We start from the raw sequence: 105,966 nt of genomic DNA on the forward strand, positions 1-105,966 counted from the left end.
GATCGGGACCTTCCTCGACTTCGTCTTCAGCGACGAGAACGTCCTCAAGTTCGCCGGCGACAACGACCTGCTGCCCGTCACCGTCAGCGCCTCCGCCCGCATGGAGACCGGGACCGAGCACGCGAACCTCCGCGAGTTCCTGAAGGCGCTGCCCACCGCCCAGCTGCCGCCCGTCGGCAAGACCTCCTGGGCCAAGGTCAGCGAGACCATCAAGCAGGACATCGGCAAGGCCGTCACCCCCGCCGGCCGCCCCGCCGACGTCCTCGGCGCCATCGCCCGCACGGCGACGGCCGCGGAGGCGGCGGAGTAGCGGGAGGGGCCGTGACCGCGGGACGGCGGAACGGCCGCCGCCGCCACGGAGGCGGAGGCGGCCGGACGGTTCGGACGCGGCCGGGCGGGGGCGGAGGCGGCCGGTCGGCGCCCTTGTATAGGTTGGCCGTATGACCGAAGAGCACGCGCCCGGCACCGGTCCCGCCGAGCTGGGGGAGCGGGAGCGGGCCGTGCTCGCCGTCGAGCGCCGCTCCTGGCCCGGCCCCGGCGCCAAGGAGCGGGCCGTCCGCGAGAGCCTCGGCCTCTCGCCGACCCGCTACTACCAGCTCCTCAACGCCCTCCTCGACGACCCGCGTGCCCTCGCCCACGACCCCGTCACCGTCAACCGGCTGCGCCGGGTCCGCGAGGAGAAGCGCCGGCGGCGGTAAACCCGTCCGGGGAGGTGAGTCCGGCCACGCTGACGCGGAACGACGGCGTGGGTAGGGTCGACGGTATGGTCAGCAGCCTTCCGCACCCGGCCACGCCCTCCGGCCGAGACGGCCTGGACGCGCTCCTCGCGCGCCCCTCCGAAGCCGTCGTCGCCCTCGACTTCGACGGGACGCTCGCCGAGATCGTCCCCGATCCCGAGCGGGCCCGCGCCCACCCCGGTGCCGTCCCCGTCCTCGTCTCCCTCGCCCCGCACCTGGCCGCCGTCGTCATCGTCACCGGCCGCCCGGCGGGCGTCGCCGTCCGCCACGGCGGCCTCGCCGGGGTGCCGGGCCTGGAGCACCTCACCGTCCTCGGCCACTACGGCGCCGAACGCTGGGACGCCGCCACCGGCACCGTCACGGCAGCCGCCCCGCACCCCGGCGTCGCCACGGTCCGCGCCGAGCTCCCCGGCTTCCTCGACCGGCACGGCGCCTGGCCCGGCGTCTGGATCGAGGAGAAGGGCCGCGCCGTCGCCGTCCACACCCGCCGCGCCCGCGACCCCGAGGGCGCCTTCGAGGCCCTCAAGGGCCCGCTCGGCGATCTGGCCGCCGCGCACGGCCTGGTCCTGGAGCCGGGCCGGCTGGTCCTGGAGCTGCGGCCCCCGGGCATGGACAAGGGGGTGGCGCTCGCGGAGTTCGTCCGCGAGAAGCGCGCGGGCTCCGTCCTGTACGCGGGCGACGACCTGGGCGACCTGCCGGCCTTCGCCGCCGTGGAGAAGCTCCGCGGCGACGGCCTCCCGGGCCTCCTGGTCTGCTCCGGCTCCAGCGAGGTCCCGGAGCTCGCCGACCGCGCGGACCTGGCCGTGGACGGCCCGGCGGGCGTCGTCGCCTTCCTCGGGGAACTGGCGAGGGCGGTGCGGGAGTCGGACGGCTAGTTACCATCTGCAGATGGTCGAAGTGAGGGTGGGGCAGCTCAGAAAGAGCCGTGAGCGATTGAGCGAGCGAGCAGAGGTTTCGGTACAGCAGGGGGACGCCGCCACGGGGGGGCTGCTCTTGTTCTATGCGGCGGAATGCGGACTCAAGGCCGAAATCATCGACCGCGTGTACGGTGCTCGGGACACCTCGAAACTGCCGACAGATCTGCGCACGCACGACTTGCGCCGACTGGCAAAGGAACTGGGGTTGCCCGGAGGGTTGGGCGACGCGGTCCGGCGGTGCCGAAGAGTGAAGCAGGGAACCGTGCAGGGCACAGGTCGCCATGTTCAGCAGGGTACGTACGTGGGACCGGCCGAGCTCCACGAAGCATGGCGCTACGGCGCGGACCTGAATGCCGATGATGAGAAGACCGCCCTGGAAGCTCTCCGGGCCTTGGTCGAAGCCTCGCGTAGTTGACGTCAGTGGGAGACGAAATATGCATACGAACTATCCCTTGCTCCCAGGCAATCTGCTGACGTGGGTGGACGTCGACGAGCACTGCGCTGTCCTGGCGACCGAAGGGTTGTGGCCGGAATGGCTCAAGGAAGCAAACGCCTGGTGGGATGGCATCGAGCTGACTGTCACCCCGGAGGTCAGCGAACGGGAGGCCCTGAGCTGGCTGAACACCGCGTTCGGACGAGGATCCATCCGTACATCCGCTCTCGGCTTCGAGCTCCTCCTCGACCGCCCTCGCGACATGGAGCCGGAAGGCTTGCCCGTCAGCGTTCATATCGAGGTGTCCGCAGCTCCGTCCGTCCGCCTGCCGAAGCTCACTGACAGAAGAGTCACCGACGATCTCGCGAAGCCACTGCCGCGCCCGGACTCCGACCTCTTTCCCGGTGGTGTCCAAGTGGTTGCCTTCCACTCGTTCAAGGGCGGCGTTGGACGCACCGTCCATGCCGTGGCCCTCGCGGACTTGCTGGCACAGCAGGGGCGCAAGGTGCTACTCATCGACGCAGATCTGGAAGCGCCAGGCATCAGCTGGATGTACGAGGCCCAGGGAGGCGCAGCCGACATCGCGTATGACGACGTGCTGACCCTCTTGCACGGTAGTTCCGGAGGGGATCGGAGCCATGCGGTCCGGATCGCGTCCGAATACATGGCGAATCAGGAGACTCTGCTCCACAGAAGCGGCGGGCGGTTGGTGATCCTTCCGACGAGTCGCCGTGTCAGGCTGGGGCCTCCTCGTATCGAGCCCGGGCAGCTCCTCACGCCGGACCGTTCCCGCTACTACTTGACGGAGTCGCTGGCCGACCTGGCCGCCCAAGCGGGTTTGGACACAGTGGTCGTAGACCTGCGCGCCGGAGCTTCGGAGCTCTCGGCTCCGGTTCTTCTGGACCCCAGGGTCCAACGCGTCTTCGTGACCACGCTCAGCAGCCAGTCCCTTGACGGAACTGATCGCCTAATCCGCCAGTTGGGCGACAAGGCTGTTGCCCTGACCGGCCGAGACCCCGAGCCTTCCGTGGTCATCACCCAGTATCGGGAGGACCAGCACGGGGAGGAAGTGGAGAAGGCAAAGGCGCAACTTGCTCAAGCTCTTGAGGAGTTGAGGGGAGTTCAGGCGAGCGAGGCGGTTGAGGGAAGAAATGGGGAGTCGTCGTCCGACCCCACCAGCGAGGTGGACGCCCAAGTCCTCACCGAACCCCTTCTTAGTCCCTTCCGGGACGAGCTGCTGGCGTTGCCCCAGTCCTGGGACGACGTCATCGCCTTGGTCAGGAGGCTTGGCATCGGCGAGCGGCTGCTCGAGTCCATGAGTCTTTCCACCGAGTCGGAATCCGTTGCGCAGGTGGCCTCGGAACCCGATCTCGACGCTCGTCGAGCGGCCCTGCACGACCGGGCGAAGTCCTTGGTGTTCGCGGAGCGGACTGGCCTGGACAGCAGTCTCGGGTTCCTCTCGACAGCTCCGCTTCGGCGGCTTGTGGGAGACCATAGGACCGCATTGCCCGTGACAGTGGTGGTAGGTGCGAAGGGATCCGGGAAGACCTTCACTTACGCGCGGTTGTGTGCTGCGGGAAGCTGGCAGAGGTTTGCCCGGAGCGCGGATGAGGAAGTGCGCGTGGACGCCCCCGTCGTTCCCGTGCTCGACCCGGCGAACATGGAGACGGAGTCGGGGGAGGGCATCACCAGTCCGCAGCGGCTCAGAGCTGCTGCGGCAGGCGGCGTCGGCGCGTCCGCACTGCAAATCCGAGAGGTGCTACTTGAGGCCTTGGCCGGCGAGATGAGGGAAAGCCTGTCGTTCTGGCGAGACGTCTGGTTGCGATGCATGGCCATGGCCATCGCGGGACCGACACTTCCCAAGAACGCCGAGGAGGTTCTCTCCGAGCGATCTATGAAGCCAGCGCTGTTCGTGTTCGACGGTCTTGAAGATGTATTCCAGGAACTGGACAGCGAGGCCAAGCGAATCGCCCTCAGGGCGTTGTTCATCGAGGTCCCCGACTGGTTGCGGACGTTCCGCAGTCGTCCGTTCGGCGCGGTCATCTTCGTCCGGCGGGATCTCGTGCGATGGGCCGTACGGCAGAATCTCGGGCAGTACCTAGACCGCTACGAGCCCTACGCCTTGCGTTGGGACAGTCAGGAAGCGCTCCGGTTGGCCTTGTGGGTCGCGTCTACTTCCGAGGCGATCGCAGAGGTGGACGGCGACTTGATGGAGTTGGGAAGCGACAAGGTCGTGGAGGCCCTAATTCCCTTGTGGGGCGTGAAGATGGGTCGCAAGAACTCTAGGGAGGCCAGGTCGGACCGCTGGGTTCCTGCCGCCCTTGGCGATTTCAATGACCAGGTGCAGGCTCGTGATGTCGTGAGGTTCATCAGGGATGCCGCCGAGCTTTCGCAAGGCGACCAGGACTGGCAGGACCGTCTGCTGGTGCCCAGCGCAATGCGGCAGGCTCTCGTTCGGTGCAGTACGGAAAAGCTTGAGGAACTCCGGCAGGAGAATCCGTCGGTAGGCGATCTGCTCGTCAATGTGGGCCGTTTCGCGGAGGACGTCGTCATGCCCTTCACCGCGGAGGATGTCGAGCTGGACGCAAACGCGATCACCAAGTTGAGGGAAGCCGGAGCGCTCGATCGCGACGCCGACGGTCTGTACCGGCTTCCTGAGATCTACCGGCACGCGCTGGGCTTCAGAACCCGCGGCCGAGCGCGAGTGGTCCGTCCTTGAGCCGGTGACCGCCCCGGGAACGAGGCGGCCACGGCTGTGTCAGATCAGTGCGCGGCCGGGTTGGCCACGGTGATCGTCAGGTCGTCGCCGGCGTCCCCCGTGACGGTGACCTTCACGCCGTGTCCGGCGACCTTGACGCTGGCCTGCGGCGCCGAGGTGTCGTAGTAGGCGTTCGGGTCGGTGTCGTCGAAGACCGGGATGCCCGGCACCGACGGCGCGCAGGCGGCGAGGGTCTCGACGGTCTGCTGCTTGCCCTTGCCGGCCAGGACCTCGGTGTGGAGGCAGGTGGCGTCCGTGGCCTCCAGGCCGAAGGTGGCGTCGAAGGGCTGGCGGCGGTTGCTGGGCGCGGCGCCGTTGGGGTACGTGAACGGCGTCGGGCGGGCGTCGACGGCCATGGCGGAGCCGCCGCCGGGATGGTTGCTGACGTTGTTGTCGTCGAAGGACCGGTCGACGTACCAGACGAGCATGCCGTTCTGGTAGCGGAAGTACTCGACCCAGTCGGGGGCGGTGAGCGGCTTGCTGAACTGGTACGGGCCCTCGGCCAGGAGCGCGTCGGCGCCGACGTACTCGCGGTTCTCCAGCAGGTAGTACCGCGGGAAGGCGGCGGACTCGGTGCCGGTGGAGACCTTCCAGCGGCCCTGCGCGGTCCAGCCGTTCGCGCCCTGCTCGACGTCGTCCGCGATCAGGGTCGTACCGCCGCTGGACAGGCTGATGTCGTCCAGGAAGGCGCCGGCGAGGTGCACGCCGCCGTCCGTCTGGTAGCGGAAGCGGAAGAGCGAGGGGCTGCCGGCGGCGTCGTAGGAGAACCGCAGGGTCGTCCACCTGCCGGCGGAGGAGCCGTCCACGGCCTCTCCGGCGCGGGCCCAGGTGGCGCCGTCGTCGAGGGAGTACTCGGCGAAGAGGTAGTCGAAGTCCGCCTCGATCTCGTACCAGGCGCTCGCTTTCACGGTGACGCGCGGGGCGGCCGGGACGGAGCGGGTGAGGGGCTGGTTGAGGCCGTCCGCCGAGCCGGTCCACCAGGCGTGCGCGCCGGAGGTCGGGGTGGCGTAGGTGGTGGCGGCGGTCTTGTCGGGGAGCGCGACGCGGACGGCCTGCGCCTTGCCGGCCTCTTGGAGGGCGGCGGGACCGAGGGTGTAGGCGCCGTTCGAGCCCAGGGGGGCGTCGACGGGGTCCAGCCAGCCGAGGAACAGCTTCTCCTCGGCGCCCATCAGGCCCGGGTGGGTGCCGATGCCGGCGTTGGCGGCGTCGCCGTGGCCGAGCCAGGAGCCGGAGCTCATCAGCGTCCAGAAGGCGGTGGAGTTCTCGCCGCCGTCGGTGTCGTAGTAGTCCGGCAGGCCGAGGTCGTGGCCGAACTCGTGGCAGAAGACGCCGAGTCCGCCGTTCTCGCCCTCGGTGGTGTAGTCGCCGAGCCAGTACTTGGACTGACCGATGCGGGCGCCGCCGGCCTTGTTCGGCGTGCCGGCGACGTCGGGCCCGGTCAGCCCGTAGTCGTCGCCGTTGACGTACCAGCGGTGCGACCAGATGGCGTCCTCGCCCTGGGCGCCGCCGCCGGCGTCCTCGCCCATGCCGGCGTGGACGGCCTGGAAGTGGTCGATGTAGCCGTCGGCCTCGTCGAAGTTCCCGTCGTGGTCCCAGTCGTTGCGGTCCCACACGTCGAACTGGGCGAGGTACGCGTCGATCTCGGCGGGCGTCCTGCCCGCCGCGATCTGCGCGTCCCACCAGGCGTTGCCGGTGTCCTGGATGAACGCCCACGAACCGCCGTCGTCCTCCACGGTGTTGTCGCCGTAGCTGGAGGCGTTACCGGGGACCTTGACCCAGTCCTCGACGACGTTGGTGACGGAGTAGGCGCCGTTCGACAGCTTCTCGTAGTACGTCCTCATCGACTCGCCGGGGCCGTTGAAGAGGTTCTCGTAGTACGCCTTGTCGAAGTCGGCCGTCCAGGCGTTGGAGTTGTCCGTCGTCCGGTCCGGCTGGGGTATCCGGTTGTGCAGCGGCCCGGGCGTGGTGCCGAGCTTCCCGGACCCCTGGTCGCCGAACTCGGAGAGGATGGTGAGGATCTTCTCCTGCCGGACGGCGGTGGTCGTCTCGGTCTCGGCGAACTTCCCGGGCGCGACCTCGACGACGCCCCGGGCGTTCGCCTCGGCCTTACCCTTGGCGACCAGGTCGATCGCCTTCTCGCGCAGCTCGGTGCGCTGCTTGGTGAGCGGTCCCGGCCGGTTGTCGGCCCGCTGGGCCTTCGCGCCGGCCCGCACCGGGTCCGTGGCCTCCTGCGCGGCGGCGGGGGTGAGCCCCGCGGCGAGGAGTGCGGTGAGCGCCGACCCGAGAGTCATGCTCACGACAATCTTCTTCACGTCTCTTGCGATCCTTCCGCTTGCCTCTGGGGGAAAACGGATCGCCTGGGGGAACGATCGCCGCGAGTGTGCCACGGGACACCCCTCCCCGAGGAGGGGTCGTCACCGATCGACGGAACCGCATCACCGGCGCAGCAGGTCCACCACGCCCGTCAGGTCCTCCGACGGGGAGCCTTCCGCGAGGCGGCGGCGCATCAGGGCGAAGTAGGGGGTGAGGAGTTCGGGACTCACCCCCTGTTCCGCGGCGGTGGTGAGGAAGGTGGGGGTGCCGGCCGTCTGCATGCCCAGGTTGCTGACCACGTTGGTGGTGTAGTCGCCGGTGGTGAGCTGGTCCGCGGTCTGGGCGATGTGCGGGCCGGCCATGGCGGTGATCCACTCGGTGAGGAGCGGGGCGAAGGCCGCCGGGTCGATGGACTCCTCGCGGATCAGGGCGAAGGCGTGGGCCGCGCCGGCGAACATGCCGTACATGGCGCTGAGCAGGGCCACGTCGTGGAGGGCGGCGTGGCCGGGGTCCGCGCCGACGAAGCGGGTGCCCGCCGGGACCGCCAGGGTCTTCTCGTGGGTCTCGAAGAGGTCCGGCGCGCCGCTGTAGAAGACGTATCCGCCGGCCTCCGGGACGCCGATCATCGGCGGGACGGCCATGATGCCGCCGTCCAGGTAGCGGGCGCCCCGGGCGGCCGCCCAGGCGGCGCGCGCGCGGGCCTGCGCGGGGGTCGTGGTGGTGAGGTTGACGAGGTCCTTGCCGGTCAGGTCGGTGTCCTTCAGGGCCTCCTCCACCGAGGCGTCGTCCAGGAGGCAGACGATCACGAGGTCGCCGGCGGCCACGGCCCGCGCGGCGGTCGCGGCGGCCTTCGCGCCCTCGGCCACCAGCGGCTCGGTGCGGGCGGCGGAGCGGTTCCAGACGGTGAGCGGGTGGCCGGCGGCGAGCCAGGTGCGGGCGAGGGCGGTGCCCATGGCGCCGAGGCCGAGGAGGGTGACGGGGGCGGCGGAGGGAGCGTTCGCTGTCATGTCTCAAGGCTGTGGCAGGCGCCTGACCTGCTCAAGTACCCACTTCGGAGTGGGTGGTTACCCTGAGGTGAGCGAGCAGGTCAGGAGGGTGAGGCATGACGACGGTGAATCGGCCCCTGGACGACGACGGGCACGTGTGTGGCATCGACACCGCCATGGAAGTGATCGGCGGCAAGTGGAAGGTGCTGATCCTCTGGGCGCTGCGCGAGGGGCCCGAGCGGCGGTTCGGGGAGTTGCGGCGGATGGTGCCGGGCGTCACCGAGAAGGTGCTCGCCTCCCACCTGCGGGAGATGGAGGCGGACGGCATCGTGCGCCGGGTCTCCTACGACGAGGTGCCGCCCCGGGTCGAGTACGGGCTCACCAAGGACGGCCTCCGCCTGAACGACGCGCTCGAACCGCTCGCCGCCTGGGGACGGGAGCGGCGGGAGGACGCCGGTCCGTGAGCCTCGGCCGTCCCGTCCGTGAGTCTCGGTCGTCCCGTCCACGTGCCTCGGCCGGCCGGCCGTGGATTTCGGCCGGACGGCCCGGGTGAGAGGCGGGCCGGTCAGTCGGACGGGGCGCGCAGGGCGTCCAGCTGGTCGAGGAACCAGCGCTGCGGGGGGAGGGCGGTGGCGGCCTCGGCGAGGCGCGCGGTGCGCTCGGCGCGCTCCCCGGCCGGCATGGTGAGGGCCGCGTGGAGGGCCTCGGCGGTGGCCGAGACGTCGAAGGGGTCGACGGTGAGGGCGTCCTTCCCCAGTTCGCGGTGGGCGCCCGCGCCGGTGGACAGGACCAGGGCGCAACCGGCGTCGGAGACGACGGGTATCTCCTTGGCCACCAGGTTCATGCCGTCCCTGACCGGGTTGACCAGGGCCACGTCGGCGAGGCGGTACGCGGCGAGGGAGCGGGTGAAGTCGTCCTCGACGGAGACCAGGACCGGCTGCCAGTCGTCCGTGCCGAACTCGGCGTTGATCTCCTCGGCGAGGGCGACCACGGACTCGGTGTACGCGCGGTACGACTCCAGGTCCTGCCGGGACGGGTACGCGGACGCCAGGTGGACGACCTCGCCGCGCCACTCGCGGTGCTCCGTCAGCAGCTCCCGGTAGGCCATCAGGCCGCGCAGGATGTTCTTCGACAGTTCGGTGCGGTCGACGCGGACGATGGTCTTCCGGCCGCCGACCTCCTCGCGGAGCCGGGCCAGCCGTTCGTCCACCTGGGGGCGGTGGGCGAGGGCGCGCAGCTCGTCGCCGTCGACGCCGAGCGCGTACACCCGGACGCGGGTGCGGCCCTTCCCGGTGTCGTGCCGGCGCCACTCGACGCCGAACCACGGGTCGCCGCTGGGCCACAGCCCCTGGGCGTGGCCGGTGGAGTCCTCGCGCTGCTGGAAGCAGCCGATGAAGGAGGACGCCCATCCCCAGGTGTGGAAACCGAGCTCGTCCGCGCCGAGCATGCCCCAGAGCAGCTCCTCGACGATGTCGTCCGGCACCATCCGCAGGTACTCCGGCGACACCCAGGGAGTGTGCGTGAAGTGGCCGATCCTGAGGTCGGGGCGGAGCTCGCGCAGCATCCCGGGGACGAGCGCCAGGTGGTAGTCCTGCACCAGGACCGCCGCGCCCTCGGCCGCCTCGGCGGCCAGCGCCTCGGCGAAGGCGCGGTTGTAGGCGCGGTAGGAGGCCCAGCGGCGGCGGAAGGCGGCGTCGAAGACGGGTTCGCGGGGGATGTCGTACAGGTGGTGGTGGAGGAACCACAGCATCGAGTTCGCGATGCCGTTGTACGCGTCGTGGTACACCTCCGGGTCGATGTCCAGCATCCGCACCCCGGGCTCGGCGACGCCGCGCCGGACGGCCTCGCGGTCGCCGTCGCCGAGCGCCGCGCACACCCACAGGCTGTCCTGTGAGTCGACGGCGCTCAGGCCGGACACGAGGCCGCCGCCGCCCCTGCGGGAGGAGAGCGTGCCGTCGTCCCCGAGCGTGTACGAGACGGGGCCTCGGTTGGATGCCACGAGTACGGAAGCCATGTGGCGAACCTAGCCCGTCCGGTAAACGCTCAAACGTACGTATACGAGACGGAGGTATCCGGCCACGCTGCGTCGCCGCAGGTCAGCCGGGGTCGCCCCCGTTCAGCCGCGTCGACCGCGCAGTGCCGCCCGCGCCACCAGGCCCGTGCCGGCGAGCACCACCGCCAGCGCCCCGAGCAGCCACAGCCGCTCGCCGTGGGCGCCGGTCTCGGCCATGGAGCCGCCGGGGCCGCCTCGGGGGCCGCCGTGGGGGCCCGGGCCGGTGGCGGGAGGGGCTACGACGGTGAGCGCGGAGGAGGAAGGGGACGGCGGGTCGGCCGGGTCGGTCGGGTCGGTCGAGTAAGCCGGGCCGGTCCGGCCGGCGGTGGGCTCCGTGGCCGGATCCGTGGGTGCTGCCGTCCGGGCCGTCTGGGCCGTCTGGGGCGTCCGTGTCGCCGATTCCGACGGTTCCGACGGTGTCGTCGGTTGCGACGGCTGCGGTGTCGTCGGGGTCGGGGCCGGGGCCGGTTTCTTGAGCTCCGGGGTCGCCGTCCGGGTGACCTCCAGGTCCGCCACGGGCACCGAGAAGGCGAGGGCGGCGGGCACGTAGGTGTCGCCGTCGGTGGCGAAGGACAGGTCGGCGGAGGTCGCTCCGACCGGGATCGCGCCGTCGGGGACGTCGACCTCCTTCGCGTCGATCGACAGGTTGTCGACCAGGTCGGGGGAGACCGCGCCGTCGCCCTCCCCGGCGAAGAAGTCGTCCGTGGTGCCGGCGGAGGCCCCGGTGACCTCCTTCCCGCCGACGAGGAACCGGTCGCCCGGGGTGCTCCGGTCGCCCTCGTACGCCGTCACGCTCGCCCGCGCCTTCCCCGGGGCGCGGCGGAAGCCGTCCACCGTGACCGTCGTCGCCGGGGAGCCCGGGCGCTGGACCACGTGCCCGCCGAGGAGGTGGACGGAGCGCCGTTCCGGTGCCTTCGCCGGGTCGGGGCCCGGGAAGCGGTGGACCACGGTGAGGGACCAACCGGCGACGCAGCCCTTGCCGTTCGGCGCCCAGACGCCGCTCACGCCGACCGCGAGCGGCGCGTCCGCCCCCGTGACGCCCGCGAAGGCGGCGGTCACGTCGGATTCGCCCGTGTAGTAGTGCGGGCCGTGGGCGTCGGCGGGGTCGACGACCATGCTGTCGATCGAGACGGGAGCCGCCGCCCGCGCGCCGACCGCGAGCAGCGGGGCCGTCGTGGCCGGGTCGCCGGGGGACGGCGCCACGTCGGCGCCCGAGGGGGCGCAGCGCTCCAGCTCCGCGCCGCCGGTCGCCCGGTACGTGCCGTCGTTGCCGCCCCAGGAGAGGCGGGCGTACGCCACCTCGGCGCCCTCGGGAAGCCGGACCCGGCCGGTGCTGGAGCCGTACGCGCCGCCGGTGCGGGCGGTGTCGAGGCGGCGCGTCACGAAGGTGTCGTTCGTGTCCGTGCCCTCGCCCGCGGTGGCGGCCGCGCAGCGGGCCGCCAGGTCGGCGGGGGCCGCCGGGCAGCCCGTGACGGTGTTGCCGACGGTGGTGAAGTCCCCGTAGAGGGACGCCTGGTACCGCTCCCCGAAGGGTTCGACGACATCGGCGGCGGCCGGCGGGGCCGCCGCCGCCGGCCAGAGCGGGCCCGCGGCGAGCAGACCCACCGCGAGCACCCGGAGGAGCGAGTGTGATGATCCGAAGCGCATAAAAGGGAAATGTAGGCACATCCCATGATTCACGGACGTTACGCCACGCGCTGCGCCCGTACGCCCCCGGCGCCCCTACGCCACGCGGCGCTGCGCGTACTCCGTGATCTCGGCCATCGGCGGGCGCTCCTCCGTGTCCACCGCGTACGTGTGCGGGACGAAGCCGTCCTCGCCCCGCTCGAACTGGGTGATCCAGGGCCGTACGAGATGGCCCCGGGAGAGCCGCAGCTGCGCCGTGCGGTAGATCGCCGCCGCCATCCGGCCCAGTGCCTGCCCGTCCTGGTGCCGGTGCTTGCGGACCCCGACGTCCACCTGCGCGAGGGCGTCCAGGCCCACCGTGTGCAGCGCGTCGACGAGCAGGCCCAGCTCCACCCCGTAACCGACGGGGAAGGGGAGCCGTTCGAGCAGCGAGCGCCGGGCCGCGTACTCGCCGCCCAGCGGCTGCACGAAGCCGGCCAGCCGCGGCCAGTGCAGATTGAGCAGGGGGCGCGCCACCAGCTCCGTCACGCGACCGCCCTGACCTGGGATCTCACCCGAGCCGGGCCCGTCGGACCCCGTGTCGAAGGGGCGGTCGTACATCGCCTTCACGAACTCGACGTCCGGGTCGGTGAGGAGCGGGCCCACGATCCCCGTGACGAAGTCCGCCGAGAAGTCCCTCAGGTCCGCGTCCACGAAGCAGACCACGTCCCCGCCCGTCGCCATGAGCGAGCGCCACAGCACCTCGCCCTTGCCCGGGAGCGTCGGGATGCGGGGGAGGACGTCGTCGCGGGCGACGACGCGCGCGCCGGCCGCCGCCGCGACCTCGGCGGTGCGGTCGGTGGAGCCCGAGTCGATCACCACCAGCTCGTCGACGAGCGGCACCGCCTCGGTCATCAGCTCGCGCCGGATCACGCCGACGATGTCGCCGACCGTCGCCTCCTCGTTCAGCGCGGGCAGCACCACGCTGACCGTCGTCCCCCGCTTCGCGGCGAGCAGCCGCTCCAGGGGTCGGTCGGACACGGACCAGGACCGCCGGGTCAGCCAGCGCTCCACTTCTTCCAGCAACGTGATCTCCATCTCGCGGATCGGACGACCGTCTCCACCTTCGAAGCCTTCGGTTACAGTCTTGAACAACGCGGATGCCCGATGCATCTCGGGGTGCCGCCCGCGTCTCACAATCGAATACCGCTCATCCAGAGGGGCAGAGGGATACGGCCCGTTGAAGCCCCGGCAACCCTCCAGTCGGTTTGTCTTGCGCCAGCGAGGCCCCCGACTAGGGAAGGTGCCAAATCCGTCTCATGGCGAAATGCGTCATGAGGAAGATGAGGAGAAAGGGCCTCGCCTCCATGGCTGTACAGACCTCCGCACCCGCTGCCCCCGCCGCCGACGCCTCCGGCGCCACCGTCGATCTCGGTCCCGCGTCCGGGCTTTCCTGTCGCGAATGCGGCGAGGTCTTCGCCCTCGGCCCGATCTTCGCCTGCGAGCTCTGCTTCGGTCCCCTCGAAGTCGCCTACGAACTGCCCGTCGGCGACCCGGAGGAGCTGCGGAAGCGCATCGAGGCCGGCCCCGCGAACATCTGGCGCTACGCCCCCCTGCTGCCCGTCCCCGCCGACGTCGCCGACAAGCCGAACCTGAACCCCGGCTGGACCCCGCTCGTCAAGGCCGACAACCTCGCCCGCGAGCTCGGCGTCGCCCCCGGCAAGCTCTTCGTCAAGGACGACTCCGGCAACCCGACCCACTCCTTCAAGGACCGGGTCGTCGCCCAGGCCATCGAAGCCGCCCGCGCCTTCGGCTTCACCACCCTCTCCTGCTCCTCCACCGGCAACCTCGCCGGCGCCGTCGGCGCCGCCGCCGCCCGCGCCGGCTTCCGCTCCTGCGTCTTCATCCCGCACGACCTGGAGCAGGGCAAGGTCGTCATGGCCGGTGTCTACGGCGGCGACCTGGTCGCCATCGAGGGCAACTACGACGACGTCAACCGCTTCTGCTCGGAGCTCATCGGCGACCCGCTCGGCGAGGGCTGGGGCTTCGTGAACGTCAACCTCCGCCCGTACTACGGCGAGGGCTCCAAGACGCTCGCGTACGAGATCTGCGAGCAGCTCGGCTGGGTCATCCCCGACCAGCTGGTCATCCCCATCGCCTCCGGCTCCCAGCTCACCAAGATCGACAAGGGGCTCCAGGAGCTCATCAAGCTGGGCCTCGTCGCGGACAAGCCGTACAAGATTTTCGGCGCCCAGGCGGAGGGCTGCTCCCCGGTGTCCACGGCCTTCAAGGCCGGCCACGACGTCGTGCGCCCCCAGAAGCCGAACACCATCGCCAAGTCCCTGGCGATCGGCAACCCGGCCGACGGCCCGTACGTCCTCGACATCGCCCGCCGCACCGGCGGCGCGGTGGAGGACGTGAACGACGAGCAGGTCGTGGACGCGATCAAGCTGCTCGCCCGGACCGAGGGCATCTTCGCCGAGACGGCGGGCGGCGTGACCGTCGGCGTGACCCGCAAGCTCGTCGAGGCCGGCGTCATCGACCCGAACCTCACCACCGTCGTCCTCAACACCGGTGACGGGCTCAAGACCCTGGACGCCGTTGCCGACAGTTCTCAGGCGACCGCCACCATTCGCCCGAGCCTGGACGCGTTCCGCGACGCGGGCCTGGCCCACTGACACCCGCCGACACCCGTACGGAGAGCATCGACATGGCCGTGAACGTCCGCATCCCCACCATCCTCCGCACCTACACCGGCGGCCAGGCCGAGGTCCCCGCCGAGGGCGCCACCCTCGCCGAGGTCATCGCCGACCTGGAGAAGAACCACACCGGCATCGCCGCCCGCGTCCTGGACGACCAGGGCAAGCTGCGCCGCTTCGTGAACGTCTACGTGAACGACGACGACGTCCGCTTCGAGCAGGGCCTGGAGACCGCCACGCCGGACGGCGCGGGCGTCTCGATCATCCCGGCCGTCGCCGGCGGCTGCTGACGCTTACCCGTTGGTAGCCCTCCGCTCCAGAATTGCCCCCTCCGCGACAGAAAGCGGAGGGGGCAATTCTGCATGGTTGAGCGCGATAGAGTTGGGGAAGCCCCCTCCGCCGCTCATGCCAGCCGCATATGAGAGCGGGCCCGGACCTGACGAGAACGGGCCAAGAAGCGGCCGAAAAGCATAGGCACTCTGCCCCTTATGCCGCTTTCGCCCGGCCCGAGTTGCCCTGCAATTCATGCATTTCTCCCCGATTCCCCTTTCCGCGCCTTCCAGAATTCCCGGCGGATTGCCCTGTTGCAGAGGGCAGTTGGACAGATACATTCAGCCGCGGTCGACGCGTTCCGGCGCAGGTTCTGACCCGGGTCCGTGAAGTGCGGATCCGCGCAAGGGCCAGTAAGTAATAGGGGAGTTAGGCATGGCTCAGGGCACCGTCAAGTGGTTCAACGCGGAGAAGGGCTACGGCTTCATCGCGGTCGACGGTGGTGCGGATGTTTTCGTCCACTACAGCGCCATCCAGATGGATGGGTACCGCAGCCTCGAAGAGGGCCAGCGAGTCGAGTTCGAGATCTCGCAGGGTCAGAAGGGTCCGCAGGCGGACATGGTCAAGGTGACCGCCTGAGGCGCGGCGCGATCGGCCACCGACGTCTCGTCGTCGAGGGGCCCGCATCCCCCGGGATGCGGGCCCCTCACGCGTCCCCGGCCACCTCTCGCCCCCTGACGGACACCTTTCCCGGCGCCTGGATGGTGTCCCCTTCGGTGCCTGACGGATGGCGGACGCCTCCTCGCGCCTGACGAATGCCGTGCCGGCGCCCTGCGGACATCTCCCTGGGCCCCGGGGCGCGCCCGGGCGCCCCGCACGCGTAGCCACCGCCGGCTCCGGCGTGCGGCACGGCGTCCCGCCGCTGCCGGCGCCGCCGGCTCCCGCGCGGCGTCCGTCGGCGTCCCGCCGCCGCGAGCCGCGGCGGCTCCCGCGCGCAGTCGCGGCGTCCCCCGCTGCGGCGCCACCGACCTGCGGTCATCCCCGGCGCCCCCGCCGCCGTCGGCGGCGTCCGGTCCCGGACGTGTCCTCGTGCGCGGGTGGCGTGGAGGTGCCCGATCCACGAGAGTCGCTTGCACTCGCATGGGTCGAGTGCTAATCATTGGCGTTAGCACTCGGAAGGTGAGAGTGCTACGAGGATCGGGCAGACGAGGCCGACGACCCGGGTGGGGCAAGGAACCACGCGGAACGCGGAGGCCGTCCGTCGCGGGCGTCGGCGCGGTCCTGGAGCGTTATCCACCCCATGTCCGGGAGGACCACTTCACATGGCCAAGATCATCGCGTTCGACGAGGAGGCCCGGCGCGGTCTCGAGCGCGGCATGAACCAGCTCGCTGACGCCGTCAAGGTCACCCTTGGCCCCAAGGGCCGCAACGTCGTCCTCGAGAAGAAGTGGGGCGCCCCCACGATCACCAACGATGGTGTCTCCATCGCCAAGGAGATCGAGCTCGAGGACCCGTACGAGAAGATCGGCGCCGAGCTGGTCAAGGAAGTCGCCAAGAAGACGGACGACGTCGCCGGCGACGGTACGACCACCGCCACCGTCCTCGCCCAGGCGCTCGTCCGCGAGGGCCTCCGCAACGTCGCCGCCGGTGCCAACCCGATGGCCCTCAAGCGCGGCATCGAGAAGGCCGTCGAGGCCGTCTCCGGCGCCCTGCTCGACCAGGCGAAGGAGGTCGAGACGAAGGAGCAGATCGCCTCCACCGCCTCCATCTCCGCCGCCGACACCCAGATCGGCGAGCTCATCGCCGAGGCCATGGACAAGGTCGGCAAGGAAGGCGTCATCACCGTCGAGGAGTCGCAGACCTTCGGTCTGGAGCTCGAGCTCACCGAGGGCATGCGCTTCGACAAGGGCTACATCTCGGCGTACTTCGCGACCGACATGGAGCGCATGGAGGCCTCCCTGGAGGACCCCTACCTCCTGATCGTCAACTCCAAGATCTCCTCGGTGAAGGACCTCCTCCCGCTCCTGGAGAAGGTCATGCAGTCGGGCAAGCCGCTGCTGATCATCGCCGAGGACGTCGAGGGCGAGGCCCTGTCGACCCTGGTCGTCAACAAGATCCGCGGCACCTTCCGCTCCGTCGCGGTCAAGGCCCCGGGCTTCGGCGACCGCCGCAAGGCCATGCTCCAGGACATCGCCATCCTCACCGGCGGCACGGTCATCTCCGAGGAGGTCGGCCTCAAGCTGGAGTCGGCCGGTCTCGACCTCCTGGGCCGCGCCCGCAAGGTCGTCATCACCAAGGACGAGACCACCATCGTCGACGGTGCCGGTGACAGCGAGCAGGTCGCGGGCCGCGTGAACCAGATCCGCGCCGAGATCGAGAACAGCGACTCCGACTACGACCGCGAGAAGCTCCAGGAGCGCCTCGCGAAGCTCGCCGGCGGCGTGGCGGTCATCAAGGCCGGTGCCGCGACCGAGGTCGAGCTCAAGGAGCGCAAGCACCGCATCGAGGACGCCGTGCGCAACGCCAAGGCGGCCGTCGAGGAGGGCATCGTCGCCGGCGGTGGCGTGGCCCTGCTCCAGGCCTCCAGCGTCTTCGAGAAGCTGGAGCTGGACGGCGACGAGGCCACCGGTGCCGCGATCGTCAAGCTCGCCCTGGAGGCCCCGATCAAGCAGATCGCGGTCAACGCCGGCCTCGAGGGCGGCGTCGTGGTCGAGAAGGTGCGCAACCTGACCCCGGGCCACGGCCTCAACGCCGCGACCGGCGAGTACGTCGACCTGGTCGCCGAGGGCATCATCGACCCGGCCAAGGTGACGCGCTCCGCGCTGCAGAACGCCGCGTCGATCGCCGCGCTGTTCCTCACCACCGAGGCCGTCATCGCCGACAAGCCGGAGAAGGCCGCGGCCCCGGCCGGCGGCGGCATGCCGGGCGGTGACATGGACTTCTGATCCTGAACGGATCGGTGGTTCATCGCTGAACGCGAACGCCGAGGGCGGCACTCCCCGCGAAGGGGGGTGCCGCCCTCGGCGCGTTCGCGGCCCCTTCAGACGACCGGCCGGACGAGCGCCTCCGCGAGCGGCTCCCCCGTCCGGCGCGCGTACGCCACCCGCGCCTTCACCTCGGAGAGCGTCCGGGGCCGGTAGCCGGGCCCGCACCCTTGACAGCAGCTGGTGCGGAACCGCACCCCCGCGTGCAGCAGCACCGACAGCACCCGCCACCCCTCGCCGTCCCGCCGCCGCGGCGGTTGGAACGCGGTGCCGACCCCGGTCATCGGCTCCCCGCACCGCGGACACCGGTGCTCGGGCCCGTGCTCGCGCCCCTGCTTGTACGAGGCTCGGCAGGGGAGACACACGTACGAACTCCGCTGGATTCCCATGGGGGCAGGGTAGGGGGGCGGACGTCCCTGGCATGCCGGTTTCGAGCGGATGTACGATCACCCCAGCCGGCAGGTGGGGGGGCATCGGGCCGGCGCCCGCGCGTACCGCCGTGGCCGTCCGTCCGTCTGCCGTGCCGCCGTTCCCGCGTACCCCTCAGCGACCTGTCGTCACCGACGCTTTCGTATGAGGGAGACCCCTTTTGTCCGTTCGAAGAACGGTCGCGCTCGCGCTGAGCGCGGCCCTGGCCGTCACCGGCCTCACGGCCGCGGCCCCGGCCGCCGTGGCGGCCGACACCGCGCCGTTCGAGTTGACGATCCGCGAGAGCGTCGAGCAGGGCACCCTGCCGCCGCACACCCTCCGGGCTGCCGGCCGGTCCGGCTTCCAGCTGTCCTGGGGCCCGGAGACGCGCTGGTACGACAGGACGTGGGGGCCCATCCTGCGCGCCCCGGAGTGCCCGACCGCCGACGAGGCCTACGCCTACGGTGACCTGTACGTCTGCCCCGACCCGGAGAGCGGCGGCGCCACCGTCCACGACTTCGTGGCCAAGCGGACCGACCGGGTGGCGACGACGGCCGGAGAGACGTGGCTGCCGCTCGTCGCCGGACGCCAGCTGGTCCGGGTCCAGCCCGGCACCGATGGCGTCACCCTCTCCTTCCACGGGTTCGGGACGAACGCGCCCGCCGACCGCGAGGTCCGGCTCCCGGGCGCCACCTCGCAGCCGCAGGTGTTCACCCAGGACGACACGACCGCGGTCATCGGCTACGCCACCGGGGCCACCCGTGCCGTCGTGCTGCTCGACTTCGCCACCGGCACCGTCACCCCGCTGACGCATACGGACTTCACGGTCGCCTCGGCCTCGCTCGACGAGGACCGGATCGCCCTCGGGGGCGGCGCCGGGACCGCGAAGGTCCTCGTCCTGTCCCGTACCGAGCCCGCCGCACCGGCGCGCGAGGTCACGCTGCCGCAGGAGGTCGCCGACGCCACCGCGGTGCCCGGTCTGTTGGGTGACTGGGTCATCGGCAGGAGTGCCGTGCCCGACTGGGGCGACATCACCGACGCCGCCGCCCTGTGGGCCGTCCCGCTCGGCGGGGGCGAGGCCCGCCGGCTCGCGGCGACCGTGCACCGCGGCGCCGCCGTCCTCCCCGACCAGGACGGCGCGCTCCACACCGTGGGCGTCACCGGGGACAGGTCCGGTCTGCTGCGGATCACCCAGGACGCCGCCGGGGTGCCCGTCGTGGAGCCGAAGTACCACAGCCTCGGCGCGCCGTACCCGGTGGAGGGCCTGACCCTGTCCCACGGCTATGTCGTGGCGCAGCACGCCTCTCCCTCTTCGGGCTACCGCCGGCTGAGGGGAGAGAACCTCGCCTACACGGCGCACGGCGATGGCACCGCGTGGGGCTGTGACGCTCTGAGCGGGCGAACCCACTGCCCGCAGTTCGAATCGAGCGCGACGTCCCAGCGCTGGTGGGCTGACAACGGCGACGAGGAGGTGATCACCCTGCAGCGGGCCGACAAGCCGGGCTGCGTCGGTTGCGCCGTCGCCGTGCAGGTGACGCCGCACCCGCACCGGGGGCAGTACGACGAACCCCGCACGGTCGTGCTCCCGTACGCGACCCCGCTCAAGGCCAAGACGATCCTCCAGGCCTCGGGCCGGTACGTGCACTTCCTGGCGACCTCCGGCACCACCACCCGCTCCCTCGTCGCGGACATCGAGACCGGTCAGGTGCTCCGGGACTCCACGAACCTGAACCAGTGGCTCTGGGGAGGCCAGTTGTGGACCGGCTCCGCCACGAACGGCACGGTCTCGGCGGTCGACGTCCGGACCGGGGCGACCGTCGCCACCGCCGACCTGGGCACCAGCTGCGCCTTCACGGGCCTTGAGGTCGTCGGCAAGTGGATCATGCGGCGGTGCGCCTCCGCCCCGGGTTCCGTCGTCGTTCACGACCGTGAGACGAAGAAGTCGGTGTGGACCCGCATTCCGGCCGCCGCCAAGCCGCAGCTCGGCGACGGGTTCATCGCCTACACCGCCACCGGGGCCACCACGGGCCTGTACGTGGAGGACGTCCTGTCCGGTACGGCGGTGGAGCGTCACCTCGGCGACCTCGCGGCCGGCCGCGACCAGTACGTGGGCCAGGGCTGGACGGTGGACCGCCACGAACGGACCGTCGCGTTCGTCGACTCCTGGGAGTCGATCAGGGCCGTCGGCCTCGGCGGCGCCACCAGCCGCCTCACCGTCGCCGACGCCGACGTACCGACCACGGTCGACTTCAAGATCAGGAACGCCGCGTGGAAGCCCCGCTGGTGGCTGTCGAAGAGGGGCTACATCGGGCAGCTGATCCTGAAGGACAAGCTGACCGGGAGGACCGTACGGAGCATCACCCCCTATGGCGGGGACCTCGGTCCGGAAGGCGCCGTCTGGGACGGCAGGGACGCCGGCGGCGCCTACGTGCCGAACGGCATGTACACCTGGACCCTCACCATGAAGCCTTCGGACGGGGCGGGCGCCGATCTGGTCCAGTCCGGGACCCTGCGGGTGGCCGGCGGCAAGCCCGTCTGGCGTGACCTCGCCGGGGGCGACGCCGCCGGTGACCTGCTGGCCGTCGATTCCCTCGGCGCCGTATCGATGTACCGGGGCAACGGCACGGGCGGCCTGTCGGGGAAAATCGCCGGGACGGGGACGAAGTTCCCCTCAGGGACGATCCTCATGCCCTTCGGGGACACGAACGACGACCGCTGCAACGACGTGCTCGCGCGCGTCGGGAACGAGCTGCGGGCCTATCGCCCCGGCTGCGGCAAGGTCGTCTCGGCCTCGTCGCCGTACACCCTGATCGGCACCGGCTGGGCGCAGTTCGACCGGCTCACCGCGCCCGGTGACGTCAACGGTGACGGCCACCCTGACGTGATCGCCCGTCAGGCCTCCACCGGCAACATGTTCTTCTACGCCGGCACCTCCGCGGCCTACCTGAAGCCCCGCGTGGGCATCGGGGCCGACTGGAAGCTGTACACGACGATCGTGGGCGTCGGGGACATGAACAAGGACGGCCGCGCCGACCTGGTCGCGGTCGATCGCGCCGGCACCCTGTGGCGGTACGACGGCACGACGAGCGGTCGTCTGACGGCCCGCGTCCCGCTCGGCGGCGGCTGGGGCGTGTACTCCGCCATGGCCGGCGTCGGCGACGTGGACGGGGACCGGCGGGGCGACCTGGTCGCCCGGAGCACCGACGGCAAGCTGTGGCGGTACTCCTCCGACGGCCGGGGGAAGTGGGGCGGCCGGGTGCTGATCGGCACCGGCGGCTGGAACACGTTCAAGAGCCTGTTCTAGGAGCCGGTGGGAAAGCGGGGGAGGCCCGGGGCGTACGCCCCGGGCCTCCCTTTTTCGCCTTCCGTCACGGCTCGCGGCGGAAGAGGGCCGTCCAGAGGAAGCTCTCCCCGAAACGGGGGGAGTCCGCGGGTTCGGCGCGCATGCGGCGGACCTCCAGCGGCGTCAGGTCCGCGAAGACGGCGCGGAGGTCGGCGTCGGTGTAGGCGAGGCCGCCTTCCAGGGCGCCCGCGCGGTAGAGGTCGGCGTCGGGCCGCTCGGAGCCCATGCCGCCCTCGCCGGCCGCGAACGCGGTCAGCGCGAACGTGCCGCCGGGGGCGAGGACGCGGTCCAGGAGGGCGAGGTAGCTGACGCGGCGGTGCGGCGGGAGGTGGTGGAAGCAGCCGGAGTCGTACACGAGGTCGTAGGGGCCCTCGACGGTGCCGGGGGCGAAGGCGTCGCCGCGGCGGAAGCGGACGCCCGTCGTGCCGGTCTCGCGGGCGCGTTCCTCCGCCCATCGAAGGGCGGTCGCGGAGAGGTCGACGCCGTCCACCTCGTAGCCGAGCGAGGCCAGGTGGAGGGTGTTGCGGCCGGGGCCGCAGCCCAGGTCGAGCGCCCGTCCGCCGCCCTTGATCAGGCCGCGGGCGGCGTACGACACCAGGTTCTCGTCCGGCTTCGGGACGAAGAACGGCACGGGCCGGTCGCGGTCCCCGTAGAAGCCGTCCCACCAGTCCGCCCCGCCCTCCGTCCACCGGTCGGCACCGGGCGCGAACAGCCCGTCCAGCAGCGCCAGTACGTCCTCGACCGTGCGGATCCTGCGGTCCGTCCCTGCCATGTGGAGCTCCCCTCGACGTGACTTCCAGGGTAGGGGCAGAGGGGTAAATGCGCAGCTCAGAGAGGGTGTTGGGGGCGGTGAAGGAGAGGCTGGGAGGGAGGTGGGCGCGGTGGTCGGGAGGCGGTGGAACCCGTGCCCAGGGAGGGCGCGAGAACGCGGCGGAGGAGGCGTTCCGGGCCCGCGAGGGGCCTTCCCGCGGGACGCCGGGGAGGGTTTCCGGGGCCGGCCCCTCTCGGTGGCGGCGGTGTTTCGCGTGGCTGTACGATCCGGCTGTCGGCAGGTGGGGGGCCTCTTGAGCCGACATCTCGGCTCGTCGCCCGCGCCCCTTGGCGTGCCGCGTCTTCCGTACCCCCGCGCAGCCTGTCGTCATCGACGTCCGTCGACTTCACGTCCGTCGACTTCACGTCCGTCGACTTCACGACCGTCGACTTCACGTCCGTCGACTTCACGTCCGTCGACTTCGACTTCCGTACGAGGGGGACCCCTTCTTGTCCGTTCGTAGAGCCGTCGCGCTCGGGCTGAGCGCCGTGCTGGGCCTCACCGGCCTCGCGGCCGGCGCCGCGCCGAGTGCCGTGGCCGCTTCCACCAGTCCGTACGAGGTGACGATCCCGGCGCCGCCGAGCGCCACCCCGCCGCCCCAGCAGCTCTTCGGCGCGGGCGCCGGTGTGCTGACCGCCGACGCCGCGAGCGGTCGGCTGCGCTGGCAGAGTCTGGCGGACGGGAGGGTGGAGCTCCGCGCGTTCTGCGACTCCTCCGACCGCATCGCGTACTTCGGCGACCGGTTCGCTTGCGTCGGTTACCACGGGGACGCGTCCGAGGGGGTGGTGTACGACTTCGCCACCGGCGCCACCCTGTCCCGCATCCGACCCGAAGGCCACACCTGGCTGCGGGCCTTCGACGCGGACCGGCTGCTCGCCTACCGCACGGGGGCCGACGGGGCCGTGACCCTGCGTCTGCTGAGCCTCGGCGGGACGATCCCCGGGGACACCGACGTCACCACGGACGAGCGGATCGTCGGCCGGCCCGAGGTGCTGGCCTTCGACGGCGCGGGCGTCGTCGTGTCCTACGCGCGGGCCGACGGGAGCAGTGCCGTCGGCCTTCTCGACTTCGGCGCCGGGACGCTCGTCCCGCTGGCACTCGGCGACAACCTCCCCGCCTACCCGAAGGCCGCGCTCGGCGGCGGGCGCGTCGCCGTGTACGACAGGTACAGCGCGCTGAAGGCGTACGTCGTCCCGCGGGCGACCCCCGCGGTGCCCGTCACGCCGGTCACGCTGCCCGGCACCCTGGCCGACGGGGGCAGCTTCGGCCTCCTCGGCGACTGGATCGTCGGCCACTACGGCGACCGTGACCTCCCGCGCGCGCTGAAGGCGGTCTCGATCCCCGGCGGTGCCGTCCGGGACCTGGGCGTGCGCGCCGCGCACGACGCCGAGATCCGTACGGCTTCGACAGGGTCGACCCTGTACGCGGTCGGCGGCACCGACTCCACCCACTGGGGGGTGCGGCGCGTCACCCTCGACGCCGCCACCGGTGTGCCGGTCACCGCGCAGGTGCTGAGCACTCCGCCCCAGCCGCTCCAGCGGAGCGGGCTGACGCTCGCGGCCGGGCGGCTCACCACCGAGCACACGGACGGCCCGAAGCGGGAGCTCGTCCGTTACGACCTCTCCTTGACCGAGCCGCGGACCGCGACGCGGCGCTGGAGCTGTGACGCCGTCGCCGGCGACGCCGCGAACTGCCCGCCGACCACCACCGCGGGGGAGGTCGTCTCGACGCGGTGGATCGACACCGGTGACGGCAGGCTGGTCACCCTCCGCACCGAGGACCTCCCGCCGTTCCGCGGCGACCCGCCGTGCATCGGCTGCGTCGTCAAGGTCCAGGTGACGACGACCGGCACCGGCGGGACCACGCGTACGGTCCAGCTGGACACCACCCGAAAGCTGACCCCCGGGCTTCTGCTCGGCGCGAGCGGACGCTACCTGCACTTCCTCGCCTACGAGAACTACGAGGTCAAGTCCGTCGTCGTCGACATCGAGACCGGCAAGGTCCTCTCCGTGTCGAGCAACGGCAGGCAGGCGGTGTCGGGCACCTGGCTCTGGACGGGGTCCCCGGTGGACGACGCGGCCTCGGCGATCGACCTGCGCACCGGAGCCACCGTCGCCACGGCCGACCTCGGCAGCGACTGTGTCGCGAACCAGTTCGATGCCCTCGGCAAGTGGCTGTTCGCTCTCTGCGGCGACTCCACCACCGCCGTCGTGCACAATCGCGAGACGAAGAAGTCCGTCCGGTTCTCCGTCGACCGGTACAGCGACCAGGCGGCGTTGGGCGACGGCTTCCTCGTCTCCACCGCGTCCTCCAGCGGGACCGGGGGTGAACGGGTGGTCGTCACCGACGTCCGGTCCGGCACCGCCGTCACCCGCACCCTCGGCGCGATGCCGGCCGGCACGACGAACCGCAACCAGACGTGGACCGTCGACCGGCTCGGCGGCGCCGTCGCGTACCTCGACCCCCAGCAGGCGATCCGGGTGGTCGGTCTCGGCGGTGACACCAGCCGGCTGGCCGCCGTCGACGCGACCGTCGCCGCTTCCGTGAACGTCAAGGCGACAGCCTGGAAGCCTCGTTGGTGGGTCAGCAAGCCCGGTTTCTGGACGCTGACGCTCAAGAACAAGGCGAGCGGGAAGGTGGTCCGGACGCTGACCGGCGAGGCCCGTGGCCTCGTCGCGCCGTCCTGGGACGGGAAGAACGCGGCCGGCGGGTACGTCGCCAACGGGGCTCACACCTGGTCGTTGGCGGTGGAACCGGCGGACGGGCAGGGGGCGGACCTCGTTCTGTCCGGCAACCTGGCCGTGACCGGAGCCGGCGCGGTGTGGCGGGACATGGCGGGGGACGACGGGTTCGGCGACCTGCTGGCGATGGACGCGGCCGGGGCGATGTCGCTGTACCGGGGCACGGGGACGGGCGGGCTGTCGTCGCGTACCACCGGCGTCGGGAACGCGTTCGCCACCGGCTCGCTGTTCGTGCCGGTCGGGGACCTGAACGGTGACCGGTGCGCGGACGTGTTCGTCCGCGTGGGCGGTGAGCTGCGGGCGTACCGGCCGGGGTGCGGCAAGGCCCTGACGGCGTCGTCCCCGTACACGCTCGTCGGATCGGGCTGGGGGCAGTACGACCGGCTCACGTCCCCCGGTGACGTCAACGGGGACGGATACGCGGACCTGGTCGTCCGACAGGCGTCCACCGGTGACATGTACTTCTACGGCGGGACGGCCACGCACCTGCTGAAGGGGCGGGTGAGGATCGCCGCCGACTGGAAGCTGTACAAGCGGATCCAGGGTGCCGGGGACCTGAACGGCGACGGGCGGGGTGACCTGCTCGGGGTCGACGCGGCCGGTGTGCTGTGGCGGTATCACGGAACCGCGACCGGTGGGGTGACCCCGCGGGTGAAGGTCGGCGGCGGCTGGGGCGTGTACTCGGCTCTCGTCGGCGTCGGTGACGTGTCCGGGGACGGGCGGGCCGATCTGGTGGCGCGGACCACGGACGGAAAGCTGTACCGGTATTCGTCGACGGGGACCGGTGCGTACGGTGGCCGCGTGTTGATCGGGACCGGCGGCTGGAACGGGTTCAAGGGCCTGTTCTGACGGGCGTACCCCTCCTCTGTTCGCCGTCGGCGCACTCGGTGTGCCGACGGCGAACCCGCGTCCGCGGAAGGGGAGTCGGGTGGTCGACTGGGCGCATGGACATTCTGGTGCTGGGTGGGACCGCTTGGGTGGGCCGCGAGGTGTCGCGGCGGGCGTTGGAGCGGGGGCACGCGGTGACGTGTCTCGCGCGCGGGGAGAGCGGGGAGGTGGCCGAGGGGGCCGAACTGGTCGTCGCGGACCGGCGGGAGCCGGGGGCGTACGACGGGCTGGCCGGGCGGCGGTGGGACGCCGTCGTCGAGGTGTCGTGGCAGCCGGGGTTCGTGAAGGGGGCGCTCGCGGCGCTGGGCGGGCGGGCCCGGCACTGGACGTACGTGTCGTCGGGGAACGTGTACGCCTCGCAGGCCGAGGTCGGGGCCGACGAGTCCGCGGCGCTGCTCGCGCCGACCGAACGCGACGAGGTCGGGCGCGAGGCGTACGGGGAGGCGAAGGCGGCCTGCGAGCTCGCGTCGGTCGCCGCCGTCGGGGACCGGCTGCTGGTCGCCCGGGCCGGGCTCATCGGCGGCCCCGGTGACGTCAGCGGCCGCACCGGTTACTGGGCGGCCCGGGCGGCCCGGGACCCGGAGGCGCCGCTGCTGGTGCCGGACGAGCCGGAGCTGCCGACCCGGGTCGTCGACGTGCGTGACCTCGCCGAGTGGATCCTGGACTCGGCCGAGAAGGGGCTGACGGGGGCGTACGACGCGGTGGGGCCGAACGTGCCCCTCGGCGAGTGGATCGAGCTGTCCCGGGCGGCCGCCGGGCACCGCGGGCCCGTGGTGCGGGCGGGTTCGGCCTGGCTCCTGGAGCAGGGCGTGGAGGAGTTCATGGGGCCCGAGTCGCTGCCGCTGTGGATCGTGGCGGAGGACTGGAGCGGCTTCCAGGCGCGTTCGGGTGCCGCGGCGGCCGCCGCCGGGCTCCGGCAGCGGCCGCGGGGGGAACTGATCGCCGACACCCTCGCCTGGGAGCGGGAGCAGGGCCTCGACCGGGAGCGCCGGGCCGGTCTCAGCCCGGCGCGGGAGGCCGAACTGCTGCGGCTGCTGGGCGAGTAGGGCCGGTCACGGGGCCACCAGGGCCGGGTCCTGGTGGGAGCGGCGCAGGGCGTCGGTGACGAAGCCGTTCTTCTTCAGCTCCTCGACGACGGCGGTGAGGTAGGCGATCGTCTCCGGGGCCCTGTTCCTCGTGGTGCCGACGGCCTGCCGGATCTCCATGAAGCGGCCGTCGATCAGGCGGACTTCGGGGTGGGCGGCGACGTACGCGGCCATGGGCTGGCGGATGCCGGCGCCTGCCTCCAGGTCCAGGGTGCGGAAGACCTCGACGCCCTCGGCGCCCCGGACGACGGTCGCGCGGGTGAGGGTGCGGGTGAGGTGGAGGTCGTAGGCCGAGCCCTGCTTGACGCCGACGCGGACGCCGGGGGCGTCCACGTCCTCGACGGTGACGAGCGGCGAGTCGCGGGGGACCGCGTACACGCCCTCGATGACGACGTACGGCGAGGTGAAGGCGACCTCCTTCTCGCGGGCGGGGTCGACGGCGAGGAAGCAGAGGTCGGCGCGGCCGTCGGCCATCGCCTCGAACGACTTGCGCGCCGCGTCGAAGCAGAGCGTCTCGACGGGGAGGGCGAGGCGCCGGCCGATCTCCGCGGCGAGGTCGACCGTGATGCCGGCGGGTGCCTCCGGCGTGCCCTGGGCGAGCACCGGGTTCCCGAGGTTGACGGAGGCCCGCAGGGTGCCGGTGGGGGCGAGATCGGCGGCGATCGCGGCGAGGTCGTGGTGGGTGGTCGTCATGGTTGCGGAGTCTAAGACGGCGTCAGCTCCCGTCGGGGCATCTGGTTCCGGCCATGCGCACGTGCTTTCGGAAGCTTGAATTCCATATGGCGGTGAACGCTCCGGATGAATGGTTCTTCTCCCGTACCTCCCTGACCTCGCGATTCGCCTGCGTGGTTCCTGTGCGGCGACGAAGATCGGAGTTGGTCTAGACATGTATTCCGAGGGGCGGGTAAATTGCGGGACGCGAGTTCTCGTGAACGTTTGCACGACCCGAAAATCCATCTCCATCATGTGAGGGATCCTATGGTCAAGGCAATTGTCGGCATGGCGGACCGACTTCTCGGACGCGTTCTCCGCGAGGAGAGCGCCGAGGCGTACTGCGCCTGCCCCGCGGGCGGCAGCAGCTGGTGCTCCGGCTCCACGCTCTACGTCAAGGTCTGCTGTTCCTGGAACTGCGCGGCGGCGCCCACCTGCGTCACCAAGTCGTACCCGGGCGACTGCTGACCGCCTCCCGCACCCCTCGGTGCACCCTCCTCCCCGCCGCCGCCCCGCGCGGCCCGGGGCGGAGGGCCCGGCCGGACCGGACGACGGAGGAACGACCGTGACCGACCCCCTGATCCTCGCCTTCCGCTGCGTCGTCGCCGTGGTCTTCGCGGCCTCCGCGCTGGGCAAGGCGCGCGCCCCGGGCGCGTTCCGCACCAGCGTCCGCGAGATGCGGATCGTGCCGCTGTCGGCGCTCGGCCCGGTCGCCGTCGCCGTGCCCGTCCTGGAAGTGCTGCTCGCCGTCGCCGTCTGGGTGCCGGCCCTCACCACCTGGGCCTTCGTCCTCTCCTTCGGTCTGATCGCGGTCTTCACCGCGGCCCTGGCCTCGGTCCTGCGCCGCGGGATCGACACCTCCTGCTCCTGCTTCGGCGCCTCCCGGACCCGGGTCGGGCCCGCGCACCTCGTCCGCAACGCCGCCCTCCTGGCGGCGACCGCCACCGGCTTCGCCGCCTCGCTCGCCGCGGGCGGCCCCGGGCCCGTCCCGGTGGCCGGCTCCCTCGACCCCGCCGGCGCCCTCGTCGGCCTGTTCGGCGCGGTCTGCGTGAGCGCGCTCGTCCTCTCCACCGACCTGCTCGCCGGCGTCCTGTCGGGAACCGGCGGAACCGGCCGGCGGACCTCCTGACCACCCGACCGCCCCCTCCGCATCCGCCGCGAACCCAAGCGAGGCCCTTCCCATGCTCGTCGCCGCCGTCGTGCTGATCGGCTGTCTCTCCGTCTTCAACCTCTTCCTGCTGCTCGCCCTCGCGCGCCGCACCTCCGGCTCCGCCGGGAATTCCGGTGAATACGTCTCCGACGCACCGGAGAACACCCTTCCCGACGGTTCTCCCGTCCCCGAATTCCACGCCCACGCGCATTCCGGAGAAGAGATCGACCGGAATTCCGTCGCGAACGGATCCGTCATCGGATTCCTCTCCACCACCTGCACCCCGTGCGTCGAGCAGGCGCCGGAATTCGCCGCCATGGCGAAGGACTTCCCGGGTGGCCGGGACCATGTGCTCGTCTTCCTCAAGGGCGGCGGTCCCGAGCGGCAGCGGATGATCGAACTGCTCGACCCGGTCGCCCGCGTCGTCACCGAGGCCGCCGGCACCGGAGGCGCCTCCGCCTCCTTCGGCATCGTCCGCTGGCCCAGCTACCTCGACGTCGACGCCGAGGGCCGGATCAGCGACCGCGGCCAGGTCGCCCCCGCCGCCCCCACGGCCTCCGCCTCCCGGTGAAGCGGCAGCCGAGGGCGGACGTGCTCGGTGCCGGGCGAACCGCCGCGGCGCTCGCCTGGCGGGCCGGGCGCGGCGCGCTCCTGCTCTACCTGGCCGGGAGCGTCGTCGCCGGACTGCTGCCCGCCGCCGCCGCGCTCCTCGTCCGCGAACTCTTCGACGCCATCACCCAGCACCGGCCCCCGGACGCCCTCGTCCGCGTCGCCGTCCTGCTGGTCGCCGTCGGCCTCGGGGTCGCGCTCGTCCCCGCCGTCACCGACTTCCTCCGCGAGCAGCACGCCCGCCGCGTCCAACTCCGCGTCCAGGACGAGCTGTTCGAGGGTGTCAACCGGCTGCCCGGGTTGCGGCACTTCGAGGACCCGTCCTTCCAGGACGAGCTGCGGCTCGCCCAGGAGGCCGGCTCCTCCGCGCCCGGCATGCTCATCGGCTCGGCCGTCGGCGGCGTGCAGGCGCTGGTGACCTTCCTCGGCTTCCTGATCACCGTCTGCGTCCTCAACCCGCTGCTCGGAGCGCTCACCGTCGTCATGGCGCTGCCGACCTTCCGGACCCAGCTCACCGCCGGCCGCCGGCGCGCCGCCGTCATCCGGGACATCGTGGCGCGCAGCCGCCGCCAGATGTTCTACGCGAGCCTGCTCACCGACACCGACGCGGTGAAGGAGATCCGGCTCTTCGGGCTCCAGGACCACTTCAAGGACCGGGCCCGGGCCGAACTGGCCGCGGCCTCCGAGGCCGAGCGGCGCACCGAACTCCGCAACCTCCTCAGGGGAGTCGGGCCGTCCGTGCTCGGCGTCGCCGTCTACGGCGTCGGCCTCGTCTGGGTCGTCAGGGCCGTCGGCGCCGGCACGCTCTCCGTCGGCGACGTCTCCGTCTTCCTCGCCGCCACCGCCGCCATCCAGACCGGCGTCGGCCAGCTGGCCAACACCGGCAGCAACGCCTACCAGGCACTCCTCACCTTCGTGTCCTACCGGGCCCTGCGGGACCTCGCCCCCGACCTGCGGCAGCTGGACGGGCCCGCCGAGGAGCCGCGCCCGCTGCGGTCCTCGATCACCTTCGAGAACGTCTGGTTCCGGTACGACGACTCCTCGCCGTGGGTGCTGCGCGGGGTGGACCTGACGCTCACCGCCGGCGCGGCGACCGCCCTCGTCGGACTGAACGGCGCGGGCAAGAGCACCCTGGTGAAGCTGCTGTGCCGGCTGTACGACCCCACCGAGGGCCGGATCCTGTGGGACGGCACCGACATCCGCCGCTTCACCCCGGACGAGTACCGCCGCCGGATCGGCGTCGTCTTCCAGGACTACGGCCGCTACGACCTCACCGCCGGCGAGAACGTCGGCCTCGGCCGGCTCGACCGGGCCGGCGACCGCGGCGCCGTCACCGCGGCGGCGCGGGCCGCGGGCGTCCACGACCGGCTCACCCGGCTGCCCGCCGGCTACGACACCCTCCTCAGCCGGATCTTCGTCCCGGACGCGGAGCAGGGCGGCCCGGGCCCGTCGTTCGCCGGCCAGTCGCTCTCCGGCGGCGAGTGGCAACGGGTCGCGGTGGCGCGGGCGTTCATGCGCGCCGACGCCGACCTGCTGATCCTCGACGAGCCCAGCGCCGGCCTGGACGCGGAGGCAGAGAAGGAGATCCACGACAGCCTGCGCACCCTGCGGGAGGGCGCGACCGGCGTGGTCGTCTCGCACCGGCTCGGTGCCGTCCGCGACGCCGACCGCATCGTCGTCCTCGGCGACGGCCGGGTCGTCGAGGAGGGCACCCACGGCGCGCTGATGGCACGCGGCGGCCGGTACGCGGAGCTGTTCACCCTCCAGGCCGACGGCTACCGTACCGACGCGCCGGGCGCGGTGCCGGTGCCCTGAGGAGGCCGACGTGGACCTGTACGTGTTCCTGGGCGCCGCCGCCGTTCCCGCCCTGCTCCTGGTGCTGCTGCGCCGCTTCCTGTCCCGGCTCCGGATCAACGGGCCCAGCATGATGCCGGCCCTGCGGGACGGGCAGCGGGTCCTGGTCGTCCGCGGGGGCGCGGCCCGGCTGCGTACCGGACGGATCGTCGTCGTCGCCCCGCCCGAGGGCCTCGTCCGCCCCCGCCCGGGCGCCGGGCCGGCGGTCCGGCCGCCGCTGGTGGTGAAGCGGGTCGCCGCGCTGGCCGGGGAACCGGTCCCGCCCGAGGTGTGCGCCGCCGCCGGAGTCCCCGACGGCGCGCTCGTCCCGCCCGGCCGGATCGCCCTCCTCGGCGACAACCCCGCCTTCAGCACCGACTCCCGCTTCTGGGGCCTGCTGCCGGTGTCCAGCGTCGTCGGCGTCGTCGTCGAACGGGACACGCCCTAGACACCGGGAGCGTCAGAGCTTCGCGGGCTCCGGGTCGGGCTCGGGGTCGCGGCCGGGGGATCCCGGGCCCGCGGCCCCGGTGCCGGCGGTCACCGGCGGGGAGCCCGGCACCGCCTCCGTGTCCACGTCGAACTCCTCGATCAGCTCGCGGCCGAGGCCCCAGAAGTAGGTGGCGGTGAAGCCCGCGAGGTAGCCGACGAGCAGGCCGCCCGCGTAGATCGCGAGGGTCGTGCCGAGGCCCTGGTCGCCGTCGAGGAGCGGGAAGAGCGCCCAGCCGGAGGGGCCGATCGCGGTGGAGCCGACCTTGTCGCCCAGCATGCTGAAGAGGCCGACGAAGCCGCCGCCGAACGCGCCGCCGACGCAGGCCGTGACGAAGGGACGGCCCAGCGGCAGGGAGACGCCGTAGATGAGCGGTTCGCCGACGCCGAGGAAGCCGGCCGGGAGGGCGGACCTGATGGTGCGGCGGAGGGAGCCGTTGCGGGGCAGCCTCAGGTAGACGGCCATGGCCGCGCCGACCTGGCCCGCGCCCGCCATCGCCAGGATCGGGAGGAGGACGGTGTAGCCCTGCTGTTCGATGAGGGTGGTGTGGATGGGGATCAGGGCCTGGTGGAGGCCGAGCATCACCAGCGGCAGGAAGAGGCCGCCGAGGAGGAAGCCGGCGCCGGCGCCCGCGTGCGCCAGGAGCCAGTCGGCGAAGCCGCCGATGCTCCGCGAGACCTCGCCCGCGACGAACATCAGGCCGTAGAGCGTGACGAGGCCGGAGACGAGCACCGTGAGCGTCGGGGTGACCAGGACGTCCAGGGACTCCGGCACCCAGCGGCGGCACCACCTCTCCACGTACACGGCGAGCACGGCCGCCCCCAGCGCGCCGAGGACACCGCCCTGGCCGGGGGAGAGGGCCTGGCCGAAGACCTCGACCTTGGCGACGCCCGCGAAGACGATGATCGCGGCGACCGCGCCGCCGAGGATCGGCGTGCCGCCGAACTCCTTCGCGGTGTTGAAGCCGACGAAGACCGCGATGAGGGCCATGAAGCCGCTGGCGACGGCGGCGAGCGCCGGGGTGATCCCGGGCAGCAGACCGAGGTTGACCAGCAGGCCGTTGAGGCCGGCGATGATGCCGCAGCCGATGAGGGCCGGGATCAGCGGGACGAAGATGTCGGCGACCCTGCGGAGGAAGAGCTTGAAGGGGGTCGCGTTCTTCGCCTTCCGGGCCGCCCTGAGGGCGGCTCCCTTGTCGGCCAGCTCCTCGGCGGAGCGCGCGGGCGCCTCCGCCGCCCCCTCGGCCACCAGGGCCTCGAAGGCGGGGGTGACCCGGGCGACCGTGCCCGGGCCGAGGACGATCTGGTACGTGTCGTCCTCCACCACGCCCATCACCGACGGCAGGGCCTTGAGGGCCTCGTCCCGGACGAGCGAGCGGTCGCGCAGACCCAGCCGGAGGCGGGTCATGCAGTGGGCCACGGAGGAGATGTTCCCGGCGCCGCCGACGAGGGGGAGGATCGCGGCGGCGATGGCGCGGTTCTTGTCGTCTGTGCTCATGTGCGGTGGTGCCTTCGGTACGGGGGCGGGGGCGGCTCAGGGGGTCGCGTGCAGCGCCGCGCGCAGGTGGCCGTGGGACTCCTCCAGGCGGCGGGCCGCGGTGGCGGCGTCGACGTCGGCGAGGATGATCAGGATGGCGTTCTTCACCTCCCCCTCGGCGGCGGTGAGGGCGGCCTCGATCTGCTCGTCGGGGGCGCCGGTCGCGAGCGCCACGATGCGGCGCGAGCGGGCCCGGAGCTTCTCGTTGGAGGCGCGGACGTCGACCATGAGGTTTCCGTAGGTCTTGCCCAGGCGGATCATGGTGATCGTCGAGATCATGTTGAGGACCAGCTTCTGGGCCGTGCCGGCCTTCAGGCGGGTGGAACCGGTGAGGAGTTCGGGGCCGGGGACGACCTCGATGCCGTGCTCGGCGGCCGCGGCGAGGGCGCTGTCCGCGTTGCAGGAGAGCCCGATGGTGAGCGCGCCCAGGCTCCGGGCGTGTTCGACGGCGCCGACGGCGTACGGGGTGCGGCCGGAGGCGGAGATGCCGACGACGGTGTCGTCCGGGCCGACGCCGAGCGCGTCGAGGTCGGTGGCCGCCAGCTCCCGGGAGTCCTCGGCGCCCTCCACGGACTGGACCATCGCCGAGGGGCCGCCCGCGATCAGGCCGACGACCTGGGAGGGGTCGGTGTTGAAGGTGGGCGGACACTCGCTGGCGTCGAGGACGCCGAGCCGGCCGGCGGTGCCGGCGCCGAGGTAGAGGAGGCGGCCGCCGCGGGCCATCCGCTCGGCGGTGGCGTCGATGGCGGCGGCGATGGCCGGGAGCGCGCGGGCGACGGCGGCGGGGACGGACTGGTCCTCGCCGTTCATGGTGCGGGCGATCTCCAGGGTGGACAGCCGGTCGATCTCGGCCAGTTCGGGGCGGAACGCCTCGGTGGTGAGGGTGGCCAGCTGGGCGCGGAGCTCGGAGTACGTGGTGGACACGGGCGGCTGCTCTTTCATGGTCGTGGCGTGGTCCGGTCGGGGGGTCAGCGGGTCGTCCGGGGCGCGTGCCGGTGGGCGAGGGCTTCGTACGAGGCCGCGAGGGCCGGGGCCGCGGTCTCGTACGTGCGCTGCGTGACGCAGGTGAACAGGCAGTCCACGACCAGGAGTTGGCTGGTGCGGGACGACATGGCGGCCGGTCGGAGCTCGCTCTCGCGGGCGGTGGAGGTGGTCAGCACGTGGTCGGCGTACTGGCTGACGGGGCCGTCGGGGCGGCCGGTCATCGCGACCGTGGTGGCGCCGTGCTCGAAGGCCACCCGGAGCGGTTCTATGACGTCGCCGGTGGAGCCGGAGTGGGTGATGGCGAGGGCGACGTCGCCGGGGCGGAGCTGCACGGCGTTGGTGACGGCGAGGTGCGGGTCGCTGTGGGCGTGGGCGATCAGCCCGATCCGCAGCAGCTTCTGCGCGAGGTCCTGGGCGACGAGACCGGAGGCGCCGACGCCGTAGACGTCGATGCGGCGGGCGGCGGCGCAGGCGGCGGCGACGGCGCCGAGCTGCACGGTGTCGAGGGCGGCGGCGGTGTCGGCGAGGGTCTGCCGCTCGTCGTGGGCGAGCTTGGCGACGACGTCGGCGACCGGGTCGTCGACGGCGATGTCGGCGGTGACGGAGGGGGCGCGGCCGGACTGCTGGTGGGCGGCCAGCCCGGCGAGGGCGAGCCGCAGGTCGCGGTAGCCGGGGTAGCCGAGGATCCGCGCGGTGCGGACCACGGTGGCCTCGCTGGTGCCGGTCAGCTCGGCGAGACCGGTGACCGTGAGGGCGGCGCACCCGGCGGGGTCCCCGGCGACGGCCTCGGCGACCCGCTGCATGGAGCGGGTCATGGACGGGGAGAGGGTGCGCACCTTGGCGGCGAGGGCGGCGGGGGCGGGAGGTGCCTCCCCGTTGAAAGTTTCCTTCACGTCATTGGTCACATGTGAAAGATAGTTTCACCCCCGGACGCGGACAAGGCCTCGTGCGCCCCGGGGTGACGGGCGGCCTTCGCCCTTCCGGGCGGCCGGGGGACAATGGCCCCATGGACGACATCGACCCCGTGGAGCAGGCGCTGCACGCCGCGCGCGCCCTGGTGCTGGCCGACCTCGCGGCCCGTGACGTGGCCGCCGCGCAGGTCGTGTCGATGGTGGAGGACGCGGTGACGCACCGCCGCTGGTGGGTCGAGCAGTGGCCCGAGGGCGTGGAGTACGTCGCGGGCCTCGTCGCCCAGGACGTGCAGGACGCCCTCCTGGAGGCCTACGGCCGCTGGCCCCTCTGCCCCGTCTGCTCCTCCGGCGACCCGCACGCCCTCGACGTCGAACCCGAACTGGGCCCGGACCCCCACTGGGTCTGCGGCAAGCAGGGCGTGGTGGTGGCCCGGGTGGGAGGCCTGACGTGAGGGCCGCCCCCGGTACGGGACCCCGCCGATGACCCTGTACATCGACCCGCCGACCTGGCCGGGCCACGGCCGCATGTGGTCCCACCTCGTCAGCGACGTCTCCTTCGAGGAGCTCCACGCCTTCGCCGCCGACCTCGGCGCCCCCGCCCGCGGCTACGACCGCGACCACTACGACATCCCGGCCGACTGGTACGACAGGGCCGTCGCGGCCGGCGCGGTCCCGGTCGGCTCCAAGGAACTCCTCCGCCGCCTCACGGAAGCGGGGCTGCGCCGGCCTAAGGGGCGACCGGCCCGGGGGTGATCCGGCCCGGGGGGTGACCCGGCCCGGGGGGTGACCCGGGCAGGGGCGGCCCAGGGCGACGGGGTCCGGTCGGCCGCGGGCGTCAGCCCTGGTGGTGGTAGGCCCGTCGTTCGGCCGGGGCCGCCTGGGCGCCGGTCACCACGCGGGACTTCTTCGTGCGGGTGAGGCGGAGGGCGACGGCGGCCGTGGTGAGGGCCAGGAGGGTCATCGCGGCGCCTGCCCAGGCGGGGGAGGCGTAGCCGAGGCCGGCGTCGATGACGGTGCCGCCGAGCCAGGGGCCGCCGGTGTTGCCGAGGTTGAAGGCGGCGGTGGTGGTGGCTCCGGCCAGGGTGGGGGCGGCGCCGGCGACGTCGAACATGCGGGCGTTGAGGGCGGGGGCCGTGAAGAAGGCCGAGACGCCGAGGAGGAACGCCAGGGAGACGGTCGCCGCGGGGACGGAGGCGAAGAGGGCCAGGGCCACCAGGAAGGCGGTGGAGGCCGTGATGCCGGTGAGGAGGACGCCGAAGAGGTGGGCGTCGGCCAACCGGCCGCCGATCACCGTGCCGATCAGCGCGCCGACGCCGAAGAGGGCCAGGACGCCGGAGACCCAGGACCCGCCCAGGCCCGAGACGTCGGTGAGCAGCGGGGCGAGGTAGGAGAAGGCGCAGAAGACGCCGCCCGCGGCGAGCGCGGTGACCGTGATCGAGAGGAGGACCTGGCGGTCCCGGTAGATCGCGAGCTCCCGCCTGAGGCGGGGCTTCGTCTCCGGGAGGGGGAGGTGCGGGATGCGGGTGACGACGCCGGCGAGGGCGATCGCGGAGGCGGCGCCCACGGCCCAGAAGGCGGAGCGCCAGCCGAGGTGCTCGCCCAGGAAGGCGCCGGCCGGGACGCCCAGGACGTTGGCTATGGAGAGGCCGCCGATCATGACCGCGAGGGCGCGGGCCCGGCTGTCCGCCGGGACCATCGCGATGGCGACGGCCGCGCCCACCGCCCAGAAGCCGGCGCAGGCGAGGGCGCTGACGACGCGGGACGCGAAGAGGATCCCGTAGCTCGGGGCGAGCGCGCCGGCGATCTGCGAGAGGCCGAAGACGGTGATCAGGGCGACCAGGGTCGTCTTGCGGGGGAGGCGGAGGGTGGCCACCGCGAGCAGCGGGGCGCCGACGACCATGCCGATGGCGAAGGCGGAGATGAGCAGTCCGGCCTGCGGGATGGAGACGTCCATGTCCTCCGCGACGGCCTGGAGGAGGCCGGAGAGCATGAACTCGCTCGTGCCGAGCGCGAAGACGGAGAGGCCGAGGACGTAGACGGCCAGGGGCATCCGGGGCGTGGCGGGGGCGGGGTCGGCGGAGGGAGACGGCATGAGATGCGTCAACCGGTGATTCGCCCCTTTGATTCCGGGGGCGCGGGCCTTCTCGCGATCCGAGACGCCGGGCCGGGACGCCGGGTCCGGCCGAGACGCCGGGCCGGGTTCCGGGTGGCGACGCCGGGCCGCCACGTCGGGCCGCGGCGCCCGGCCGGGGGGTGCCACGGCCGGGCGTCGTGCGGCGTCGGGGTTCAGCCGCCCGCGGTCAGTTCCGCGAGTTCCTTCTCCAGGTTCTCGCGGGCCTGTGCCTCCCAGGCCGCCGCGCCGTAGGGGGTGCGGAAGAGGCGGGGGAGGGCGAGGAGGTGACGGAGGACGGCGGCGCGGCCTTCGCGGAAGGCGTCGTCGGGGACGAAGGCGTACTCCTCGCGGACGGCCGCCGCGTACCCCCGGTAGGTGTCGGGGTCGGTGGCGAGGATCGCGAGGTCGGCGTCGCAGAGGGTCTCGCCGTTGAGGTCGCCGGGGGCCGGGTCGTGGGTGACGGTGAGGCGGACCAGGCGGGCCACCTCCGCGACCTCGTGCGCGGTCAACCCGGCTTCCGTCAGGGCGCGTTCGGCGAGGTGGGCGGAGCGCTCCTCGTTCTCGGAGCGGTCGGGGCGGTAGACGGCGTCGTGGAACCAGGCGGCGAGGCGGACGAGTTCGAGCTCACCGCCCTCGCCGCCCAGGTCGGTGAGCTCGTCGATCCGGTCGAGGACCGCCCGCAGGTGGGCGGTGGTGTGGTAGCGGCGCTGCGGTTCGGCCCAGCGGTCGAGCAGGTCCCGGCCGTACGGGGTGGGGTCGGGGCCCGCGTGGCCGGCGCGGGCGGCGAGCAGGGTGGCGTTCCAGCGCCGGAGGAGGTCGCCGGTGTCGGTCGCGCTGTCCTCGGTTGCGGTCATGGGCGCATTGTGCCCGGTCCTGGCGTCCGTTCCGAGTGCCCGGATCACGGGCCACGACGGCGTGTCCCCGTCGGCCTTACATACCCCCCATGGGTATGTTACGGTGCTCCGCGAAGGTACCCCCTAGGGGTATGTGAACGGCCTGGGCCACCGGTCGGCCGCGAGTGAAGGGCAGTGCGATGTCGAACGTCAACCCCCGGCGCTGGTGGGCACTCCTCGTGCTCGCCACCGCCCAGTTCATGGTCATCATGGACACCTCGATCATCGGAGTGGCGCTCCCCGAGATGCAGAAGGACCTCGGGTTCTCGCAAGGCGAGCTCCAGTGGGTCTTCAACGCCTACGTGATCGTCTTCGGCGGTCTGCTGCTCCTCGGCGGACGCCTCTCCGACCTCGTCGGAGCCCGGAGGATCTTCGTCACCGGCTGGTCCGTGATGATCGCCGGCTCGGTCCTCGCAGCCGCCGCGCAGACCGCCTGGGTCGAGATCGCGGGCCGCGCCGTGCAGGGCGTCGGCGGCGCGCTCATCGCGCCCTCCGCGATGACCCTCCTGATGATGCTCTTCATGCACGACCCGAAGGAGCTCGGCAAGGCGATGGCGCTCTACGGCGCCGCGGCCCCCGCCGGCGGCACCGCGGGCGTCTTCCTCGGCGGCGTCTTCACCGAGTGGGCCTCCTGGCAGTGGGTCTTCCTCGTCTACATCCCCATCGGCCTGGCGACCCTCGCCGCCACCCGGCTCCTCCCGGAGGTCGGGTCCCGCCGCGGCTCCGTCGACGTCCTCGGCGCCGCCGCCGTCACCGCCGGCCTCGCCCTCGCCGTCTTCGCCGTCGTCCGCGCCCCCGAGGCCGGCTGGGGCTCCACCGGCACGATCCTCCAGCTGACCGGCGCCGCCGTCCTCCTCGCGCTGTTCCTCGTCGTCCAGAAGTCCGTCCGCGAGCCGCTCATGCCGCTCGGCGTCTGGCGGGTCCCGCGCCTCGGCTCCGCCAACCTGGCGATGACGCTGCTCGGCGCCGCGTGGATCCCCATGTGGTACTTCCTCAACCTGTACCTCCAGCAGGTCCTCGGCTACGGGGCCTTCGCCTCCGGCGCCGCGCTGCTCCCGATGACCGTGCTCCTCATGATCTTCATGACGGCCGTCACCGCCCGCCTGATGGCGAAGGTCGGCGCCAAGCCGCTCATCGGCGGCGGTCTGCTGGTCCTCGCCGCGGGCCTGATCTGGCTCGCCGCCGTCGAGCCCACCGGCACCTTCCTCGTCGACGTCCTGCCCGCCTCGCTCGTCGCCGCGCTCGGCATGTCCCTCGCCTACATCCCGGCGATGATCGCGGCGATGTCCGGCGCCCCGCAGGAGCAGGCCGGTCTCGCCTCCGGCATCGTCAACACCACCTACAACGTCGGTTCCGCGCTCGGCCTCGCCGCCCTCACCGCGGTCGCCACGTCGCAGGGCGCCGACCGGCTCGGCGACCTGCCCCGGCTCACCGAGGGCTTCTCGGCCGCGTTCACCGGCGCGGCCGTCGTCGCCGCGGTCGGCGGCGCCGTCACCCTCCTGGCGATGAGGGGCGACAAGGCCGCGGCCACCGAGACCGCCGCGACGCCCGCCCCGCGGGCCGAGAAGACCACCGCCTGACCGGCGCCCGCGCCGGACCGCGGGGCCGCCCGACGTCCACCCGGACGCCGGGCGGCCCCTTTCCCCCAGGAGTCGCCGCGCGGTGCCGGGCCCGGCGAAAATCCTTTGCGGGGGAACGGGACGGGCGACGACCCTTCCCCCATGAGCAGTCATCCTTCGCCGCGCCCCGTCGCGGACCTCTTCGCCGCCGACGGGCGGCTCGTCGCGATCCCGCGGCGCCCCGCCCGCCGCGAGGCGCTTCTCGCGCACCTCGCCGAGAGCCTCTTCGAGACCGGCCGCGTCTACCGCGAGCCCGAGGTCAACGCGGCCCTGAAGACCGTCCACGAGGACTACCCGGCCCTGCGCCGCCACCTCGTCGTCGGCGGGTTCCTCGCCCGGACGAAGGACGGCGCGGCCTACCACCGACAGCGCCCGGCCGCCGTTCCCGGAGGTGCGACCCCCGCCGTCGCGTGACCGGCGCGGCGGTGGCCGGCCTGCTGGCCGGCTACGGCATCGCGATCCCCGTGGGCGCCGTCGGCGCCCATCTGGTGGCGGTCGCGGCCCGCAGCCCCTGGCGTACGGGGGCGGGCGCGGCGCTCGGCATCGCGGCGGCGGACGGGGTGTACGCCCTGGTCGCGGTCGTCGGCGGGGCCGCGCTCGTACCGCTCCTCGCGCCGGTGGCGACGCCCCTGCGCTGGGCGTCCGCGCTCGTCCTGCTGGCCCTCGCGGCGGCCTCGGCCCGTACCGCGCTGCGCGCCCACCGCGCCGGGACCCCGGCCGAGGAACGCCCGGTGGCGGCACCCCACCGGGCCTTCTGGACCTTCCTCGGCCTCACGGTCCTGAACCCGATGACGGTCCTGTACTTCACGGCCCTCGTCCTCGGCGGCCACGCGACGACGGGCCCGGCCGAGGGGGCCGTCTTCGTCGCCGCGGCCTTCGCCGCCTCGGCGAGCTGGCAGCTGCTGCTCGCCGCCACCGGCACCCTTCTGGGCCACGCCCTGACGGGCGCCCGCGCCCGGCTCCTCACGGGCCTGGCGTCGAGCGCCCTCATCGCGGTCCTCGCGGTGGGCCTGATGGTGCGGTGACCGGGTAGGGCCGGACCAGGACGTGCGCGGCGCCCGGGAAACCGATCCTCAGCGGTTTCGTTTCTCCCGGGCGTCGCGGGCGGTCCCGTACCGGGCCAGGAACAGGTCCACTCCCGAGCCGATCGTCCGCTCCAGCTCGGCGTCGTCGATCTCCGCCTCCGGCGAGAAGGTCCGCACGAGCTGCGGCACCCCGACGGTCGCCGCGACGAGCTGCCGCACCGCCAGCTCCGGGTCCGGCACGTCGAGGACCCCGCGGGCGTCGAGTTCGGTGACGGCCTCGACGAGCGGGCCGTTGTTCGTGTCGTGGCTGACGCGGCACCAGAGCCGGCCCAGCTGCGGGAAGCGGTCGATCTCGCCGATGACGAGCCGCCGCAGCGACATGATGTCCGGCCGCAGCAGGATCCGCGCCCAGTCCGTCGTCAGCCGCACCAGGGCGGCGCGCAGGTCGGGCGCGGCGGCGAGGGCGGAGTCGGCCGGCTCCAGGTCCGCGTACGTCTTCGGGAGCACCCCGCCGACGACCGCGAGGAACAGCCGCTCCTTGCTGCCGAAGTGCTTGTAGATCGTCGCCTTCGACACCCCGGACCGTGCGGTGATGGCGTCCATCGACGCTGCCGCGTACCCCTCCGCGAGGAACTCCGCAAGCGCCGCGTCGAGGATCGCCCGCCGCTTGCGGGAGGCGGCGTCCGCGGGGTCCGGGATGACGGGGATCCCGTACGCGGCGAGGACGTCCTCAGTGGCGGCCATGGGATGCGTCCTGGCGGTGGGGAAGTGGCGTACCAGTAGAGGAACCACGGCCGCGCCGCGCCGGGGCGAGGGCCTGCAGCGCGACGGCCGTGAGACCCGCGCCCGCGGCGAGGACGGCGCCGCGCGAACGCCAGGACAGGGCCGACCACCGGGACTCCGCCGACAGCAGCGAGCCCAGGCTCGCCCAGGAGCCGACCGAGAGCACGGAGGCCGCGGAGCCGACCGAGCCGACGGACAGGAAGGAGCCCACCGAGCCGACGGACAGGAAGGAACCGACCGAGCCGACGGACAGGAAGGAGCCCACCGAGCCGACCGACAGCGTCGAGCCGACCGACCCGATGGACAGGAACGAGTTCCGCGAACCGACGGACCGGCGAGAAGAGTCAGCGCTCATGGCCCGATCGTAGGCACGGCCACCCGTCCGGCGCAGGCCGCACGGGACTTCCCGCCCGCGCCCTCCCGCCCGCGGCCCTCGCGCGGGGCGGCCGTCAGCCGCGCGGGGTGACCGAGCCCGCGTACACGTTCTTCGGCGTGATGACCTCGGTGACGGCCCTCGCCACCAGCGTGGACGGCTCCTGGCCGCCGCTGAGCGCGTCGGTGTTGAGCATCACGACGAGCGTGGCCTTCTGGGACGGCAGGTAGACCGTGACGGTCTCGTAGCCGGGCAGGGAGCCGTTGTGGCCGATCCAGCCGTTGGTGTTCAGGATGCCGAGGCCGTACGAGGTGCCGGGGAAGCCCGTCGGGAGGGTCTTGAGGCGCTGTGCCTGGGTGGCGGGGCTGAGGAGTTCGCCGGTGGCGACGACCTTCGCCCAGCGGTGCAGGTCGTCGAGGTCCGAGATCATCCCGCCGGCCGCCCAGGCCCAGCTCGGGTTCCAGTCGGTGGCGTCGGCGACGGCGCCGCTGAGCGTCTGGTCGGTGTAGCCGCGCGGGTGCGGCTCGGGGAACTCGGCGCCCTTCGGCAGGAACGAGTGCCGCAGTCCGGCCGGCCGGATGACCCGCTCGTGCAGGACCTTCGCGAGGGGCCGGCCGGTGACCTTCTCGATGACGAGGCCGAGGAGGACGAGGTTGGAGTTGGAGTACTGGAAGGTGGCGCCCGGCCGGAAGGTGTTCGGGTGCCGGTAGCCGTACGACAGCAGCTCCCACGGGGTGTACGGCCGCTTCGGGTCGCTCAGCATGTCGCGGAGGAAGTCCTGGTCGGCGGTGTACGGGAAGAGGCCGCTGCGCATCCCGGCGAGCTGCCGCAGCGTGATCCGGTGGCCGTTCGGGACGCCCCGGACGTAGTCGTCGATCGGGTCGTCCAGCCCGACCTTCCCCTCGTCGACGAGCTGGAGGAGCGCGGTGACGGTGAAGGTCTTCGTCTCGCTGCCGATCCGGATGTACCCGTCGGCGGACATCGGCCGGCCGGTCCGCTTGTCCGCGACCCCGGTGGCCCGGACGTAACAGCCCTTCCCCGGCATCCGGACGCCGACGACGAGCCCGGGGATCCCGGCCTGCCGCCGGACCTTCTCGACGGTCGCGTCGAGCCGCTCGGCCGTGGCGGGCGGCAGCCCGTCGCCGCCCCGGCAGTCGCCCTCGCCGCCGTGGCGGAGCGGTACGGGGGCGGGGGCCGCGGTCGCCGGGAGCGCGGAAGGCGCGGGGGCGGCGGCCGCGAGGAGCAGGGCGGTGGCGAGGAGCCGGCGGGGGGTACGTCGTCGCATGGGGGAGCGCCTTCCAGGGGCGGACGGGAGCGAGTCGCAGGGGGGACGGGTGCGCGCGGCCTCGGGTGCGCGCGCTGCCAGATCAGCACCGGCGGCCGCACCGCCGCGCCGCCCGCCGCCGGGAGCGGGGCGAGTCCACTCGTTCGGCGCCGCCCGGTCCGCGCCGCCCACCCCCGGTCGGCGCAGCGCCCGCGCCCCGCAACCGGCGGGGGCCGGTGCGCGTCCCCGACGGAGACCGCCAAGATCGTTCCTCCGGCACGGAAGGCACCCCTCCATGAGCAGCAGCACGGCCGACCGCTTCCTCTACGTCACCCGGCACGGCGAGGCCACGCCCGACGAGAGCGGGCTGACGGAGGCGGGGCGGCGGCAGGCGGTGCTGCTCGGGGAGCGGCTCCGGGGCGTGCCGCTGGCGGCCGTCCACCACGGGCCGCTGCCCCGCGCCGCGGAGACGGCCCGGCTGATCGGCGAACGGCTCGACGGCGTGCCCGTCGGCGCCCTGGAGGAGGCCGGCGACTACGTCCCGTACGTGCCCTCCCGGGAGGAGCTGCCGGCCGAGGCGGCCGACGCGATGCTCGGGTTCCTGGAGCGCGTCCCGGCACCGGAGCGGGCGCGTGGCGCGGAGCTGGCGGCGGAGGCGGTCGCGCGCTTCACCGGGCCGGTGGAGGGGGACGAGCCGCGCCACGAGCTGCTCGTCACCCACAACTTCCTCGTCGGCTGGCTGGTGCGGGCGGCGCTCGGCGCGCCGGCCTGGCGGTGGATGGGCGTGAACCAGGCGAACGCGGCGCTGACGGTGATCCGTTACGCCCCCGGCCGCCCGCCGGCCGTCCTCGTCCTCAACGACACCCGGCACCTCCCCGACGACCTCCGCTGGACCGGCTTCCCCCCGGCGCTCCACGTCTGACCCCGCGTCGACTCCACGCGAAGCGCCCGAGAAACGGCGACCGCCCGTCGTACGGCGACGGTCCCTCCTACGGCGACCGTCCCTCGTACAGCCACCGCCCCTCGTACGGCGACCGCCCCCGGACGAGGCGGCCCGTCGGTGCGGGTTCCTCGTGCGGGGGCGGTCGGGGGCGGCGGTCGTGTCAGGTCCGGATCAGGCGGGCGATCGCCTTCGACGCCTCGCCGACCTTCTCCCTCGCCTCGTCGCCGCCGACGGCGATCGCCTCCGTGACGCAGCAGGCGAGGTGTTCGTCCAGGAGGGCGACGGCGCAGGACTGGAGGGCGGCGTTGATGGCCGAGACCTGGGTCAGGACGTCGATGCAGTAGGTGTCCTCGTCGACCATCCGCTGCACTCCCCGGACCTGTCCCTCGATCCGCCGGAGCCTTCGGATGACGTCTTCCTTGTGCGGGGTGTATCCGGCCATGGCGTGCTCCCGTCGGGTCGAGGGTCCGGAGGTCACCTGTCGGCGGCCTGGAAGCCGCGCAGCCGCAGGCTGTTGCCGACCACGAAGACCGAGGAGAAGGCCATCGCGGCTCCGGCGATCATCGGGTTGAGCAGTCCGGCGGCGGCCAGCGGCAGGGCGGCCACGTTGTAGGCGAAGGCCCAGAAGAGGTTGGACCGGATGGTGCCGAGGGTCTTGCGGGAGAGCCGGATGGCGTCCGCCGCGGCCCGCAGGTCGCCCCGTACGAGGGTGAGGTCGCCGGCCTCGATGGCGGCGTCCGTGCCGGTGCCCATCGCGAGCCCCAGGTCGGCCTGGGCGAGCGCGGCGGCGTCGTTGACGCCGTCGCCGACCATGGCGACCGAACGGCCCTCGGCCTGGAGGCGCTTGACCACGTCGACCTTGTCCTGCGGCATGACCTCGGCGATGACCTCGCCGATGCCGACCTCGGCGGCGACGGAGTCGGCGACCGCCCGGTTGTCGCCGGTCAGCAGGATCGGGGTGAGCCCGAGGGCCTTGAGGCGGCGGATCGCCTCCGCGCTGGTCTCCTTGATCGCGTCGGCGACCTCCAGGACCGCGCGGGCCTCCCCGTCCCAGGCGACGGCGATGGCCGTCCTCCCGGCCTTCTCGGCGGCGTCCTTCGCGGCCTTGAGGTCCGCGGGCAGCTCCATCGCCCACTCGTCGAGGAGCTTCTCGCGGCCGACGAGGACGGCGTGGCCGTCGACGACGCCCTGGACGCCGAGACCGGGGACGTTGGCGAAGTCCTCGGGGGCGGGCAGGGGGCCGACCCGGGCGGCGGCGCCGGCGGCGACGGCCTGGGCGATCGGGTGCTCGGAGGAGTGCTCCAGGGCGCCGGCGAGGCGCAGGACGTCGGTCTCGTCGGTACCGGCGGCGGTGTGGACCTCCAGGAGGGTCATCCGGCCGGTGGTGACGGTGCCGGTCTTGTCGAGGACGATGGTGTCGACCTTGCGGGTGGTCTCCAGGACCTCGGGTCCCTTGATGAGGATGCCGAGCTGGGCGCCGCGCCCGGTGCCGACCATGAGGGCGGTCGGGGTGGCGAGGCCGAGGGCGCACGGGCAGGCGATGATCAGGACGGCGACGGCGGCGGTGAACGCGGCGGACAGTCCCTGGCCGGTGCCCAGCCAGAAGCCGAGGGTGCCGAGCGAGAGCGCGATGACGATCGGCACGAAGACGGCCGAGATCCGGTCGGCGAGGCGCTGGGCGGCGGCCTTGCCGTTCTGCGCGTCCTCCACCAGCCTGGCCATCCGGGCGAGCTGGGTGTCGGCGCCGACGCGGGTGGCCTCGACGACCAGCCGGCCGCCGGCGTTCAGGGTGGCTCCGGTGACGGAGTCGCCGACGCCGACCTCGACGGGGACGGACTCGCCGGTCAGCATCGACGCGTCCACGGCGGACGAGCCCTCGACGACGGTGCCGTCGGTGGCGATCTTCTCGCCGGGGCGGACCAGGAAGCGGTCGCCGACCTGGAGTTCGGCGGTCGGTACGGTGACTTCCCGGCCGTTCCTGAGGACGGTCACCTCCTTCGCGCCCAGCCGCATGAGCGCCTTGAGCGCGGCGCCGGCCTTCCGCTTCGAGCGGGCCTCGAAGTAGCGGCCCGCGAGGATGAAGGCGGTGACGCCGGCGGCGGCCTCCAGGTAGATGTTCCCGGCGCCGTCGGTGCGGGCGATGGTGAACTCGAAGGGGTGCGTCATCCCCGGCGTACCGGCGGTGCCGAAGAACAGCGCCCACAGCGACCACAGGAACGCGGCGATGGTGCCGACCGAGATCAGCGTGTCCATGGTGGCCGCGCCGTGCCGGGCGTTGGTCCAGGCGGCCCGGTGGAAGGGCCAGGCGGCGTAGACGACGACCGGTGCGGCGAGGGTGAGGCTCAGCCACTGCCAGTACTCGATCTGGAGCGCGGGGACCATCGCCATCGCGATGACGGGGACGGCGAGGGCGACCGCGGTGACCAGCCGCTGCTTCAGGGGCCGCAGTTCGGCGTCGGCCTTCTCCTCGTCGGAGGGGCCGCCCTCGGCGCCGTCGCGCGCGGGGCGCTCCGGCTCCGGCTCGGCGGCGGTGTAGCCGGTGGCCTCGACGGTGGCGATCAGGTCGGCGACCGGGATGTCGGCGGAGAAGGTGACCTTCGCCTTCTCGGTGGCGTAGTTGACGGTGGCCTCGACCCCGTCCATGCGGTTGAGCTTCTTCTCGATGCGGGCGGCGCACGAGGCGCAGGTCATGCCGCCGATGGCGAGCTCGACCTGGGCGGTGCCCGGAGTGGTCGTGGTCATTTCCTGCTCCTCGGTGCGGAGGGGTGGGGACGGAGGGGGCCGGGGCCCGGGCGGCGGTCCGGGTCGGGCCCCGGCGGCTCGTGGGCCCGTGGTCAGGCGCGGCCGGTCAGCTCGTAGCCCGCGTCGTCGATCGCGGCGCCGATGAGGGCGTCGTCGGCGGCGCCGTCGGTGGTGACGGTCACCAGGCCGGTGGCGAGGTCGACGTCCACGGCGAGCACGCCCTCCACCGCGCCGACGGACCGGGTGACCGAGGTCTCGCAGTGTCCGCAGGTCATGCCGGAGACGGCGTAGACGGTGCGGGTGGCCTCGGCGACGGCGACCGCAGTGGTGGCGGCGCCGGTGGAGCAGCTGTGGTCGGGGGTGCAGCAGGAACCCATGTCGTCCTCCATCGTGTGTCCTGGGGCCGGATACCCTCTGGGGGTATCGGCGGTGTGGATCCATGTATACCCCCCGGTGGTATACGACGCAAGTGTCGGATCGACTTGACTTGATACCCCCCAGGGGTATCGTGAGGGAAGTGGAGGGGCGCCGGACCCGCCCCGCTTCCGCACCCGCACCCGCACTCGCGCCCGGTCCCGGACCCGGACCCGGACCCGGACCCGTACAAAGGGGAGAGCAGTCATGAACACCGGAGCAAAGATCACCGCCTTCGCCGCCGCACTCGCCGCGACCTTCGGCGCCGCGTACGGGGTCGGGAAGGGCGTCGGCCCGGTGGACGAGCCCCGCACGGCGGAGCACGCCGACCACGCCACCACCACCCCCGCGCCCACGGCCTCGGCCGGCGGCCACGAGGGGCACGACGAGACCGCTCCCGGCCCGGCCGCCGCCGAACCGCCCGGCGGCCTCCAGGTCTCCCAGGGCGGCTACACCCTCGCCCTGGAGACCCCGGCCCCGCCGGCCGGCCGCAGCACCCTGAAGTTCTCCATCCAGGACGCCACCGGCAAGAAGGTCACCGCCTTCACCACCGAGCACGGCAAGGAGCTGCACTTCATCGTCGCCTCGCGCGACCTGACGGTCTTCCGCCACCTCCACCCCGAGAAGGCCCCCGACGGCACCTGGACCGTGGAGGCCGACCTGCCCCGCGCCGGCGCCTACAAGGCCTTCGCCGACTTCACACCCGCCGCGAAGGGCGCCGAGGCCCTCACCCTCGGCGTCGACCTCGGCGTCCCCGGCGCCTACAGCCCCCAGCCGCTCCCCGCCGCCGCGGCCACCGCCACCGTCGACGACTACCAGGTCCGCCTCGGCGGCACCCTCGACCCCGGCAAGCCCGGTGAGCTGCGCCTCACCGTCTCCAAGGGCGGCCGGCCGGTCACCGACCTGGAGCCGTACCTCGGCGCGTACGGCCACCTGGTCGCCCTCCGCCAGGGCGACCTCGCCTACCTCCACGTCCACCCGAACGAGGGCGGCCCCGGCCCCGACGTCTCCTTCACCGCCACCGCGCCCACCCCCGGCACGTACCGCCTCTTCCTCGACTTCCGGCACGAGGGCGAGGTCCGCACGGCCGCCTTCACGGTGAAGGCCGGCGCCCGGACCGCGGCCCCGGCGCCCTCGGAGACGACGGAGCACGATGCGGGAGACCATCCGCACGGCTAGTCTGGTCATTGGACTAGACCTGTAGCCGTCATTCATGGAGGAATGGGCGCAATGAGCAACCGTGCTGTCCTGGAGGTGATCGCCCTCGACGAGCAGGACGCGGTCGCCGCCCAGACCGGGGGCGCCGACCGCCTCGAACTCGTCACCGACATGGCGGCGGACGGCCTCACCCCGTCGACGGCCAGCTTCACGGCCATCCGCCGCGCCGTCGACATCCCGCTCCGCGTGATGCTCCGCCTGGCCGACGGCTTCGCCGCCGGAGACGTCGACGCGCTCGTCGCCCGGGCCGCCGAGCTCCGCGCCGCCGGCGCCGACGCGTTCGTCCTCGGCTTCCTCACCGCCGACGGCGCGCCGGACCTCGTCGCCGTCGAACGGCTCATCGCCGTCCTCGACGGCGCCCCCTGGACCTTCCACCGGGCCATCGACCGCGCCGCCGACCGCGACGGCCTGCGCAAGCGCCTCGCCGACCTCCCCGGCCTCGACACCTACCTGACGGCCGGCGCCGCCGGCGGCGTCGACGACGGACTGACCGTCCTCGAAGCCGAGGCCGCCCGCGCCGGCGAACCCGGCTACGAACCCCGGATCCTCGTCGGCGGCGGCCTCCGCCTCGACCACCTGCCGCGACTGCGCGCCGCCGGCCTCACCGCCTTCCACATCGGCGGCGCCGCCCGCCCCCAGGGCTGGGCCGCCCCGGTCTCCGCCGACGCCGTCCGCACCTGGCGCGAGGCGATCGACACCCCCTGACCGGCGGACGGGCCGCCCGAGGCCGCTCAGGCCGCGGGCCTGTCCTTCGCGTGGCGGCACTCCGCGCACAAGGGATCCGGATCGTGCGACCTGACGGCCCGCTCGCATCCGCCGCAGCTCACGAGGGGTGTGAGGGGGAGGCCCGGCGGCGTCTCGGCGGGCAGCGGCGGCGGCAGCAGGTGGGTCAGGCGGTACGCGAGGAAGCGGGCCGGGTGGTGGATGGGTACGTGAGCGGGCGGCAGCGCCGCCGTGAGCGTCCGCGTGACCTGCGCACTCCCGATGCCGAGCGCCAGCCATCCGTCCACGGCGGGCGCGAGCCGCTGCACGTCGCGACGGGACAGCGTCAGCCGGGTGTCGACCGTACGCAGCCGCGCGAGGATCGCGGCGGCGGGCCCGGAGGGAGGCGCGAGCGGCGGCGCATCGGCCCGTACGGCGGCGGGCACGTCCCCGGGTACGGCTCCGCCCCCGGGCACGGCCTCGGTGGGCGGGGACCCGCTGTCGGGCGCGGACCCGCTGTCGGGCGCGACGGCGGGCTGGGAGGTGCCGCGCGTGGGGGCACCGGGCTTGTCGTACCAGACCAGCCGAGTGGCGTACCGCCCGCCGCCGAGCGCCACCCGCCGCCGCTCCAAGTACCCGGCGGCCACCAGCTCGTTGAGGGCCCGCCGGATGGAGATCTCGCCCTCGGGGAGGAGCAGCGCGAGCCTCTTCACGGACACGTCGGCGCCGTCCGGCAGCGACTGGATGCGCACCCCGATCCCGATCGCGAGTCCCGAGAGCGCCGGGTGCTGGGCCAGGTGGTTGCCGACGACGGTGAACCGGTCGCGGTGCCGGTGCCGCACGTGGATCACCCCTGAGCGTGGCGCGTCGGCGGGGATCTCGAACGGAGCGGGGGAAGCGGGCGGGGCCGCGTTAGACTGCGAGACATCCATTGGGAAGGTGCTTTCTTCCTGATCGGTAGGCCCTCGTCAGGATTGCCGTCCTGGCGGGGGCCGATGTGCATATGCGGCTGTCACGGCCGACCGTACCGCACCCGTCCGAGTTCCGGACATTCCGTCACCCGATCGTGTGAGCAGCCCAGTTGGGGGACGGAGGGGGTGGGTTGGTTGGTTTCTTCCCGTCGTTCTTTACAGGGCGTCGAGCACCGCCGGGGCGTGGTGGGCCGCGCCCCGGCCGGGGCTCAGCCCAGAAAAGTCCGCCGCCATTCCAGCGGGGACATCGTCAGCGCGGCTGCGGCGAGTTCGCGCGCGGACGCCGTCTTCAGGCTCTCCAGCGACGTGTCGATCCAGTCCTGGACGAGTGTGTTCCCCTGCGCGCGGTACTCCACCGCCTGCACCAGGCACTCCAGCTTGTCCGCGTCCCGGGCCACGACCGCCTCGGGCGTCCCCTTGGCCTCGTACTCCTCGACCACACGCCGCACCCCGTCACGCACCGCCGGATGCGCGGCTCCATTTGAAAGGGCATGCTCGTGGCATGGCTGACGACGGCACCGGCTTCGCGCCTGGCGACGGCCCCACCAGCGGCCCCTCCGTCACCCTGACCGCCGGCACTCTGCAGGCGATCCGCGAGCGCGTCGGGAAGCGGGGCGTGTCCGCGTACCTGGAGAAGGCCGCGCAACGACAGATCGAGCGGGACGACCTGGACGAGCTGATCGCCGACTTCGACAAGAACCACGGCACCGCCGATCCGGAAGCCGTCGCCGCCAGGCGGGCCAAGCTCACCGGCGACACCTCCTCCGATGTGGGGACGGCTGCGTGAGTGGCGCCCTTCACCTGGACGCCAAGAAGGTCTGAGCGGCAGTCAAATCCGGTGCGAGCCATCGGCCTCGGCCGTTAGCCTCCCGGCATGGCGGACGGAACAGACGAAGAACTCGTACGGAAGCTCGTCCGGGCCCAGTTCCCGCAGTGGGTCGGTCTGGAGGTGCGGCGGGTGGCGTCGGCCGGGACGGACAACGCGATGTTCCGGCTCGGTGACGAGCTCGTCGTACGGCTGCCGAAGGCGGAGTGGGCGGCGGGGCAGGCCGAGAAGGAGCAGCGCTGGCTGCCCCGGCTCGCGCCCGCGCTGCCGCTGCCCGTGCCGGTGCCCGTCGGGGCAGGCGTGCCCGGGGAGGGGTACGGGAGGGCGTGGGGCGTGTACGCGTGGCTGGACGGTGCCGACGCCTGGGCCTCGCCCGTCCTCGACCTCGCCCACGCCGCCGAGGAGTTGGGGCGCTTCGGGGTGGCTCTGCGGGCCGTCGACGCCACCGGCGGGCCCCGGTCCTTCCGAGGCGGGGCCGTCACCGAGTGGGAGGAGGGCGCCTTCGCGCCCGCTGTCGCCGCGCTCGCCGCCGCCGGGCTGCTCGACGAGCGCCGGGCGCTCGACGCCTGGAAGCAGGTCCTGGGCCTGCCCGCGTGGGACCGGGAGCCGGTCTGGCTCCACGGTGACCTGCTGCCCGGCAACCTCCTCACCCGCGACGGGCGGCTCAGCGCCGTCATCGACTTCGGCGGTCTCGGTGTCGGCGACCCCGCCGCCGACCTCCTCCCCGCCTGGACCCTCCTCACCCCCGCCACCCGCCCCCTCTTCCGCGCCGCCTCCGCCGTCGACGACGCCACCTGGGCGCGCGGGCGCGGTTGGGCGTTGTGCTGGGGGATCGTCACCGACCACTACTACGGCGACCTGGGCGGGTCCGGCACCGCTCCCACCCCGAACCCCGTCCTGGCCGCCGTCGCCCGCAGGGCCTGGACCGAGGCCCTCCGCGAATTCGGGTGACGGCCGCGTCACGATCCCGTCCGGTTGTTCCCCGATGAGAGGGAAATAGCAGGTCAGACGGGTTGATCGATGGTTGACAGAGGTTCCGGACCGGGTGAGGGTGACGCTCGCGGCCGGGGTTCGCCCGCCCGCGAACACCAGGGGTGGGACCTTTGAACGACATCCGTACGCGCGCCGAAGCGCTCGTCGCCGCCGGCCGCCCGGCCGAGGCGCGCGGGATCGCCCGGGACGCGCTCGACGCGCACGGGCCCGACGCCGGCCTCTGCCTCGCGCTCGCCCGCGCGCACATGGCGGAGGACGACGACGACCACGACGCCGCCGCCGAACGCGTCTTCCGTGACGCCCTCGACGCCTTCCCCGACGACATCGCACTGCTCGCCGGATACGCCGAACTCTGCGCCCGGTCCGACGGGTTCGACCACCCCGGCCGACGCGCACGAGGCGGGCGGGCCCTCGATCGGCTCCGTGAACTCGCCCCGGACTCGGCGGAGTTGCGCGCCGCCGAGGCGGCCGGGAACTCCGTCTCCGCCGACGCCAGGGACGCCGTCTCGATGCGCCGGACGCAGTCCTTCGACGCGGCCCTCGCCTTCGCCCGGGAGCCCACGCCCGAGGCGGCGGTCGCCCAGGCCGCCCGGTGGGCCGCCGCCGCCCCGTACGACCGGCGGCTCGCCGTCCTCGCCGAGACGACCGCCGCCCTCGCCGCCCCGGGCCGGACCGGGGCCCGCTTCCTGCTGCGCCGGGGCCTCCCGTACCGCCTCGCCGTCGGCGCGGCCGTCACCCTCCTGGTGATCCTGCGCCTCACCGTCCTCCCCGGGATCCCGCTGGGCGTGGCCACGGCCGTCGGGCTCCTCTCCGAACTGCCGTTCCTCGCCCTCCGCAGGCTGCTGAAGACCGCGCGCGACCGCGCCGCGGCGCGGCTGGCGGAGCCCGTACCCGGGGGCGAACCGGGAGAAGGCGGCGGTGCCGTGGCACCCGAGCTGCCGCCCGTCCCGCGCCTCACCCGCCGTGAAGGCCTCTACGCCGGAGCCGGGGCGGCCCTCCTGCTGCTCGTCTGCGGGACGGCGTACGGCACCTACACCGCGTACCCGCGCTACGAGCTGGTCGCCCACGCCGAGTTCCGCGGCCTGGCCGGCGACGAACTCGGAGGCCCCCGCGGGCCTCGGCCGGAGGACGGAGTCGAGGACTCGGTCTTCCGGATGTACGGCTTCGAGTCCGGCCCCGAGGACGGCGGCCGGCTCGTCGTCTACGCGGCCGTCGGCGACTTCCACCAGGTCAGGGCCCGGGACGTGGGCGGCGCCGCCGGCATGCTCGGCGCCCTGCGGGACACGGCCGACGTCCGCGAGGACTGGGCCGCCGAGCCCGGGGCCCGCGGCGGCTGGACGCGGTGCGCCCGCGTCGTCGACGCCCAGGGGCTCCGCCAGGCCGTGTGCCTGTGGGCCGACAAGGGGAGCCTCGGCTCCGTGGGCTTCGTCGCCGAGCACATGGGCCGGGCCGAGATCGAGGAACTGGCCGCGGAGGTCCGCGAGTCCTTCGTCCGGCCCGTCGGCGGCTGACACCCCCGGCGGGGCTGTCGGAGCGGCGTGGTACCCATGACCCCATGACCCGGTTCCATGACTTCAACCTCAAGCTGCTCGTCATCGAGGAGCTCATGTACCAGGCGGGGACGCTCCGCCCGGTCTACGACCTGAACGCCCGGATGGCCGAGCGGGGCATCACCGACCCCGCCTCCTACGTCCTGGAGAACGGCCTCCACGAGGAGGTGCTGCCGGAGTCCCGGGAGTACTTCGAGGCGCTGGAGATCCCGGCGGAGCTGCTCGCCACGGTCGAGGAGCTGTGCTTCGACGCGGGGACGGAGGTCTTCCGGCACTGCGCGCCGGCGTGGGACGGCGAGGACGACCTCTTCGACGTGCGGTCGCTCGACGACCTCGATCTGCTGCCGAACCTCCGCGAGGTCACGTTCGTGGAGGACGGCGTCCTCGCGGCCCCCGACGCGGCGAACACCTTCGCCGCACGCGGCATCACGACGGACTGACCCCGCCCGCGCGGCTCGCCGCCGTTTCGTCGTGGGCATACGTTCCGCCAGGGACGCCTGCCCACAGGGACGGCGGGGGCGTTACGGGTTCAGCTGGGGCGGCAGGGGGGCCGCGTGGACGAGGGTCAGGCCGGAGACGGCTCGGGTGAGGGCGACGTACAGGCGGCGGAGCCCGGTGCGTTCGTCGGGTTCGCCGGAGACGACCGCCGCGGGCTCGTCGAGGACCACGTAGTCGTACTCCAGGCCCTTCGCGAGCGAGGCGGGGACGAGGGTGAGGCGGGACTCGGCGGTCGTCTCCTCGCCGGGGGAGAGGTACGCGAGGCCCGCCGCCCCCAGCGCCTCCGCCAGCGGTGCGATCCGCGCGTCCGCGGCGATCAGGCCGATGGAGCCCTCGTGCGCGAGCGCGTCCACGCACGCCGCGACGACCGCCGCGTCGGACGGCGCCGCCACCTCGCGGATCTCGAAGTCGCCCGGGTTGTCCCGGACGGACTCCACCGGCGCCAGGCCGGGCGCCATGTGCGGGAGGAGCCGGGAGGCGTAGGCGATGACGTCGGTGGGGACGCGGAAGCCCGCCGTCAGCTCCTCGACGCGTGACCCCGGCTTGCCGAGGTGCGTCAGCGCCTGCTCCCAACTCGCCGTGGCCCACGGCGTGGTGCCCTGCGCCAGGTCGCCGAGGACGGTCGCCGAACCGGTCGTGCAGCGCCGCCCCACCGCTCGGTACTGCATCGGCGACAGGTCCTGCGCCTCGTCGAGGACCACGTGCCCGAGCGAGTGCGTCCGCTCGACGAGGTCCGTCGCCTCGTCGATCAGCACCGCGTCCGCCGCCGACCACTTCGCGGTCTTCACGCTCCGCGCGGGCTTCGCCCACAGCAGCAGTTTCTGCTCCTCCTCGCTCAGCACCCCTTCCGCGTGCTCCGCGAGGAACTCCGCGTCGCCGAGCAGCCGGAGCACCAGCTTCGCCGGGTCGACGGCCGGCCAGCACTCCTTGACCATCGCCTTCACCGCCGGGTTCCGCGCGACCGCGTTCTGCACCCGATCGTCGGGCGCCTCGCCGGCCTGCTCCATCCGTACGAGGACGGTGTGCGCGACGCGCTGCGGCAGCGCCTCCCTCGCGGCCCCGTAGCGGATGTCGCGGGCGGTCAACTCCCGCACGATCTCTTCCAGTTCGTACGCGGGGACGCGCCAGCGCCGGGAGCCGCGGACCACCATGAGGGGTTCCGTCGGCAGGGTGACGTGCGACCAGACCGCCCGCCGCAGCACCTCCGCCATCCGGGCGTCGCCCTTGACGACCGCGGTCGGCGCCTCGTCCGTGCCCCGCACCTCCACGTGCGCGACGAGGTCGTCGACGGTCGCCTGCTTCACCTCCAGCTCGCCGAGCGCGGGCAGCACCTGCTCGATGTACTGGAGGAAGGACCGGTTCGGCCCGATGACGAGGGTGCCGGTGCGGGCGAGCCGCTCCCGGTGCGCGTACAGGAGGTACGCGACGCGGTGGAGGCCGACGGCCGTCTTCCCGGTCCCGGGGCCGCCCTGCACGCACAGCGTGCCGGACAGGTCGGCGCGGACGATCTCGTCCTGCTCGGGCTGGATCGTCGCCACGATGTCCCGCATGGGGCCGACGCGCGGCCGCTCGATCTCGGCCTGGAGCAGCCGGCTGGTGCGGGCCAGCTCGGTCGGGTCGGAGAGGTGCTCGTCCTCGTACGCGGTGAGCTCGCCGCCCGTGTACCCGAAGCGGCGGCGGAGCCCGACGTCCTGCGGGTCCTTCTTCGACGCCTGGTAGTACGGCTGCGAGACCGGCGCGCGCCAGTCGATGACCATGGGGTCGCCGTGCGCGTCGTGGACGTGCCGGCGGCCGATGTAGAAGCGCTGCCCCTGCTGGGTGGGCGGCAGGTAGTCGAGCCGGCCGAAGAAGAGCGGGGTGTGGGAGAGGTCGGCGAGCGCCTTGATGCGGTCCTCGATCTGCCGTTCCAGGACGATCGAGTTCACCCAGTTCGCGGTGACGTCCTTGATGTCCAGCGCCTCGACCTCCTCGCGCATCGCGCGCAGGGCGGCACGGGAGGACGAGAGGTGGGCCCGCTCGCGTACGAGCGGATCGTCGGTGGGCACGGCAGCGGACACGGTGAAGCCTCCGGTCGGTACACGGATCACGGACACACGGGCACGTCGATGTGGCCGCCGGTTTCCGACCGGACGGCGGCGCTCTCCGTACGCGGACGGGAGGCGGGGAAGCCGGTGAGTCTAACGCCGGACCGGGGGCCCGGGCGAATCGGTTTCCCGTAGGGGGCGGGGTCCGCCGTAAGGGTGAGCCGGGTTCCGTCCCCAGGGCGATGTGCGGGGAATGTCCGGATTCCAGAATGGAGTCATGAGCGCGACGACCTTCACCCTCGTGACCACCGTCCCCCGTCCCCGGCCCGGCCGCCTCGCGGCCACGGCCCTCCGCGCGGCCCGGGCCTTCGGCTCCGCCGCCGTCGGCGTCGCCCTCCTCGGCGACCTGGGCCCGGAGGGCGCCGGCGTCCGCAACCCCCGCCCCGCGCACCTGCGGGACCGGGCCTGACGCGGGCGTCGGAAACCCCCGTCCGGCGCGCACCCGCGAGACACGGGCCTGACGCGGGCGCCGAGAACCCCCACCTCGCGCGCACCCGCGGGACCGGGCCTGACGCGGGCGTCGGCATCTCCGCCCCCGCCCACCCGCGGGACCCGGACCGGGACTGAGTACGCGTCCGGCGCCGGCTGAGTACCCGCACCCCTGACGGCGGCACGGCGCGGTGCTGGGATGGGGCCATGACGACACCGCGCCCCGCCCCCGACCCGTACGCCCCGAGCCCGCTGGCGCTCCGCGCCTTCGCGGCCTTCGGCCTGCTGCTCGTCGCGGTCTGCGCGGTGGCGGCCATGGCGGTCACCCTCGACGACGCGATCTCCGGCGACGGCGTCGGCGGCGGCTTCGTCACGGCCGGCTTCTGGGCCGTGGGCCTCGCCGCCGCGGCGGGCGTGGCGGCCCTCGTCGTGCCCCGCCGCGCCCTCGTCACCGCCCAGTACGTCCTGGCCCTCGCGGGCCCGGTCCTGGCCCTGCTGGACTGACGGACCGGGGGACGGACGGGCCGGGCCCGGCCGGGCTACGGCGCCAGCAGCTCGTCCGCGTCGACGATCCGATACGCGTACCCCTGCTCCGCCAGGAACCGCTGCCGGTGGGCGGCGAAGTCCTGGTCGATGGTGTCGCGGGCGACGACCGAGTAGAAGTGCGCCTGGTGGCCGTCCGCCTTGGGGCGGAGCACGCGGCCGAGGCGCTGGGCCTCCTCCTGGCGGGAGCCGAAGGTGCCGGACACCTGGATGGCGACGGTCGCCTCGGGCAGGTCGATGGAGAAGTTCGCGACCTTCGACACGACGAGGACGTTGATCTCGCCGTTGCGGAAGGCGTCGAAGAGCCGCTCCCGCTCCTTGTTCGTCGTCTCGCCCTTGATGACGGGCGCGTCGAGGTGCGCGCCGAGCTCGTCGAGCTGGTCGATGTACTGGCCGATGACGAGGATCTGCTGCCCGGCGAACTTCTTCACCAGCGCCTCCGTCACCCGCCGCTTCGTCGCGGTCGTCGCGCAGAAGCGGTACTTCTCCTCCGCCTCGGCCGTCGCGTAGGCGAGCCGCTCCGACTCGGTGAGGTTGACCCGGACCTCGACGCAGTCGGCGGGCGCGATGTACCCCTGCGCCTCGATCTCCTTCCACGGCGCGTCGAACCGCTTCGGGCCGATCAGCGAGAAGACGTCCGCCTCCTTGCCGTCCTCGCGCACCAGCGTCGCGGTCAGGCCGAGCCGGCGCCGGGCCTGGAGGTCGGCGGTGAACTTGAAGACCGGCGCGGGCAGCAGGTGCACCTCGTCGTAGACGATCAGGCCCCAGTCGCGGGAGTCGAAGAGCTCCAGGTGCGGGTAGACGCCCTTCCGCTTGGTGGTGAGGACCTGGTACGTGGCGATGGTGACGGGCCGGATCTCCTTCTTCGTCCCGCTGTACTCGCCGACCTCGTCCTCGGTCAGGGTGGTCCGCTTCACCAGCTCGTTCTTCCACTGCCGCGCGGAGACGGTGTTGGTGACGAGGATCAGCGTCGTCGCCTTGGCCCTGGCCATCGCGCCGGCGCCGACCAGCGTCTTGCCGGCGCCGCAGGGCAGCACCACGACCCCGCTGCCGCCGTGCCAGAAGCCCTCGACGGCGTGCTGCTGGTACGGCCGCAGGCTCCAGCCGTCCTCGGCGAGCTCGATGGGGTGCGCCTCGCCGTCGACGTACCCGGCGAGGTCCTCGGCGGGCCAGCCCAGCTTCAGCAGGGTCTGCTTGATCTGGCCGCGCTCGGAGGGGTGCACGACCACCGTGTCGGGGTCGATCCGAGCCCCGACCAGCGGCTGCACCCGCTTCGACCGGAGGATCTCCTCGAGGACCGGCCGGTCGGTCGTGGTCAGCACCAGGCCGTGCGCGGGGTGCTTGGTGAGCGTGAGCCGGCCGTACCGGTCCATGGTCTCGGCGATGTCGACGAGCAGCGCGTGCGGCACGGGGTACCGGGAGTACTCGACCAGCGCGTCCACGACCTGCTCGGCGTCGTGTCCGGCGGCCCGCGCGTTCCACAGCCCGAGCGGCGTCACCCGGTACGTGTGGATGTGCTCGGGCGCCCGCTCCAGCTCGGCGAACGGCGCGATCGCCCGCCGGCACGCGTCGGCGAGCTCGTGGTCGACCTCCAGGAGCAGCGTCTTGTCGCTCTGGACGATCAGGCAGGACACACATACCTCCGCAGGCAGGTCGCGGCGAGGGAAACGTACAAGTCTACCTCGCCGCCGGGTGGACTCCCCGGTCTGAGTACGGGCGGTCGCGCGGGATGAGTAGGCGTGCGGTGGGGCGGGCGGGGCCGGGCCGGTGTGATGGGGACATGAAGCCGCGCACCACCCCCGCACCCACCGCCGCCTCCGCGTCCCCCGCCGTTTCCGCCTCCGTCGCCTCCGCGCCCGCCGCCGTCTCCGTCTCGGCCGCCTCCGCCGGTGAGGCGGTCGATCCCCGCTGGTGGGGGCCGCCGCTGGTGGGGACGTCGGTCGCGCCCGTGGTGTCGTGGGGGGCGGCGGTGGCGGGAGGCCTGTTCGAGGCCCTTCCCGTCTGTCTGGCCGCCGGGTTCCTCCTGCCCCTCGCGGTCGTCGCACCGGGATGGTTCCTCGCCCGGACCGCGCGGCGGCGGCGGACGCGCGTCCGGCTCGCGGCCGCCGGGTGTGCCCTGGCGGCGGCCTATCCCCTGCTGCTGGCGCAGTTCGCGTGGATGGTCTTCTTCGTCATGCTCCTCACCGGCAACGTCCGTTCCTGACGGCCTCAGGCCTCCTCGTCCGCCAGTTCCGCGACGCCCGTGATGCGGTGCAGGGGGTAGGTGCGGACCTCGTCGGCCGTGTGGTCGTAGCCGGTGACGAAGCCGCCCTCGACGCGGACGGGGGCGATGACGCGCTGGCTGGCGGCGCCCTCGGCGTTGACGTAGCCGATCCAGACCGCCGAGCCGGTCATCGCGGCCGCCTGCACGGTCGCCAGGGTCTCCGCGGCCGAGGTGCGGGGGAGACCGCCGGTGGTGACGGGGGCCGAGGGCTCCTTGCGGACGGCCGTGGCGGCGTGGTCGCCGGCCCGGATCGCGCGGACCGCGGCCTTCAGCAGGGTGGCGTCGGGGGCCGGCGGGCCGTCGGGGACGGGCGCCGGGGGCGTGCGCGGCGGGGTGCGGTGGGCGTCCGCGCGGGTGATCATGACGTCGCCCTCCGCCGACTCCGCCGCCGGGGCGTACCCCAGGGACCGCAGGCCGTCGAGGAGCGAGGCCGGGTCCGTCTGGGCGGCCAGCACCGTCGGCGCCAGGCGGCGCAGGCGCAGGGGGGCCGAGCGGCGGTCCGCGAGGATCTCGCCGAGCAGCGCGTCGTCGTCGCAGCGCACGTACGCGGAGGCCGCGCCGATCCGCAGGTGCCCGTGCCGCCGCGCCACGTCGTCGATGAGGTACGCCAGGGGCTGCGGCACCGGGGTGCGCGCGTGCGCGGCGAGGAAGGCGTGCAGGTCGGAGGCGGTGCGGCCGGTGTCGAGCGCGCGTCGCACCGAACCGGGCGTGAACCGGTAGACCGTCGCGCCACCCTTCGACTCCACGTCCGCCAGGACCGCGAGCGCGTCGGCCAGCGGCCGCTGCAGCGGGCCGGGGGCGACCGCCGTCAGGTCGGCCTGGAGGAGCACGTGGTCGACGGCCTGCGGCAGGAGCGGTTCGAGGAGTTCCGCCGCGCGCTCGGCCGCCACCTCCGGTTCCACCCCGCCGCCCGCCGCCGAGGGCTCCGCGGCCTTCCCGAGCGGCAGGTTGAGCAGTGCCCGCGCGGGCGTGGACAGCGCGCCGCGCCCTGTGACGCCGAGCAGTTCGGCGTCCCCGAGGGCCCAGCGCGCGAGCCGTTCCCGCAGGTCGGCGGCGGGACGCGCGGCGCCGGCGCCGCGCCCGGCGGCCGCCTCCGACGCCCAGGGCCCGGCCGCGCCCGGCTCCGCACCCGCACCCGTGCCCGCACTCCCACCCGTGCCCGAGGCCGCGCCGGTCGCGGGCACGGCCGCGGGGGGAGCGGGTGTGCTCCTCGCCGTCGTCGTACCGCGCGTCGGCCGTTCCCAGCGGAGGCGGGTCAGCAGGGACTCCGGGTCGGCCGCCGCGCCCGGCGGCAGGGTCGCCAGGAGCGCGAGGACCCGGTGACGTACCTCCGGCGCCGCCGCCCGGTCCAGGTCGGGGCCGAGCGCGGACAGCGTGCGGCCCTTCGCGTCCTGGCCGCCGACGAGCCCCGGGGTGCGGGTCGCCGCCAGCCAGGCGCCGACCAGCCGCGCCCAGCGTTCCGCCGGCGGCTGGTCGAGCCAGTCGTCGTAGGCGGGCGTCGGCGCGTACCGCTCGTCCGCCTCGCCGTCCGAGGCCAGCAGCCCCGCCCCGTACGCCAGCTCCAGCCAGAACGCCGCCACGTGCTCCGGCACGTCGAGCGCCGCCGCCGTCCGCTTGAGGTCCCGCACCGCGAGCCCGCCGGCCCGCAGCACCGCCGGGCCGCCGTGGTCCCAGGACTTCAGCAGCTCCTCGACCGTGGCGACGGCCGCGTACGCCTGCCCGGCGGCGGCACTGTCCACAACCTGGGGACGGTACTCGCGGACCACCCCCACCTCCGGCGCGCGCGGCTCCGGCGCCCGGTGCGCCCGCCCGCCCCGCAGGTGCAGCGCCACCTCGCGGGGCAGCACCATCGTGCGCGGCGACACCGGCAGCAGCAGCCCGCGGTCCCGCAGCCAGCTCACCGGCGCCGTCGGCCGCGACGTCACCTCCCCGTACGGCGGCCCCCACACCAGTCGGTCGAGGACGGCGAGCGCCTCCGGCGGCGCCGTGTCGAGCAGCGCCCCCATCCGCTCCCGGTCCGTGAAGAGTCCGGTCAGCGCGGCGACCGCCGACACCGGGTCGTGCGTCGACGGCAGTCCGGCCGCCGCCACGATCTCCTGGAGCCGCCCCGGCGACATCCCCGCCGTCGCCTCCGCGACCGTCGGCCCGAGCCCCGTGGGGGACGGATGCTGCGGCGACGGGGCGAGCAGCTCGCGCGCGGTCCGCACGAGCCGCAGCCGGTCGTCCTCGCCCCACACCAGCGCCTGCTCGCGCAGGCGCGCCACCGCGCCCGGCAGCGCCGCCTCGATCTCCGGCTCCTCGTTCCCGCCGGTGAACAGGTCGAGCAGGACGGGGTACGGGGCCGGGTCGGGCGCCACCGCCAGGGCCTCCGCCACCTGGAGCGAGAACCGGTCGAGCCGCTCCAGGGCCCGCACCACCGAGGCCCGCGTCCCGGCCCGGGTGGCCAGCTGCGTCAGATCGTTCGGCACCGGACCCAGCAGGTCGGGGCGGGCCCGCAGCAGCGCGGCGAGCCCGTCGTCGCCGCGCGCCCGCAGCGCCTCGGCCAGCGTGCGCGGACCCGCCGCGGTCCCCTTCGGACGTCCCTCGGGCACGTGCGCCTCCCGGTCCAGCTCGCCGATCCCCATCCGCCCCACGTTATCCGCTGCGATGGCGCTACCGTCAGGACCGGGACGGGGTTCGGCCGGACGGTGGAGGGGCGGCGTGGGCATCGAGAGCGACCGGATGGTCTTCGACTACCTGAGCGAGGTCGGCGACCTCGCCCAGCAGCGGCACCTCCCGCCCGGCGACCGGACCGCGCTGGTCGCCGGCCTCCGCGACGAGATCGACCGCCGGCGCGCCACCCGCGGCGATGAGTCCCCCAGGGCCGTCCGGGGGATCCTCGGCGACCTGGGCACCCCCGACGAGGTCGTCAGGAAGGCCGCGTCGGCGGCCTCGAGGGCCTCGGCCGAACCGGCTTCCGGGGCATCCGCGGCGGTTTCGGCATCGGGTTCGGCATCGGCGGCCGGACCGCAGGCGTCACCCGGACCGCAGGCGTCACCCGGACCGCAGGCGTCACCCGGACCGCAGGCGTCACCCGGACCGCAGGCGTCACCCGGACCGGAGACGCCGCGCAAGGAGTCCCGTACCGCCCCGGGCACCTGGTGGTCCGACTCCCGCAAGCCGTCCCGCAGGCTCTCCCGCAAGCCGTCCCGTCAGTCCTCCCAGGGGCCCTCGAAGGCCGCCGGCGCCCCCGCGCCCCCGGCCCCCGTGCCGCACCCCCGTCCGGGTGGCACCGACACCTCCGGCTGGTGGGCCGACGACCCGGCCGCCGACCCGCACGCCCCCGGCTCCGGGGCGGGGGCGCCGGACCCGGACGCGCTCGGCCTCTCCGGCGGGGCGGGGACGCTGGACCCGGGCGTGCCCGGTTTCTTCGGAGGCATCGAGGCCCCGGAGCTCTTCCGGCCGCCGGAGCCCGAGGCGGAGGCCGCGGAGGAGGAGGGCGGCGAGGAGACCGCCCCCGGGAGCCGGGTCCGCCGCGCCGCCGGATGGCTGCTCGGCCGCCGGCGCCGCCCGCACGCGCAGCCCCCGGAGGCGGCCCCTGAGGAGGAGGCCGCGCCGGTCCGGGCGCGCGGCTTCGCCCACCCCTTCCTCCTGCTCGCCGCCGTGCTGCTGATCGCCGGCGCCGCGTTCGGCTGGCTGATCGCGCTGGCCCTCGGCTGGCTCATCGCGTACGGCTCCCGCCGGCTGAGCCCCGGCCAGGTGAAGACGGCCGTGTTCGTGCTGCCCGGCCTCGCCGCGGCGGGCGGCGTCGCCTGGCTCTGGGGCCGGGTGGAGGGCCGCTGGGGCGAGGCGGTGGCCGCCGGCGGCGACGCCATGGGGCAGGCCGTCGCCGAGACCTGGCCCTGGACCCTGCGGGCCGCCGCCCTCGCCTCGGCCGCCTACCTCCTGCTGCGCGCCCGCCGCCCCTGACCCCCCGGCGGCCTCCGTCCGCCTACGACTCCTCCCACGGAGCCCCCGGCACCACCAGCGGCGACCCCGTCACCGGGTCGGGGACGACGACGGACGGGAGGCCGAAGACGTCGCGGACCATCGCCTCGGTGACGATCTCCGACGGGGGTCCCTGCGCCACCACCCGGCCCGCCTTCATGGCGATGAGGTGGTCGGCGTACCGCGCGGCCTGGTTCAGGTCGTGGAGGACGAGGACGACCGTCCGGCCGCGCGCCCGGTTGAGGCGGCGCACCAGGTCCAGGACCTCCACCTGGTGCGCGATGTCCAGGTAGGTGGTCGGCTCGTCGAGGAGCAGCAGGTCCGTCTCCTGCGCCAGGGCCATCGCGATCCAGACGCGCTGCCGCTGGCCGCCGGAGAGTTCGTCGACCGAGCGGTCGGCGAGGGCGGCGACGTCCGTGCGGGCCATCGCCTCCGTCACCGCCCGCTCGTCCTCCTCGGACCACTGCTTCCACCACGCCTGGTGGGGCTGGCGGCCGCGCGCGACGAGGTCCGCGACCGTGATCGCCTCGGGGGCGACGGGCGTCTGCGGCAGCAGGCCGATCGAGCGGGCGATCCGCTTCGTCGGCAGCTTCGCCAGCTCCTCGCCGTCGAGCAGCACCGCGCCCCGCACCGGCTTCAGGAGCCGGCCGAGCGCCCGCAGGGTCGTCGACTTGCCGCAGGCGTTGGGCCCGACGATGACGGTCACCCGGCCGTCGGGGACCACCAGGTCGAGGTCCTCGACGACCGTCCGGCTCTCGTAGGCGAGGGTCAGCCCCCGCGCGGCGAGCCTGCCGCCGACCGCCGCGCCCGGCCCCGGCCCCACACCCGTACCCGTACTCGTCTCCGCGCTCATGCCTTCCCTCCCGTACGGCTCCGGACGATGAGCCAGATCAGATACGGGGCGCCGACCGCCGCCGTGAGGACACCCACCGGAAGTTCCACCGGGGAGAACAGCCGCCGTCCGATCAGGTCGGCGGCGACCACGACCAGCGCGCCGAGCAGCGCCGAGCCGAGCAGCGGGATCTGCGCCGTGCGCGTCACCCGGCGGGCGATCTGCGGGGCGAGCAGCGCCACGAAGTCGACGGGCCCGGCGACCCCGGTCGCCACGGACGCGAGGACCACGCCCACCGCGACGAGACCGAGCCGCACCCGCCCGAGCCGGACGCCGAGCGCGGTCGCCGTGGCGTCGTCGAGGGAGACGGTCCGCTGGGCGCGGGCCGCCCACAGCACGGCGGGCAGCATCAGCAGCAGCGTCCAGCGGACCGGCGCCGACTCCTCCCAGCCGCGCCCGTTCAGCGAGCCGGTCATCCAGATCTGCGCCTGCTGGGCGACGAGGTAGTCGCCCTTGGTCATGAAGAGGGTGATCAGCGAGCGGAGCGCGATCGCGATGCCGATGCCGATGAGGACGAAGCGGGTGGCGTGCAGCCCGCCGCGCCAGGCGAAGGCGTACACGAGGGCGGCGGCGAGGACGCCGCCGGCGATCGACAGGTACGGCAGCACCGTGTACGAGGCGAGGCCGAAGGTCATCGCGGCGACGGTGACCGCGCCCGCGCCCTGGCTGATGCCGATGATGTCGGGCGAGGCGAGCGGGTTGCGGGCCACGGTCTGGATGAGCGCGCCGGCGATCCCGAAGGCGGCGCCGACGGCGAGCGCGGTGACGAGCCGCGGCTCGCGGAGCTCCTCGACGACGAACGCGGCGGGCGAGTCGCCGCCGGTGAGGACGGTGAGGACCTCGCCGGGGGAGAAGGTCTTCTCGCCGACGCAGAGGTACGCGACGGAGACCGCCGCGAGCAGCAGGAGGAGCACGGCGGCGGCGAGCACCGACCGCCGGTGCACGAGGAAGGAGGCGGGCCCGAGCCGGAGGAGCCCGTACCCGGCGGGCCGCGCGGGACCGGCGGGCGGGGCGGGGGCGACCGGCGCGCCGGGCGCGCCGGGGGCGTTCTTCAGGAGGGCGCTCACGCCGGCACCGCCTTCCGGCGCACCAGCGTCACGAGGAACGGCACGCCGATGAGGGCCGTCATGACGCCCGCGGGCACCTCGCCCGGCGGGAAGACGATCCGGCCGGCCACGTCCGCGACGAGCACCATCACCGGGCCGATCAGCGCGGCCATCGGCAGCACCCACCGGTGGTCGGAGCCGACGACGGCACGGGCGATGTGCGGGACGGCGAGGCCGACGAAGGCGATGGGTCCGGCGGCGGCGACGGCCGCGCCGGTGAGGACGGTCGCGCCGAGCCCGCCGACGATCCGGACGGTGGCGACCTTCTGCCCGAGCCCCTTGGCGACGTCCTCGCCGAGCGCCAGCGCGTCCAGACCGCGCGCCACGGAGAGCACCAGCACGGCGCCGATCAGCAGGAACGGCCAGATCTGCGTGATCGTGGCCGCGTCCCGCCCGTCGAGGGAGCCGGTCTGCCAGAACCGGAACTCGTCGAGCGCCGCCGCCTTCGTCGTCAGCACGCCGGTCGTCACCGACAGCAGCAGCGCGTTGATCGCCGCGCCGCCGAGGGCCAGCTTCACCGGGGTGGCGCCGCCGCGGCCGCTGGAGGCGATCGCGTACACGGCGACGGAGGCGAGCGCGGCGCCCACGAAGGCGAACCACACGTAGCCGGAGAGGCTGTGCACGCCGAGGAAGGCGATGGCGAGGACGACGGCCACGGAGGACCCCTGGCTGATGCCGAGGATGCCGGGGTCGGCGATCGGGTTGCGGGTGATGCCCTGGAGGGCGGTGCCGGCGAGCGCGAGGGCGGCGCCGACCATCAGGCCGATGACGGTCCGGGGCACCCGGAGCTGGCGCACCACGTCGGCGTCGTCGCCGGTGCCGGTGCCCAGGAGCGCGTCGAGGACGGTGCCGGGGGCGATGGCCCTGGCGCCGACGGCGAGGCTGAGGAGGACGGCGAGCAGCAGGGCGACGACGGCCGCCGAGGTCGCGAGGACCCGTCTGGAACGGAAAGCGGCTGTCATGGGCACCCATCGGGCGAGAAGGAGGTTCGGTAAGGCTTGGCTCAGTCTAAGCAGCCGCCCTATTCGAACATCCGGGCACAATGTCCCCCATGACGACGAACGTTTCCGCAGGCCCCCTGACGGTCGGCTTCGACCTCGACCTGACCCTCCTCGACACCCGCCCCGGCATCAAGGCGACCTTCCTCGCCTTCGCGGAGAAGTACGGCGTCGAGGTCGACGCCGACCTCGTCGTCACCCGGCTCGGCCCGCCGCTGGAGCACGAGATGGCCCACTGGGTGCCCGCCGAGCAGGTCACCGAGATGACCGCCCGCTACCGCGCCCTGTACCCCGAGTACGCGATCGAGCCCACGGTTCCGATGCCGGGCGCCCGCGACGCCCTCGACGCGGTCCGCGAGGCCGGCGGCCGCACCGTCGTCGTCACCGCCAAGAACGCCCCCGACGCCCACCGCCACTTCGCCCACCTCGGCATCGAGCCGGACGCCGTCGCCGGCCGCCTCTTCGCCGAGGCCAAGGCGGAGGCGCTGCGCGAGTACGGCGCCTCGGTGTACGTCGGCGACCACGTCGGCGACGTCCGCGGCGCGAAGGCCGCGGGCGCCCTCTCGGTGGCCGTGGCGACCGGCCCGTGCAGCCCCGAGGAGCTCCGCGAGGCGGGCGCCGACGTGGTCCTCGGGGACCTGACGGACTTCCGCGCCTGGTGGAAGGCGTACGTGGCGGAGACCGCCCGCTAGACCGCCTGCCGGCCCCGCCGGGCCTGCCGCCGCTGCGCCGCGACCGACCGGAGCACCCCGGCGGCGGCGAGCGCGAAACCGACGCCCATCAGCATCGACACCAGGTAGGCGACGGTCGGGAAGGGGTCCGTCCCGAGGAAGAGCGGAGCCACGGTGACCAGCGTCGCGACCGCCCCGATCGCGAAGACGACGACACCCGCCTTGACGAGCCCGTCACCCGGCGCGGAATCGTCCACCGAGCCGGCCACCGGTCCTGTAGGGGTTTCACTGCTCATCCGGCCAGGGTAGTTCCCTGGCCGGAGGAAGACTTCGGCGGCGTCTTGTCACGGACGCGCGGAGCATTAGCGTCTCTGATCAGACGGGCGATCCCGCAGGAACCGTCGGGCCCGCCTGGGGCGCCGCCCACCTGGGCGGGGAGGCGTGGGCGTGAAGGTGGAAACCCGCCCCCAACGCTGCTCCTCGCGACCGGTGTCGGCTGGCGGGCGTGCTGATCGTGGTCACGCTCTGGTGCCGGTGGGCCGCGCGAGGCAGCCGTCGCCGGTCCGTAGGTGCGTGTCCCTCCGGACGCTGGCTGGCGTGACCGGTGGGTCGTGCCGGGGAGGGAACCCCGCGTCGCCTGGGCGCGGGGCGGTCGGTGCGTGGCCGGGTGGGGCCGGTCTTGGACCGGTCCGACCGGGCGGTCTCGGGGATGGTGGTGAGGACGGCTGCGGCTTCGAGTCGGTCGACCACCGTACGGATGACCATCTGTCCGCTGGTGCGGTCGGTGACGGTCTTGGTCTGGTGGGCCAGGCCGCGTGCGGCGATGCGGCGCCAGGCGCCCTGGTCCCGGTCGCCCTGCCAGCCGCAGCCGGGGCAGAGGGCCCATTTCCAGCCGGGCACGCCAGGCCGGTCGGGGGCTTTGCGGTGGCGCAGGGTTGTGAGGCAATGGGGGCAGTGTCTGGAGGTGTTGCGTGGGGGGACGGTGACCACGGCGATGCCGGTCTCGGCGGCCAAGTGCCGCGTCCACCGGGCGACCTGTCCGCGTACGGTCTGGGAGAGGCGGGTGTTCATCGTGCGGCCCATGCCCCTGGCCTCCAGCGACCGCAGGTCTTCCAGGTAGATGACCGTGGCTCCGGCGGCGATCGCCTGGTCGACGGCCCAGCGGGCGGCGGACCGGGCGAGGGCGTCGTTGAGGTTCGACCGGCGTTGCGAGACGTGCCGGATCTCCTCCGCCAGCCGTTCCGCCTTGCTGTTCACGCTGGGGTCGGCGAGCCGCGCATAGTGTTCGGTCTTGGAGCGGAGGTGTTCGCTGATGCGGCGGAGCCGGTGCTGCTTGGCCAGTACACCACCTGCCCGGAACTGTCCGCCCGGCCCGAGGGCGGTGAGCCGACCGTCGTCGTGCAGCCGGACGGCGCCCGCGCTGAGAAGGGTGTTCAGACCCCAGTCCACCCCGAGGGCGACGGTGTGGCCGGAGCGTTTCGGCCTCGGTACGGGGTGGGCGTAAGCGAGGTCGACTCGGACTCTTCCGTCCACGGCGCGAAGGGTGGGCAGATGGAGCACGGCGTCGGCGGGGATCGTGGGTGGTAGCGCGATGAGGCAGGCCACCCAGGCCCAGTCCGCGTACGACTGCGGATCCGGCCGGATCGGAAGCTGGAGGCGCAGCAGTCCCCGATGTCCGTCCTCGGAGCGCTCGATCGTGGCCTGCTGGCCGTCGCACGCGGCGAGCACCAGCATGTGGGGGGTACGCGGGGCGGGTTCCAGCTCGAACACATTTACGGGAAGATGCCCGTGCCTGCGAAGGTAGGTGGCGATCTGGCGGGTGCGGGAACGGATCACGTTGGTCTGTAGCCGCTCCCCGCCGGGAATCGCGCCCCGTACCTGGTCCCACTCCGCGGTCGTGCGCCGCTCCGGATCCGCGGGCCAGGCTGCCAGGACCCCGGCCGTCACATCCGCGCGCCACTTCGCCGACCGCAGCACGCGCCCTGCGTGTTCCTGTGCCATGCGTACGATCCGGTCGTTCACCTTCACGCCCCCGGTCGGGGCGACGACCCAGCCCAGGCGGCGCAGAGCCATCCAGGCTTTCGACGGCAGCCCGCGGCCGTCCGCGTCCACCCCCGAACCCAGCGCGTCCACGTCAGTGGCGTTCCAGTGTTCGGACAGTAGGGCGCCGACCATTCCGGCCACCATGTCGGTACACCAACCGACACGTTCCGCGAGGACGGCGGGAGCGAGGACTTCGCCGGTCCTCTCCACCACCCCCGACCGGAGCACGGCGCGGGCGCAAGCGGTGCGGGCCGCCTCTCCTGTGTGCAACGGCAGCTTCCGGCTCACCACCCCTCCCCTCGGCTGCGGTGTTGTCATCAGATCAACGACCGCATCAAGGAAAGGTCACCTATTCGATCCAGGAACTCGTGGACACCACTTGACCCGTGGGCAGCATGGACCTCGAACGAGACGCATACGCCTGAGGCCTGGAAGGCACCGGCGTACGGTGGCGGCGTGACGACCGAAGACCTCGGCAAGACCCTGCGTCGGCTGCGCCGTCTCGCGGGCCTGACGCAGGAAGAGCTGTCAGAGCGTTCGAACGTGTCCGTGGACGTGATCCGGCAGCTTGAGCAGAGACGGAAGCACTCGGCGCGACTCCCCACACTGCACGCCCTGGCAAACGGGCTGGGAGTGGAGTTGACGACGCTGCTCGGTGACCCTCCGGCGGTTTCGTCCCAAGGGGAGAACGATGGTCCCAGGTTCGTGGCGGTGCGGCGTGCGGTCATGCCCGCGCTCTCGGCCCCGGAGCCGTCACCGCCGGCTTCCGACTTCTCCCTGGCCGCGCTGCGCGAGCGGATCGCGGACGGCTGGACCCGTTATCACGCAGCCGAGTTCGACGCGGTCATGGATGCCCTGCCCGCCCTCATCTCCGACGCCCGTTCGGTCACGACTTCCGCGGGCCGGGAGGAACGGGAGGAAGGATACGCCGCTTTGGGTAAGGCGCTTCAGCTCGCCGGGCACGTGGCTGTGCGGATGGGGAAGACGGACCTGGCGCTGATCAGCCTGGAACGAGCCATGGACGCCGCCGTCCAGTCGTCGAACCCTCTGCTCCTCCCCATGCTGGTGAACTCCACGGCGTGGACGTACCAGCGGCAGGGACGGCTCGAAGACGCCCTGGCCATCGCCCTGCACGTTGCGGACGACATGAAGAGCGGGGGTCTCACCGAGACCGCGGACGGTTTGAAGGTGTGGGGTGGGTTGACGATGAGCGCCGCCACGTCGGCGGCGAGGAGTGGGGACTACGATCGCGCGGCCGCCCTCATGGGCCATGCGGAGGAGGAGGCCGGGCGCGTCTCCAAGCTTCCCGAGGGCGGTGACAGCCGCATGGTGAGCGTGTTCAGCCCGTCGTCCGTCCGCATCGAGCGGGTGCGTCTCGCCGTCCAGTACGGCCATCCCGATGACGCTCTGGCGCTCGCCAAGGGCGTGCGACTGAGCAAGGACACCCCGCCGTCCTGGCGGACCTGGCTGCTCCTGGACGTGGCCCGTGCCCATACGGACATCGGGGACGCGGCGAGCGCGGTCAAGACCCTGGAATCCCTGCGTAAGGTGGCCCCGAGCTGGATGCGGCACCACACGCTGGCCGTCGCGATCGTGCGTGACCTGTGGTCGCTCCCCAACCATCCACCGGGGCTGAGGTCATTGGCCGAATTTCTGGGAGTCGTCGGCTAAGGGGCCGAAAGTGGGACACTGCGTCCCTGTCGGCGCGCCCACCCGGTCGATTGCATGGGAGGCCACCCGGAGCCTGGCCTACCCCAAGGAGTCGACACGTGAACGCCACCGTCCGCAGCGCAGCGGAACAGGTCCCCGGTCAGACAGACCCGCTCGACGTGCAGAGGATGCGGGAGACGGCCCGAAGGGTACTCAGGGAAGGGGCGGAGACTCTGTCTCCGGAAGAACTGGACAGTCTGACCCAGGCCCTCCGGGGGATGCTCATGCTGGTCATCCCCGGGGTGACCGCAGCAGCCGACAGATACCCGAAGGGGGATATTTCGCGCGTCTGTGCCCTGGTGGGTGTCGAGGAGGCTTCCCGCCGGCTCAGGACCCGCCCCGTGCCGACCGATTCCCGCTGGGCGCTGAGGCACGTCCAGCGGCTCGCGCGGTCGGTGATGGCGCTCATGGACCACTACGTGAACCTCGGAGGTCGGGCATGAGTCGGGCGCTCTTCTTCTGCCGGGGCTGCGAGGGCGTGATCACGGAGGAGGCCGACGCGGTGTTCCTCTGGCACGAGGCGGGGAACAGCGGCCCGGGGAGGGACGTGTACGCCCACCCCGAGCACGTCCACCGAGTGAGGGAGGACGAGACCGCTGTCCGTCTCCTCGCGCGCATCCTCGTCAAGCGCCTGACCTCCCCGGACGCCACGTGGCGCAGGAACCTCCGACACGGCGATTCCGACGACCTTCTCCCGGACCGCGCTGCCCGTTCTCAGGTCCTTTCCCAGGTCGGACCTTGACCCGTTCGAGTGCGGGATTAACCCTCACTGTGCCTGGGGACGTCCCCAGTAAGGTGTTCCAGGGCATTTCCACGGGCGCCCAGGAGTGTCCGGTACCGACAGAGGGAGCGTGTGCTTTGCCGACTGGCAAGGTCAAATGGTTCAACAGCGAGAAGGGCTTCGGCTTTCTCTCCCGTGACGACGGCGGTGACGTCTTCGTGCACTCGTCGGTGCTCCCTGCCGGAGTCGACGCACTGAAGCCGGGCCAGCGGGTGGAGTTCGGTGTGGTCGCGGGTCAGCGGGGTGACCAGGCGCTGTCGGTGACGGTCCTCGACCCGACGCCGTCGGTGGCGGCGGCGCAGCGGCGCAAGCCGGACGAGCTGGCGTCGATCGTGCAGGACCTGACGACGGTCCTGGAGAACATCACGCCGATGCTGGAGCGCGGCCGGTACCCCGACAAGGCGGCCGGCAAGAAGATCGCGGGCCTGCTGCGGGCGGTCGCGGACCAGCTCGACGTCTGATCCGCGGTCCCGTCAGGGGAACGACAGCGCGTCCGGGCCGAGGGGCGGTACGAGCCCCTCGGCCGCGGCGCGCGTGAGCAGGCCCCGGACCGCCGCGTAGCCGTCCTCGCCGAGGTCGGCGGTGAACTCGTTCACGTACAGGCCGATGTGCTGGTCGGCGACCTTCGGGTCCATCTCCTGCGCGTGCTCCATGACATACGGCCGGGAGGCGGCCGGGTCGTCCCAGGCCATCCGCACCGAGCGCCGGGCGGAGTCGGCGAGGAGCCGCAGGGTGTCGGCGCCGAGCGAGCGGCGGGCGACGATCGCGCCGAGCGGGATCGGCAGGCCGGTGGTGGACTCCCAGTGCTCACCCATGTCGGCGAGGCAGTGGAGTCCGTACGACCCGTAGGTGAAGCGGGCCTCGTGGATGACGAGGCCGGCGTCGACCTTGCCGTCCCGGACGGCGGGCATGATCTCGTGGAACGGCAGCACGACGACCTCGCCGACGCCCCCGGGGACGGTCTCGGCCGCCCACAGCCGGAAGAGGAGGTAGGCGGTCGAGCGCTCGCTCGGCACCGCGACCGTCTTCCCCCGGAGGTCGAGGCCGGGCTCGCGGGTCAGGACGAGCGGGCCGCAGCCGCGGCCGAGGGCCCCGCCGCAGGGCAGCAGCGCGTACTCGTCGAGGACCCACGGCAGGACGGCGTACGAGACCTTCAGGACGTCGTGGCCGTCGGTGCCGCCCTCCGCCCAGCCGTTGGTGACGTCGATGTCGGCGAAGGTGACGTCGAGGCGCGGGGCGCCGGGGACGCGGCCGTGGGCCCAGGCGTCGAAGACGAAGGTGTCGTTGGGGCAGGGCGAGTAGGCGATCTTCAGCTGCACGGCCGGGCCTCCGACAGGGTGGGTTCGAGTACGGTCACGGCCCGGCGCAGCGCGGCCAGGGCGTCGCCGATGCGCCAGGCGGCGCGGTCGCGGGGCCCGACGGCGTTCGACACGGCCCGGAGTTCGAGGACCGGGGTGCCGTGCGCGGCGGCGGCCTCGGCGACCCCGAAGCCCTCCATGGCCTCGGCGGCGGCCCCCGGGTGCCGGGCGGCGAGCTCGTCGGCGCGGGCGGCGGTGCCGGTGACGGTGGAGACGGTGAGGACGGCGCCGGTGGTGTGCGGGAGCCCGGCTGCCGCGAGGGCGGCGGCGACGGGTTCGGTGAGGGCGTCCGGGACGGGGTGGACGGAGCGGCCGAAGCCCAGCTCGTCGACGGGCAGGTAGCCGTCGGGCGTGTCGGCGCCCAGGTCGGCGGCGACGATCGCGTCCGAGACGACGAGCGAGCCGAGCGGGGCGCGGCCGGGGAAGCCGCCGGCGATGCCGGCGGAGACGACGAGGCGGTACGGCTCGCCGGCGAGCGCGGCCCGGGTCAGGGCGGCGCCGGTCGCGGCGGCGACGGCCGCGGGCCCCACACCCCCCACGAGGACGTCGAGGCCGTCACGGCCGTCCGGGACCTCGTACCGGCGCAGCACGAGGCCGCCCGGCACGGGAAGCTCCCCGGCCGGGCGTGCGGGGCCGTCCGTGAGGCCGCCGGCGACGGAGTCCGCCTCCGCCGCCACGGCCGTCACGATCAGGATCCGGTGGGACACCGGAGGATCAGGATTCCTTCTTCAGCTTGAAGTGCCAGATGCCGGTGAGCGTCTTGCCGGTGTTCTCGACGATCGTCACCTGGGTCTCGTCGGGGGTCTCGCCGCTCTGCTGGGCGGAGAAGAAGGCGCTGGCCGGGATGGTCCGGTACGTCTTCTTGTACGGCTCCGGCTCGGCCTGCTGGCCGCCGAGGAAGATCGTCCAGCCGTTGTCGGCGATCGACGGGTCCACACCGAAGCGGATCTTGTCGTCCATGGCGACGGTGATCGACTTCTCGGCCTTCTTGTTGAGGCACTTCTGGACGTCGGACTCCTTGATGGGGTCGCCGTCGTTGTAGCAGGCCGCCTCGGAGTTGATCGATTCGGACCCGACCGTGACGGTCGCGATCGGAGTCGGCTTTTCGCAGGCGGTGAGGACGAGGAGCCCGGCGGAGACGGCCCCGAGGGCGGCAGCGGCCCGGCGGCGCGAGCCGGAGAAGAACGCAACGGTCATGAGCCGAAGGCTATCGGGCCGCCGCGCCACCGACGCGCGGGGGTACGGCGCGCCGCGCTCCCGGGGCCGATACGCCTCCGTCCGGGGCGCCTCAGGCGACCTTCGCGCGCTGCGGCCGGTCCGAGGTGCCCGGGCCCCGGGACGACAGCAGGCCCCGTACGGCGAGGAGCGCGCCGATCGCCAGGAAGCAGGCGGCCGCCGCCATCCCCACCGTGCCGTTCAGCGGCATCACGATGCCGAGCGCGCCGCCCACCACCCACGCCATCTGCAGCGCCGTCTCGGAGCGGGCGAACGCCGAGGTCCGCACGACCTCCGGCACGTCCCGCTGGATCAGGGCGTCGAGCGACAGCTTCGACAGGGCCTGCGTGAGGCCCGCGACCGCGCCCAGGACCGCGACCATCACCCCGCCGAAGAAGACGGCGGCGCAGACCGCCGCCGTGAGCACGGTGGAGATCATCGTGGCGATGATCACCTCCGGCCGGTGGCCCCGGTCCCGCAGCAGCCCGCCGGCCGCCGTCCCGCAGGCGTTCCCGACGCCCGCCGCCACGCCCACGATCCCCAGGGACACCGCCGCCGACTGCCCCGACAGCGGATGCTCGCGCAGCAGGAACGCCAGGAAGAAGATCAGGAAGCCGGAGAGCATCCGCTGCGCCGCGTTCGCCTGGAGACCGTGGAGCACCGCGGGACCCACCGTCCGCAGACTCGGCTTCTTCTCGCCGTGCGTCAGCAGGTGCGCCCGTCGTTCGCCCTTCGCCGAGTCCACCTTGGGCGGCATCCGCACCGCCCAGTACGTCCCCAGCAGGAACAGCGCGCAGGCCCCGAAGAGCGGCCAGCGCGGGCCGACCAGCTGGAGCCCCGCCCCGATCGGCGCGGCGACGCCGGTCGCGAGCAGCCCGGCGAGCGTCACCCGCGAGTTCGCCTTCACCAGCGAGAAGCCCGTGGGCAGCAGCCGGGGCACCACGGCGCTGCGCACCACTCCGTACGCCTTCGACGCCACGAGCACGCCCAGCGCCGCCGGGTACAGCTCGATCCCGCCCGTCGCGACCGCGCCCGACATCAGCACGGCGAGCACGGCCCGGGTGACCATCGCCGCCGCCATCGCCGCCCGCCGGCCGTGCGGCAGCCGGTCGAGGATCGGGCCGACGACGGGCGCGAGGAGCGTGAACGGCAGCATGGTGATGGCGAGGTAGAGCGCGACGCGCCCGCGGGCCTCGTCGGTCGGCACCGAGAAGAACACCGTCGACGCGAGCGCCACGGTGATCATCACGTCCCCGGCGCCGTTGACCGCGTGCAGCTCGATCAGCTTCCCGAGGCCCGACTCGCCCGCGCCGTGCGCGTGGGTGGCCCGCCGGATGCCCTTCGCGGTCCCCGTGAACGGCAGGTGCAGGGCACGCCCCACCGCCCGGCCCACTCGACGGAGCGGCCCGGGTCGATCGTGGGATCGGCCGGAGGACCGTGCGGCTGCCACCACCTCATAGTGCCCCAACCCGGGGCCGCCCGAACCGAGCGGACGCCCCGGGGTGTCGGGGACACGCCGGGGCGGCGAGAGCCGGGCGCGGGCGCGGACGCCGCCCCGGGCACGGGTCCCGGGGGCCGTGCCCGCGGGACGGATCCGGGTCACTTGGGGCGCGCAGGTGGGCCCAGGCCCGCGAACGGGGTAGCGTGCGTAGCGCGCCACCGGCGGTTCCTCTCGGCCGCGCGCCCCTTCGGCATCCCGCAGAATGGATGACGATAGGTGCGCCCGAGACATGTGAGTCCGGTCGGGTGCGGACGTCGATGCGGCCCCCAGGTCCGCTCCGCCCGCCCCGCCCCCGGAGCCTCGCTCCCGAGCCTCGGCCGGCGCACCCGTGAGACGGCGTAGGAGAGAAGCGAGACCTGTGAGTGCTGCGACGACGCGAGACCGTGCCCCGCGAGCTACGCGTACCCCGGCCCCCGACCGCCTCTGCGCCGAGGCCGTAGACCTCGCGCGGGAGGCGGCCGAGGAGGCCGCCGCCCCCGGCGTCGTCGGCGAACACTCCGGTGTCGTCGCGGAGGGCGACCGGGTCGTCACGCACTTCTTCGAGTGCAAGGAGCCCGGATACCGCGGCTGGCGCTGGGCCGTCACCGTCACCCGGGCCTCCCGCGCCAAGAACGTCACGCTTGACGAAACCGTCCTGCTGCCCGGCTCCGACGCCCTCCTCGCGCCCGAATGGGTGCCGTGGAGCGAGCGGCTGCGGCCCGGTGACCTCGGGCCCGGCGACCTCCTGCCCACCGAGCAGGACGACCCGCGCCTGGAGCCCGGCTACACCGGCGAGGACGCGCCGCCGCCGAACTCCGTCGTCTCCTCCGAGCTCGCGGACCACCTCGACGTGGAGGACGCCGAGATCACGGACCGGGCGCCGACGCGCGGTGCGATCGCGGCCGTCGCCGAGGAGCTCGGCATGGGCCGGGCCCGCGTCCTGTCCCGCTACGGGCTGCGGCTCGCCGCCGACCGCTGGGACGAGTCCTTCGGGCCCCGTACCCCGATGGCCCAGGCGGCGCCCGCGACCTGCCAGTCCTGCGCCTTCCTGATCCCGCTGGCCGGTTCGCTGAGCCAGGCCTTCGGCCTCTGCGCCAACGAACTGTCGCCGGCGGACGGGCGGGTCGTCTCGCTCGCGTACGGCTGCGGCGGGCACTCGGAGGCGGCGGTCATGCCGACCCCTCCGCGTCCGGCCGAGCCCGCCCTGGACTCCACGGCGGTGGACCCCTTCCCCCTCCGCCCCCCGACGGACTCCGGCAGCATCCTCCCCGAGGACACCACCACCGCGGACCTGGGCCACTCCTGACCCCCGCCCCGCCGGGACGCGCACCCCGCCGGGACGCGCGTCCGGCCGGCCGCGCCTGACCGGACCCGAACCCCGCCGGACCCCGGACCTCCGGGCCCGCACCGGGAACGGCGCCCCGCACCGGGCCCGGGTTTCCGCGCCTCAACGCCGCACCTGTGGGGCACGCCGTAGGCGTGCCCACCTCCCCCTAGCCCTCGGCTCCGCCTCCGTTCCGGGGGTACCCCGTCGCCCCGCTGAGCGCCCGCTCCCACGGTGCGGGGGTTCTCGGAGGGGTCGTCGGCGGCCGGCGCGGGGCGCGGTAACTTCGGCGCGGGACCGAAGGCCGGAAACAGCAGAGTGGAGTCACACGTGAGCGTCACCGTCAGGACGACGACCGACGGCAGCGACCCCTTCGGCACCGCGCGACTCCGCAGAGGGGTGCTGGACGCCTGGACCGCCTCACCGGCCCGCTTCCGCGAGGACGCGAACGCCGAGGAGGACCTCGCGCTGGGCGGCTACCGCGACCGCCTGGTGGTGGAGCTGGCGCAGAACGCCGCCGACGCCGCGGCCCGCGGCGGCACGACCGGGCGGCTCCGGCTGACGCTGCGTCCGGCGGACGCCGACGGCCCGGCCGTGCTGGCCGCCGCCAACACCGGCGCCCCGCTCGACGCGACCGGCGTCGAGTCGCTGTCCACGCTCCGCGCCTCCGCGAAGCGCACCGAGCGGGACGCGGCGGCGGCCGTCGGCCGCTTCGGCGTCGGGTTCGCCGCCGTCCTCGCCGTCTCCGACGAGCCCGCCGTCCTGGGCCGGCACGGCGGCGTCCGCTGGTCCCTCGCGGAGGCCCGCGAGATGACCGCCGAGGTGGCCCGCCACGTCCCGGGCCTCGGCGACGAACTGCGCCGCAGGGACGGCCACGTACCGCTGCTGCGGCTGCCGATGCCCGCCGAGGGCACCGCGCCGGAGGGGTACGACACGGTCGTCGTCCTGCCGCTCCGGGACGCCGCCGCGCTCGGCCTCACCGAGCGGCTCCTCGCCTCCGTCGACGACGCGCTGCTGCTCACTCTTCCGGGTCTCTCCGAGATCGTGGTGGAGACCCCGGACGGAGTACGCACGCTGACCCGTTCCGAGGAGGACGGGTACGTGCGGATCGAGGACTCGGCCGCCGAGGGCCCGAACCGCTGGCGGACCGTCGGCCGCTCCGGCCCGCTCGACCCGGGCCTGCTCGCCGACCGTCCGGTCGAGGAGCGGCTCCGCCCGCACTGGTCGGTCACCTGGGCGGTGCCCGTGGACGAGGCGGGCGCCCCCCGCCACCCCCGTACCGCGCCCGTGGTGCACGCGCCGACGCCGACCGACGAGCCGCTCGGCATCCCCGCGCTGCTGATCGCCTCGCTGCCGCTGGACACGGCCCGCCGCCACCCGGCGCCGGGGCCGCTGACGGACTTCCTGGTGCGGCGGGCGGCCGACGCGTACGCCGAACTCCTCGCCGACTGGCGGCCGGTGACGAACGCCGCGCTCGACCTCGTACCGGGCCCGCTCGGCAAGGGGCCGCTCGACGGGGCGCTGCGCGAGGCGATCCTGGAGCGGCTGCCGCGGGTCGCGTTCCTCGCGCCGGCCGCGCCGACGGAGGACCTTCCGGCGCTGCGCCCGATCGAGGCGGAGGCCGTCGAGGGCGCGGGCGCGGAGACGGTCGCGGTGCTCGCCGAGGTGTTCCCGGGGCTGCTTCCGGCGGGTCTGGAGCGCCGGCCGGAGCTGCGGACGCTCGGGGTGGGCCGGGTGCCGCTGACGGAGGCGGTGGACCGGCTCGCGGGCGTGGAGCGGGCGCCGGAGTGGTGGCGGCGGCTCTACGACTCGCTCGTCGGGGTGGACCCGGACCGGCTGACGGGCCTGCCGGTGCCGCTGGACTCGGGCCGGACGGTCATCGGGCCGCGCCAGGTCCTGCTGCCGCAGGAGAGCACCCCGGCGCGGCTGTCGCGGCTCGGCCTGAAGGTGGCGCACCCGGAGGCCGTCCACCCGCTCCTGGAGAAGCTGGGGGCCCTTCCGGCGACGCCGCACGCCGTCCTGACGACCCCGCAGGTGCGGGCGGCGGTCGCGCACTCCCTCGAATCGGCCGACCTGTGGGACCTGGACGCGGCGGAGCTGGACGCGGACGAGCTGGTGGACGTCGTCCTCGGTCTCGTACGGGACGCGGACCTGGAGCCCGGTGACGAGCCGTGGCTCGGGGCGCTGGCCCTTCCCGACGAGGACGGCGAGCTCGCGCCCGCGGGCGAGCTCGTCATGCCGCACTCGCCGTTCGCGGCGGTCATGCGGGAGGGCGAACTCGCCTTCGTCGACGCGGAGCTGGCCGACCGCTGGGGCTCCCGTCCGCTCGCCGCCTGCGGGGTCCTCGCGGACTTCGCGCTGGTCCGGGCGACCGATCTCGTGCTCGACCCGGACGACCTGGAGCCCCGGACGGGCGACTTCCCGGAGTCGGACGACGCGGGGCTCCTCGAAGCGGTCGACGTGTGGTGCGAGGACGTCCTCGACCAGCTGCCGTCGTCCGCGGTGCCGCCGGTGGCGACGGAGATCGTGGCCGTGCGGGACCTGGACCTGATCGACGACGACGCCTGGCCGCACGCGCTGGCGCTCCTCGCCCGGCCGCCGTACCGGGACGCCCTGATCCAGCCCGTACGGGTCCTCCTCCCGGACGGCACGACGCGGACGGTCCGCCCGTACACGGCGTGGTGGCTGCGCGACCACCCGGTCCTCGGCGGGCGCCGGCCCGCGGGCCTGCGGGCGGAGGGCTCGGACCCGCTGCTGGCCGGCCTGTACGACTCCGCCGACGCGACCGGCTTCGACGACGAGCAGGTGCTGCAGGCCCTGGGCGTCCGCACCTCCGTGGCGGCGCTCCTCGACGAGCCGGGCGGCGCGGCGGAGCTCCTCGCCCGTCTCGCGGACCCGTCCCGCGAGGTCACCGCGGCCCAGCTGCACGCCCTGTACACGGCGCTCGCGGACCTGGATCCCGAGGAGGTGACCCTGCCGGACGAGCTGCGGGCGGTGGTGGACGGCGAGCTGGTGGTCGTGGACGCCTCCGAGGCGCTGGTCGCGGACGCGCCCGACCTCCTGCCGCTCACCGCCGGCCTGCCGCTCCTGCCGGTCTCCCCGTCGCGGGCGGCCGACCTCGCGGAGCTCTTCCAGGTCCGCCGCCTCAGCGGGGCGGTGGAGGCGCGGGTGACGACGGAGGGGGAGGTGCACGAGGTCCCGGCCCCGGTGCTCGCCCTCCTCGGCCCCTCCACCCCCGCGACCTATGTCGAGCACGAGGAGCTCCGCGCGGGCGGCACGGAACTGGACTGGCGCCTCACGCCCGACGGCACCCTGCACGCCGCCACCCTGGAGGGCGTGGCGGCGGCCCTGGCCTGGGCCACCCGGCAGTGGCCGCGCCGCTTCGAGGTGGCCGCCCTCCTGGAGGACCCCACCCGCACCGGTGAACTGGCCCGCGACCGCTGGTTCGACTGACCGCCCGGGCCTGACGCGGCGTGCCCGCGCCGCGTCAGGCCGGGAACCGGCGGTCCACCCAGCGCCAGGCGCCCTCCAGGACCGCGGCGCCCGCCGCGGCGACGGCGACGGCCGCCCAGGGCATGGTGGTGCCGACCAGCCTGAGGGCGAAGAAGTCCTGGAGCCAGGGGACGGCGAGGACGAGCAGGAAGGCGCCGCCCATGGCGGCCACCAGGGCGATGCGCCACCAGGTGTAGGGGCGGGCGATGATCGCGAGGACCCACGTGGAGACGAGGAAGAGGGTGAGGGTGGCGGCGCTGGTCTCGGCGCTCAGCGCGTCCGCGCCCGTGTAGTGGTGCCGGGCGAGGAGGTACGTGGCGAAGGTGGCGGTCGCCGCGACGACGCCGCCGGGGACGGCGTACCGCATGACCCGGCGGACGAAGTGCGGTCTGGCGCGCTCCTTGTTGGGGGCAAGGGCGAGGAAGAAGGCCGGGACGCCGATCGTGAGGGTGGACAGCAGGGTCAGGTGCCGGGGGAGGAAGGGGTACTCGACCTGGCTGACGACCACGAGGACCGCCAGGAGGACCGAGTAGACGGTCTTCGTGAGGAAGAGGGTCGCCACGCGGGTGATGTTGCCGATGACGCGGCGGCCCTCCGCGACCACCGACGGGAGGGTCGCGAAGGAGTTGTCCAGGAGGACGATCTGGGCGACGGCCCGGGTCGCCTCGGAGCCGGATCCCATGGAGACGCCGATGTCGGCGTCCTTGAGGGCGAGGACGTCGTTGACGCCGTCGCCGGTCATGGCGACGGTGTGCCCGTGGGACTGGAGGGCGGCGACCATGTCCCGCTTCTGCTGCGGGGTGACCCGGCCGAAGACCGCGTTCCCGTCGAGGACCGTCGCCATCTCCTCCCGGTCGGCGGGCAGCGTGCGGGCGTCGACGGTGTGGTCGGCGCCGGGCAGGCCCAGCTTGCCGGCGACCGCGCCGACGGAGACGGCGTTGTCGCCGGAGATGACCTTGGCGGCGACGTTCTGGTCGGCGAAGTAGGCGAGGGTGTCGGCGGCGTCGGGCCGCAGCCGCTGCTCCAGGACGACGAGGGCGGTGGGCCGGGCGTCCTTCGCGACGTCCGGGGAGTCGAGCTCGTGGGCGGTGCGGGCGAGGAGGAGGACCCGCAGGCCCTCCTCGTTGAGGTGGTCGACCTCGGCCAGGTTCGGGTCGCCGTGCGGGAGGAGGACGTCGGGGGCGCCGAGCAGCCAGGTGGACTCCTCGCCGTCGCCCTCGCTGAACACCGCGCCGCTGTACTTGCGGGCCGAGGAGAACGGCAGCGATTCGACGCACCGCCACTCCTCGACGTCGGGGCAGGCGTCGATGATGGCCTGGAGGGAGGCGTTGGGGCGGGGGTCGGACTCGCCGAGGGCACCGAGGACCTTGCGCACGTACGCCTCGTCGGCGCCGTGCAGGACGCGGACCTCGGTGACGTCCATGCCGCCCTCGGTGAGCGTGCCCGTCTTGTCGAGGCAGACGACGTCGACGCGGGCCAGGCCCTCGATGGCGGGCAGTTCCTGCACCAGGCACTGTTTGCGGCCGAGCCGGATGACACCGATGGCGAAGGCGACCGAGGTGAGCAGGACGAGCCCTTCGGGGATCATCGGGACGATGCCGCCGACGGTCCGGGCGATGGAGTTCTTGAGGTCGTTGTCCTTGACGACGAGCTGGCTGATGATCAGGCCGATCGCGGTCGGCACCATCATCCATGTCACGTACTTGAGGATCGTGGAGATGCCCGAGCGGAGCTCGGAGTGGACGAGCGTGAAGCGGGACGCCTCATCGGCGAGCTGTGCCGCGTAGGCCTCCCGGCCGACCTTGGTGGCGGTGAAGGCGCCGCCGCCGGCGACGACGAAGGAACCGGACATGACGGGGTCGCCGGGGCGTTTGACGACGGGGTCGGCCTCGCCGGTGAGGAGGGACTCGTCGATCTCCATGCTGTCGGCCTCGGCGACGACGCCGTCGACGACGACCTTGTCGCCGGGGCCGAGCTCGATGAGGTCGCCGAGGACGATCTCGGAGGTGGAGATTCCGGCGGCGCGGCCGTCGCGGCGGACGGTGGGTTTCGCCTCGCCGATGACGGCGAGTCCGTCGAGGGTCCTCTTGGCGCGGAGCTCCTGGACGATGCCGATGGCGGTGTTGGCGACGATCACGAAGCCGAAGAGGCTGTCCTGGATCGGGGCGACGACCAGCATGATCACCCACAGGACGCCGATGATCGCGTTGAAGCGGGTGAAGACGTTGGCCCGGACGATGTCGGTGGTGGAGCGGGAGCTGCGGACGGGTACGTCGTTGACCTCGCCGCGCGCGACGCGTTCGGCGACCTCGGCGGAGGTGAGTCCGGCGGTCCGGTGGACGACGGGTGGTCCGGCCTCGGCGGTGGTGTCCCCGATGTCGCCGCCGTCCGTGTCGATCTTCGCCCGCTGCGTCATGGTTCCGACGGTACGACCGGAATCGACCGTTCACCCGCTGGGAAGCGGCAAGATCCGACCGTGGGAGGACTGGAATCGTCCCTCGGTGCTACGCGGGGCTCGCCCCGCCCGCCTCCTCGGCGTCCCGTGCCGCCTGGTGCCGCTTGATGGCCGCGTCGCGCTTGCGCACGTACCAGATGCCGATCAGGCCGAGCCCGCCGCCGGCCAGGCAGGTCCACACCCACGAGGCCATCCCGCGGTCGTCGAACCAGCCGTAGAAGGGGAGCTGCACGAGGAAGAGGACGAACCAGATGATCGTCCCGCCGGTGATCGTCGCGACCACAGGCCCCTCCAGGGGTGCGGGTGCCTCGTGCTTCGGTGTCCACTTCGCCATGCCGCCAGTCTAGGTGGGCCGATTTCGGGTCTACGCGCGGAGATGGACTCCCGCTCGTTCATGTGTTCATACTGAAACGGTTTGCCTGAGGCGGGTTTCCTTCGTATGAACCGCCAAAAAAGGACTTCTGGACTTCTTTCCCGAAGAGGAACCCACCCCATGAGCACCACGGCCGCCGCCAAGGCCTCCGCCCCCGAGCCGAAGGTTCCGCAGGAACCCGCCTCCGGCCTCGACCGCTTCTTCAAGATCTCCGAGCGCGGTTCCACCGTCGCCCGCGAGGTCCGCGGCGGTTTCGCCACCTTCTTCGCGATGGCCTACATCATCGTGCTGAACCCGATCATCCTCGGCAGCGCCAAGGACATGTACGGGCACCAGCTCGACAGCGGCCAGCTCGTCACCGCCACCGTCCTGACCGCGGCCTTCTCGACGCTCCTCATGGGCGTCATCGGCAACGTCCCGATCGCCCTCGCCGCCGGACTCGGCGTCAACACGGTCGTCGCCCTCCAGCTGGCGCCCCGGATGTCCTGGCCGGACGCCATGGGCATGGTCGTCCTCGCCGGCATCGTCGTGATGCTGCTCGTCGCGACCGGCCTGCGCGAGCGCGTCATGAACGCCGTCCCGGTCGGCCTGCGCAAGGGCATCGCGATCGGCATCGGCCTCTTCATCATGCTGATCGGCCTCGTCGACTCGGGCTTCGTCTCCCGCATCCCCGACGCCGCGCACACCACCGTGCCGCTCCAGCTGGGCACCGGCGGGCACCTGCTCGGCTGGCCGGTCCTCGTCTTCGCCCTGGGCACCCTGCTGACGCTCGCCCTGATCATCCGCAAGGTGCCGGGCGCGATCCTCATCTCGATCGTCGTCATGACGATCGTGGCGATGGTGATCAACGCGGTCGCCGACATCCCGTCCTGGGGCCTGACCACCCCGGAGTGGCCCGGCAACCCGGTCGCCTCCCCGGACTTCGGCCTGGTCGGCGAGGTCAGCCTCTTCGGCGGCTTCGCGAAGGTCGGCTACCTCACCGGCGCGCTCTTCGTCTTCACTGTCCTGCTGTCCTGCTTCTTCGACGCCATGGGCACGATCCTCGGCGTCGGCGACGAGGCCAAGCTGATCGACAAGGACGGCAACTTCCCGGGCATCAACAAGGTCCTGCTCGTCGACGGCCTCGCCGTGGCCTCCGGCGGCGCGACCTCCTCGTCGGCCACCACCTGCTTCGTGGAGTCCACGGCGGGCGTCGGCGAGGGCGCCCGCACCGGGCTCGCCTCGGTCGTCACGGGCGGTCTGTTCTCGGTGGCGCTGTTCCTCACGCCGCTCGCGACCATGGTGCCGTCGCAGGCGGCGACCCCCGCGCTGCTCGCGGTGGGCTTCCTGATCCTGGCCGGGTCCGTCAAGGACATCGACTGGGCCGACTTCACCATCGCGGTGCCGGCCTTCCTGGCCATGACGATGATGCCGTTCACCTACTCGATCACGAACGGCATCGGCATCGGCTTCATCAGCTTCAGCGTGCTGCGGCTCGCGGCCGGACGGGGCCGTGAGGTCCCGGTGGCCATGTACGTCGTGTCGGCGATCTTCGTCTTCTACTACGCGATGCCGGCGCTGGGCCTGACCTGATCGAGCGGGGCGGCACCGGTGCCCGGAGGCTCCGGCTCCGCCCCGTAGAACCTCTCCGTCTCCTCGACGGCGGTCTTGAACCGCTCGTCGAAGTCCTCCCGAATGAGCGTCCGGACGACATAGTCCTGGACGCTCATTCCTCTTCTGGCGGCGTGACCCTTGAGCCGGTCGAGCAGCTCACTGTCGATGCGCAGGCTGAGCACTGTCGATCCCATGCCGTTCAGGGTCGGGGCTGCCGCGACCTCTTCGCGTCACTTTCCGGATCCGGCTCACTCCTTCGGGTGATGTGGGGCCCTCGCGTCGCGACCCGGGCGACGTGATGCGTACGACACGCGGTCCGTCGCGTGGTTCCCGAGTGGTCTTTAGTCAGAGTAATGAGTTAGGCTAACTACATGCCTGACCTGTCCCACGGCTCCGCCGACGACGCCGCGGCCGTGAACGCGATCCGCTCGTCCGTCATGCGGCTGAGCCGGCGCCTGAAGCGCCAGCGCGTCGACGAATCGCTGAGCCCGACCGAGATGTCGGTGCTCGGCACCCTGGCCCTCTGCGGCTCCGCCACCCCCGGTGAGCTGGCCCGCAAGGAGCACGTACAGCCGCCGTCGATGACCCGCATCGTCGCCCTGCTCGAAGCCAAGGGACTGGTCCGGCTGGAGCCGCATCCCGACGACCGCCGGCAGAAGGTGGTCAGCCAGACCGAGCGCGCCGAGACCATGCTCGAGGACGCCCGCCGCAAGCGGAACGCCTGGCTGGCCTCCCTCGCCGAAGGCCTGGACGAGGACGAGTGGGCCGTGCTGCGCGCGGCCGCTCCCGTCCTGGAGAAGCTCGCCCATCTCTGAACCCCGGCGCCAAGGAGGCGACGCACTTTGAGTACGGGACCCGGAGCAGACTCCGCACCCGTCCCCCATAAACCCTCGACCACCCCGCGGAGCCGGGACGGAGGGCCCCGCAAGGGAACCTTCTCCTCGCTCTCGATCCGGAACTACCGGCTGTTCTTCACCGGAGCGATCGTCTCCAACACCGGTACGTGGATGGCCCGGATCACCCAGGACTGGCTCGTCCTGAGCCTCACCGGCTCGGCCGCCGCCGTCGGCATCACCACGGCCCTGCAGTTCCTGCCGATGCTCCTCTTCGGCCTGTACGGCGGGGTCATCGCCGACCGCTACCCGAAGCGGCGCCTGCTCCTCGTCAGCCAGGCCGCGCTCGGCCTGTGCGGCCTCGCGCTCGCCGTCCTGACCCTCTCCGGCCACGTCCAGGTCTGGCACGTCTACCTGATCGCCTTCCTCCTCGGCATGGTGACGGTCGTCGACAACCCGGCCCGGCAGTCCTTCGTCTCCGAGATGGTCGGCCCCGACCAGCTCCGCAACGCGGTCTCGCTGAACTCGGCCAACTTCCAGTCCGCCCGGCTCGTCGGCCCCGCCGTCGCCGGCGTCCTGATCGCCGGGGTCGGCAGCGGCTGGGCCTTCCTCATCAACGGCCTGTCCTTCCTCGCGCCGCTGACCGCCCTGTGGCTGATGCGGACGAGCGAGCTCCACAAGGTCGAGCGCGCCCCGCGTGGCAAGGGCCAGCTCCGCGAGGGCCTCCGGTACGTCGCCGGGCGCCCCGACCTGATCTGGCCGATCGTCCTGGTCGGCTTCATCGGCACCTTCGGGTTCAACTTCCCGATCTGGCTGACCGCCTTCTCCGACGAGGTCTTCCACGTCGGCGCCGGCACGTACGGCTTCCTCAACACCCTGATGGCGGCCGGCTCCCTCGCGGGCGCCCTGCTCGCGGCCCGCCGCGGCTCCACCCGGCTGCGGATGCTGGTGATCGCCGCGGGCGTCTTCGGCGCCCTGGAGATCATGGCGGCCCTCGCGCCGTCCTTCTGGATGTTCGCGCTGCTGCTCGTCCCCATCGGCATGATCGGCCTCACGGTGAACATCACCGCGAACTCGGCCGTCCAGATGGCGACGGACCCCGCCATGCGGGGCCGCGTGATGAGCCTCTACATGATGGTCTTCGCGGGCGGCACCCCGATCGGCGCCCCGCTCCTGGGCTGGGTCACCGACACGTACGGCGCCCGCGCCGGCTTCGCCACCGGCGGCCTGGTCTCCCTCGCCGCCGCCGCGGGCATCGGCCTCGTCCTGGCCCGCATCGGCAACCTCCGGCTCGCCATGGGCTGGCGCCACGGCCACCCCAGCGTCCGCTTCGTGCCCCGCGCGACCCCGCAGCGCCTGGCGACGGCGGCCTGATCCCCGGCCGGTAGGGACGGTTTTCGGTCACGGAACGGGCGGAGCCCCTCAGGCTCCGCCCGTTCCGTATACGTTGAGCCCTCAATCACCAGTACCACCAGGGGGGGTCCCTTTTGCGTACCCGCACCATCCGTCCCGTCATAGCCGCGGCGCTCGCCGCCGGCGCGCTGACCGGCGTCCTCGTCTCCACCCCGGCCCAGGCCGCCGAGTACTCCTCGGCCCTCAAGATCGCCGGCGTCCAGTACGACGCCCCGGGCCGCGACAGCAACAGCTGCACGACCGGCAACACCAAGGCCGAGTACGTGACGATCAAGAACTTCTCGCGGACGGCGACCGTGAACCTCAAGGGGTACGTCGTCAAGGACGCGGTCGGCAACAGCTACACCTTCCGCGTCAACCACTACCTGCAGCCCGGGGACTACGTGCGGCTCCGCGGCGGCCACGGCACCGAGTCCGACGCGGACAACGTCGCCTACCGCCAGAACTGCAACTTCATCTGGAACAACGACCGCGACACGGTCAAGCTGATCAAGCCGGGCGGCGCGTACGCCGACACGCACGCCTACACCAAGAGCGCGAACGACCGCGACGGCAACGGCTTCATCACCTTCCACGGCTGAGCCGCGCTCAGACCCGCATCTCCAGGACCTGCCCCGGCCAGTCGCCGATGGTGAAGGGATCGGTGCGGGTGAAGCCCTGCCGTTCGTAGTACGCGACGAGGCGGCCCTCGCTGCCCGCGAAGCAGTCCACGCGGAGCAGCGAGACGCCTTCGCGGCGGGTCTCCTCCGCCGCGTGGGCGAGCAGCGCCGCCCCCACCCCGAGGCCGTGGAAGCGGCCGTCCGTCGCGAGGTAGCGGACGTACCGCTCCGGCTCCCCGGCCGGCGGTACGTACGTGCCGGGGTGCGGGGTCAGGGTGAGCGTGCCGGCCGGGAGGCCGTCCACCTCCGCGATCCAGGGGGTGCCCTCGCCCAGCACCCGCCCCACGTGCTCGACCGTCTTCGGGCGGCTGGTGAAGGGGTCCGTGCCCCACTGGGCGGTGATCCCCCGGCCGTTGAGCCAGGCGACGGCGCTGTCGAGTATCCCGAGGACGACCGGCAGGTCCGCGGGGCCGCCCCGCCTGATGGTGATCGCGTGGTCCATCCGGCCGAGGCTATCCGCTGCCACACTGGCGGGCATGAGGGTTTTCGCCGCCGTCCTGCCGCCCGCCGGGGCGCTCGCCGAGCTCGCCGCCGCTGTCGACGCGCTGCGCGCCCTGCCCGGCGCGGAGGCCCTGCGGTGGACGTCACCGCCCGGGTGGCACTTCACGCTCGCGTTCATGGGGGAGGTCGACGAGGGGCTCCTGCCGGACCTCCGCGCCCGGCTGGCCCGCGCCGCCCGGCGCACCGAGCCCTTCGGGCTGCGGCTGCACGGGGCCGGCCACTTCGGCGGACGCGTCCTGTGGACGGGCACCGCCGGGGACCTGGACGCCCTGCGACGGCTCGCCGAGCGGGCCGACGCGGCGGCGCGCCGGGCGGGGATCCCGATGGAGGAGCACCGGCGCTACCGGCCCCATCTGACGATCGCCAGGGCCCGCGGCGAGGGCGCCGAGCCGGCGCCGTTCGTCGCCGCCCTCGACGGTTTCGAGGGGACGCGCTGGGAGGTCGGCGAGCTGGCGCTGGTCCGCTCGAACCTGCCGGTGGGCGGGGTGGCGGGGGAGCAGCCCCGGTACGAGACGGTGGAGGCCTGGCCGCTGGAGGGGCGGGGCGGGGGCCCGGGTTAACCTCGACGGGTGGATCCGAAGACTCGTAACCAGATCATGGCCGGCGTACTCGTACTGATGTTCGCGATCATCGCGGTGGCGTCGGTGGTCGGCCAGTAGCGCGCCCGCGCCGCTCCGACAGGCCCTTGCTTCGGCACGCGGGACTTCGGCCCGCAGGCCGACGAGGCCACCGGCCCCGCCCTCATGGACCGCGAAGCAGGCGCTTCGACGCCGCGAGGCGCTGTGGCCGCCGCCCCACGGGAACGGGCGGCGGCCGTACCGACCAGGCGCTACCCGATCACCAGGCGAAGGCTTCCGGCGACGGCCCGGGGCCGGGGAAGATCTCGTCCAGGGCGGACAGGACCTCGTCGCTCAGCTCCAGCTCCAGGGCGCGGAGCGCGCCCGCCAGCTGCTCCGGGGTGCGGGGGCCGACGATCGGGCCGGTGACGCCGGGCCGGGTGAGGAGCCAGGCCAGGCCGACCTCGCCGGGGGCGAGGCCGTGCTTGTCGAGGAGGTCCTCGTACGCCTGGAACTTGGCCCGCACGCCCGGGTCCGCGAGGGTCTCCGCGGCGCGGCCCTCGGTGCGGCGCTTCCCCTCGGTCTCCTTCTTCAGGACGCCGCCGAGCAGACCGCCGTGCAGCGGCGACCAGGGGATGACGCCGAGGCCGTACTCCTGGGCGGCCGGGATGACCTCCATCTCGGCGCGGCGCTCGTAGAGGTTGTAGAGGCACTGCTCGCTGACGAGGCCGACCATGCCGCGGCGGGCGGCGGTCTCGTTGGCCTGGGCGATCTTGTAGCCGGGGAAGTTGGACGAGCCGGCGTAGAGGATCTTGCCCTGCTGGATCAGGACGTCGATCGCCTGCCACACCTCCTCGAAGGGGGTGGCGCGGTCGACGTGGTGGAACTGGTAGACGTCGATGTAGTCGGTGCCGAGCCGCTTGAGGCTGGCGTCGACGGCGCGGCGGATGTTGAGGGCGGAGATCTTGTCGTGGTTCGGCCAGGCCTCGCCGTCGGCGCCCATGTTGCCGTACACCTTGGTGGCGAGGACGGTCCTGTCGCGGCGGCCGTCGCCCTTCGCGAACCAGGAGCCGATGATCTCCTCGGTGCGGCCCTTGTTCTCGCCCCAGCCGTAGACGTTGGCCGTGTCGAAGAAGTTCAGGCCGGCGTCGAGCGCCGCGTCCATGATGGCGTGGCTGGTGGCCTCGTCGGTCTGCGGGCCGAAGTTCATCGTGCCGAGGACGAGGCGGCTGACCTTGAGTCCGGTGCGTCCGAGCTGCGTGTACTTCATGAGGCACAAGCCAACTGCTTCGAGCCCACTCCAAGCAAGAGCCGCCGCGTGGACGCCCGTTTATGCGACAACGCGCATAGTCGCGTTTCCGCATGGACGGAGCAGCGGCGCCGCTCGTACGGTCATGGCGACCGGCCCGCACCGGGCTCGCAAGAGGGGGTTCAGCATGGCGCGCGAAGAACTCACACGGCTCACCGGCAACACCGACGGCGGCAACTGCGGCCAGGGCGACTGCCCCAACGTCTACCGCACCGGATCCGGCTCGTTCGTCGTCCAGGGCGACGTGTCCACCGCCTTCACCCCGCCCGCCGGGGAAGGGCTCGTGGAGATCCCCGAGGAAGTCCTGAGGGAGGCCGTTCGTGCTCTTGGATGGTGAAGCCTGGGCGGACAAGTTCAAGACGTTCCAGACCGAAGCCTGGCGCCTTGAGACCCTGCCGCAGTACCTCGTACCGCAGGAAGCAGAGGAGTTCGCCGCCTTCAGGGCGGGGGCGCGCTTCCCCGGACCGTACGAGGACGCGTGGACGGCCATGGTCCGCACGCGCAACGTGGGCCGCGTCCACATCGTCACCCGGCCGCTCACGGACTACCTGCGGTTCGAGTTCGAGCGGTACTACCAGCACCAGGCCCCGGCTGGGGAGGACATCCGCATCCTCGACGTCACCGACCGGCCGAACCCGCTCCCCGACGTCCACGATTTCTGGATGTTCGACCGCTCGACGGTCGTCCTCATGAAGTACGAGGCCGACGGTACGCAGATCGAGCGGGAGCTGTACGAGGGTGACCCTGCCCCGTTCCTCGAATACCAGCGCATCGCCATCGCGGAGTCGGTCCCGTTCCTGGAGTACGTGAGCGGGTGACGTTCGAACCCGAGCAGCTCGGCCAGTCCTCTCAGGAACTCGCCGCGACACTGCGCAAGTTGCGGAAGCAGGCCGGTCTCTCCGGGGACCGGCTCGCCGCGCGCTGCAACATGTCGCAGTCGAAGGTGAGCCGGATCGAGAGCGGGAAGGTGCGCCCGACCCTGGTGGACATAGAGCGCATCCTCAGGGCTCTCGAAGCTCCGCCGGCCTTGGTCGCGGAGGTGTCCGCGCTGGCCCGCATCGCCGCTACGGAGTGGCAGGACGCGCGCTCGACGCGGCGGAAGGGTCTGGACAAGAAGCAGCTTGAGCTGGCCGGGCTCGAAGCGTCGTCGACGGAGTTCCGCTTCTTCCTGCTCTCGATGCTCACGGCCCTGCTCTCCACCCCGGAGTACATCAGGGCCAGCCTCGCCCACATCACCGGAGACCACAGCAAGGCCGTGGCGAGGAAGCTGGAGCGGCAGGAGGTCCTGTACGACCGCCGGAAGAAGTTCACCTTCATCGTCACCGAGCAGGCGGCCCGCTCCCCGTTCGTCTCCCCGGACGCCATGGCGCTACAGCTCGACCGGCTGGCTTCCCTGACTCACCTGCCGAACGTGCGCCTCGGCGTGCTCCCGATCGAGACGCGCCTGCCGGGGTGTCCGCTGAACACGTTCACCGTGTACGACGAACGGCTGGCCACGGTGGAGACGACGGCCGGGGTGTTGGTGTTCCGCGACCCGAGGGACGTCCGGACGTACGTCGATGAATTCGCCGGTTACGACGAGCGCGCCCTCTTCGGCGAGGCCGCGCGGGAACGGCTGGCCGAGTGGGCGATGGCGTTCCGGTCCTGATCTTCAGTCCAGTACGCGACTGAACCTCGAATCACCCCGTGCCGGCGGGCAAGGATGCGGTGCCGTCGGAGAACGCACGGGAGGCGTACGAGATGAGCAGCGAGCAGACCACCATGTCGGGACCCGTACGCCTGACCCTTCCCGTCGGGGACCCGGACCCCGTCGCGGGCTGTCGGCAGTGCCTCGGCGTCGCCGTGACCCGAGCCAACGCGCGATCGGTCGGCGACTACTCGAAGGCGACGGACGCGAACGTCGTGCTCCGCACGCACCTCCGGGAAGACCACGGGGCCGAGTGATGGCGCGCACGGTCCTGCGGTTCGTGGCGCACCGGATCACGCGGCATCCGGACACGGACGTGACCTTCGAGGCGGAGTGCCTGCACTGCAAGTGGAGGGCGGAGCCTTCGCCGGAGAGCGCGGCGGTGGACGTCGAGTGCATGAGCCATACCGGCCTGAGCAACCATCGCGGCTCCCGGCGGATCTGTACGTCGTTCGCCATGGTGGTGCGGGCCGAGTAGGGCGGTGTCGTACGTCCACCACGCGGCCGGGGCCTGCCTGAGACCGCTGTGCTCCTGTCTCGGGCGCTCTCGCTACCGCTCCCGGTAGCGCCCGCCGTACCCCCACGCCTGGTGCATCGCGTCGGCGAAGGCGGCGGCCAGTTTGTGCTCGCCGCTGGGGCCGGGGTGCGTGCCGTCGTACGTGTCCGTCCGCAGGTCGTACGAGTCCGGCACGGACGCCAGCAGCAGCGGCGAGGCGGCGGTGTCGAGATCGGCGACCGCCTTCGCCAGCAGGTCGTTGAAGCGGGCGCACTCGGCGGCGAAGGCGTCGTCGTAGGCGGCGCGGACGTTGGGGATCACGGGGAGCAGCACGGCCCGGATCCCCGGGTTCGCGGCCCGGGCGGCGGCCACGAACGCCCGCACGTTCTCCTCGGTCTGGTCGCTGTTCGTGTAGAAGCCGAGATCGATCAGGCCGAGCGAGACGAGCAGCACGTCGGCGCGGGTCGCGGCGACGGCCTCCCCGATGACCGGGGCCATGTGCAGCCACCCCTCGCCCCATCCCGCGAGGTGCCGGCGGGCGGCGGCGGGGAACGCGGGGTCGGCGTACCCCCGCGGGTCGCCCGGCTCGTCCTCGGGCACGTACAGCCCGTCCCGGGGCCCGACGATCTCGTAACCGCCGGGCATCACCGACTCCAGGTGCTGCCACATGCGGTGACGCCAGGTCCAGTCGCCGGCGCGTCCGATGGTCATGCTGTCGCCGACGAACAGAAAACGCATGCTCACATCATCCCGGACCCCGCCGCCGACCTGCGACGTGACGCCGGACACGGGCGGGCCGGAGGCGGTCGGCGCAGCCACTGTCCCCACGCCTACGCGTCCAGGAACTCCGTCACGCGTGCCGTGAACCACTCCGCGTCGTCGTGCCAGGGGAAGTGGCCGCCGCCCTTCAGGACGTCGAGGCGGGCCGCCGGGAACAGCTCCGCGTACGCGGCGGCCGTCGGCGGCGGGGTGTTCGCGTCGCCCTCGCCGGCGACGACGAGCACGGGCCGCCCGAACTCCGCGAACACCGCGCGCGTCGCCGCCGGGTCGTAGGCGCCCTCGCCGCCGTACACCCCGGCGGCCTCGCCGTTCCGCTGCCGCGCCGTCGCCGCTTCCCGCTCGCGCGCCGCCTCGTCCCAGGTGCCGTGGAAGAACGGCATGACCTTCGCGAACGTCTCGTCCGACCCGCGCCCCGCCGTCACCTCCTCCAGCGCCGCGTACGCCTCCGCGAACCACGGCTCCCCGGCCCGCAGCCGCGCCGCCGCCAGCCGCTCCTCCGGCGCGGTCGCGATCCCGGGTGCCGCCGCCCCCGGCGTCACGAGCACCAGCCGCCGCACCCGCTCCGCGTGCCGGGTCACGTACAGCGCGGCCAGGTTCGCGCCCGCCGAGTGCCCGAGGACGTCGACCTCGTCGGCCCCGAGGTGCGCCCGCAGCGCCTCCACGTCCTCGACGAGCCGGTCGCAGCGGTATGAGGCCGGGTCGTCCGGCGTCCCGGAGGCGCCGGTGCCGCGCAGGTCGAGCCGTACGAGCCGGCGGCCGGGCAGACCGTCCAGGTCGTCGAGGTAGGCGGAGTCCCGCATCGGACCGCCCGGCAGGCAGAGCAGCGGCACACCGGCCTCGGGTCCGGACTCGTGGTAGGCGAGGAGGGTGCCGTCGGGGGCGGTGAAGGTAGGCATGGCCGTGACCATGACAGCCGCCTTCGGCGCAGGTCAAGCCCGTTTCCGCGGCGCCATGGCACGCTTGATCCCATGCGATCTGCACTGTGCGCCCTCGGGGTGGCCGCCGCCCTGGCGCTGCTCCCGGCCGGTCATGCCCGCGCCGAAGGGCCGGGGCCCGACCGGGACTTCACCCTCGCCGACCCGAGGATCACCGAGTCCAGCGGCCTCGCCGCCAGCCGGACCCACCCCGGGATCTACTGGACGCACAACGACCAGGACCAGCCCCGGATCTTCGGCGTCGACTCCCGTACGGGCGAGACGGTCGCGACCCTGACGATGGCCGGGGTCGGCACCCCCAGGGACATGGAGGCCATCTCCGTCGGCCCGGACGGCGACATCTACGTCGGCGACATCGGCGACAACCTCGACGGCTCGTGGGACCACGTCTGGATCTACCGCTTCCCCGAGCCGAAGACCCTGAAGGACCAGACGGTCCGGGCGCGGCAGTACGTCGTGAAGTACGCCGACGGCCCCCGCAACGCCGAGGCGCTGATGGTGCACCCGAAGACCGGCCGCGTCTACATCGCCAGCAAGAACGAGGACGGCGGCGGCCTCTACGCCGGCCCCGAGCGCCTCTCCACCTCCGGCACCAACACCTTCCGCCGCATCGGCGAGGTCCCCTGGGTGACCGACGGCGCCTTCTCGCCCGACGGCGAACGGCTCCTCCTCCGCAGCTACTTCAGCGCCCGCGAGTACGTCTGGAAGGACGGCCGCATCGAGGGCGACGGCACCTCCCCCGGCGCCCCCTTCCAGGGCCAGGCGGAATCGGTCACGTACACGCCCGACGGCTCGGCCTACCTGTTCGGCTCGGAGGGGCAGGGGAGCCGGGTCGTCCGCGTGGAGCGCCAGGACCGGCCGGAGACCGGCCCCGACCGCCCGTCGGACGCCGGGGGCCCGGGGGACTCCGCGTCGAAGCCCCCGGCCGGCGCCGCCCCCGCCGACGACGCCCCGGGCGGCAGCGCCACCACCGGCTTCCTCGTCCTCGCCGGCGCCACCGTCCTCGTCCTCGGCATCAAGCGGCTGCTGCGCCGCTGACCGCCCCGCCGCCCGCCCCGCCGGTTCGTGTCGACCCCCGCCCCTTCCGGGCCCAGACTGGAAGGAGAGCGAAGAGGTGAGGCGTCATGACGGCATTCACACGCGAGGACACCCCGGTCGCCCTGGAGGGCGACGGCCTGGACTTCCGGATGCGGGAGGCGGGCGGCGGCATGACCGTCGCGTTCATCCACCTCCCCCAGGGCACCGACCTGGCCCCGGCGCTCAAGGGCCTGGAGGGCGACCTGTGCCAGTGCCCGCACTGGGGATACGTGTTCAAGGGCCGCATCAGGATGCGGACCGCCTCCGGCGAGGAGGAGTACGAGGCCGGGCAGGCCTACTACTGGGGCCCCGGCCACGCCCCCGCGGCGCTGGAGGACACCGACGTCGTCGAGTTCTCCCCGACGGAGGAGTTCACCGCCGTCATCGACTACGTGAAGTCGCAGGCGGCCGGATGACGCGAGCGGAGGGGGCCCGGCATCGTGCCGGACCCCCTCCGCGAGGTGCGAGCCGTGATCAGAGGCGCTCGATCACGTAGTCGACGCAGGCCGTCAGGGCGCGGACGTCCGCCGGGTCGATCGCCGGGAACATCGCGATGCGCAGCTGGTTGCGACCCAGCTTGCGGTACGGCTCCGTGTCCACGATCCCGTTCGCGCGCAGCACCTTCGCGACCGCCGCCGCGTCGACGTCGTCCGAGAAGTCGATCGTGCCGATGACCTGCGAGCGCTTCGCCGGGTCCGTCACGAACGGCGTGGCGTGCTTCGAGCCCTCGGCCCAGGCGTAGAGGGCGTCCGAGGACTCCTTCGTCCGCGCCACCGCCCACTCCAGACCACCCTGGCCGTTGATCCACTTCAGCTGCTCGTTCAGCAGGAAGAGGGTCGACAGGGCCGGGGTGTTGTACGTCTGGTTCTTCAGCGAGTTGTCGATCGCCGTCGGCAGCGAGAAGAACTCCGGGATGTGCCGGCCGGACGCGTGGATCCGCTGCGCCCGCTCCAGGGCCGCCGGGGAGAACGCCGCCAGCCACAGGCCGCCCTCGGCGGCGAAGGACTTCTGCGGGGCGAAGTAGTAGACGTCCGTCTCGGTGATGTCGACGGGCAGACCGCCCGCGCCCGAGGTCGCGTCCACCAGGACCAGCGCGCCCTCGTCGGCGCCCGCGACCCGCTTCAGCGGGGCGGCGACACCGGTCGAGGTCTCGTTGTGCGTGTACGCGTACACGTCCACGCCCGCCTCGGCCACCGGCTCCGGGTGCGTGCCCGGGTCGGAGGAGATCACGGTCGGCTCGGCCAGCCACGGGGCCAGCTTCGCGGCCTTCGCGAACTTGGACGAGAACTCGCCGAAGGTGAGGTGCTGCGACTTGGACTCGATCAGACCGTGGGTCGCGATGTCCCAGAAGGCGGTGGAGCCGCCGTTGCCGAGGACCACCTCGTAGCCCTCGGGCAGCGAGAAGAGGTCGCGGATCCCGGCACGGACCTCGCCGACCAGGTTCTTGACCGGAGCCTGGCGGTGGGACGTGCCCAGGAGCGACGTGCCGGTGGCGGCCAGGGCGTCCAGCGCCTCCGTCCGCACCTTGGAGGGGCCCGCGCCGAAACGACCGTCTGCGGGCTTGATGTCAGCGGGAATCTGGATGTCGGCCACGAGCCGGAGACTATCGGGTCGGCGTGGGCCGGGTCGCGGCATGTCCGCCCGATGAGACGAAGGACGAGACATCCTTGCGTTGTGGGAACAGACGACAGACACGCCGCAGGCCCCTCCGCCGACCTCGCCGATCTCGCCGCGGAGCTGGGCGCCGCCCTCGCCGGAGACGTCGACTTCGGCGCCTCCGCCCGGGCCCTCACGACCATGGACGCCTCCAACTACCGCCGTGTGCCCGCCGGTACGGTCGCACCGCGCGACGCCAACGACGTCGCCGCCGCCCTGGAGATCTGCCGCCGGCACGGCACCGTCCCCGTCGTCCCGCGAGGCGCCGGCACCTCCATCGGAGGCCAGGCGACCGGCACCGGAGTCGTGCTCGACCTCACACGCCACATGGACGGGCTCGTCTCCGTCGACCCCGTCGCCCGCACCGCCGTCGTCCGCCCCGGTCTCGTCCTCGGCCGGCTGCGGGAGGCGGTGCGCCCGTACGGCCTCACCTTCGGCCCCGACCCGTCCACCCACAGCCGCTGCACCCTCGGCGGCATGATCGGCAACAACGCCTGCGGCGCCCACTCGGTCGCCTGGGGCACCACCGCCGACAACGTCAGCTCACTGGAAGTGGTGAGCTACCGGGGCGAGAGGTTGACGCTGGGGAAGGGCGGGCAGGGCGCGCCCGCCGGCCTGACGGACCTCGTCGACCGCAACCTCGCCCTCCTGCGCACCGGCTACCCGCCCGGCCTGCCCCGCCGCATCTCCGGCTACGCCCTCGACGCGCTGCTCCCCGAACGGGGCACGGACGTCGTCCGCTCCTTCGTCGGCAGCGAGGGGACGCTGGGGGTGGTGACGGAGGCGACCGTACGGCTCGTCCCGCTGCCCGTCGACCCGGTCCTGGTCGTCCTCGGCTACCCCGACGAGACGGCGGCGGCGGACGCGGCGGCGGCCGGGCTGGGGGCGTACGGGGCGCTGACGGTGGAGGGCATGGCGGTCGACCTCGTGGGGGACGCGCGGGGCCTGCCCCGCGGCGGCGCCTGGCTGTTCTGCGAGGTCGACGGAGCCGGGACGGCGCGGGAGCTGGTCCGGGCGGCGGACGCGCTCGACGCGGCGGTCGTACGGGACCGGGCGGGGCAGCGGGCCCTGTGGCGGATCCGCGAGGACGCCGCCGGGACGGCCACCCGGATGCCCGGCGGAGGCGAGGCCTGGCCGGGATGGGAGGACTGCGCGGTGCCGCCCGCGCGGCTCGGCGCGTACCTGCGCGACTTCCGGGCCCTGCTGGCCGAGCACGGGCTGCGGGGGACGCCGTACGGCCACTTCGGCGACGGCTGCGTGCACGTCCGCATCGACTTCGACCTGTGGACGGGCGAGGGGGTGCGCGACTTCCGGCGCTTCTCGGAGGCCGTCGCCGACCTGGTGGTCGCGCACGGGGGCTCCTTGTCCGGCGAGCACGGCGACGGAAAGGCGCGGGCGGAGCTGCTGCCGCGGATGTACGGGAAGGAGCTCGTCGGACTCTTCGGCGCGGTGAAGGACCTGTGGGATCCGGACGGGGGGCTCAACCCGGGGATGCTGGTCCGCCCCGAGCCCCTCGACTCGGGGCTGCGGTTCGAGGGGCTGCCGCTGGTGGGAGTGGGCCGGGCGGCCGCCCGGTGCGTCGGAGTCGCCAAGTGCCGGGTCGCGGAACGGAGTTCGGGCGCCTCGGTGATGTGTCCGTCGTTCCGCGCCACGGGGGAGGAGAAGCACTCGACGCGGGGCCGGGCCCGGCTCCTGCACGAGATGGCCCTCGGCGAGGTCATCACCGACGGCTGGCGCTCGGAGGAGGTGCGGGAGGCGCTGGACCTCTGCCTCTCCTGCAAGGGCTGCCGCAGCGACTGCCCCGTCGGCGTCGACATGGCCGCGTACAAGGCCGAGTTCCTGGACCGCCACTACGCGGGCCCCGGTGGCTGGTGGCGCCGTCCGCGCTCGCACTGGACGATGGGCCGCCTCCCGTCCTGGCTCGCCCGCTTCGGGCGCGGCCTGAACGCGGCCATGCGCCTCCCCCACGCGGCCCGCCTCGCGGGCGTCACCCCGGAACGGGCCCTGCCGAGGGTCGCGGACCGCACCTTCACGTCGTGGTTCGCCGACCGCTCCTCGGCCCGCGCCCCCGTCCTCACCCTCTGGCCCGACACCTTCACGAACCACCTGGCCCCGCAGGTCGGACGCGCCGCCGTCCGCGTCCTGGAGGACGCCGGCCTCGGCCACGAACTCCCGCCGGGCCGGGTGTGCTGCGCACTGACGTACGTGTCGACCGGCCAGCTGGGGGCGGCACGGAGGGTGATGCGCAGGACCCTGGACGTGATGGAGGGAGTGGAGGGCCCGGTGGTCGTCCTGGAGCCCTCCTGCGCGGCGACCCTCAGGACCGACCTCCCCGAACTGCTCCCGGACGACCCGAGGGCCGCCCGCCTCGCGGCCTCCGTCCGGACCTTCGCCGAGGCCCTGGAGGAGCTGGCCCCCGACTGGATCCCGCCGGCCGTCGACCGACCGGTCACCGGCCAGACCCACTGCCACCAGCACGCCGTCCTGGGCGACGCCGCGGACCGCAGGCTCAGGGAGCGCGCGGGTCTTCGGGGCGAGTTGGCGGGCGGCTGCTGCGGCCTGGCGGGCAACTTCGGCTTCGAACCGGGCCACGAGGAGGTGTCGCGGGCCTGCGCCGAGGACCAGCTCCTGCCGGCCCTGCGTACGGCTCCGGGCGCGGCGGAGGTCCTGGCCGACGGCTTCTCCTGCCGCACCCAGATCGCCCACCTCACCTCCGGCGGCGCACGCCACCTCGCGGAGGTCCTGGCGGAGGCGCTGGACGGCGCGGGCACGTGAGCGGCGCCCCGGGCACCCCGGGCACCGCGCGCGTCACGCCGGCGGCTTGCGCCAGACGGAGACGTGCTTCGTGGAGTCCTGGGTGAACGGCGTCCCGTCCCAGTCCGCGACGCGCCGTTCCGGTTCGAGGCCGGCGAGCCGCGCCATCAGGTCGAGCTCGGCCGGCCAGGCGTACCGGTGGCGGGAGTCGTCGCGGCGGTAGCGGCCGTCCTCCAGGGTGAAGTGGTGCGAGACGAGGACCTGTTCGACCAGGTCGAAGGTGTCGAAGCCGAGGTGCCGCTCCGAGACGTCGAACGGCACCGCGACCTGGCCCGGCGGCAGGAGGCGCAGCGGCGGCACGCCCAGCTCGATGAGGAAGCGGCCGCCGGGCTCCAGGTGCCGTGCGGCGTTCCGGAAGCACTCGACCTGCTCGTCCTGCGTGAGCAGGTTGGTGATCGTGTTGTAGACGAGGTAGACCAGGGCGAACCGGCCGGGGACGACGGTGGTCGCCATGTCCCCGATGGTCACCGGAAGGGTCTCCTCGTCGACCTTGCGCCGCAGCACCGCCGCCATGTGCTCGGACAGTTCGATGCCCACGACCGGCACGCCGCGCTCCCGGAGGGGGATGCCCACGCGGCCGGTGCCGATGGCGAACTCCAGCGCCCGGCCGTCGCCGGCGAGCCCGGCGAGGAAGTCGAGGGCCGGCCCGAGCGCGGCGGGCGAGGACGCTTCGGCCTCCTCGGTGTCGTAGCGTTCGGCGGTCGCGCGGGTCCACAGTTCACTGCTCGTCACGGACGGGCACTCTGCCGGGTTCCGGGGGCCGCTGTCGACGCATTTACTCTCGCGCCATGACGATCACCTACGAGTGGCGGGGCGACTTCGACGACGCCGCGCTCAACGCACTGCACGCCGAGGGCTTCGGCCCGCCGTCGCCGGACGTGGACTGGCGGGAGCGGGTGCGGCGGCACAGCCTCGGCTGGGTCTGCGCGCGCGCCGACGGGGACCTCGTCGGCTTCGTCAACGTCGTCTGGGACGGCGGCGGTCACGCCTTCCTCCTCGACACCGTGGTCGCGGGGGACCGCCGCCGGTCCGGGGTCGGGGCCGAGCTCGTCGCCGAAGCGGCGCGGCGGGCCCGCGAGGCCGGCTGCGTCTGGCTCCACGTCGACTTCGAGGACGACCTGCGGCCCTTCTACCTCGACGCCTGCGGCTTCCGGCCGACGACGGCCGGCCTCCTCGCCCTCTGACCGGCGCGGAAGGCTCCGGGCTTGGGGGGTGAGGCTCGCGGGTCGGGGCTCGCGGGTCATGGCTTGTGGGTGACCCAGAGGAGTTCCGCGGGCCAGCGGCGGGCCCAGTCGGGCGGGTCGGTCTCGTTGTAGCCGTTGGGGGTTCCGGCGTCGGGCCGGGGCTCGATGAGGTCGTCGACGACGAGTCCCGCGCCGCGCAGGACCCGGACCCATCCGCCGTAGGTGAGCTGGTAGCTGGTCGCGCCGTCGCCCTCGGCGACGGCGTCCAGCCCGAAGTAGTCCTTCTGCAGCGTCGTCGTCACCCGCTCGGCGGCTTCGTCGTAGCAGGCCTCGAACCAGGGGCTGGCGACGTTGAACACCAGCCGCCCGCCCGGTCGCAGGACGCGCGCGGCCTCCGGGACGGCCAGGCGCGGGGGCGCCCAGCTGAGCCCCCCGAAGTCGCAGAAGACCAGGTCGAAGATTCCGTCCGCGAACGGAAGCCGCTCGGCCGCGCCTTGCACCAGCGGATAGCGGTCGGCTCCCATGGCCGCCGTCGCCGCCGCGAGCTGCGCCTCGGACAGATCGATCCCGACCACGGAGGCGCCCTCGGCGGCGAGCGCCCTGGACCACTGTCCGGCGCCGCAGCCGAGTTCGAGGACCCGCTTGCCGTCGACGTCCCCCAGGGCCCGCAGGCGCTGGTCGGGGATGGAGTACATCCCCCACAGCCGGGGCGCGGCGCCGATCCGCGGGTCGTGGGCGTGCTGGTAGTCGTCGCTGATCCGGTTCCAGAGCCGCCGGTTGGCGGGGATGCTGTTCACTCCTCGACTCCAGCACCGCCCGCCGGAGACGGTCAACAAGATAAGCGGGCGGGGGCCCGGACCGGCCGGGCCGCCGTTCAGGGGCGGATCCGGGCTGCGTAGGGTGCGGGAATGGACAGCCCCGCACCCGCCACCACCTGCTCCTGCTGCGGTGCCCCGCTCCTCGACGAGCGGCGGATCGACGTCCGGTTCGGCTTGCCGGACGTCGCGTTCGAGCTGCCGGAGGAGGCCCGCCGGTCGGCCGGTCCCGGCGCGCTGCTCGCGCTCGACGGGGCCGGCTTCTTCGTGCGGTGCCTGCTGCCGGTGCGGCTGACGGGGGAGACCGAGCTGGTGCTCGGGGCCTGGGTCGAGGTGGACGAGGCGACGTTCCGGCACGCCGCCGACGTGTGGGACGACGAGGTCGCGTACCCGGAGCTCGTCGTGCGCGGGCGGCTCGCGAACGCCGTGAAGCCGTGGGGCGAGGCGGTGCTCGGCGCGGAGTTCACGGGCCGGATCGAGGTCGCCGACGAGCTGCCGTATCTCGTGGAGGGCCACGGACCGGAGGCGGAAGGGCTGATCGGGGAGGTCTGGGACCGGGACCACGTCCTCGCCCGCTTCCCGCACCCGCTGCCCGTCGCGGTCCGGATGGATCTCGGCGACGGGTGGTCGGTGGAACGGTCCGCCGGGTTCGCGGCGCGGTTCGAGGACGGCGTCGACCAGCTCGCGGCGAAGGGCCGCGGCGTCGCCGCGACGCTCTTCCAGGACACGGAGCGGGGACGCGCCGCCGAGGACTTCCTCACCGCGCTGATCGGCGAGGACCCCGAGGTGCCGGACGGGCAGGAGGAGCTGGAGCGGCTGCCGGGGGGCGGGGTCCGGTACGCCTACTGGTTCACCCCCGGGGACACGGGGCGGCCGCGGCACGAGCTGTACGCGTACGCGGTCGAGCCCGACGGCTCGGCCGCCGGGCTGTTCTGCTCGTACGCGGAGGCGGGACAGCACGCCTGGGCCCGGCACGTCTGGCGCTCGATGCGACGGGAGCGGTAGGCGGGGTCTCCGGGGGCCGTGGTTCAGGTGGCGTCGACGATGTCGCGGGCCATGCGCACCAGGGCCTCTGTCGCCGGGTGGGGGAAGGCGTCGCGCCAGGCGAGGAGGACGGGCAGGGGCGGGGCGCCGGTCAGGGGGCGGTAGGCCACCCCGGGGTGGGGGTGGAGTGCCACCGTGGAGGCGGAGGAGACGCCCACTCCCCGGCCGGCCGCGATGGCGGTGAGCCAGTCGTCGGTGTTGGCGACCGTGAGGGTGCGCGTGGGGCGGGCGGGCAGGGGCCACAGGGTGAGGGTGGTCGCGCCCGAGACCGTGTTGAGGACGACCGTCTCGTCGGCGAGGTCGAGGAGGGTCAGTTCGCCCGGGCGGTCCGCCAGCGGGCTGTCCGCGGGCAGTGCCGCCACGCGGGGCTCGGTGGTGAGTTCGGCGGTGACCAGGCCCGGGGCCTCGACGGTGCCGCGCAGCAGGGCCGCGTCCACCTGGCCCCTCGCCAGGCCGGCCGTGCGGTCGTCGACGCGGAGGAGTTCGAGCGGGGTCTCCGGGTGTTCGCGCTGCCAGCGGCGCAGGAGCGGCGTCGTGTACGGGCCGAAGGCCGACCAGGCGTGGCCGAGGCGGAGGGGGCGCCGGCGCAGCCGCGCCGGGTCGACGGCCGCGTCGAAGGCGGCCAGCGCGGCGGTGGCCCGTTCGCGGAAGGCGCGGCCTTCGGCGGTGAGGGCGAGGTGGTGGGTGGAGCGGTCGACGAGCCGGGCGCCGAGGTGCCGTTCGAGGGCGGCGAGGGTGCGGGAGACGGCGGGCTGGGTGAGGTGGAGGCGGGCGGCGGCCCGGGTGAGGTTCTCCTCCTCGGCGATGGCGAGGAAGCAGCGGAGGTGGCGCAGCTCGATGCGCGGGGTCATGTCTTCCAAGCATAACCGCAGGGTGATCGGCATTTCCGTGGGCGGAGGCCGGGTTCGTAGCGTGGAAGCGGAATCCGGTCGTCAGGATTCGGGATAGTGCATTACTCTGGACCAAGAGTTTAGTTCAATGCACTTTGGAGGTGTGGCGGTGAGCGTGGACAGTCAGGTGCCGACGGCGGCCGGGGCGGCGGGGGCGCCCTCCGGCCCCGTGGCCGATCCCGCGACGGGCGTGCGGGCCACGACGACTTCCGGCGGGCGTCCCGGGCGCGGCCCCGGTACGGGGTCCCGGCGCTTCGGGCCCGTCGCGCTCGTCGTCGCCGGGGGCCTCTCGGTGCAGTTCGGCTCCGCCGTCGCCGTCCTGCTCATGCCGCGCGCCGGGGCGCTCGGGGTCGTCACGCTGCGGCTCGTGCTCGCCGCGCTCGTCCTGCTGCTGGTCTGCCGGCCCAAGGTGCGCGGCTACGACCGGGCCGACTGGGGGACCGTCGTCGCCTTCGGCGCCGCCATGGCGGGCATGAACATCCTCTTCTACCAGTCGATCGACCGGATCCCGCTCGGTGCCGCCGTCACGCTGGAGGTGCTCGGCCCCCTGGTCCTCTCCGTCGTCGCCTCGCGACGGCTCGTCAACCTCCTCTGGGCCGGGCTCGCCTTCGGTGGCGTCGCCCTGCTCGGCGGCGGCGGGTTCGACGGGCTCGACCCGCTCGGCGCCGGCTTCGCGCTCGCGGCGGGCGCCATGTGGGCGACGTACATCGTGTTCAGCGCACGTACCGGCCGGCGTTTCCCGCAGGCCGACGGGCTGGCGCTCGCCATGGCCTTCGGCGCGGTCCTCAGCCTGCCGCTCGGCATCGCCGAGGCGGGCGGCGCGCTGGTCGTGCCGTCGACGATCGCGCTGGGCCTCGGCGTCGCGCTGCTCTCCTCGGTGCTCCCGTACACCCTCGAACTCCTCGCCCTGCGCCGTCTGCCCGCCCCCACCTTCGCCGTCCTGATGAGCCTGGAGCCGGCCATCGCCGCCGCCGCCGGTTTCCTGGTGCTCCACCAGGCCCTGTCCGTGACGGACGGTCTCGCGATCGCCCTCGTCATCGCGGCGAGCATCGGCGCCGTGCGGACGCAGAAGGCCGTGGCCGCCGCCACGTAGCCGCACTCGCCTTTCCCCGCCCCCACGGCCGGTGGTGTGGTCCGGAGCTTCCGGACCACACCACCGGCCGTGGCGTTTCCCCGAGACGGCCGTCCGGAGCGTTCACCTCCTACTCAATGCAACGCTCCGGCATATGTCGTTGCGTCAATTTTGATTTCATTGCAACGAAATAATGGTCTTGAGCTGCCGTAATGGCGATGTGATGCAACGAAGGCGTTGCAGAGAATAGGAAAGCAACGTAGCTTTTCTCATGTCGGAAACACCGACGGCACCGCCACTCCACAGGAGCAGACACCTCATGCAGACCTTCGCCACCACCGCCCCGATCGCCGCCCTCGTCACCGTCCCCGCCGGTCGTCTCCGCTTCGTCGCCGCCGAGCGGGCCGACGTCACCGTCGAGGTCCGGCCCCTCGACCCCGAGAAGTCCCGGGACGTGAAGGCGGCCGAGGAGACCGCCGTCTCCTTCGCCGACGGTGTCCTGCGGGTCACCGGAGCCGAGGGCGGGAACCAGCTCTTCGGGCCGTCCGGCTCCGTCGAGGTCACCGTGCGGCTGCCGGCCGGGTCCTCCGTCGAGGGGAAGGCCGCCGCCGCGGAGCTGCGCGGCGTCGGACGCCTCGGGGACGTCACCTTCGAGGCCGCCCGGGGGCCGGTCGAGCTCGACGAGGCCGGCCGCGTCCGGATCGGTCTCCAGGACGGCGACATCACCCTCGGACGCCTCGGCGGCGACGCCGAACTCACCACCGCCCGCGGCGACCTGCGGATCGCCGAGGCCGTCGGCGGCACCGTCGTCCTCGACACCCGGGCCGGGTCCATCACCGTCGGCGCCGCGCCGGGCACCTCCGCCACCCTCGACGCCGCCACCGCCCTCGGCCGGATCGCCAACCGCCTCCGGAACGACCGCGGTTCCGGCGCCGCGCTCGCCATCCGCGCCACCACCGCCCTCGGCGACATCACCGCCCACGGCAACTGAGACGCACCCTCACCCCGAGACCAAGGAGCGAACCGTCATGACGAACCCCGCCATCGCGGCGAACGGTCTGCGCAAGTCGTACGGCGACAAGGTCGTGCTCGACGGAGTCGACCTGACCGTCCCCGAAGGAACCGTCTTCGCGCTGCTGGGTCCGAACGGCGCGGGCAAGACCACCGCCGTGAAGATCCTCTCCACCCTCGTCGCCGCCGACGCCGGACGGGCCACCGTCGCCGGACACGACCTCACCACCGACGGCCACCGCGTCCGCGCCGCCATCGGCGTCACCGGACAGTTCTCC

Annotated in this window: 103 protein-coding genes and 1 riboswitch (1 of these 104 running past the window's edge); of the genes, 59 read left to right on the forward strand and 44 right to left on the reverse strand. The window is 73.4% G+C overall.

Going from position 1 to position 105,966, the window contains the following annotated elements:
* The 5 genes from ACFZCF_RS28945 to ACFZCF_RS28965 form a co-directional block, all read left to right on the forward strand.
* Nucleotides 1-310: the end of an extracellular solute-binding protein gene (locus tag ACFZCF_RS28945; RefSeq protein WP_388438556.1), read on the forward strand. The gene continues 974 nt to the left of window position 1, outside the view; only the last 310 of its 1,284 coding nucleotides appear in the window; the start codon falls outside the window, past its left edge; the stop codon is at nt 308-310.
* A gap of 130 nt (nt 311-440) precedes the next feature.
* Nucleotides 441-698 carry a DUF3263 domain-containing protein gene (locus ACFZCF_RS28950; protein ID WP_391289851.1) on the forward strand — a complete coding sequence of 86 codons (258 nt, stop codon included), beginning with the start codon at nt 441-443 and terminating at the stop codon, nt 696-698.
* 65 nt (nt 699-763) lie between these two features.
* Nucleotides 764-1,612: a trehalose-phosphatase gene (gene otsB / locus ACFZCF_RS28955; protein WP_391289853.1), complete on the forward strand. Its 849-nt coding sequence runs from the start codon at nt 764-766 to the stop codon at nt 1,610-1,612.
* Between the two features lie 13 nt (nt 1,613-1,625).
* A complete protein-coding gene (locus ACFZCF_RS28960) occupies nt 1,626-2,069 on the forward strand; it encodes a hypothetical protein (RefSeq protein ID WP_391289854.1) in 444 nt (147 codons plus the stop codon).
* 64 nt (nt 2,070-2,133) lie between these two features.
* The gene (locus ACFZCF_RS28965; protein WP_391289856.1) at nt 2,134-4,806 is read left to right on the forward strand and encodes a KGGVGR-motif variant AAA ATPase; all 2,673 of its coding nucleotides are present in this window, start codon (nt 2,134-2,136) and stop codon (nt 4,804-4,806) included.
* A 44-nt stretch (nt 4,807-4,850) separates the two neighbouring features.
* On the opposite strand, the gene ACFZCF_RS28970 is transcribed toward ACFZCF_RS28965, so the two are convergent.
* A complete protein-coding gene (locus tag ACFZCF_RS28970; RefSeq protein WP_391289982.1) occupies nt 4,851-7,136 on the reverse strand; it encodes an immune inhibitor A domain-containing protein in 2,286 nt (761 codons plus the stop codon).
* A 144-nt stretch (nt 7,137-7,280) separates the two neighbouring features.
* A complete protein-coding gene (locus ACFZCF_RS28975) occupies nt 7,281-8,165 on the reverse strand; it encodes an NAD(P)-dependent oxidoreductase (protein ID WP_388438547.1) in 885 nt (294 codons plus the stop codon).
* Nucleotides 8,166-8,260: 95 nt separating this feature from the next.
* On the opposite strand from ACFZCF_RS28975, the gene ACFZCF_RS28980 reads away from it, so the two are divergent.
* Nucleotides 8,261-8,608 carry a winged helix-turn-helix transcriptional regulator gene (locus ACFZCF_RS28980; RefSeq protein WP_388438544.1) on the forward strand — a complete coding sequence of 116 codons (348 nt, stop codon included), beginning with the start codon at nt 8,261-8,263 and terminating at the stop codon, nt 8,606-8,608.
* Between the two features lie 101 nt (nt 8,609-8,709).
* Here the strand turns inward: ACFZCF_RS28980 and ACFZCF_RS28985 are convergent, their stop codons facing one another.
* The 3 genes from ACFZCF_RS28985 to ACFZCF_RS28995 all read right to left on the reverse strand — a co-directional run bounded on the left by ACFZCF_RS28985 (nt 8,710) and on the right by ACFZCF_RS28995 (nt 12,888).
* Nucleotides 8,710-10,158, reverse strand: coding sequence for a trehalose-6-phosphate synthase (locus ACFZCF_RS28985; RefSeq protein ID WP_391289859.1), 1,449 nt, complete (start codon nt 10,156-10,158; stop codon nt 8,710-8,712).
* A gap of 102 nt (nt 10,159-10,260) precedes the next feature.
* Nucleotides 10,261-11,844, reverse strand: a complete 1,584-nt coding sequence (locus tag ACFZCF_RS28990; RefSeq protein ID WP_391289861.1) for a hypothetical protein — start codon at nt 11,842-11,844, stop codon at nt 10,261-10,263.
* A gap of 75 nt (nt 11,845-11,919) precedes the next feature.
* The gene (locus tag ACFZCF_RS28995) at nt 11,920-12,888 is read right to left on the reverse strand and encodes a glucosyl-3-phosphoglycerate synthase (protein WP_388438944.1); all 969 of its coding nucleotides are present in this window, start codon (nt 12,886-12,888) and stop codon (nt 11,920-11,922) included.
* Between the two features lie 121 nt (nt 12,889-13,009).
* Nucleotides 13,010-13,152: riboswitch (SAM riboswitch) on the forward strand.
* Here ACFZCF_RS28995 and thrC point away from each other — a divergent pair.
* The 4 genes from thrC to groL all read left to right on the forward strand — a co-directional run bounded on the left by thrC (nt 13,137) and on the right by groL (nt 17,716).
* On the forward strand, nt 13,137-14,480 hold the full coding sequence (thrC, locus tag ACFZCF_RS29000) for a threonine synthase (protein WP_391289863.1): 1,344 nt from the start codon (nt 13,137-13,139) through the stop codon (nt 14,478-14,480). (Overlaps the previous riboswitch by 16 nt.)
* 32 nt (nt 14,481-14,512) lie before the next feature.
* Nucleotides 14,513-14,791 carry a MoaD/ThiS family protein gene (locus ACFZCF_RS29005; protein ID WP_128985002.1) on the forward strand — a complete coding sequence of 93 codons (279 nt, stop codon included), beginning with the start codon at nt 14,513-14,515 and terminating at the stop codon, nt 14,789-14,791.
* Nucleotides 14,792-15,206: 415 nt separating this feature from the next.
* Nucleotides 15,207-15,410, forward strand: a complete 204-nt coding sequence (locus ACFZCF_RS29010) for a cold-shock protein (RefSeq protein ID WP_030498267.1) — start codon at nt 15,207-15,209, stop codon at nt 15,408-15,410.
* A gap of 683 nt (nt 15,411-16,093) precedes the next feature.
* Nucleotides 16,094-17,716, forward strand: coding sequence for a chaperonin GroEL (gene groL / locus ACFZCF_RS29015; RefSeq protein WP_043226129.1), 1,623 nt, complete (start codon nt 16,094-16,096; stop codon nt 17,714-17,716).
* 95 nt (nt 17,717-17,811) lie between these two features.
* On the opposite strand, the gene ACFZCF_RS29020 is transcribed toward groL, so the two are convergent.
* Complete coding sequence (locus tag ACFZCF_RS29020; RefSeq protein WP_391289866.1) at nt 17,812-18,144, reverse strand: deoxyxylulose-5-phosphate synthase; 333 nt, start codon at nt 18,142-18,144, stop codon at nt 17,812-17,814.
* A 200-nt stretch (nt 18,145-18,344) separates the two neighbouring features.
* Between ACFZCF_RS29020 and ACFZCF_RS29025 the strand changes: the two genes are divergently transcribed.
* Complete coding sequence (locus ACFZCF_RS29025; protein WP_391289868.1) at nt 18,345-21,467, forward strand: FG-GAP-like repeat-containing protein; 3,123 nt, start codon at nt 18,345-18,347, stop codon at nt 21,465-21,467.
* Between the two features lie 64 nt (nt 21,468-21,531).
* Here ACFZCF_RS29025 and ACFZCF_RS29030 read toward each other — a convergent pair whose 3' ends face one another.
* Nucleotides 21,532-22,278, reverse strand: a complete 747-nt coding sequence (locus tag ACFZCF_RS29030) for a methyltransferase domain-containing protein (RefSeq protein ID WP_391289870.1) — start codon at nt 22,276-22,278, stop codon at nt 21,532-21,534.
* A 488-nt stretch (nt 22,279-22,766) separates the two neighbouring features.
* Here ACFZCF_RS29030 and ACFZCF_RS29035 point away from each other — a divergent pair, with 488 nt between their 5' ends.
* Nucleotides 22,767-25,907: an FG-GAP-like repeat-containing protein gene (locus ACFZCF_RS29035; RefSeq protein ID WP_391289872.1), complete on the forward strand. Its 3,141-nt coding sequence runs from the start codon at nt 22,767-22,769 to the stop codon at nt 25,905-25,907.
* A 95-nt stretch (nt 25,908-26,002) separates the two neighbouring features.
* Nucleotides 26,003-26,992 carry an oxidoreductase gene (locus tag ACFZCF_RS29040; protein WP_388438518.1) on the forward strand — a complete coding sequence of 330 codons (990 nt, stop codon included), beginning with the start codon at nt 26,003-26,005 and terminating at the stop codon, nt 26,990-26,992.
* 6 nt (nt 26,993-26,998) lie between these two features.
* Here the strand turns inward: ACFZCF_RS29040 and ACFZCF_RS29045 are convergent, their stop codons facing one another.
* Nucleotides 26,999-27,724 carry a transporter substrate-binding domain-containing protein gene (locus ACFZCF_RS29045; RefSeq protein ID WP_391289874.1) on the reverse strand — a complete coding sequence of 242 codons (726 nt, stop codon included), beginning with the start codon at nt 27,722-27,724 and terminating at the stop codon, nt 26,999-27,001.
* 306 nt (nt 27,725-28,030) lie between these two features.
* Here ACFZCF_RS29045 and ACFZCF_RS29050 point away from each other — a divergent pair, with 306 nt between their 5' ends.
* From ACFZCF_RS29050 to ACFZCF_RS29070, 5 genes are all read left to right on the forward strand, one after another.
* Nucleotides 28,031-28,210, forward strand: a complete 180-nt coding sequence (locus ACFZCF_RS29050; RefSeq protein WP_189951076.1) for a hypothetical protein — start codon at nt 28,031-28,033, stop codon at nt 28,208-28,210.
* A gap of 97 nt (nt 28,211-28,307) precedes the next feature.
* Nucleotides 28,308-28,871, forward strand: coding sequence for a MauE/DoxX family redox-associated membrane protein (locus tag ACFZCF_RS29055; protein ID WP_391289877.1), 564 nt, complete (start codon nt 28,308-28,310; stop codon nt 28,869-28,871).
* Between the two features lie 52 nt (nt 28,872-28,923).
* Complete coding sequence (locus tag ACFZCF_RS29060) at nt 28,924-29,463, forward strand: TlpA family protein disulfide reductase (protein WP_388438508.1); 540 nt, start codon at nt 28,924-28,926, stop codon at nt 29,461-29,463.
* On the forward strand, nt 29,460-31,316 hold the full coding sequence (locus tag ACFZCF_RS29065; RefSeq protein ID WP_391289879.1) for an ATP-binding cassette domain-containing protein: 1,857 nt from the start codon (nt 29,460-29,462) through the stop codon (nt 31,314-31,316). The genes ACFZCF_RS29060 and ACFZCF_RS29065 overlap by 4 nt, the downstream gene beginning before the upstream one ends.
* Nucleotides 31,317-31,326: 10 nt before the next feature.
* A complete protein-coding gene (locus tag ACFZCF_RS29070) occupies nt 31,327-31,782 on the forward strand; it encodes a S26 family signal peptidase (protein ID WP_391289881.1) in 456 nt (151 codons plus the stop codon).
* Nucleotides 31,783-31,794: 12 nt separating this feature from the next.
* Here the strand turns inward: ACFZCF_RS29070 and ACFZCF_RS29075 are convergent, their stop codons facing one another.
* From ACFZCF_RS29075 to ACFZCF_RS29085, 3 genes are read right to left on the reverse strand one after another with little or no spacing between them, the layout of a single operon-like run.
* The gene (locus ACFZCF_RS29075; RefSeq protein WP_391289882.1) at nt 31,795-33,318 is read right to left on the reverse strand and encodes a PTS transporter subunit EIIC; all 1,524 of its coding nucleotides are present in this window, start codon (nt 33,316-33,318) and stop codon (nt 31,795-31,797) included.
* Between the two features lie 36 nt (nt 33,319-33,354).
* Nucleotides 33,355-34,299, reverse strand: coding sequence for an N-acetylmuramic acid 6-phosphate etherase (gene murQ, locus ACFZCF_RS29080; protein WP_388438497.1), 945 nt, complete (start codon nt 34,297-34,299; stop codon nt 33,355-33,357).
* 26 nt (nt 34,300-34,325) lie between these two features.
* Entirely contained in the window at nt 34,326-35,246 is a 921-nt protein-coding gene (locus ACFZCF_RS29085; protein ID WP_388438494.1) for a MurR/RpiR family transcriptional regulator, read from the reverse strand.
* Nucleotides 35,247-35,347: 101 nt separating this feature from the next.
* Here ACFZCF_RS29085 and ACFZCF_RS29090 point away from each other — a divergent pair, with 101 nt between their 5' ends.
* The gene (locus ACFZCF_RS29090; protein ID WP_031015735.1) at nt 35,348-35,704 is read left to right on the forward strand and encodes a hypothetical protein; all 357 of its coding nucleotides are present in this window, start codon (nt 35,348-35,350) and stop codon (nt 35,702-35,704) included.
* Between the two features lie 28 nt (nt 35,705-35,732).
* Nucleotides 35,733-36,005 carry a DUF4031 domain-containing protein gene (locus ACFZCF_RS29095; protein WP_388438491.1) on the forward strand — a complete coding sequence of 91 codons (273 nt, stop codon included), beginning with the start codon at nt 35,733-35,735 and terminating at the stop codon, nt 36,003-36,005.
* 82 nt (nt 36,006-36,087) lie between these two features.
* On the opposite strand, the gene ACFZCF_RS29100 is transcribed toward ACFZCF_RS29095, so the two are convergent.
* Both ACFZCF_RS29100 and ACFZCF_RS29105 read right to left on the reverse strand, forming a co-directional pair.
* A complete protein-coding gene (locus tag ACFZCF_RS29100) occupies nt 36,088-37,302 on the reverse strand; it encodes a Cmx/CmrA family chloramphenicol efflux MFS transporter (RefSeq protein WP_391289984.1) in 1,215 nt (404 codons plus the stop codon).
* A 236-nt stretch (nt 37,303-37,538) separates the two neighbouring features.
* A complete protein-coding gene (locus ACFZCF_RS29105; protein WP_391289886.1) occupies nt 37,539-38,219 on the reverse strand; it encodes a hypothetical protein in 681 nt (226 codons plus the stop codon).
* 179 nt (nt 38,220-38,398) lie between these two features.
* On the opposite strand from ACFZCF_RS29105, the gene ACFZCF_RS29110 reads away from it, so the two are divergent.
* From ACFZCF_RS29110 to ACFZCF_RS29120, 3 genes are all read left to right on the forward strand, one after another.
* Nucleotides 38,399-39,838: an MFS transporter gene (locus ACFZCF_RS29110; protein WP_391289888.1), complete on the forward strand. Its 1,440-nt coding sequence runs from the start codon at nt 38,399-38,401 to the stop codon at nt 39,836-39,838.
* A gap of 141 nt (nt 39,839-39,979) precedes the next feature.
* A complete protein-coding gene (locus ACFZCF_RS29115) occupies nt 39,980-40,291 on the forward strand; it encodes a DUF2087 domain-containing protein (RefSeq protein WP_391289890.1) in 312 nt (103 codons plus the stop codon).
* Entirely contained in the window at nt 40,288-40,902 is a 615-nt protein-coding gene (locus ACFZCF_RS29120; RefSeq protein ID WP_391289892.1) for a LysE family transporter, read from the forward strand. The genes ACFZCF_RS29115 and ACFZCF_RS29120 overlap by 4 nt, the downstream gene beginning before the upstream one ends.
* A 48-nt stretch (nt 40,903-40,950) precedes the next feature.
* On the opposite strand, the gene ACFZCF_RS29125 is transcribed toward ACFZCF_RS29120, so the two are convergent.
* The 3 genes from ACFZCF_RS29125 to ACFZCF_RS29135 all read right to left on the reverse strand — a co-directional run bounded on the left by ACFZCF_RS29125 (nt 40,951) and on the right by ACFZCF_RS29135 (nt 43,343).
* Nucleotides 40,951-41,646 (reverse strand): TetR/AcrR family transcriptional regulator C-terminal domain-containing protein, encoded by a 696-nt coding sequence (locus ACFZCF_RS29125; protein ID WP_391289894.1) that lies wholly within the window; start codon nt 41,644-41,646, stop codon nt 40,951-40,953.
* On the reverse strand, nt 41,633-42,040 hold the full coding sequence (locus tag ACFZCF_RS29130) for a hypothetical protein (protein ID WP_391289896.1): 408 nt from the start codon (nt 42,038-42,040) through the stop codon (nt 41,633-41,635). The genes ACFZCF_RS29125 and ACFZCF_RS29130 overlap by 14 nt, the downstream gene beginning before the upstream one ends.
* Nucleotides 42,041-42,134: 94 nt before the next feature.
* Nucleotides 42,135-43,343, reverse strand: coding sequence for a serine hydrolase (locus ACFZCF_RS29135; RefSeq protein WP_391289897.1), 1,209 nt, complete (start codon nt 43,341-43,343; stop codon nt 42,135-42,137).
* Nucleotides 43,344-43,617: 274 nt separating this feature from the next.
* On the opposite strand from ACFZCF_RS29135, the gene ACFZCF_RS29140 reads away from it, so the two are divergent.
* Nucleotides 43,618-44,244, forward strand: a complete 627-nt coding sequence (locus ACFZCF_RS29140; protein WP_388438468.1) for a histidine phosphatase family protein — start codon at nt 43,618-43,620, stop codon at nt 44,242-44,244.
* Nucleotides 44,245-44,425: 181 nt separating this feature from the next.
* Here ACFZCF_RS29140 and ACFZCF_RS29145 read toward each other — a convergent pair whose 3' ends face one another.
* The 3 genes from ACFZCF_RS29145 to ACFZCF_RS29155 all read right to left on the reverse strand — a co-directional run bounded on the left by ACFZCF_RS29145 (nt 44,426) and on the right by ACFZCF_RS29155 (nt 47,384).
* Nucleotides 44,426-44,707 carry a metal-sensing transcriptional repressor gene (locus ACFZCF_RS29145; protein WP_391289900.1) on the reverse strand — a complete coding sequence of 94 codons (282 nt, stop codon included), beginning with the start codon at nt 44,705-44,707 and terminating at the stop codon, nt 44,426-44,428.
* A gap of 32 nt (nt 44,708-44,739) precedes the next feature.
* On the reverse strand, nt 44,740-47,007 hold the full coding sequence (locus ACFZCF_RS29150; RefSeq protein WP_388438462.1) for a heavy metal translocating P-type ATPase: 2,268 nt from the start codon (nt 47,005-47,007) through the stop codon (nt 44,740-44,742).
* A 92-nt stretch (nt 47,008-47,099) separates the two neighbouring features.
* Nucleotides 47,100-47,384 carry a heavy-metal-associated domain-containing protein gene (locus ACFZCF_RS29155; RefSeq protein ID WP_388438938.1) on the reverse strand — a complete coding sequence of 95 codons (285 nt, stop codon included), beginning with the start codon at nt 47,382-47,384 and terminating at the stop codon, nt 47,100-47,102.
* 244 nt (nt 47,385-47,628) lie between these two features.
* Between ACFZCF_RS29155 and ACFZCF_RS29160 the strand changes: the two genes are divergently transcribed.
* Both ACFZCF_RS29160 and ACFZCF_RS29165 read left to right on the forward strand, forming a co-directional pair.
* A complete protein-coding gene (locus ACFZCF_RS29160) occupies nt 47,629-48,600 on the forward strand; it encodes a hypothetical protein (RefSeq protein ID WP_388438459.1) in 972 nt (323 codons plus the stop codon).
* 51 nt (nt 48,601-48,651) lie between these two features.
* On the forward strand, nt 48,652-49,344 hold the full coding sequence (locus tag ACFZCF_RS29165) for a copper homeostasis protein CutC (protein ID WP_388438457.1): 693 nt from the start codon (nt 48,652-48,654) through the stop codon (nt 49,342-49,344).
* Nucleotides 49,345-49,370: 26 nt separating this feature from the next.
* Here ACFZCF_RS29165 and ACFZCF_RS29170 read toward each other — a convergent pair whose 3' ends face one another.
* Together ACFZCF_RS29170 and ACFZCF_RS29175 are read right to left on the reverse strand one after the other, a co-directional pair.
* Nucleotides 49,371-50,183: a hypothetical protein gene (locus ACFZCF_RS29170; RefSeq protein WP_391289904.1), complete on the reverse strand. Its 813-nt coding sequence runs from the start codon at nt 50,181-50,183 to the stop codon at nt 49,371-49,373.
* Nucleotides 50,184-50,521: 338 nt separating this feature from the next.
* Nucleotides 50,522-50,773 carry an HD domain-containing protein gene (locus ACFZCF_RS29175; protein WP_391289906.1) on the reverse strand — a complete coding sequence of 84 codons (252 nt, stop codon included), beginning with the start codon at nt 50,771-50,773 and terminating at the stop codon, nt 50,522-50,524.
* A 41-nt stretch (nt 50,774-50,814) separates the two neighbouring features.
* Here ACFZCF_RS29175 and ACFZCF_RS29180 point away from each other — a divergent pair, with 41 nt between their 5' ends.
* The 4 genes from ACFZCF_RS29180 to ACFZCF_RS29195 all read left to right on the forward strand — a co-directional run bounded on the left by ACFZCF_RS29180 (nt 50,815) and on the right by ACFZCF_RS29195 (nt 54,121).
* Complete coding sequence (locus ACFZCF_RS29180) at nt 50,815-51,099, forward strand: hypothetical protein (protein ID WP_391289908.1); 285 nt, start codon at nt 50,815-50,817, stop codon at nt 51,097-51,099.
* A gap of 87 nt (nt 51,100-51,186) precedes the next feature.
* Nucleotides 51,187-52,089 carry a phosphotransferase gene (locus tag ACFZCF_RS29185; protein ID WP_391289910.1) on the forward strand — a complete coding sequence of 301 codons (903 nt, stop codon included), beginning with the start codon at nt 51,187-51,189 and terminating at the stop codon, nt 52,087-52,089.
* 152 nt (nt 52,090-52,241) lie between these two features.
* Complete coding sequence (locus tag ACFZCF_RS29190) at nt 52,242-53,642, forward strand: hypothetical protein (RefSeq protein WP_391289913.1); 1,401 nt, start codon at nt 52,242-52,244, stop codon at nt 53,640-53,642.
* A 44-nt stretch (nt 53,643-53,686) separates the two neighbouring features.
* Nucleotides 53,687-54,121: a DUF6892 domain-containing protein gene (locus ACFZCF_RS29195; RefSeq protein ID WP_388438440.1), complete on the forward strand. Its 435-nt coding sequence runs from the start codon at nt 53,687-53,689 to the stop codon at nt 54,119-54,121.
* Between the two features lie 81 nt (nt 54,122-54,202).
* Here ACFZCF_RS29195 and ACFZCF_RS29200 read toward each other — a convergent pair whose 3' ends face one another.
* On the reverse strand, nt 54,203-56,236 hold the full coding sequence (locus tag ACFZCF_RS29200) for a UvrD-helicase domain-containing protein (RefSeq protein ID WP_391289915.1): 2,034 nt from the start codon (nt 56,234-56,236) through the stop codon (nt 54,203-54,205).
* A gap of 244 nt (nt 56,237-56,480) precedes the next feature.
* Between ACFZCF_RS29200 and ACFZCF_RS29205 the strand changes: the two genes are divergently transcribed.
* Both ACFZCF_RS29205 and ACFZCF_RS29210 read left to right on the forward strand, forming a co-directional pair.
* Nucleotides 56,481-56,672, forward strand: coding sequence for a hypothetical protein (locus ACFZCF_RS29205; RefSeq protein WP_391289917.1), 192 nt, complete (start codon nt 56,481-56,483; stop codon nt 56,670-56,672).
* A gap of 227 nt (nt 56,673-56,899) precedes the next feature.
* Nucleotides 56,900-57,196, forward strand: coding sequence for a hypothetical protein (locus ACFZCF_RS29210; RefSeq protein WP_388438431.1), 297 nt, complete (start codon nt 56,900-56,902; stop codon nt 57,194-57,196).
* 35 nt (nt 57,197-57,231) lie between these two features.
* Here ACFZCF_RS29210 and ACFZCF_RS29215 read toward each other — a convergent pair whose 3' ends face one another.
* A complete protein-coding gene (locus ACFZCF_RS29215) occupies nt 57,232-58,869 on the reverse strand; it encodes a DNA repair helicase XPB (RefSeq protein ID WP_388438428.1) in 1,638 nt (545 codons plus the stop codon).
* Nucleotides 58,870-59,015: 146 nt separating this feature from the next.
* Between ACFZCF_RS29215 and ACFZCF_RS29220 the strand changes: the two genes are divergently transcribed.
* The gene (locus ACFZCF_RS29220) at nt 59,016-59,438 is read left to right on the forward strand and encodes a hypothetical protein (RefSeq protein WP_388438425.1); all 423 of its coding nucleotides are present in this window, start codon (nt 59,016-59,018) and stop codon (nt 59,436-59,438) included.
* Between the two features lie 5 nt (nt 59,439-59,443).
* Here the strand turns inward: ACFZCF_RS29220 and ACFZCF_RS29225 are convergent, their stop codons facing one another.
* Nucleotides 59,444-62,122 (reverse strand): helicase-associated domain-containing protein, encoded by a 2,679-nt coding sequence (locus tag ACFZCF_RS29225; RefSeq protein WP_388438422.1) that lies wholly within the window; start codon nt 62,120-62,122, stop codon nt 59,444-59,446.
* Between the two features lie 76 nt (nt 62,123-62,198).
* Between ACFZCF_RS29225 and ACFZCF_RS29230 the strand changes: the two genes are divergently transcribed.
* A complete protein-coding gene (locus tag ACFZCF_RS29230) occupies nt 62,199-63,446 on the forward strand; it encodes a hypothetical protein (RefSeq protein ID WP_391289921.1) in 1,248 nt (415 codons plus the stop codon).
* Nucleotides 63,447-63,468: 22 nt separating this feature from the next.
* On the opposite strand, the gene ACFZCF_RS29235 is transcribed toward ACFZCF_RS29230, so the two are convergent.
* Genes ACFZCF_RS29235 through ACFZCF_RS29245 form a run of 3 tightly spaced genes read right to left on the reverse strand, consistent with a single transcriptional unit; the run spans nt 63,469 to nt 66,424 of the window.
* Entirely contained in the window at nt 63,469-64,317 is an 849-nt protein-coding gene (locus ACFZCF_RS29235; RefSeq protein ID WP_388438416.1) for an ABC transporter ATP-binding protein, read from the reverse strand.
* Entirely contained in the window at nt 64,314-65,423 is a 1,110-nt protein-coding gene (locus tag ACFZCF_RS29240) for a FecCD family ABC transporter permease (protein WP_388438413.1), read from the reverse strand. Before ACFZCF_RS29240 ends, ACFZCF_RS29235 begins: the two co-directional genes overlap by 4 nt.
* On the reverse strand, nt 65,420-66,424 hold the full coding sequence (locus ACFZCF_RS29245; protein ID WP_388438410.1) for a FecCD family ABC transporter permease: 1,005 nt from the start codon (nt 66,422-66,424) through the stop codon (nt 65,420-65,422). Before ACFZCF_RS29245 ends, ACFZCF_RS29240 begins: the two co-directional genes overlap by 4 nt.
* An 80-nt stretch (nt 66,425-66,504) precedes the next feature.
* On the opposite strand from ACFZCF_RS29245, the gene ACFZCF_RS29250 reads away from it, so the two are divergent.
* Nucleotides 66,505-67,152: an HAD hydrolase-like protein gene (locus ACFZCF_RS29250; RefSeq protein WP_391289924.1), complete on the forward strand. Its 648-nt coding sequence runs from the start codon at nt 66,505-66,507 to the stop codon at nt 67,150-67,152.
* Here ACFZCF_RS29250 and ACFZCF_RS29255 read toward each other — a convergent pair.
* Entirely contained in the window at nt 67,149-67,427 is a 279-nt protein-coding gene (locus ACFZCF_RS29255) for a hypothetical protein (protein WP_388438405.1), read from the reverse strand. The genes ACFZCF_RS29250 and ACFZCF_RS29255 overlap by 4 nt on opposite strands.
* Nucleotides 67,428-67,506: 79 nt before the next feature.
* Nucleotides 67,507-69,306: a zinc ribbon domain-containing protein gene (locus ACFZCF_RS29260; RefSeq protein WP_391289927.1), complete on the reverse strand. Its 1,800-nt coding sequence runs from the start codon at nt 69,304-69,306 to the stop codon at nt 67,507-67,509.
* A gap of 324 nt (nt 69,307-69,630) precedes the next feature.
* Here ACFZCF_RS29260 and ACFZCF_RS29265 point away from each other — a divergent pair, with 324 nt between their 5' ends.
* From ACFZCF_RS29265 to ACFZCF_RS29280, 4 genes are all read left to right on the forward strand, one after another.
* Nucleotides 69,631-70,845, forward strand: coding sequence for a helix-turn-helix domain-containing protein (locus ACFZCF_RS29265; protein ID WP_391289928.1), 1,215 nt, complete (start codon nt 69,631-69,633; stop codon nt 70,843-70,845).
* Between the two features lie 98 nt (nt 70,846-70,943).
* Nucleotides 70,944-71,327, forward strand: coding sequence for a DUF6415 family natural product biosynthesis protein (locus tag ACFZCF_RS29270; RefSeq protein WP_391289929.1), 384 nt, complete (start codon nt 70,944-70,946; stop codon nt 71,325-71,327).
* A 35-nt stretch (nt 71,328-71,362) separates the two neighbouring features.
* Nucleotides 71,363-71,626, forward strand: a complete 264-nt coding sequence (locus ACFZCF_RS29275; protein WP_391289930.1) for a hypothetical protein — start codon at nt 71,363-71,365, stop codon at nt 71,624-71,626.
* A gap of 116 nt (nt 71,627-71,742) precedes the next feature.
* On the forward strand, nt 71,743-72,126 hold the full coding sequence (locus ACFZCF_RS29280; protein WP_359530043.1) for a cold-shock protein: 384 nt from the start codon (nt 71,743-71,745) through the stop codon (nt 72,124-72,126).
* 12 nt (nt 72,127-72,138) lie between these two features.
* On the opposite strand, the gene ACFZCF_RS29285 is transcribed toward ACFZCF_RS29280, so the two are convergent.
* The 4 genes from ACFZCF_RS29285 to ACFZCF_RS29300 all read right to left on the reverse strand — a co-directional run bounded on the left by ACFZCF_RS29285 (nt 72,139) and on the right by ACFZCF_RS29300 (nt 75,688).
* Nucleotides 72,139-72,984, reverse strand: a complete 846-nt coding sequence (locus ACFZCF_RS29285; RefSeq protein WP_391289931.1) for an MqnA/MqnD/SBP family protein — start codon at nt 72,982-72,984, stop codon at nt 72,139-72,141.
* Nucleotides 72,975-73,730 carry a futalosine hydrolase gene (locus ACFZCF_RS29290; RefSeq protein WP_391289932.1) on the reverse strand — a complete coding sequence of 252 codons (756 nt, stop codon included), beginning with the start codon at nt 73,728-73,730 and terminating at the stop codon, nt 72,975-72,977. The genes ACFZCF_RS29285 and ACFZCF_RS29290 overlap by 10 nt, the downstream gene beginning before the upstream one ends.
* Before the next feature lie 7 nt (nt 73,731-73,737).
* A complete protein-coding gene (locus ACFZCF_RS29295) occupies nt 73,738-74,220 on the reverse strand; it encodes a DUF2771 domain-containing protein (protein WP_388438381.1) in 483 nt (160 codons plus the stop codon).
* Nucleotides 74,221-74,311: 91 nt separating this feature from the next.
* The gene (locus ACFZCF_RS29300; RefSeq protein WP_388438378.1) at nt 74,312-75,688 is read right to left on the reverse strand and encodes an MFS transporter; all 1,377 of its coding nucleotides are present in this window, start codon (nt 75,686-75,688) and stop codon (nt 74,312-74,314) included.
* Between the two features lie 409 nt (nt 75,689-76,097).
* Here ACFZCF_RS29300 and ACFZCF_RS29305 point away from each other — a divergent pair, with 409 nt between their 5' ends.
* Both ACFZCF_RS29305 and ACFZCF_RS29310 read left to right on the forward strand, forming a co-directional pair.
* Nucleotides 76,098-77,024, forward strand: a complete 927-nt coding sequence (locus ACFZCF_RS29305) for a DUF3027 domain-containing protein (protein ID WP_391289935.1) — start codon at nt 76,098-76,100, stop codon at nt 77,022-77,024.
* Nucleotides 77,025-77,360: 336 nt separating this feature from the next.
* Nucleotides 77,361-80,495, forward strand: a complete 3,135-nt coding sequence (locus ACFZCF_RS29310; protein ID WP_391289937.1) for a sacsin N-terminal ATP-binding-like domain-containing protein — start codon at nt 77,361-77,363, stop codon at nt 80,493-80,495.
* A gap of 34 nt (nt 80,496-80,529) precedes the next feature.
* Here ACFZCF_RS29310 and ACFZCF_RS29315 read toward each other — a convergent pair whose 3' ends face one another.
* The gene (locus ACFZCF_RS29315; protein ID WP_391289939.1) at nt 80,530-82,950 is read right to left on the reverse strand and encodes an HAD-IC family P-type ATPase; all 2,421 of its coding nucleotides are present in this window, start codon (nt 82,948-82,950) and stop codon (nt 80,530-80,532) included.
* Between the two features lie 88 nt (nt 82,951-83,038).
* Complete coding sequence (locus ACFZCF_RS29320; RefSeq protein WP_391289941.1) at nt 83,039-83,323, reverse strand: DUF2530 domain-containing protein; 285 nt, start codon at nt 83,321-83,323, stop codon at nt 83,039-83,041.
* A gap of 159 nt (nt 83,324-83,482) precedes the next feature.
* Here ACFZCF_RS29320 and ACFZCF_RS29325 point away from each other — a divergent pair, with 159 nt between their 5' ends.
* A complete protein-coding gene (locus ACFZCF_RS29325; protein WP_388438363.1) occupies nt 83,483-84,934 on the forward strand; it encodes an NCS2 family permease in 1,452 nt (483 codons plus the stop codon).
* Here the strand turns inward: ACFZCF_RS29325 and ACFZCF_RS29330 are convergent.
* Nucleotides 84,904-85,149 carry a hypothetical protein gene (locus ACFZCF_RS29330; RefSeq protein WP_388438360.1) on the reverse strand — a complete coding sequence of 82 codons (246 nt, stop codon included), beginning with the start codon at nt 85,147-85,149 and terminating at the stop codon, nt 84,904-84,906. The genes ACFZCF_RS29325 and ACFZCF_RS29330 overlap by 31 nt on opposite strands.
* 177 nt (nt 85,150-85,326) lie before the next feature.
* Here ACFZCF_RS29330 and ACFZCF_RS29335 point away from each other — a divergent pair, with 177 nt between their 5' ends.
* The 3 genes from ACFZCF_RS29335 (at nt 85,327) to ACFZCF_RS29345 (ending at nt 87,782) form a co-directional block, all read left to right on the forward strand.
* Nucleotides 85,327-85,770 carry a MarR family winged helix-turn-helix transcriptional regulator gene (locus tag ACFZCF_RS29335; protein WP_388438357.1) on the forward strand — a complete coding sequence of 148 codons (444 nt, stop codon included), beginning with the start codon at nt 85,327-85,329 and terminating at the stop codon, nt 85,768-85,770.
* A 27-nt stretch (nt 85,771-85,797) separates the two neighbouring features.
* Nucleotides 85,798-87,162 carry an MFS transporter gene (locus tag ACFZCF_RS29340; RefSeq protein ID WP_388438353.1) on the forward strand — a complete coding sequence of 455 codons (1,365 nt, stop codon included), beginning with the start codon at nt 85,798-85,800 and terminating at the stop codon, nt 87,160-87,162.
* Between the two features lie 113 nt (nt 87,163-87,275).
* A complete protein-coding gene (locus ACFZCF_RS29345; protein ID WP_388438350.1) occupies nt 87,276-87,782 on the forward strand; it encodes a lamin tail domain-containing protein in 507 nt (168 codons plus the stop codon).
* 7 nt (nt 87,783-87,789) lie between these two features.
* On the opposite strand, the gene ACFZCF_RS29350 is transcribed toward ACFZCF_RS29345, so the two are convergent.
* Nucleotides 87,790-88,302 (reverse strand): GNAT family N-acetyltransferase, encoded by a 513-nt coding sequence (locus ACFZCF_RS29350; protein WP_391289946.1) that lies wholly within the window; start codon nt 88,300-88,302, stop codon nt 87,790-87,792.
* 34 nt (nt 88,303-88,336) lie between these two features.
* On the opposite strand from ACFZCF_RS29350, the gene thpR reads away from it, so the two are divergent.
* Nucleotides 88,337-88,921 (forward strand): RNA 2',3'-cyclic phosphodiesterase, encoded by a 585-nt coding sequence (gene thpR / locus ACFZCF_RS29355; protein ID WP_391289948.1) that lies wholly within the window; start codon nt 88,337-88,339, stop codon nt 88,919-88,921.
* Nucleotides 88,922-89,198: 277 nt separating this feature from the next.
* Here the strand turns inward: thpR and ACFZCF_RS29360 are convergent, their stop codons facing one another.
* On the reverse strand, nt 89,199-90,188 hold the full coding sequence (locus ACFZCF_RS29360; protein ID WP_391289950.1) for an aldo/keto reductase: 990 nt from the start codon (nt 90,186-90,188) through the stop codon (nt 89,199-89,201).
* 166 nt (nt 90,189-90,354) lie between these two features.
* Here ACFZCF_RS29360 and ACFZCF_RS29365 point away from each other — a divergent pair, with 166 nt between their 5' ends.
* The 5 genes from ACFZCF_RS29365 to ACFZCF_RS29385 are packed head-to-tail and all read left to right on the forward strand — an operon-like array spanning nt 90,355 to nt 92,392.
* The gene (locus ACFZCF_RS29365) at nt 90,355-90,564 is read left to right on the forward strand and encodes a hypothetical protein (protein ID WP_388438337.1); all 210 of its coding nucleotides are present in this window, start codon (nt 90,355-90,357) and stop codon (nt 90,562-90,564) included.
* Nucleotides 90,548-91,045, forward strand: coding sequence for a DUF6879 family protein (locus ACFZCF_RS29370; RefSeq protein WP_391289952.1), 498 nt, complete (start codon nt 90,548-90,550; stop codon nt 91,043-91,045). Before ACFZCF_RS29365 ends, ACFZCF_RS29370 begins: the two co-directional genes overlap by 17 nt.
* Nucleotides 91,042-91,875 (forward strand): Scr1 family TA system antitoxin-like transcriptional regulator, encoded by an 834-nt coding sequence (locus ACFZCF_RS29375; RefSeq protein ID WP_391289954.1) that lies wholly within the window; start codon nt 91,042-91,044, stop codon nt 91,873-91,875. Before ACFZCF_RS29370 ends, ACFZCF_RS29375 begins: the two co-directional genes overlap by 4 nt.
* Nucleotides 91,876-91,934: 59 nt before the next feature.
* Nucleotides 91,935-92,171 (forward strand): hypothetical protein, encoded by a 237-nt coding sequence (locus ACFZCF_RS29380; protein WP_391289956.1) that lies wholly within the window; start codon nt 91,935-91,937, stop codon nt 92,169-92,171.
* On the forward strand, nt 92,171-92,392 hold the full coding sequence (locus tag ACFZCF_RS29385; protein ID WP_391289958.1) for a hypothetical protein: 222 nt from the start codon (nt 92,171-92,173) through the stop codon (nt 92,390-92,392). Before ACFZCF_RS29380 ends, ACFZCF_RS29385 begins: the two co-directional genes overlap by 1 nt.
* Before the next feature lie 72 nt (nt 92,393-92,464).
* On the opposite strand, the gene ACFZCF_RS29390 is transcribed toward ACFZCF_RS29385, so the two are convergent.
* Nucleotides 92,465-93,148, reverse strand: coding sequence for a GDSL-type esterase/lipase family protein (locus ACFZCF_RS29390; RefSeq protein ID WP_391289959.1), 684 nt, complete (start codon nt 93,146-93,148; stop codon nt 92,465-92,467).
* 92 nt (nt 93,149-93,240) lie between these two features.
* Nucleotides 93,241-94,086, reverse strand: a complete 846-nt coding sequence (locus ACFZCF_RS29395) for an alpha/beta fold hydrolase (RefSeq protein ID WP_391289962.1) — start codon at nt 94,084-94,086, stop codon at nt 93,241-93,243.
* Between the two features lie 72 nt (nt 94,087-94,158).
* On the opposite strand from ACFZCF_RS29395, the gene ACFZCF_RS29400 reads away from it, so the two are divergent.
* Both ACFZCF_RS29400 and ACFZCF_RS29405 read left to right on the forward strand, forming a co-directional pair.
* Complete coding sequence (locus tag ACFZCF_RS29400; RefSeq protein ID WP_391289964.1) at nt 94,159-95,163, forward strand: WD40 repeat domain-containing protein; 1,005 nt, start codon at nt 94,159-94,161, stop codon at nt 95,161-95,163.
* Nucleotides 95,164-95,249: 86 nt separating this feature from the next.
* Nucleotides 95,250-95,618 carry a hypothetical protein gene (locus ACFZCF_RS29405; protein ID WP_388438312.1) on the forward strand — a complete coding sequence of 123 codons (369 nt, stop codon included), beginning with the start codon at nt 95,250-95,252 and terminating at the stop codon, nt 95,616-95,618.
* A gap of 58 nt (nt 95,619-95,676) precedes the next feature.
* Here the strand turns inward: ACFZCF_RS29405 and serC are convergent, their stop codons facing one another.
* Entirely contained in the window at nt 95,677-96,795 is a 1,119-nt protein-coding gene (gene serC / locus ACFZCF_RS29410; protein WP_388438309.1) for a phosphoserine transaminase, read from the reverse strand.
* A gap of 51 nt (nt 96,796-96,846) precedes the next feature.
* On the opposite strand from serC, the gene ACFZCF_RS29415 reads away from it, so the two are divergent.
* On the forward strand, nt 96,847-99,633 hold the full coding sequence (locus ACFZCF_RS29415; protein ID WP_391289967.1) for an FAD-linked oxidase C-terminal domain-containing protein: 2,787 nt from the start codon (nt 96,847-96,849) through the stop codon (nt 99,631-99,633).
* Between the two features lie 33 nt (nt 99,634-99,666).
* Here the strand turns inward: ACFZCF_RS29415 and ACFZCF_RS29420 are convergent, their stop codons facing one another.
* Complete coding sequence (locus tag ACFZCF_RS29420) at nt 99,667-100,404, reverse strand: methyltransferase domain-containing protein (RefSeq protein WP_391289969.1); 738 nt, start codon at nt 100,402-100,404, stop codon at nt 99,667-99,669.
* A gap of 56 nt (nt 100,405-100,460) precedes the next feature.
* On the opposite strand from ACFZCF_RS29420, the gene ACFZCF_RS29425 reads away from it, so the two are divergent.
* On the forward strand, nt 100,461-100,856 hold the full coding sequence (locus tag ACFZCF_RS29425; RefSeq protein WP_391289971.1) for a GNAT family N-acetyltransferase: 396 nt from the start codon (nt 100,461-100,463) through the stop codon (nt 100,854-100,856).
* Between the two features lie 56 nt (nt 100,857-100,912).
* Here the strand turns inward: ACFZCF_RS29425 and ACFZCF_RS29430 are convergent, their stop codons facing one another.
* Nucleotides 100,913-101,653 (reverse strand): class I SAM-dependent methyltransferase, encoded by a 741-nt coding sequence (locus ACFZCF_RS29430; protein ID WP_388438296.1) that lies wholly within the window; start codon nt 101,651-101,653, stop codon nt 100,913-100,915.
* Between the two features lie 111 nt (nt 101,654-101,764).
* On the opposite strand from ACFZCF_RS29430, the gene ACFZCF_RS29435 reads away from it, so the two are divergent.
* A complete protein-coding gene (locus ACFZCF_RS29435; RefSeq protein WP_391289972.1) occupies nt 101,765-102,676 on the forward strand; it encodes a DUF2199 domain-containing protein in 912 nt (303 codons plus the stop codon).
* A 23-nt stretch (nt 102,677-102,699) separates the two neighbouring features.
* Here the strand turns inward: ACFZCF_RS29435 and ACFZCF_RS29440 are convergent, their stop codons facing one another.
* On the reverse strand, nt 102,700-103,599 hold the full coding sequence (locus tag ACFZCF_RS29440) for a LysR family transcriptional regulator (RefSeq protein WP_388438290.1): 900 nt from the start codon (nt 103,597-103,599) through the stop codon (nt 102,700-102,702).
* A 115-nt stretch (nt 103,600-103,714) separates the two neighbouring features.
* On the opposite strand from ACFZCF_RS29440, the gene ACFZCF_RS29445 reads away from it, so the two are divergent.
* The 3 genes from ACFZCF_RS29445 to ACFZCF_RS29455 form a co-directional block, all read left to right on the forward strand.
* A complete protein-coding gene (locus tag ACFZCF_RS29445) occupies nt 103,715-104,698 on the forward strand; it encodes an EamA family transporter (protein WP_391289974.1) in 984 nt (327 codons plus the stop codon).
* Between the two features lie 298 nt (nt 104,699-104,996).
* Entirely contained in the window at nt 104,997-105,668 is a 672-nt protein-coding gene (locus ACFZCF_RS29450) for a DUF4097 family beta strand repeat-containing protein (RefSeq protein ID WP_388438287.1), read from the forward strand.
* A gap of 37 nt (nt 105,669-105,705) precedes the next feature.
* The coding region (locus ACFZCF_RS29455) for an ATP-binding cassette domain-containing protein (protein WP_391289976.1) at nt 105,706-105,966 on the forward strand (261 nt) is incomplete at its 3' end.

The sequence above is a fragment of the Streptomyces sp. NPDC007945 genome (genome assembly GCF_042958885.1).
GTDB lineage: Bacteria > Actinomycetota > Actinomycetes > Streptomycetales > Streptomycetaceae > Streptomyces.

What these genes read in the sequence shown, in the direction of transcription:
- ACFZCF_RS29220 (WP_388438425.1), top strand. Translation starts at nt 59,016, where the DNA reads ATGAAGCCGCGCACCACCCCCGCACCCACCGCCGCCTCCGCGTCCCCC.
- ACFZCF_RS29325 (WP_388438363.1), top strand. Translation starts at nt 83,483, where the DNA reads ATGAGCACCACGGCCGCCGCCAAGGCCTCCGCCCCCGAGCCGAAGGTT.
- ACFZCF_RS29245 (WP_388438410.1), bottom strand. Translation starts at nt 66,424, where the DNA reads ATGACAGCCGCTTTCCGTTCCAGACGGGTCCTCGCGACCTCGGCGGCC.
- thpR (WP_391289948.1), top strand. Translation starts at nt 88,337, where the DNA reads ATGAGGGTTTTCGCCGCCGTCCTGCCGCCCGCCGGGGCGCTCGCCGAG.
- ACFZCF_RS29050 (WP_189951076.1), top strand. Translation starts at nt 28,031, where the DNA reads ATGGCGGACCGACTTCTCGGACGCGTTCTCCGCGAGGAGAGCGCCGAG.
- ACFZCF_RS29100 (WP_391289984.1), bottom strand. Translation starts at nt 37,302, where the DNA reads ATGCCCCTGGCCGTCTACGTCCTCGGCCTCTCCGTCTTCGCGCTCGGC.
- ACFZCF_RS28990 (WP_391289861.1), bottom strand. Translation starts at nt 11,844, where the DNA reads ATGCGCTTCGGATCATCACACTCGCTCCTCCGGGTGCTCGCGGTGGGT.
- ACFZCF_RS29145 (WP_391289900.1), bottom strand. Translation starts at nt 44,707, where the DNA reads ATGGCCGGATACACCCCGCACAAGGAAGACGTCATCCGAAGGCTCCGG.
- ACFZCF_RS29315 (WP_391289939.1), bottom strand. Translation starts at nt 82,950, where the DNA reads ATGACGCAGCGGGCGAAGATCGACACGGACGGCGGCGACATCGGGGAC.
- ACFZCF_RS29110 (WP_391289888.1), top strand. Translation starts at nt 38,399, where the DNA reads ATGTCGAACGTCAACCCCCGGCGCTGGTGGGCACTCCTCGTGCTCGCC.
- ACFZCF_RS28985 (WP_391289859.1), bottom strand. Translation starts at nt 10,158, where the DNA reads ATGGCTTCCGTACTCGTGGCATCCAACCGAGGCCCCGTCTCGTACACG.
- thrC (WP_391289863.1), top strand. Translation starts at nt 13,137, where the DNA reads ATGAGGAAGATGAGGAGAAAGGGCCTCGCCTCCATGGCTGTACAGACC.
- ACFZCF_RS29295 (WP_388438381.1), bottom strand. Translation starts at nt 74,220, where the DNA reads ATGACCGTTGCGTTCTTCTCCGGCTCGCGCCGCCGGGCCGCTGCCGCC.
- ACFZCF_RS28970 (WP_391289982.1), bottom strand. Translation starts at nt 7,136, where the DNA reads ATGACTCTCGGGTCGGCGCTCACCGCACTCCTCGCCGCGGGGCTCACC.
- ACFZCF_RS29165 (WP_388438457.1), top strand. Translation starts at nt 48,652, where the DNA reads ATGAGCAACCGTGCTGTCCTGGAGGTGATCGCCCTCGACGAGCAGGAC.
- ACFZCF_RS29260 (WP_391289927.1), bottom strand. Translation starts at nt 69,306, where the DNA reads ATGGTCGGCGCCCTACTGTCCGAACACTGGAACGCCACTGACGTGGAC.
- ACFZCF_RS29440 (WP_388438290.1), bottom strand. Translation starts at nt 103,599, where the DNA reads ATGCCGATCACCCTGCGGTTATGCTTGGAAGACATGACCCCGCGCATC.
- ACFZCF_RS29010 (WP_030498267.1), top strand. Translation starts at nt 15,207, where the DNA reads ATGGCTCAGGGCACCGTCAAGTGGTTCAACGCGGAGAAGGGCTACGGC.
- ACFZCF_RS29160 (WP_388438459.1), top strand. Translation starts at nt 47,629, where the DNA reads ATGAACACCGGAGCAAAGATCACCGCCTTCGCCGCCGCACTCGCCGCG.
- ACFZCF_RS29060 (WP_388438508.1), top strand. Translation starts at nt 28,924, where the DNA reads ATGCTCGTCGCCGCCGTCGTGCTGATCGGCTGTCTCTCCGTCTTCAAC.
- ACFZCF_RS29150 (WP_388438462.1), bottom strand. Translation starts at nt 47,007, where the DNA reads ATGACCACGACCACTCCGGGCACCGCCCAGGTCGAGCTCGCCATCGGC.
- ACFZCF_RS28950 (WP_391289851.1), top strand. Translation starts at nt 441, where the DNA reads ATGACCGAAGAGCACGCGCCCGGCACCGGTCCCGCCGAGCTGGGGGAG.
- ACFZCF_RS29235 (WP_388438416.1), bottom strand. Translation starts at nt 64,317, where the DNA reads ATGAGCGCGGAGACGAGTACGGGTACGGGTGTGGGGCCGGGGCCGGGC.
- ACFZCF_RS29185 (WP_391289910.1), top strand. Translation starts at nt 51,187, where the DNA reads ATGGCGGACGGAACAGACGAAGAACTCGTACGGAAGCTCGTCCGGGCC.
- ACFZCF_RS29210 (WP_388438431.1), top strand. Translation starts at nt 56,900, where the DNA reads ATGACGACACCGCGCCCCGCCCCCGACCCGTACGCCCCGAGCCCGCTG.
- ACFZCF_RS29135 (WP_391289897.1), bottom strand. Translation starts at nt 43,343, where the DNA reads ATGCGACGACGTACCCCCCGCCGGCTCCTCGCCACCGCCCTGCTCCTC.
- ACFZCF_RS29400 (WP_391289964.1), top strand. Translation starts at nt 94,159, where the DNA reads ATGCGATCTGCACTGTGCGCCCTCGGGGTGGCCGCCGCCCTGGCGCTG.
- ACFZCF_RS29405 (WP_388438312.1), top strand. Translation starts at nt 95,250, where the DNA reads ATGACGGCATTCACACGCGAGGACACCCCGGTCGCCCTGGAGGGCGAC.
- ACFZCF_RS29075 (WP_391289882.1), bottom strand. Translation starts at nt 33,318, where the DNA reads ATGAGCACAGACGACAAGAACCGCGCCATCGCCGCCGCGATCCTCCCC.
- ACFZCF_RS29180 (WP_391289908.1), top strand. Translation starts at nt 50,815, where the DNA reads ATGGCTGACGACGGCACCGGCTTCGCGCCTGGCGACGGCCCCACCAGC.
- groL (WP_043226129.1), top strand. Translation starts at nt 16,094, where the DNA reads ATGGCCAAGATCATCGCGTTCGACGAGGAGGCCCGGCGCGGTCTCGAG.
- ACFZCF_RS29195 (WP_388438440.1), top strand. Translation starts at nt 53,687, where the DNA reads ATGACCCGGTTCCATGACTTCAACCTCAAGCTGCTCGTCATCGAGGAG.
- ACFZCF_RS29425 (WP_391289971.1), top strand. Translation starts at nt 100,461, where the DNA reads ATGACGATCACCTACGAGTGGCGGGGCGACTTCGACGACGCCGCGCTC.
- ACFZCF_RS29350 (WP_391289946.1), bottom strand. Translation starts at nt 88,302, where the DNA reads ATGGACCACGCGATCACCATCAGGCGGGGCGGCCCCGCGGACCTGCCG.
- ACFZCF_RS29205 (WP_391289917.1), top strand. Translation starts at nt 56,481, where the DNA reads ATGAGCGCGACGACCTTCACCCTCGTGACCACCGTCCCCCGTCCCCGG.
- ACFZCF_RS29365 (WP_388438337.1), top strand. Translation starts at nt 90,355, where the DNA reads ATGGCGCGCGAAGAACTCACACGGCTCACCGGCAACACCGACGGCGGC.
- ACFZCF_RS29395 (WP_391289962.1), bottom strand. Translation starts at nt 94,086, where the DNA reads ATGCCTACCTTCACCGCCCCCGACGGCACCCTCCTCGCCTACCACGAG.
- ACFZCF_RS29330 (WP_388438360.1), bottom strand. Translation starts at nt 85,149, where the DNA reads ATGGGATCGACAGTGCTCAGCCTGCGCATCGACAGTGAGCTGCTCGAC.
- ACFZCF_RS29105 (WP_391289886.1), bottom strand. Translation starts at nt 38,219, where the DNA reads ATGACCGCAACCGAGGACAGCGCGACCGACACCGGCGACCTCCTCCGG.
- ACFZCF_RS29335 (WP_388438357.1), top strand. Translation starts at nt 85,327, where the DNA reads ATGCCTGACCTGTCCCACGGCTCCGCCGACGACGCCGCGGCCGTGAAC.
- ACFZCF_RS29005 (WP_128985002.1), top strand. Translation starts at nt 14,513, where the DNA reads ATGGCCGTGAACGTCCGCATCCCCACCATCCTCCGCACCTACACCGGC.
- ACFZCF_RS29030 (WP_391289870.1), bottom strand. Translation starts at nt 22,278, where the DNA reads ATGGCAGGGACGGACCGCAGGATCCGCACGGTCGAGGACGTACTGGCG.
- ACFZCF_RS29250 (WP_391289924.1), top strand. Translation starts at nt 66,505, where the DNA reads ATGTCCCCCATGACGACGAACGTTTCCGCAGGCCCCCTGACGGTCGGC.
- ACFZCF_RS29385 (WP_391289958.1), top strand. Translation starts at nt 92,171, where the DNA reads ATGGCGCGCACGGTCCTGCGGTTCGTGGCGCACCGGATCACGCGGCAT.
- ACFZCF_RS29435 (WP_391289972.1), top strand. Translation starts at nt 101,765, where the DNA reads ATGGACAGCCCCGCACCCGCCACCACCTGCTCCTGCTGCGGTGCCCCG.
- ACFZCF_RS29090 (WP_031015735.1), top strand. Translation starts at nt 35,348, where the DNA reads ATGGACGACATCGACCCCGTGGAGCAGGCGCTGCACGCCGCGCGCGCC.
- ACFZCF_RS29450 (WP_388438287.1), top strand. Translation starts at nt 104,997, where the DNA reads ATGCAGACCTTCGCCACCACCGCCCCGATCGCCGCCCTCGTCACCGTC.
- ACFZCF_RS29155 (WP_388438938.1), bottom strand. Translation starts at nt 47,384, where the DNA reads ATGGGTTCCTGCTGCACCCCCGACCACAGCTGCTCCACCGGCGCCGCC.
- ACFZCF_RS29125 (WP_391289894.1), bottom strand. Translation starts at nt 41,646, where the DNA reads ATGGCCGCCACTGAGGACGTCCTCGCCGCGTACGGGATCCCCGTCATC.
- ACFZCF_RS28975 (WP_388438547.1), bottom strand. Translation starts at nt 8,165, where the DNA reads ATGACAGCGAACGCTCCCTCCGCCGCCCCCGTCACCCTCCTCGGCCTC.
- ACFZCF_RS29320 (WP_391289941.1), bottom strand. Translation starts at nt 83,323, where the DNA reads ATGGCGAAGTGGACACCGAAGCACGAGGCACCCGCACCCCTGGAGGGG.
- ACFZCF_RS29140 (WP_388438468.1), top strand. Translation starts at nt 43,618, where the DNA reads ATGAGCAGCAGCACGGCCGACCGCTTCCTCTACGTCACCCGGCACGGC.
- ACFZCF_RS28960 (WP_391289854.1), top strand. Translation starts at nt 1,626, where the DNA reads ATGGTCGAAGTGAGGGTGGGGCAGCTCAGAAAGAGCCGTGAGCGATTG.
- ACFZCF_RS29255 (WP_388438405.1), bottom strand. Translation starts at nt 67,427, where the DNA reads ATGAGCAGTGAAACCCCTACAGGACCGGTGGCCGGCTCGGTGGACGAT.
- ACFZCF_RS29415 (WP_391289967.1), top strand. Translation starts at nt 96,847, where the DNA reads ATGAGACGAAGGACGAGACATCCTTGCGTTGTGGGAACAGACGACAGA.
- otsB (WP_391289853.1), top strand. Translation starts at nt 764, where the DNA reads ATGGTCAGCAGCCTTCCGCACCCGGCCACGCCCTCCGGCCGAGACGGC.
- ACFZCF_RS29045 (WP_391289874.1), bottom strand. Translation starts at nt 27,724, where the DNA reads ATGACGACCACCCACCACGACCTCGCCGCGATCGCCGCCGATCTCGCC.
- murQ (WP_388438497.1), bottom strand. Translation starts at nt 34,299, where the DNA reads ATGAAAGAGCAGCCGCCCGTGTCCACCACGTACTCCGAGCTCCGCGCC.
- ACFZCF_RS29225 (WP_388438422.1), bottom strand. Translation starts at nt 62,122, where the DNA reads ATGGGGATCGGCGAGCTGGACCGGGAGGCGCACGTGCCCGAGGGACGT.
- ACFZCF_RS28980 (WP_388438544.1), top strand. Translation starts at nt 8,261, where the DNA reads ATGACGACGGTGAATCGGCCCCTGGACGACGACGGGCACGTGTGTGGC.
- ACFZCF_RS29095 (WP_388438491.1), top strand. Translation starts at nt 35,733, where the DNA reads ATGACCCTGTACATCGACCCGCCGACCTGGCCGGGCCACGGCCGCATG.
- ACFZCF_RS29020 (WP_391289866.1), bottom strand. Translation starts at nt 18,144, where the DNA reads ATGGGAATCCAGCGGAGTTCGTACGTGTGTCTCCCCTGCCGAGCCTCG.
- ACFZCF_RS29040 (WP_388438518.1), top strand. Translation starts at nt 26,003, where the DNA reads ATGGACATTCTGGTGCTGGGTGGGACCGCTTGGGTGGGCCGCGAGGTG.
- ACFZCF_RS29130 (WP_391289896.1), bottom strand. Translation starts at nt 42,040, where the DNA reads ATGAGCGCTGACTCTTCTCGCCGGTCCGTCGGTTCGCGGAACTCGTTC.
- ACFZCF_RS29115 (WP_391289890.1), top strand. Translation starts at nt 39,980, where the DNA reads ATGAGCAGTCATCCTTCGCCGCGCCCCGTCGCGGACCTCTTCGCCGCC.
- ACFZCF_RS29360 (WP_391289950.1), bottom strand. Translation starts at nt 90,188, where the DNA reads ATGAAGTACACGCAGCTCGGACGCACCGGACTCAAGGTCAGCCGCCTC.
- ACFZCF_RS29390 (WP_391289959.1), bottom strand. Translation starts at nt 93,148, where the DNA reads ATGCGTTTTCTGTTCGTCGGCGACAGCATGACCATCGGACGCGCCGGC.